The 115,343-nt window shown below is 45.3% G+C and carries 91 protein-coding genes, 10 tRNA genes, 3 rRNA genes, 1 pseudogene and 1 riboswitch (1 of these 106 running past the window's edge); of the genes and pseudogenes, 70 read left to right on the plus strand and 35 right to left on the minus strand.

Going from position 1 to position 115,343, the window contains the following annotated elements; all coding sequences use genetic code 11:
• The 4 genes from dnaA (at position 1) to gyrB (ending at position 6,200) form a co-directional block, all read left to right on the plus strand.
• Positions 1 to 1,422 carry a chromosomal replication initiator protein DnaA gene (dnaA, locus tag OCU50_RS00005; RefSeq protein ID WP_017055482.1) on the plus strand — a complete coding sequence of 474 codons (1,422 nt, stop codon included), beginning with the start codon at positions 1 to 3 and terminating at the stop codon, positions 1,420 to 1,422.
• An 80-nt stretch (positions 1,423 to 1,502) separates the two neighbouring features.
• A complete protein-coding gene (gene dnaN, locus OCU50_RS00010; protein ID WP_060468921.1) occupies positions 1,503 to 2,603 on the plus strand; it encodes a DNA polymerase III subunit beta in 1,101 nt (366 codons plus the stop codon).
• Between the two features lie 82 nt (positions 2,604 to 2,685).
• Positions 2,686 to 3,765: a DNA replication/repair protein RecF gene (gene recF, locus OCU50_RS00015; RefSeq protein ID WP_060468922.1), complete on the plus strand. Its 1,080-nt coding sequence runs from the start codon at positions 2,686 to 2,688 to the stop codon at positions 3,763 to 3,765.
• A gap of 17 nt (positions 3,766 to 3,782) precedes the next feature.
• A complete protein-coding gene (gyrB, locus tag OCU50_RS00020) occupies positions 3,783 to 6,200 on the plus strand; it encodes a DNA topoisomerase (ATP-hydrolyzing) subunit B (RefSeq protein ID WP_060468923.1) in 2,418 nt (805 codons plus the stop codon).
• Positions 6,201 to 6,440: 240 nt separating this feature from the next.
• Here gyrB and OCU50_RS00025 read toward each other — a convergent pair whose 3' ends face one another.
• A complete protein-coding gene (locus OCU50_RS00025) occupies positions 6,441 to 6,563 on the minus strand; it encodes a hypothetical protein (protein ID WP_261809197.1) in 123 nt (40 codons plus the stop codon).
• A gap of 141 nt (positions 6,564 to 6,704) precedes the next feature.
• Here OCU50_RS00025 and OCU50_RS00030 point away from each other — a divergent pair, with 141 nt between their 5' ends.
• A complete protein-coding gene (locus tag OCU50_RS00030; protein WP_060468924.1) occupies positions 6,705 to 7,139 on the plus strand; it encodes an Hsp20 family protein in 435 nt (144 codons plus the stop codon).
• Positions 7,140 to 7,397: 258 nt separating this feature from the next.
• Here OCU50_RS00030 and OCU50_RS00035 read toward each other — a convergent pair whose 3' ends face one another.
• From OCU50_RS00035 to glyQ, 4 genes are all read right to left on the minus strand, one after another.
• On the minus strand, positions 7,398 to 8,651 hold the full coding sequence (locus OCU50_RS00035) for a valine--pyruvate transaminase (RefSeq protein ID WP_060468925.1): 1,254 nt from the start codon (positions 8,649 to 8,651) through the stop codon (positions 7,398 to 7,400).
• Between the two features lie 254 nt (positions 8,652 to 8,905).
• Complete coding sequence (locus OCU50_RS00040; protein ID WP_060468926.1) at positions 8,906 to 10,993, minus strand: alpha-amylase; 2,088 nt, start codon at positions 10,991 to 10,993, stop codon at positions 8,906 to 8,908.
• 202 nt (positions 10,994 to 11,195) lie between these two features.
• Positions 11,196 to 13,262, minus strand: a complete 2,067-nt coding sequence (gene glyS, locus OCU50_RS00045; protein ID WP_060468927.1) for a glycine--tRNA ligase subunit beta — start codon at positions 13,260 to 13,262, stop codon at positions 11,196 to 11,198.
• Between the two features lie 2 nt (positions 13,263 to 13,264).
• A complete protein-coding gene (gene glyQ / locus OCU50_RS00050) occupies positions 13,265 to 14,188 on the minus strand; it encodes a glycine--tRNA ligase subunit alpha (protein ID WP_046224867.1) in 924 nt (307 codons plus the stop codon).
• Positions 14,189 to 14,398: 210 nt separating this feature from the next.
• Positions 14,399 to 14,574: riboswitch (yybP-ykoY riboswitch) on the plus strand.
• A 34-nt stretch (positions 14,575 to 14,608) separates the two neighbouring features.
• Here glyQ and OCU50_RS00055 point away from each other — a divergent pair.
• On the plus strand, positions 14,609 to 15,163 hold the full coding sequence (locus tag OCU50_RS00055) for a TMEM165/GDT1 family protein (protein WP_017055491.1): 555 nt from the start codon (positions 14,609 to 14,611) through the stop codon (positions 15,161 to 15,163).
• Between the two features lie 151 nt (positions 15,164 to 15,314).
• Complete coding sequence (locus tag OCU50_RS00060) at positions 15,315 to 15,569, plus strand: hypothetical protein (RefSeq protein WP_082710364.1); 255 nt, start codon at positions 15,315 to 15,317, stop codon at positions 15,567 to 15,569.
• Positions 15,570 to 15,652: 83 nt separating this feature from the next.
• Here OCU50_RS00060 and tusA read toward each other — a convergent pair whose 3' ends face one another.
• Entirely contained in the window at positions 15,653 to 15,904 is a 252-nt protein-coding gene (tusA, locus tag OCU50_RS00065; protein WP_017055492.1) for a sulfurtransferase TusA, read from the minus strand.
• Positions 15,905 to 16,053: 149 nt separating this feature from the next.
• On the opposite strand from tusA, the gene OCU50_RS00070 reads away from it, so the two are divergent.
• The gene (locus tag OCU50_RS00070; RefSeq protein ID WP_004736674.1) at positions 16,054 to 16,239 is read left to right on the plus strand and encodes a hypothetical protein; all 186 of its coding nucleotides are present in this window, start codon (positions 16,054 to 16,056) and stop codon (positions 16,237 to 16,239) included.
• A gap of 156 nt (positions 16,240 to 16,395) precedes the next feature.
• Positions 16,396 to 17,337, plus strand: a complete 942-nt coding sequence (locus OCU50_RS00075) for a LysR family transcriptional regulator (protein WP_060468928.1) — start codon at positions 16,396 to 16,398, stop codon at positions 17,335 to 17,337.
• Between the two features lie 78 nt (positions 17,338 to 17,415).
• Here OCU50_RS00075 and acuI read toward each other — a convergent pair whose 3' ends face one another.
• The 3 genes from acuI to fadB form a co-directional block, all read right to left on the minus strand.
• The gene (gene acuI, locus OCU50_RS00080) at positions 17,416 to 18,396 is read right to left on the minus strand and encodes an acrylyl-CoA reductase (NADPH) (RefSeq protein WP_060468929.1); all 981 of its coding nucleotides are present in this window, start codon (positions 18,394 to 18,396) and stop codon (positions 17,416 to 17,418) included.
• 242 nt (positions 18,397 to 18,638) lie between these two features.
• A complete protein-coding gene (gene fadA, locus OCU50_RS00085) occupies positions 18,639 to 19,802 on the minus strand; it encodes an acetyl-CoA C-acyltransferase FadA (RefSeq protein ID WP_060468930.1) in 1,164 nt (387 codons plus the stop codon).
• Between the two features lie 26 nt (positions 19,803 to 19,828).
• Positions 19,829 to 22,000, minus strand: a complete 2,172-nt coding sequence (fadB, locus tag OCU50_RS00090; RefSeq protein ID WP_060468931.1) for a fatty acid oxidation complex subunit alpha FadB — start codon at positions 21,998 to 22,000, stop codon at positions 19,829 to 19,831.
• A 227-nt stretch (positions 22,001 to 22,227) separates the two neighbouring features.
• On the opposite strand from fadB, the gene OCU50_RS00095 reads away from it, so the two are divergent.
• The 11 genes from OCU50_RS00095 (at position 22,228) to OCU50_RS00145 (ending at position 31,206) form a co-directional block, all read left to right on the plus strand.
• Positions 22,228 to 22,851 (plus strand): YigZ family protein, encoded by a 624-nt coding sequence (locus OCU50_RS00095; protein WP_060468932.1) that lies wholly within the window; start codon positions 22,228 to 22,230, stop codon positions 22,849 to 22,851.
• 34 nt (positions 22,852 to 22,885) lie between these two features.
• Positions 22,886 to 24,343: a TrkH family potassium uptake protein gene (locus OCU50_RS00100; protein WP_060468933.1), complete on the plus strand. Its 1,458-nt coding sequence runs from the start codon at positions 22,886 to 22,888 to the stop codon at positions 24,341 to 24,343.
• Positions 24,344 to 24,353: 10 nt separating this feature from the next.
• Entirely contained in the window at positions 24,354 to 24,881 is a 528-nt protein-coding gene (gene hemG / locus OCU50_RS00105) for a menaquinone-dependent protoporphyrinogen IX dehydrogenase (protein WP_060468934.1), read from the plus strand.
• A gap of 550 nt (positions 24,882 to 25,431) precedes the next feature.
• A 16S ribosomal RNA gene (locus tag OCU50_RS00110) occupies positions 25,432 to 26,984 on the plus strand.
• Between the two features lie 123 nt (positions 26,985 to 27,107).
• Positions 27,108 to 27,183, plus strand: a tRNA-Glu gene (locus tag OCU50_RS00115).
• 2 nt (positions 27,184 to 27,185) lie between these two features.
• Positions 27,186 to 27,261, plus strand: a tRNA-Lys gene (locus OCU50_RS00120).
• Positions 27,262 to 27,286: 25 nt separating this feature from the next.
• A tRNA-Ala gene (locus OCU50_RS00125) sits at positions 27,287 to 27,362 on the plus strand.
• A 32-nt stretch (positions 27,363 to 27,394) separates the two neighbouring features.
• Positions 27,395 to 27,470 (plus strand) — tRNA-Val (locus tag OCU50_RS00130).
• A gap of 424 nt (positions 27,471 to 27,894) precedes the next feature.
• A 23S ribosomal RNA gene (locus tag OCU50_RS00135) occupies positions 27,895 to 30,788 on the plus strand.
• 126 nt (positions 30,789 to 30,914) lie between these two features.
• A 5S ribosomal RNA gene (gene rrf / locus OCU50_RS00140) occupies positions 30,915 to 31,030 on the plus strand.
• The 16S, 23S and 5S rRNA genes sit together here with 5 tRNA genes alongside, the layout of an rRNA operon.
• Positions 31,031 to 31,115: 85 nt before the next feature.
• Positions 31,116 to 31,206 (plus strand) — tRNA-Ser (locus OCU50_RS00145).
• 121 nt (positions 31,207 to 31,327) lie between these two features.
• Here the strand turns inward: OCU50_RS00145 and ilvY are convergent.
• The gene (gene ilvY / locus OCU50_RS00150) at positions 31,328 to 32,218 is read right to left on the minus strand and encodes an HTH-type transcriptional activator IlvY (RefSeq protein ID WP_060466861.1); all 891 of its coding nucleotides are present in this window, start codon (positions 32,216 to 32,218) and stop codon (positions 31,328 to 31,330) included.
• A gap of 146 nt (positions 32,219 to 32,364) precedes the next feature.
• Here ilvY and ilvC point away from each other — a divergent pair, with 146 nt between their 5' ends.
• Positions 32,365 to 33,849 (plus strand): ketol-acid reductoisomerase, encoded by a 1,485-nt coding sequence (ilvC, locus tag OCU50_RS00155; RefSeq protein ID WP_060466862.1) that lies wholly within the window; start codon positions 32,365 to 32,367, stop codon positions 33,847 to 33,849.
• A 315-nt stretch (positions 33,850 to 34,164) separates the two neighbouring features.
• Here ilvC and ubiK read toward each other — a convergent pair whose 3' ends face one another.
• The 4 genes from ubiK to OCU50_RS00175 form a co-directional block, all read right to left on the minus strand.
• Entirely contained in the window at positions 34,165 to 34,416 is a 252-nt protein-coding gene (gene ubiK / locus OCU50_RS00160) for a ubiquinone biosynthesis accessory factor UbiK (RefSeq protein WP_060466863.1), read from the minus strand.
• 118 nt (positions 34,417 to 34,534) lie between these two features.
• A complete protein-coding gene (locus OCU50_RS00165) occupies positions 34,535 to 37,657 on the minus strand; it encodes a multidrug efflux RND transporter permease subunit (RefSeq protein ID WP_060466864.1) in 3,123 nt (1,040 codons plus the stop codon).
• 11 nt (positions 37,658 to 37,668) lie between these two features.
• Positions 37,669 to 38,775 (minus strand): efflux RND transporter periplasmic adaptor subunit, encoded by a 1,107-nt coding sequence (locus tag OCU50_RS00170; RefSeq protein ID WP_060466865.1) that lies wholly within the window; start codon positions 38,773 to 38,775, stop codon positions 37,669 to 37,671.
• An 18-nt stretch (positions 38,776 to 38,793) separates the two neighbouring features.
• The gene (locus OCU50_RS00175; protein ID WP_017055694.1) at positions 38,794 to 39,375 is read right to left on the minus strand and encodes a TetR/AcrR family transcriptional regulator; all 582 of its coding nucleotides are present in this window, start codon (positions 39,373 to 39,375) and stop codon (positions 38,794 to 38,796) included.
• Positions 39,376 to 39,554: 179 nt separating this feature from the next.
• Here OCU50_RS00175 and rep point away from each other — a divergent pair, with 179 nt between their 5' ends.
• Positions 39,555 to 41,573: a DNA helicase Rep gene (rep, locus tag OCU50_RS00180; protein WP_060466866.1), complete on the plus strand. Its 2,019-nt coding sequence runs from the start codon at positions 39,555 to 39,557 to the stop codon at positions 41,571 to 41,573.
• A 90-nt stretch (positions 41,574 to 41,663) separates the two neighbouring features.
• Here the strand turns inward: rep and OCU50_RS00185 are convergent, their stop codons facing one another.
• The gene (locus OCU50_RS00185) at positions 41,664 to 42,077 is read right to left on the minus strand and encodes a c-type cytochrome (RefSeq protein ID WP_060466867.1); all 414 of its coding nucleotides are present in this window, start codon (positions 42,075 to 42,077) and stop codon (positions 41,664 to 41,666) included.
• 297 nt (positions 42,078 to 42,374) lie between these two features.
• Here OCU50_RS00185 and OCU50_RS00190 point away from each other — a divergent pair.
• From OCU50_RS00190 to OCU50_RS00235, 10 genes are all read left to right on the plus strand, one after another.
• Positions 42,375 to 42,451 (plus strand) — tRNA-Arg (locus OCU50_RS00190).
• 47 nt (positions 42,452 to 42,498) lie between these two features.
• Positions 42,499 to 42,574, plus strand: a tRNA-His gene (locus OCU50_RS00195).
• Between the two features lie 77 nt (positions 42,575 to 42,651).
• Positions 42,652 to 42,728 (plus strand) — tRNA-Pro (locus OCU50_RS00200).
• A gap of 44 nt (positions 42,729 to 42,772) precedes the next feature.
• Positions 42,773 to 42,848: transfer RNA gene (locus tag OCU50_RS00205), tRNA-His, on the plus strand.
• 55 nt (positions 42,849 to 42,903) lie between these two features.
• Positions 42,904 to 42,980 (plus strand) — tRNA-Pro (locus OCU50_RS00210).
• A 1,073-nt stretch (positions 42,981 to 44,053) separates the two neighbouring features.
• On the plus strand, positions 44,054 to 45,781 hold the full coding sequence (locus tag OCU50_RS00215; protein WP_060466868.1) for a dipeptide ABC transporter ATP-binding protein: 1,728 nt from the start codon (positions 44,054 to 44,056) through the stop codon (positions 45,779 to 45,781).
• 93 nt (positions 45,782 to 45,874) lie between these two features.
• Positions 45,875 to 47,428 carry an ABC transporter substrate-binding protein gene (locus OCU50_RS00220; protein ID WP_046223391.1) on the plus strand — a complete coding sequence of 518 codons (1,554 nt, stop codon included), beginning with the start codon at positions 45,875 to 45,877 and terminating at the stop codon, positions 47,426 to 47,428.
• Between the two features lie 179 nt (positions 47,429 to 47,607).
• Positions 47,608 to 48,585 (plus strand): ABC transporter permease, encoded by a 978-nt coding sequence (locus tag OCU50_RS00225; RefSeq protein WP_017055555.1) that lies wholly within the window; start codon positions 47,608 to 47,610, stop codon positions 48,583 to 48,585.
• Between the two features lie 2 nt (positions 48,586 to 48,587).
• Positions 48,588 to 49,526: an ABC transporter permease gene (locus OCU50_RS00230; protein WP_060466869.1), complete on the plus strand. Its 939-nt coding sequence runs from the start codon at positions 48,588 to 48,590 to the stop codon at positions 49,524 to 49,526.
• Positions 49,527 to 49,713: 187 nt separating this feature from the next.
• The gene (locus tag OCU50_RS00235; RefSeq protein ID WP_060466870.1) at positions 49,714 to 50,676 is read left to right on the plus strand and encodes an SPOR domain-containing protein; all 963 of its coding nucleotides are present in this window, start codon (positions 49,714 to 49,716) and stop codon (positions 50,674 to 50,676) included.
• A 101-nt stretch (positions 50,677 to 50,777) separates the two neighbouring features.
• Here OCU50_RS00235 and gorA read toward each other — a convergent pair whose 3' ends face one another.
• Positions 50,778 to 52,133 (minus strand): glutathione-disulfide reductase, encoded by a 1,356-nt coding sequence (gene gorA, locus OCU50_RS00240; protein ID WP_060466871.1) that lies wholly within the window; start codon positions 52,131 to 52,133, stop codon positions 50,778 to 50,780.
• Between the two features lie 188 nt (positions 52,134 to 52,321).
• Positions 52,322 to 53,176 (minus strand): 23S rRNA (adenine(2030)-N(6))-methyltransferase RlmJ, encoded by an 855-nt coding sequence (locus OCU50_RS00245; protein ID WP_060466872.1) that lies wholly within the window; start codon positions 53,174 to 53,176, stop codon positions 52,322 to 52,324.
• A gap of 281 nt (positions 53,177 to 53,457) precedes the next feature.
• On the opposite strand from OCU50_RS00245, the gene prlC reads away from it, so the two are divergent.
• A complete protein-coding gene (gene prlC, locus OCU50_RS00250) occupies positions 53,458 to 55,500 on the plus strand; it encodes an oligopeptidase A (protein ID WP_060466873.1) in 2,043 nt (680 codons plus the stop codon).
• Between the two features lie 143 nt (positions 55,501 to 55,643).
• Here prlC and asnC read toward each other — a convergent pair whose 3' ends face one another.
• Positions 55,644 to 56,108 (minus strand): transcriptional regulator AsnC, encoded by a 465-nt coding sequence (gene asnC / locus OCU50_RS00255; protein ID WP_017055560.1) that lies wholly within the window; start codon positions 56,106 to 56,108, stop codon positions 55,644 to 55,646.
• A gap of 125 nt (positions 56,109 to 56,233) precedes the next feature.
• On the opposite strand from asnC, the gene OCU50_RS00260 reads away from it, so the two are divergent.
• From OCU50_RS00260 to OCU50_RS00270, 3 genes are all read left to right on the plus strand, one after another.
• Positions 56,234 to 59,344: an EAL domain-containing protein gene (locus OCU50_RS00260; protein WP_060466874.1), complete on the plus strand. Its 3,111-nt coding sequence runs from the start codon at positions 56,234 to 56,236 to the stop codon at positions 59,342 to 59,344.
• Positions 59,345 to 59,522: 178 nt separating this feature from the next.
• Positions 59,523 to 60,302, plus strand: a complete 780-nt coding sequence (locus OCU50_RS00265; protein ID WP_060466875.1) for a class I SAM-dependent methyltransferase — start codon at positions 59,523 to 59,525, stop codon at positions 60,300 to 60,302.
• 161 nt (positions 60,303 to 60,463) lie between these two features.
• The gene (locus OCU50_RS00270) at positions 60,464 to 61,027 is read left to right on the plus strand and encodes a hypothetical protein (RefSeq protein ID WP_060466876.1); all 564 of its coding nucleotides are present in this window, start codon (positions 60,464 to 60,466) and stop codon (positions 61,025 to 61,027) included.
• A gap of 93 nt (positions 61,028 to 61,120) precedes the next feature.
• On the opposite strand, the gene OCU50_RS00275 is transcribed toward OCU50_RS00270, so the two are convergent.
• Together OCU50_RS00275 and uspA are read right to left on the minus strand one after the other, a co-directional pair.
• On the minus strand, positions 61,121 to 61,999 hold the full coding sequence (locus OCU50_RS00275) for a carboxylate/amino acid/amine transporter (RefSeq protein WP_060466877.1): 879 nt from the start codon (positions 61,997 to 61,999) through the stop codon (positions 61,121 to 61,123).
• 52 nt (positions 62,000 to 62,051) lie between these two features.
• A complete protein-coding gene (gene uspA, locus OCU50_RS00280) occupies positions 62,052 to 62,486 on the minus strand; it encodes a universal stress protein UspA (RefSeq protein WP_017055565.1) in 435 nt (144 codons plus the stop codon).
• Between the two features lie 186 nt (positions 62,487 to 62,672).
• Between uspA and ftnA the strand changes: the two genes are divergently transcribed.
• The 3 genes from ftnA to OCU50_RS00295 all read left to right on the plus strand — a co-directional run bounded on the left by ftnA (position 62,673) and on the right by OCU50_RS00295 (position 65,004).
• On the plus strand, positions 62,673 to 63,200 hold the full coding sequence (gene ftnA / locus OCU50_RS00285; protein ID WP_017055566.1) for a non-heme ferritin: 528 nt from the start codon (positions 62,673 to 62,675) through the stop codon (positions 63,198 to 63,200).
• Between the two features lie 68 nt (positions 63,201 to 63,268).
• Positions 63,269 to 63,592 (plus strand): universal stress protein UspB, encoded by a 324-nt coding sequence (uspB, locus tag OCU50_RS00290; RefSeq protein WP_017055567.1) that lies wholly within the window; start codon positions 63,269 to 63,271, stop codon positions 63,590 to 63,592.
• Positions 63,593 to 63,810: 218 nt separating this feature from the next.
• Positions 63,811 to 65,004 carry a BaiN/RdsA family NAD(P)/FAD-dependent oxidoreductase gene (locus OCU50_RS00295; protein WP_060466878.1) on the plus strand — a complete coding sequence of 398 codons (1,194 nt, stop codon included), beginning with the start codon at positions 63,811 to 63,813 and terminating at the stop codon, positions 65,002 to 65,004.
• Between the two features lie 123 nt (positions 65,005 to 65,127).
• On the opposite strand, the gene OCU50_RS00300 is transcribed toward OCU50_RS00295, so the two are convergent.
• Entirely contained in the window at positions 65,128 to 66,033 is a 906-nt protein-coding gene (locus OCU50_RS00300) for a DMT family transporter (RefSeq protein WP_046223401.1), read from the minus strand.
• A 138-nt stretch (positions 66,034 to 66,171) separates the two neighbouring features.
• Here OCU50_RS00300 and rmuC point away from each other — a divergent pair, with 138 nt between their 5' ends.
• The 7 genes from rmuC (at position 66,172) to tatC (ending at position 72,500) form a co-directional block, all read left to right on the plus strand.
• Entirely contained in the window at positions 66,172 to 67,704 is a 1,533-nt protein-coding gene (gene rmuC, locus OCU50_RS00305) for a DNA recombination protein RmuC (RefSeq protein ID WP_060466879.1), read from the plus strand.
• Between the two features lie 63 nt (positions 67,705 to 67,767).
• Positions 67,768 to 68,547 carry a bifunctional demethylmenaquinone methyltransferase/2-methoxy-6-polyprenyl-1,4-benzoquinol methylase UbiE gene (gene ubiE / locus OCU50_RS00310; protein ID WP_060467028.1) on the plus strand — a complete coding sequence of 260 codons (780 nt, stop codon included), beginning with the start codon at positions 67,768 to 67,770 and terminating at the stop codon, positions 68,545 to 68,547.
• 100 nt (positions 68,548 to 68,647) lie between these two features.
• Positions 68,648 to 69,253 (plus strand): ubiquinone biosynthesis accessory factor UbiJ, encoded by a 606-nt coding sequence (locus OCU50_RS00315; protein ID WP_060466880.1) that lies wholly within the window; start codon positions 68,648 to 68,650, stop codon positions 69,251 to 69,253.
• A complete protein-coding gene (gene ubiB / locus OCU50_RS00320) occupies positions 69,250 to 70,884 on the plus strand; it encodes a ubiquinone biosynthesis regulatory protein kinase UbiB (protein WP_060466881.1) in 1,635 nt (544 codons plus the stop codon). Before OCU50_RS00315 ends, ubiB begins: the two co-directional genes overlap by 4 nt.
• Before the next feature lie 53 nt (positions 70,885 to 70,937).
• The gene (gene tatA / locus OCU50_RS00325) at positions 70,938 to 71,192 is read left to right on the plus strand and encodes a Sec-independent protein translocase subunit TatA (RefSeq protein ID WP_060466882.1); all 255 of its coding nucleotides are present in this window, start codon (positions 70,938 to 70,940) and stop codon (positions 71,190 to 71,192) included.
• Positions 71,193 to 71,195: 3 nt separating this feature from the next.
• On the plus strand, positions 71,196 to 71,603 hold the full coding sequence (gene tatB, locus OCU50_RS00330) for a Sec-independent protein translocase protein TatB (protein ID WP_060466883.1): 408 nt from the start codon (positions 71,196 to 71,198) through the stop codon (positions 71,601 to 71,603).
• Positions 71,604 to 71,750: 147 nt separating this feature from the next.
• On the plus strand, positions 71,751 to 72,500 hold the full coding sequence (gene tatC, locus OCU50_RS00335; RefSeq protein ID WP_060466884.1) for a twin-arginine translocase subunit TatC: 750 nt from the start codon (positions 71,751 to 71,753) through the stop codon (positions 72,498 to 72,500).
• A 275-nt stretch (positions 72,501 to 72,775) separates the two neighbouring features.
• On the opposite strand, the gene OCU50_RS00340 is transcribed toward tatC, so the two are convergent.
• Positions 72,776 to 73,540: a TatD family hydrolase gene (locus OCU50_RS00340; RefSeq protein WP_060466885.1), complete on the minus strand. Its 765-nt coding sequence runs from the start codon at positions 73,538 to 73,540 to the stop codon at positions 72,776 to 72,778.
• 207 nt (positions 73,541 to 73,747) lie between these two features.
• Between OCU50_RS00340 and hemB the strand changes: the two genes are divergently transcribed.
• From hemB to spfP, 4 genes are all read left to right on the plus strand, one after another.
• Positions 73,748 to 74,791, plus strand: coding sequence for a porphobilinogen synthase (hemB, locus tag OCU50_RS00345; RefSeq protein ID WP_060466886.1), 1,044 nt, complete (start codon positions 73,748 to 73,750; stop codon positions 74,789 to 74,791).
• Positions 74,792 to 74,868: 77 nt separating this feature from the next.
• Positions 74,869 to 75,309, plus strand: coding sequence for a GNAT family N-acetyltransferase (locus tag OCU50_RS00350; RefSeq protein WP_060466887.1), 441 nt, complete (start codon positions 74,869 to 74,871; stop codon positions 75,307 to 75,309).
• A 694-nt stretch (positions 75,310 to 76,003) separates the two neighbouring features.
• Positions 76,004 to 78,802: a DNA polymerase I gene (gene polA, locus OCU50_RS00355; RefSeq protein WP_060466888.1), complete on the plus strand. Its 2,799-nt coding sequence runs from the start codon at positions 76,004 to 76,006 to the stop codon at positions 78,800 to 78,802.
• A gap of 193 nt (positions 78,803 to 78,995) precedes the next feature.
• Positions 78,996 to 79,043, plus strand: a complete 48-nt coding sequence (gene spfP, locus OCU50_RS20790; protein WP_438356636.1) for a small protein SpfP — start codon at positions 78,996 to 78,998, stop codon at positions 79,041 to 79,043.
• Positions 79,044 to 79,307: 264 nt separating this feature from the next.
• Here the strand turns inward: spfP and OCU50_RS00360 are convergent, their stop codons facing one another.
• Together OCU50_RS00360 and yihA are read right to left on the minus strand one after the other, a co-directional pair.
• On the minus strand, positions 79,308 to 79,907 hold the full coding sequence (locus OCU50_RS00360; RefSeq protein WP_060466889.1) for a hypothetical protein: 600 nt from the start codon (positions 79,905 to 79,907) through the stop codon (positions 79,308 to 79,310).
• A gap of 231 nt (positions 79,908 to 80,138) precedes the next feature.
• Entirely contained in the window at positions 80,139 to 80,798 is a 660-nt protein-coding gene (yihA, locus tag OCU50_RS00365; RefSeq protein WP_017055582.1) for a ribosome biogenesis GTP-binding protein YihA/YsxC, read from the minus strand.
• Between the two features lie 148 nt (positions 80,799 to 80,946).
• Here yihA and OCU50_RS00370 point away from each other — a divergent pair, with 148 nt between their 5' ends.
• From OCU50_RS00370 to hemN, 5 genes are all read left to right on the plus strand, one after another.
• Complete coding sequence (locus tag OCU50_RS00370) at positions 80,947 to 81,564, plus strand: c-type cytochrome (protein WP_017055583.1); 618 nt, start codon at positions 80,947 to 80,949, stop codon at positions 81,562 to 81,564.
• 557 nt (positions 81,565 to 82,121) lie between these two features.
• Positions 82,122 to 82,760 carry a class I SAM-dependent methyltransferase gene (locus tag OCU50_RS00375; RefSeq protein ID WP_060466890.1) on the plus strand — a complete coding sequence of 213 codons (639 nt, stop codon included), beginning with the start codon at positions 82,122 to 82,124 and terminating at the stop codon, positions 82,758 to 82,760.
• Positions 82,760 to 83,320, plus strand: coding sequence for a Der GTPase-activating protein YihI (gene yihI / locus OCU50_RS00380; RefSeq protein ID WP_060466891.1), 561 nt, complete (start codon positions 82,760 to 82,762; stop codon positions 83,318 to 83,320). Before OCU50_RS00375 ends, yihI begins: the two co-directional genes overlap by 1 nt.
• Before the next feature lie 6 nt (positions 83,321 to 83,326).
• On the plus strand, positions 83,327 to 83,815 hold the full coding sequence (locus tag OCU50_RS00385; RefSeq protein WP_060466892.1) for a DUF2489 domain-containing protein: 489 nt from the start codon (positions 83,327 to 83,329) through the stop codon (positions 83,813 to 83,815).
• Between the two features lie 316 nt (positions 83,816 to 84,131).
• A complete protein-coding gene (gene hemN, locus OCU50_RS00390; protein WP_060466893.1) occupies positions 84,132 to 85,523 on the plus strand; it encodes an oxygen-independent coproporphyrinogen III oxidase in 1,392 nt (463 codons plus the stop codon).
• Positions 85,524 to 85,620: 97 nt separating this feature from the next.
• Here hemN and gepA read toward each other — a convergent pair whose 3' ends face one another.
• From gepA to glnA, 5 genes are all read right to left on the minus strand, one after another.
• Positions 85,621 to 88,167, minus strand: a complete 2,547-nt coding sequence (gene gepA, locus OCU50_RS00395) for a phosphodiesterase GepA (RefSeq protein ID WP_060466894.1) — start codon at positions 88,165 to 88,167, stop codon at positions 85,621 to 85,623.
• A 108-nt stretch (positions 88,168 to 88,275) separates the two neighbouring features.
• Positions 88,276 to 89,679: a nitrogen regulation protein NR(I) gene (gene glnG / locus OCU50_RS00400; protein WP_060466895.1), complete on the minus strand. Its 1,404-nt coding sequence runs from the start codon at positions 89,677 to 89,679 to the stop codon at positions 88,276 to 88,278.
• A gap of 110 nt (positions 89,680 to 89,789) precedes the next feature.
• A complete protein-coding gene (glnL, locus tag OCU50_RS00405; RefSeq protein ID WP_060466896.1) occupies positions 89,790 to 90,866 on the minus strand; it encodes a nitrogen regulation protein NR(II) in 1,077 nt (358 codons plus the stop codon).
• Positions 90,867 to 91,033: 167 nt separating this feature from the next.
• Positions 91,034 to 91,597 (minus strand): DUF4124 domain-containing protein, encoded by a 564-nt coding sequence (locus OCU50_RS00410; RefSeq protein WP_060466897.1) that lies wholly within the window; start codon positions 91,595 to 91,597, stop codon positions 91,034 to 91,036.
• A gap of 207 nt (positions 91,598 to 91,804) precedes the next feature.
• Entirely contained in the window at positions 91,805 to 93,214 is a 1,410-nt protein-coding gene (gene glnA / locus OCU50_RS00415; RefSeq protein ID WP_060466898.1) for a glutamate--ammonia ligase, read from the minus strand.
• A gap of 562 nt (positions 93,215 to 93,776) precedes the next feature.
• On the opposite strand from glnA, the gene typA reads away from it, so the two are divergent.
• A complete protein-coding gene (gene typA, locus OCU50_RS00420; protein WP_060466899.1) occupies positions 93,777 to 95,609 on the plus strand; it encodes a translational GTPase TypA in 1,833 nt (610 codons plus the stop codon).
• A gap of 199 nt (positions 95,610 to 95,808) precedes the next feature.
• Here typA and OCU50_RS00425 read toward each other — a convergent pair whose 3' ends face one another.
• A complete protein-coding gene (locus tag OCU50_RS00425; RefSeq protein ID WP_060466900.1) occupies positions 95,809 to 96,339 on the minus strand; it encodes an AAA family ATPase in 531 nt (176 codons plus the stop codon).
• Between the two features lie 88 nt (positions 96,340 to 96,427).
• Positions 96,428 to 96,493: pseudogene (locus OCU50_RS00430) on the minus strand (DUF2959 domain-containing protein); the annotation flags it as partial.
• Positions 96,494 to 96,535: 42 nt separating this feature from the next.
• On the opposite strand from OCU50_RS00430, the gene OCU50_RS00435 reads away from it, so the two are divergent.
• The 3 genes from OCU50_RS00435 to OCU50_RS00445 are packed head-to-tail and all read left to right on the plus strand — an operon-like array spanning position 96,536 to position 98,835.
• Positions 96,536 to 97,477 (plus strand): virulence factor BrkB family protein, encoded by a 942-nt coding sequence (locus OCU50_RS00435; protein WP_060466901.1) that lies wholly within the window; start codon positions 96,536 to 96,538, stop codon positions 97,475 to 97,477.
• Positions 97,449 to 97,883 (plus strand): D-aminoacyl-tRNA deacylase, encoded by a 435-nt coding sequence (dtd, locus tag OCU50_RS00440; RefSeq protein WP_060466902.1) that lies wholly within the window; start codon positions 97,449 to 97,451, stop codon positions 97,881 to 97,883. The genes OCU50_RS00435 and dtd overlap by 29 nt, the downstream gene beginning before the upstream one ends.
• Before the next feature lie 16 nt (positions 97,884 to 97,899).
• A complete protein-coding gene (locus OCU50_RS00445) occupies positions 97,900 to 98,835 on the plus strand; it encodes a bifunctional GNAT family N-acetyltransferase/hotdog fold thioesterase (RefSeq protein WP_060466903.1) in 936 nt (311 codons plus the stop codon).
• A gap of 59 nt (positions 98,836 to 98,894) precedes the next feature.
• On the opposite strand, the gene OCU50_RS00450 is transcribed toward OCU50_RS00445, so the two are convergent.
• The 4 genes from OCU50_RS00450 to hslR all read right to left on the minus strand — a co-directional run bounded on the left by OCU50_RS00450 (position 98,895) and on the right by hslR (position 104,276).
• Positions 98,895 to 100,865, minus strand: a complete 1,971-nt coding sequence (locus OCU50_RS00450) for an AsmA family protein (protein WP_060466904.1) — start codon at positions 100,863 to 100,865, stop codon at positions 98,895 to 98,897.
• A gap of 151 nt (positions 100,866 to 101,016) precedes the next feature.
• Complete coding sequence (gene pckA, locus OCU50_RS00455) at positions 101,017 to 102,642, minus strand: phosphoenolpyruvate carboxykinase (ATP) (protein WP_017055600.1); 1,626 nt, start codon at positions 102,640 to 102,642, stop codon at positions 101,017 to 101,019.
• Between the two features lie 335 nt (positions 102,643 to 102,977).
• On the minus strand, positions 102,978 to 103,871 hold the full coding sequence (gene hslO, locus OCU50_RS00460; protein WP_060466905.1) for an Hsp33 family molecular chaperone HslO: 894 nt from the start codon (positions 103,869 to 103,871) through the stop codon (positions 102,978 to 102,980).
• Positions 103,872 to 103,889: 18 nt separating this feature from the next.
• Complete coding sequence (hslR, locus tag OCU50_RS00465) at positions 103,890 to 104,276, minus strand: ribosome-associated heat shock protein Hsp15 (RefSeq protein ID WP_060466906.1); 387 nt, start codon at positions 104,274 to 104,276, stop codon at positions 103,890 to 103,892.
• A gap of 287 nt (positions 104,277 to 104,563) precedes the next feature.
• On the opposite strand from hslR, the gene gspC reads away from it, so the two are divergent.
• From gspC to OCU50_RS00520, 11 genes are all read left to right on the plus strand, one after another.
• A complete protein-coding gene (gspC, locus tag OCU50_RS00470) occupies positions 104,564 to 105,490 on the plus strand; it encodes a type II secretion system protein GspC (RefSeq protein WP_060466907.1) in 927 nt (308 codons plus the stop codon).
• Between the two features lie 41 nt (positions 105,491 to 105,531).
• On the plus strand, positions 105,532 to 107,556 hold the full coding sequence (gene gspD / locus OCU50_RS00475) for a type II secretion system secretin GspD (RefSeq protein ID WP_060466908.1): 2,025 nt from the start codon (positions 105,532 to 105,534) through the stop codon (positions 107,554 to 107,556).
• Positions 107,556 to 109,058, plus strand: coding sequence for a type II secretion system ATPase GspE (gene gspE, locus OCU50_RS00480; RefSeq protein ID WP_060466909.1), 1,503 nt, complete (start codon positions 107,556 to 107,558; stop codon positions 109,056 to 109,058). The genes gspD and gspE overlap by 1 nt, the downstream gene beginning before the upstream one ends.
• 1 nt (position 109,059) lies before the next feature.
• Entirely contained in the window at positions 109,060 to 110,280 is a 1,221-nt protein-coding gene (gene gspF / locus OCU50_RS00485) for a type II secretion system inner membrane protein GspF (protein ID WP_060466910.1), read from the plus strand.
• A gap of 96 nt (positions 110,281 to 110,376) precedes the next feature.
• Positions 110,377 to 110,823 (plus strand): type II secretion system major pseudopilin GspG, encoded by a 447-nt coding sequence (gspG, locus tag OCU50_RS00490; RefSeq protein WP_017055607.1) that lies wholly within the window; start codon positions 110,377 to 110,379, stop codon positions 110,821 to 110,823.
• Positions 110,824 to 110,959: 136 nt separating this feature from the next.
• Positions 110,960 to 111,556, plus strand: coding sequence for a prepilin-type N-terminal cleavage/methylation domain-containing protein (locus tag OCU50_RS00495; RefSeq protein ID WP_060466911.1), 597 nt, complete (start codon positions 110,960 to 110,962; stop codon positions 111,554 to 111,556).
• The gene (gspI, locus tag OCU50_RS00500) at positions 111,540 to 111,938 is read left to right on the plus strand and encodes a type II secretion system minor pseudopilin GspI (protein ID WP_060466912.1); all 399 of its coding nucleotides are present in this window, start codon (positions 111,540 to 111,542) and stop codon (positions 111,936 to 111,938) included. Before OCU50_RS00495 ends, gspI begins: the two co-directional genes overlap by 17 nt.
• On the plus strand, positions 111,925 to 112,674 hold the full coding sequence (gspJ, locus tag OCU50_RS00505) for a type II secretion system minor pseudopilin GspJ (RefSeq protein ID WP_060466913.1): 750 nt from the start codon (positions 111,925 to 111,927) through the stop codon (positions 112,672 to 112,674). The genes gspI and gspJ overlap by 14 nt, the downstream gene beginning before the upstream one ends.
• Positions 112,667 to 113,716: a type II secretion system minor pseudopilin GspK gene (gspK, locus tag OCU50_RS00510; protein ID WP_060466914.1), complete on the plus strand. Its 1,050-nt coding sequence runs from the start codon at positions 112,667 to 112,669 to the stop codon at positions 113,714 to 113,716. Before gspJ ends, gspK begins: the two co-directional genes overlap by 8 nt.
• Entirely contained in the window at positions 113,685 to 114,914 is a 1,230-nt protein-coding gene (gene gspL, locus OCU50_RS00515; RefSeq protein WP_060466915.1) for a type II secretion system protein GspL, read from the plus strand. Before gspK ends, gspL begins: the two co-directional genes overlap by 32 nt.
• Positions 114,915 to 114,933: 19 nt before the next feature.
• Positions 114,934 to 115,343 carry the 5' portion of a type II secretion system protein M gene (locus OCU50_RS00520; protein WP_060466916.1) on the plus strand. It continues 79 nt past the right edge of the window, so the window shows 410 of its 489 coding nt (coding positions 1-410); it begins with the start codon at positions 114,934 to 114,936; its stop codon lies beyond the right edge, outside the window.

The raw sequence follows: 115,343 nt of genomic DNA on the forward strand, positions 1-115,343 counted from the left end.
GTGTCATCTTCGCTTTGGTTGCAGTGTTTGCAACAGCTTCAAGAAGAGTTACCAGCTACAGAATTCAGTATGTGGGTTCGTCCGCTACAAGCGGAGCTCAATGACAATACTCTAACTCTATTTGCACCGAACCGGTTTGTACTTGATTGGGTTCGCGATAAGTATCTAAATAGCATTACCCGTTTGCTGCGAGAACATTGCGGTCATGATATTCCGCATCTTCATTTTGAGATTGGAAGTAAACGAGCCACTGCTACAAAACCTGAGACTATCGCCCCTGCTAGGACACGTACAGCTGCTGATGTAGCTGCTGAATCGTCAGCACCTGCGCAGTTACAAGCTCGTAAGCCTGTTCATAATATCTGGCGTGATGAAGAGCCTGTGGCGGTCGATCTAAACCACCGTTCAAACGTAAACCCAAAACATATGTTCAATAACTTTGTTGAGGGTAAATCAAACCAATTGGGTTTGGCGGCGGCACGTCAGGTTTCAGATAATCCAGGAACGGCCTATAACCCATTGTTTTTATATGGTGGTACTGGTTTAGGTAAAACGCACTTGTTGCATGCTGTAGGTAACGCCATTGTTGATAACAAACCAAACGCTAAAGTGGTGTACATGCACTCTGAGCGCTTTGTTCAGGATATGGTAAAGGCGCTACAAAATAACGCGATTGAAGAGTTTAAGCGCTACTACCGTAGTGTTGATGCGCTGCTTATCGATGATATCCAATTCTTCGCCAATAAAGAGCGTTCTCAAGAAGAGTTCTTCCATACTTTTAATGCGCTGCTCGAAGGCAACCAACAGATCATCCTAACGTCTGACCGTTATCCAAAAGAGATCAACGGGGTAGAGGATCGTCTAAAATCTCGCTTCGGTTGGGGTTTGACGGTGGCGATTGAGCCACCAGAGCTTGAGACTCGTGTTGCGATATTAATGAAGAAAGCAGAAGACCACCAAATTCACCTTGCGGATGAAGTGGCATTCTTTATTGCTAAGCGTTTACGCTCTAACGTTCGTGAGCTAGAAGGCGCATTGAACCGTGTTATTGCCAATGCAAACTTCACTGGCCGTCCGATCACTATCGATTTCGTGCGTGAAGCACTGCGTGACTTACTTGCACTGCAAGAAAAACTGGTCACCATCGATAACATTCAAAAGACAGTCGCTGAATATTACAAAATCAAAGTCGCTGATCTATTATCTAAACGTCGTTCTCGTTCTGTTGCTCGTCCACGTCAACTGGCGATGGCATTGGCTAAAGAGCTGACTAACCACAGCTTGCCTGAGATTGGCGATGCATTCGGTGGCCGTGATCATACGACTGTACTGCACGCCTGTCGTAAGATTGCTCAGCTACGCGAAGAGAGTCACGACATTAAAGAAGACTATTCGAACTTGATTCGTACCCTTTCTTCTTAATACACAGTATTCTTAACCTTAATAAGCCGAATCTTGGCGCGTAATATTACGAAGTGCCATTTAGACCGTAAGAGCAAGATATGAAATTTACCATTGAACGTAGTCATCTGATTAAGCCATTACAACAAGTATCTGGTGCACTCGGTGGCAGGCCAACACTTCCAATTCTAGGCAATCTACTGATGAAAGTAGAAGATAACGTGTTGTCGATGACAGCCACCGATCTAGAAGTTGAACTGATCAGCCGAGTAACGCTTGAAGGTGATTTCGAAGCGGGCAGTATTACCGTACCTTCACGTAAGTTCCTAGATATCTGTCGTGGCTTGCCAGACAGCTCAGTGATCACAGTAGTATTGGATGGTGACCGTGTTCAGGTTCGCTCTGGTCGTAGCCGCTTCTCATTGGCAACATTACCTGCGGCAGACTTCCCAAACATAGAAGACTGGAGCAGTGAAGTTGAAGTGTCTGTGACACAAGCTGAATTGCGCGGTCTTATTGAGAAAACACAATTCTCAATGGCGAACCAAGACGTTCGTTACTACCTCAACGGTATGTTGTTCGAGATTGAAGGTTCGATCCTGCGCAGTGTGGCGACTGATGGTCACCGTATGGCAGTATCTCAAGCGCAACTTGATGCCGATTTTGCTCAGAAGCAGATCATTGTTCCACGTAAAGGTGTTCAAGAGCTAGTCAAGCTGTTGGATGCACCTGAACAACCTGTAACGCTGCAGATTGGTAACTCTAACGTGCGTGCTGAAGTGAACAACTATGTATTCACTTCTAAGCTCGTTGATGGTCGTTTCCCTGATTATCGCCGCGTAATGCCGCAAAATACCACCAAGACATTAGAAGCCGGTTGCGATGAGTTACGTTCAGCGTTTTCTCGCGCGGCGATTCTGTCGAATGAAAAATTCCGTGGTGTTCGCGTTAACCTTGTCGATAGCGAGATGCGTATTACCGCGAACAACCCAGAACAAGAAGAAGCCGAAGAGGTGTTAGACGTCACCTTCGACGGTGACGCGCTAGAAATTGGCTTCAACGTAAGCTACGTATTGGATGTGCTGAACACACTGCGTTGTGAACAGGTTCGTATATCAATGTCAGATGCGAATGCGAGTGCTTTGATTGAGAATGCGCAAGATGACAGCGCGATGTACGTTGTTATGCCAATTCGTTTATAAGCGTTGTTTGTGAATCAACCATGCTTACTGACCAACAACGTTTACCTACTGTGTTGTGATTGAAGATTAATATGAAGACGCTATGCCTTTATCGCGCTTAATCGTTAAGCAGTTTAGAAATATTGAAGCCTGTGACATTCAACCGTCATCAGGCTTTAACTTTCTTATAGGGGCTAACGGAAGCGGCAAAACCAGTGTCCTTGAAGCGGTCTATCTGCTCGGGCACGGTCGCTCATTCAAAAGTTCTCTCACTGGTCGTATCATCCAAAACGAGTGCAGTGAACTGTTTGTACATGGCCGTTTTATGACCTCGGACCAATTTGAGCTGCCAATTGGCATTAATAAGCAGCGTGATGGCTCGACAGAGGTTAAAATAAGCGGCCAAACCGGACAAAAATTGGCTCAGTTAGCGCAAGTCTTACCTTTGCAGTTGATTCACCCGGAAGGGTTTGATTTACTGACGGATGGACCTAAACATCGCCGTGCATTCATTGATTGGGGAGTTTTCCACAGTGAGTCAGGTTTTTATGATGCTTGGGGCAGGGTAAAGCGGCTCAATAAACAGCGAAACGCATTATTGAAAACAGCCACGCATTATCGAGAGCTGAGCTATTGGGATCAAGAACTGGCCCGTTTAGCTGAAAACATCAGTCATTGGCGTGCCGCCTATGTCGAGCAACTTAAAGAAGTTGCCGAAGAGATCTGTGCGACCTTCTTGCCTGAGTTTGAGATAAAGATTAACTACTATCGCGGCTGGGACAAAGACACGCCCTATGCAGAGATACTAGAGAAGAATTTTGAAAGGGATCAGCAGCTTGGTTACACCTTTAGTGGGCCAAACAAAGCGGATCTAAAGATAAAAGTGAACGGCACTCCAGTGGAAGATGTCTTGTCACGAGGTCAGTTGAAGTTGATGGTTTGCGCGTTGCGAGTAGCACAAGGGCAACACCTCACTCAAATGACAGGAAAGCAATGTATCTATTTAATAGATGACTTTGCTTCCGAATTAGATAGCCAACGCCGCGCACGTCTTGCCGAGTGCTTAAAGGCGACCGAGGCTCAAGTTTTTGTAAGCTCTATTACCGCTGATCAGATTGCAGATATGCATGATGAAAATAGCAGGATGTTTCATGTGGAACATGGCAAAATAGAGCAAGGATAATTAGTCAGAGAGTAACTATGTCAGATAATTACGATTCATCGAGTATTAAAGTACTGAAGGGTCTGGATGCGGTACGTAAGCGTCCTGGAATGTACATTGGCGACACGGATGATGGTACCGGTCTGCACCACATGGTTTTTGAGGTGGTAGATAACTCTATTGATGAAGCGCTAGCTGGTCACTGTAATGACATCATTGTAACTATCCATGAAGATAGCTCTGTGTCGGTTCGCGATGACGGCCGTGGTATTCCAACAGAATTGCACTCAGAAGAAAACGTGTCTGCAGCAGAAGTTATCATGACGGTTCTTCATGCTGGTGGTAAGTTTGATGATAACTCGTACAAAGTATCTGGTGGTCTGCACGGTGTTGGTGTTTCAGTAGTAAACGCACTTTCTAAGCAAGTTACTCTTACTATCCACCGTGGTGGAAAAATTCACACTCAAACGTATCACCATGGTGAACCTCAGGCACCACTTGCTATTGTAGGTGATACGGATAGAACCGGAACGGAGATTCGTTTCTGGCCAAGTGAAGAAACATTCACCAATATTGAGTACCATTACGACATCTTAGCTAAGCGTCTACGTGAACTGTCATTCTTGAATTCGGGTGTATCAATCAGGCTGATTGATGAGCGCGAAGAAGACAAAATGGATCACTTCGAATATGAAGGCGGCATTCAAGCGTTTGTTGAACATTTGAATACCAACAAGACCCCTATTATTCAAAAGATCTTTCATTTCGATTCTGAGCGTGATGATGGCATTACCGTTGAAGTTGCGATGCAGTGGAACGATGGTTACCAAGAAAACATTTACTGTTTCACCAATAATATCCCTCAGCGTGATGGTGGTGCTCACTTAGCGGGTTTCCGTTCAGCACTGACCCGTACTTTAAATAGTTTTATGGATAAGGAAGGCTTCTCTAAGAAAGCGAAGACTTCAACATCCGGTGATGATGCTCGTGAAGGTTTGACGGCGATTGTTTCAGTGAAAGTGCCGGATCCTAAGTTTTCAAGCCAAACCAAAGATAAGCTGGTTTCTTCTGAAGTGAAGTCTGCCGTTGAATCTACAATGGGTGAGAAACTCTCTGAGTTCCTGATTGAGAACCCAGGTGAAGCGAAAATTGTTTGTTCTAAAATTATCGATGCTGCACGTGCTCGTGATGCTGCGCGTAAAGCTCGTGAGATGACACGTCGTAAAGGCGCGTTAGATTTAGCGGGTCTTCCAGGTAAACTCGCTGACTGTCAGGAAAAAGATCCTGCACTGTCTGAACTCTATATTGTGGAAGGAGACTCTGCTGGCGGATCAGCTAAGCAGGGGCGTAACCGTAAGAACCAAGCAATCCTACCTCTAAAAGGTAAAATCCTTAACGTAGAGAAAGCACGGTTCGACAAAATGTTGTCTTCACAAGAAGTTGCAACGCTAATCACAGCCCTTGGTTGTGGTATTGGCCGCGACGAATACAACCCAGACAAACTGCGTTACCACAACATCATTATCATGACCGATGCCGATGTCGATGGTTCTCACATACGTACATTGCTCCTGACGTTCTTCTACCGTCAAATGCCGGAACTGATAGAACGTGGTTACATCTATATTGCTCAGCCACCGCTTTTCAAAGTGAAAAAAGGTAAGCAAGAGCAATACATCAAAGATGAAGATGCAATGAATCAGTATCAAGTATCTTTAGCTTTAGACAACGCAGCATTGCATGTAAATTCTGAAGCACCCGCGTTTGCTGGTGAGGGATTAGAGAAGCTTGTTCTGCAATACAATGCCGGTATTAAGCTTGTTGATCGTATGAGTCGCCGTTACCCACGTGCACTTATCCATGAATTGATTTATATGCCACGCTTAACCGCTGAGCAGTGTCATGATGAGGTGGCTGTTGAAGCTTGGGGTAAGCAGCTTGTAGAGCAGCTAAACGCGAAAGAAACAGGTGCTAGCCAATACCATCTTGAGGTTGAAAAGCACGAAGACCTAGGAATAAGTGTTCCTAAGATTGTCGTGCGTACACACGGTGTAACTCATGAGCATTTATTAAGTATTGACCTAATCAACTCGAAAGAATTTAGTAAATTATCGGATTTATCTGAAGCGCTTGATGGTTTGATTGAAGAAGGTGCTTATATTAAACGTGGTGAGCGAACTCAAGCGGTAACGAATTTTGTTGAAGCAATGAACTGGTTGGTTAAAGAGTCTCGTCGTGGTTTTAGCCTACAACGATACAAAGGTCTAGGTGAGATGAACCCAGATCAGCTTTGGGAGACCACCATGGATCCTGAAAGTCGTCGTATGATGCAAGTAACAATTGAAGATGCTGTTGGTGCTGATCTGTTGTTTACTACGCTAATGGGTGACCAAGTTGAGCCGCGTCGTAACTTCATCGAAGAGAATGCATTGAAAGTAGCTAACCTAGACGTTTAGTATCTTTGATACTTCGCTCTTTCGCTTAATTTCTGTGTCAGAGGTGCTCACATACATTCGTATGCTCCGCGCCTCTTCCTTGAACTAAAACGAAATAGCTTCGTCTCAAAAAACTAAATATATTATTTAAAAGACTGCCCGAAATGGCGGTCTTTTTTGTTTCTTAAGCATTTGAAAAATAATGATTTTGGAAAATAATTGAAAATAATCCCTTGAAACTATTTTGCTCAATCCACATATTTAGTTGTGAAGAGGATGACTGTCTTGCTCTACAAGAGAAGAAACAGAACCTTCATAACCGTTGCTAGAGTATCGCTCAATAGAGGATAACTTTGGCAGCACACAACTTAAAAATTGATTCATTGTCATGTCCCAGCGTTGTCGCCAATAGAGGTGAAACCCGAGGAATGCGAATTGAATCTCTTAGCTGTTTACTGGATCACATAGGTTCGATCTAAGTAAAATTCGTAGCTAAGACTATTGCTTACTAAAAAGGATAGCATTATGAGAACTGTAGATTTCACTCCACTTTACCGCAACGCAATCGGCTTTGATCGTCTATTCAACATGATGGAAGCGAACACGTCGAAAAATGCTTCTGGCGGTTACCCTCCATACAACATCGAGCAAACAGACGAGAACAACTACCGTATTACTATGGCAGTAGCTGGTTTTGCTGATGACCAATTAGATCTGACTCAGAAAGAGAACATGCTAATTGTGAAAGGTGATCGTAAAGCAGAAGTAGAGAAAACCTTTGTATATCAAGGTATTGCAGAGCGCGATTTCGAGCGAAAATTCCAACTTGCTGACTACGTAAAAGTGGTAGGCGCAAGTATGGAAAATGGTCTTCTTCACATCGACCTAGAACGCGAAATCCCAGAAGCGATGCAACCACGTAAGATTGCTATCAACGGTAATAGCCTACTAGAAGGTTAATCCCCGTCATACTTGAAGCTACAGCGTTGTTGACGTCGTAAATTCCCCCTAATCACATAGGTTCCCTATGCTCATAGGGCTGAATTGCTTGTGTTTTTGAAACGAATGGTCGCCTAGCTGAACCCCCAATTATTTAGGGTATTCAAGTGACAAAAACTATCGGGAAGTAAAAGTGAAAGAGCACCTCATGAGGTGCTCTTTTTTGTTTGTTCTGCCAGCGTCATTCCATAGAGGGAGGTACGACAGAGTAGGGAACCTTTATTTACTTTCGCTGTAAGCCTTTTTCACTTCTTCTGCAATGATCTTAATGCCTTTCTGCATCGCCTCATCATCTTGCACGTAGTTCATACGTAAGCACTGGTGAGCATGATCCCACTCATCTTCCTGGCCTATAAAGAAGTATTCACCCGGAACAATCAGAACGCCACGGGCTTTGAGGCGGTTGTACAGTTCCATTGTGGTGATAGGCAGTTCATCAAACCATAGCCATAAGAAGATAGCGCCTTCAGGTTTGTGGATACGAAAGCGTGGATCGTCGATAGCGTCTTGCAACAGCTCAACCGCGCGTAGAGATTTCTCTTTGTAGAAAGGCTTAATCACTTCGCTGCTTAAACGTAGTAGATCACCCTTCTCAATCATGTGGTTAGCAATCGCAGGACCAACACTACTTGGTGCTAGGCTGATAATGCCATTCATGTTGGTTAGCGCTTGCGTTACTTCTTCACTCGCAATCACGATACCGCAACGCACACCTGGCAAACCAAGCTTAGACAAGCTCATGCACAGAATCGTATTTTCGTTCCAGAATGGTTCCACATCTTCAAAGATGATGTTTGGAAATGGCAGGCCGTAAGCGTTATCGATCAGCAGTGGGATATTGTTCTCTCGCGCGAGTTTGTCCAACTTACGCACTTCCTCATCGGTCAGTACGTTACCCGTAGGATTGGTAGGGCGAGAAGCGCAGATAGCCGCCACTGAATCGTCCACTTTTAGCTGTTCAAAATCAACGTGGTATTTGAACTGGCGATTTTCTAGCAGCTCGATCTCTGGGTGGTAAGAGATAAAAATATCGTCATCAATCCCTGCATCGCCGTAGCCGATGTATTCCGGTGCGATCGGCAACAAAATTTTCTTGTGCGAGCCGTCAGGCTGCTGACCTGCTAATAGATTGAATAGGTAAAAGAAGCCGCTTTGACTGCCATTGGTTAGGCTGATGTTCTTTTCGCTGATGTCCCAGCCATAGGTCTCTTTTAGCATCGCAGCTAACGACTTAATGAAGCTATTTTTGCCCTGCGGACCATCGTAGTTGGCGAGGGCGGCGATGAGTTCTCCATTGGCGAGCATGTCGGCACTGGCTTGGTTAAAGTAATCGAGCATGGCAGGGATAGCGGCTGGGTTGCCACCACCGAGCATGATAGCGCCTGGAGTGCGCAGGCCATCATTCAAATCATCCATTAAACGAGTGATTCCAGAGTATCGATTAAACTTTTCACCAAACTTAGAAAACTGCATTACTTATTTTACCTAATTCATTGTGATTGCTTGTTATGTGTCATTAAGGCAGACCTTATGTCTGCCATTAGTGTATTCCTTGAACATACCGCAATGTTTTTGCGACGCATAGCGCCAAATGCTCTAACACGAAAAAAACTTCTATAAAGTTTGGTTAATGAGTAACAGTTTGCTTATTGAACGTGCTTTTGGTGATCAAAAAAGGGAAGCCGAAGCTTCCCCTTTGATTAATTTCGTTTGAGAACCATGCGTGTTTACTTCGAACCGGTATAAACAACCAATACTTTGTCATCTTGGTATTGGCGTTCGAACGCATAGTAGCCCTTGCTGTTACGGATGATGTGATTGCCTTGCGCGACGGCTGGGTGGCGTTGGCGGAATTGGCCAAGCGCTTGCCAGTGTTCTAGCAACTCTGTACGTTCGCCGGTGATTTGATTCCATGGCATATCCGAGCGAGTGCCTTGCATTGGATCGGAACCTGTTGGGCCAACGTCACGGGCGATTTCATCACCGTAATAGATCTGTACCGCTCCCGGAGCAAGCATTAACGCATTCGCTGCTTTGGTCTGTTTAGCAAAGTCACTGCCGTGCTGTGTCCAGAATAGCGATGTATCGTGAGACGAAAGGTAACTCAGCACGTTGAACTCACTGTCGTTGTTGATCTTATCTGCGTAGCGAAGGTAATCGGCATCGAGATCAGACAAGCACTTAAGTGCCTTGGGTGCGATATCACTTTGGAATTCAAAGTTGATGATCGAATCAAAGCCGTTAGCGAAATAATCGGATTTCACTACGCTGTGCGCCCACACTTCGCCTGTCATCCAAAAGGGTAGGTCATCCAACGCTTTGTCTGGATTATTCTGTTTCCATTCAGCCAGTGCTTGGTTAGTGCTCTCTTTAAGCTCTGCCCAAGCGTCCAGTTCAACGTGCTTCGCGGTATCGACCCTAAAGCCATCAACACCATATTCGCGCACCCAATCCGATAACCAAGTGATTAAATGGTCACGAGGTGTTTTGAGTTCATCGGTCGCGCTGGTGGATTTATTACGATAGAAGTTAGGCAGTCCGGTTGTCTCTGTCGATTCTGTTTTGAAATCGGGCAGGTGCGCCAAAGACATGGTGAGGTTATTGTAACCCGGAGAGTCATAGGCGCCGATATCGCTGCGTAGCCAAGCTTTGCCCCACCACTTTTCCCACGCTTCTTTGTCGCTGTAAGAGATGTAGTTGTTGAAGTAGTGCCAGTTCTGACCTTTAGTGGGCTGCCAGTCTGTCCAGTTTTCGCCAAGTGTTTGTTTGGCTTCTTCATCAGTTAGGTTGAGCTTACCAAAATCAAACTCTTGCATGTCGGCAAGCGTCGCATAGCCGGTGTGGTTCATTACCACATCCCAAACAACGCGAATGCCTTTGCTGTGCGCGGTATCGATGAAGTTTTTCAGCTCGTCTTCGGTGCCCATGTTGTCATCGATCTTGGTCCAGTCTTGATGGTAGTAACCGTGGTAGCCGTAGTGTTTGAAGTCACCGCGATCACCGCCGCCAACCCAGCCGTGGATTTGCTCTAACGGAGACGTTATCCAGATAGCATTAGCACCGAGTGATTCTATGTAGTCGAGTTTTTCGGTTAAGCCTGCCAAGTCACCACCGTGGAAGGTACCGATTTCGTCTTGTCCATCTTGGCTGCGACTATAACTGTTGTCGTTATCAGGATTACCATTATGGAAACGGTCGGTCATTACGAAGTAAACCGTGGCGTTATCCCAACTAAAGTCAGCTTTGGTTTCTGGTTCTACTTTCTCAAGCAGCAGAACACCTTGGCTGTTTTCTGCAGGCTGCATGGTGACGCTGCCATTCGTTACTGTGACTTGTTTGCCTGAAAGAGCGTCTCTTACCACGGTGCCATCATCAAAGGTTTGAGCAACGTCGATGGTGGTGGGCTCGTCACTAGGAACCGGACAAGCAAAGCTTTGTACTTGTTGTTGCTTCGGCTTTATCTGAACGGTCAGCTCATTGGTTTGTGGGTTGAGCGTAAACTGATAGGTGTTAGCGCGAAAGACCTTGATATCTAATTCAGACTTCTCGGCGCAGTCGTCTAGACGAAGGGGTTTATTGAACTTGATGCGATTCTCTTCAGCCAGCGCATAGTTGGTGCCACAGGTATTTTGAGTATCGCTGATAGAGAACGTATAGCTACCTTTGGCGAGTTCCTGTTCTGCAATTACGGTGCCTTTACCGGATGATTCGAATACGACAGTGTCGTTATCAATTGTCAGTAATAGGTTGTTGTCACTGGTTTGGCTGCATGCGCTGAGTGCGAGCATTGAAAGCGCGAGTACTGTTTTTTTCATTGTTCCCTTCCCCTGAATAAACAGGTCAGTTATAGCAAACAATGCCCTCTACAGTCTGAGTGCTATTTCATTCAGTTAACCAATAAGACCTCTACAAACAAATGCTTGGTTCACAAAAACAAAAAGGGAAGCTTTCGCTTCCCTTTGGGTGTTTACTGTTAATTACTCAGAGTATGACTTAGAGTAACTGTCTCACTCGTGCTTATTTTTGCAGTAGAGAGATGTCAGCAATCTGTAGGAACAGGTTACGTAGGTTGTTCAGTAGCGTTAGACGGTTCTTCTTAAGCGCTTCGTCATCAGCCATCACCATTACGTTATCGAAGAATGCATCAACCGGTTCACGTAGATCAGCAAGCTTGCTTAGGGCTTCTTGGTAGTTGCCTGTAGCGAATGCTGGTTCTAGTGCTTCCGTCATTACTTCCACGTTTTCAGCCAGTGCTTTCTCTGCGTCTTCTTGAAGAAGCGTTAGGTCGATGTCAGCTGGTAGTTCGCCATCGAATTTCGCAAGGATGTTACCTACACGTTTGTTCGCTGCTGCTAGTGCTTCTGCTGCTTCCAGTTCACGGAAGTGAGAAACCGCTTTAACACGTTGGTCAAAGTCAGCTGGCTTAGTTGGACGACGTGCTAGTACCGCTTGAATGATATCAACGCTGAAACCAGCATCTTGGTACCATGCGCGGAAACGACCTAGCATGAAGTCGATAACGTCAGCTTCTACGTTGTCGTTAGTCAGCTTGTCGCCTAGTAGCTCTTTCGCTTTACCGATCAGATCCGTTAAGTCTAGGTTGTAGCCGTTTTCAACGATGATACGTAGTACACCTAGTGATGCACGACGTAGAGCGAATGGGTCAGAACCTTTTGGTGCTTGGCCAATACCGAAGATACCTACGATAGTGTCTAGCTTGTCTGCCATTGCAACTGCTGAAGAGATCCCCGTGCTTGGTAGGTCGTCACCAGCGAAACGAGGCATGTACTGCTCGTAAAGTGCCAGTGCAACTTGCTCGTCTTCACCATCGTGAGTCGCGTAGTGCATGCCCATTACACCTTGTGTATCCGTGAATTCGAATACCATAGATGTCATTAGGTCACACTTAGCCAGTAGGCCTGCGCGCTTAGACTTCTCAACGTCAGCATCGATTTGCTCAGCGATGTAGCCAGCAAGTTCTGTGATGCGGTCTGTTTTGTCCTTAATAGTACCAAGCTGCTTCTGGAAGATAGCTTGGTCTAGCTCGGGAAGACGGTCGATCAGCGGACGCTTACGGTCTGTGTTGAAGAAGAACTCAGCATCAGCAAGACGTGGACGTACCACTTTCTCGTTACCTTCGATAACGTGACGAGGCTCTTTAGACTCGATGTTTGATACGAAGATAAAGTTAGGAAGTAGCTTCTTGTTTTCGTCGTAAACAGGGAAGTACTTTTGGTCACCTTTCATGGTGTAAACCAAAGCTTCAGAAGGTACTTTTAGGAACTCTTCTTCAAACTTCGCTGTAAGTACTACTGGCCATTCAACCAGAGACGTTACTTCTTCAACAAGGTCATCTTCTAGGTCAGCTTTACCGCCAACCGCTGCTGCCGCTTTTTGAGAGTCAGCAAGGATGATCGCTTTACGCGCTTCGTAATCCGCCATTACTTTACCGCGCTCTTCTAGGATCGCAGGGTATTGGTCAGCAGAGTCGATTGTGAACTCTTGTTCGCCCATGAAACGGTGGCCACGGATAGTACGAGCAGATGCTACGCCTAGGATTTCGCCTTCAACAAGCTCATCACCTAGTAGTACTGTCAGTGTTTTTACTGGACGGATAAATTGAATGTCTGAGTTACCCCAGCGCATTGCTTTAGGAATTGGTAGGCCAGCCAGTGCTTTCGCAGCGATGTCCATCACCAATTCTTGAACTGGTTTGCCAGCTACTTCTTGTTTGAAAAGAAGCCACTCGCCTTTGTCTGTTTTCAGACGGTCAGCTTGTTCAACAGTGATACCGTTACCGCGAGCCCAGCCTTGTGCCGCTTTCGTTGCGTTGCCTTCCGCATCGAATGCTACTGAGATTGCAGGGCCACGCTTTTCAACCACTTTGTCCGCTTGGCCTTCAGCCAGTGCTGTTACTTTAAGTGCAAGGCGGCGAGGTGCTGCATACCATTTCACGCCTTCGTGAGAAAGCTCAGCTGTTTTAAGACCCGCTTCAAAGTTAGCAGCAAAGGCTTCTGCTAGAGAACGAAGTGCCGTTGGTGGAAGCTCTTCCGTACCCAGTTCAATTAGAAAATTCTTCGCCATGATTACTTCTCCTCGTTTGTCTTTTTACACATCGGGAAGCCAAGCGCTTCTCGTGACGCGTAGTACGCCTCTGCAACAGCTTTAGTCAGGTTGCGGATACGAAGGATGTAACGTTGACGCTCTGTTACAGAGATAGCTTTGCGCGCATCAAGGATGTTGAATGCGTGACCTGCTTTTAGAATGCGCTCGTAAGCTGGAAGCGGCAGTGGCTTCTCAAGCTCAAGTAATTCTTTACACTCTTTTTCGCACTGGTCGAAGAAAGTGAATAGGAAATCTACGTCTGCGTGCTCGAAGTTGTACGTTGATTGCTCAACTTCGTTTTGGTGGAAGATGTCACCGTAAGTCACGTTAGAACCGTCTGGTGCTACGTTCCATACTAGGTCGTAAACTGAGTCTACTTCCTGGATGTACATTGCTAGACGCTCGATACCGTAAGTGATCTCGCCGGTAACAGGTTTACACTCAAGTCCGCCAACCTGTTGAAAGTAAGTAAACTGAGTGACTTCCATGCCGTTTAGCCATACTTCCCAACCAAGGCCCCATGCGCCTAGTGTTGGGTTTTCCCAGTTATCTTCAACGAAGCGAATGTCGTGAACAAGTGGGTCAACACCAAGAACCTCTAGTGAGCCTAGGTACAACTCTTGGATATTGTCTGGCGATGGTTTTAGCGCTACTTGGAATTGGTAGTAGTGCTGAAGACGGTTAGGGTTTTCACCGTAACGGCCATCAGTAGGACGACGTGAAGGTTGTACGTAAGCTGTAGACATTGGCTCTGGGCCAAGTGCACGTAGACATGTCATTGGGTGAGATGTGCCAGCACCTACTTCCATATCTAGTGGTTGAACAATGGTACAACCGTTTTGTGCCCAGTAATCCTGCAGCGCGAGGATCATTCCCTGGAAGGTTTTGATATCGTATTTTTGCATAGTCAGGTTCGCGCGATTCTTTTAAATGAGTGATAAAAATAACCTCTGAGTATACCGAGATATTCGTAAAGCGAGTAGGGGTAATCTTGTTTAATTAGTGGTCTAAAATGTCGTTTAGTGGATTTTTTTGCCTTTAATGTTTGTTTTTCGGTACAAGTGGATATTTTGATAAGTTTGACACTTGTTTTTGAGTACGTAGGTGATTAGAATCTCGCGGTCTTTGGGGAGTAGCTTACTTATTCATATCCTATTGAATGAGTTCGTCCGTCAACATAATTGATGCAAAATCATCATGGCGTTCGAGGCAACCACCACCTTGGTGGCGCTTAGCAAGACCTTAGACAAGCATCGTGAACCGGGATGGGGCGCGAGGTTTGTCTTTGGTTAAATATAATAATCTCCGTCCCAAATGAGCATGTCGTGAGCGTTTTAGCAATTTCAATTACAACTGTCGCCTTAGCCGAGATCGGTGATAAGACTCAGTTGCTCTCTCTTTTATTAGCCAGTCGATATCGCAAGCCGATACCTATCATCGCGGCTATCTTCTTTGCCACCATTGCCAATCATGCTCTTGCTGCATGGCTCGGGGTTGTGGTCGCCGATTATTTATCTCCCGAAGTTCTTAAATGGGTGCTGGTGGTCAGTTTCATTGCGATGGCGGGCTGGATTTTGATTCCGGATAAGTTGGATGACGATGAGCAGATCTCAAACCGAGGCCCATTTGTCGCCAGTTTTATCGCTTTCTTTATTGCTGAGATTGGTGATAAAACCCAGATTGCGACCTCCATTCTAGGGGCGCAATATTCGGATGCATTAACGTGGGTGATCTTGGGTACTACGATTGGCATGTTGTTGGCGAATGTGCCTGTGGTGATCATCGGTAAGCTATCCGCTGACAAGATGCCTCTTGATCTGATTCGTAAGATCACAGCCTTGTTATTCGTCGGTTTGGCTATCGCTGCTGCGTTCTATTAATGGATAACGTTGAGGCTAATTATACTCAACCAGTGGAGTAATGTGTTGTAGGTCATACTCTTACAGTATTGTGGGAGTTATCGAGCGAATGGACATATAACTGTCATACTTGTCATGATATTTTAATATTGTGAGTTAAGAACACGAGGGCATGATTATGTTGACGCGTTATATGGGTATTACTCCACAAAGCCAAAGCTATCTATTTACCTTTGGCTTGGCTCTTACACTGTTAGGCATGGTGTTGACGGATATGTGGCTGCCAATGGTGGCTGGTTCGATGATTATGACCGGGCTTGCGGTAGAGGCTTGGGTTCGGGTCGCGCATATTATTCCGATGCGCAAAGATATTCGAGAAATTCAGCATCAGCTGGAGCATCTGCAAAACAAATCTAGAAACGAATAAACAAAAAGCCGCTCGTACTCTGAGTTCTGTTAAAGAACATAAGGTACGAGCGGCTTTTTTGATACTTGATAGTCGGTGGGGCGTTACGCCTCCAACCCCTTTCTGATCAAATACTGGTACGGCAAAGCTTCAGTCGCTTGGCCGACCAACTGATGATCCATAAACCGACAAAAACTCGGGATGTCACGAGTGGTTGAAGGATCATCAGCTTTTACCAGTAACACATCGCCATCCTGCATGTTTCTAATTGTCTTCCTGACCATCATTACTGGTTCCGGACAACGCAGGCCTTCAGCTTCTAAAGTATGGGTTGCCAGTTCAGGTTTGAATGTCATGGTTTGTATCTCTATATCTATCTAACGAGTGAATAATACGTCTGCAGAAAAAATATGCAATAAGTGCTTGGCAAACAGAATCAATTCCTATAACTTAGTTAACAAGTTGATAACAACTTGAAACAAAGGCAACTAGCTAAGGAGTGGCGATGTTGACAGGATTAGATAGATTAACAATTTATTCGGTTCTCTGTTTTATTTCTTTTTGTGCGTTAGTACTGCGTTCATCAACAGAGACCTCACTGATGCCTATTTTTGGCATAGTAGCAACGATTATTGGTATTTGGGTAGAGATGCGCCGTTGGCAAGGCATAGCCGAAGAGCAAGAGCACTAACCCGAGTACAACAAGCGAATTCCGATACGACAACATTCCGACACTATCCCCAAATTTTCTTGGGCTTCCCCGCGTAATTGCGGGATTTTTTTTATCTAAAGCATGCTATAAACAACTTAGTGACGAATGATCATTGTATACAGCTAGGTAAGTGGTGTGGAATTAGAAGACATCTATCGTAGAGACCTGAATTTATTGGTCGCTTTAAAGGTATTGATTGAAGAGGGCAGCGTTAGTCAGGCTGCGATTCGTCTTAACTTAAGCCAGTCGGCAACCAGCCGAATATTAGGGCGCTTAAGAGAGCTACTCAACGATCCCTTGTTTACACGTCAAGGTCAGCACCTTATTCCCACCAAAAAAGCACTCGAGATCAGCCAGCGCATTGATCAACCTTTAGAATCATTTCGCCAACTGCTTAGCCCTAGTGCTTTCGATCCTTACTATTGTAGTGAGCGTTTTTTAATTGCGACCACTGACTATGCGATGCAAACCATCTTGCCGTATGCATTGCCGAAAATTTATGAACAAGCGCCGAATATCTCTTTGGAGTTTGCTCCGTTGCAGCATGAGCATTTGTTTAAACAACTCAGTACCGAACATGTCGACATGGCGATTTGTCGCCCGAGTGGCAGCATTGCGCCACTTCATCAAGAAGTATTGGGACCAGTCGGCGTGTCGTGTTTGTTATCTAAAAATCACCCTTTGGCAGACAGTTCACTAAGCCTTGATGATTATGTCTCTTTGCCTCACGCGATGATCGCTATCAGTGATGGTGTTAAGGCTCTATTGGATAACGCCTTAGCCAATCAACAACCTCGTAAAATGGTATTGCGTGCGTACCACCTTGAAGCCGCATTGGCTATTGTCGATAGAATGCCACTCGTGATTACTGTTCCTGCCGATCTGGCTTACTTGGTCGCAGAGCGATATGACTTGGTCGTTAAGCCGCTGCCATTCGAGTTTATGCCATTTGATTACTCGTTGATTTGGCACTCACGCTGCGATTCTTCTGCCTCGCAACAGTGGTTGAGAAGAGTGGTGAAAGAGGAGTGTGGTGAGCTGATTCAAAAACGGATTGCGGACGTAGGTTTGGGTTAGGCTTTGTATTGAATAGCAAATAGCAAACAGAAAAAAGGGCTGATCGTGATCAGCCCTTTTGTTTTGAGTGTTAAGCGATTACAGCTTGATAACTACACGACCAGTGATTTGACCGTTAGTGATGTCTTCTGCCGCTTGAATGGCACCATCCAAAGACACTTCTTTGGTTGCTTGAGCATAGAAAGATTCTGGTAGTAGTTCAGCCAGTTGTTCCCACGCTTTAATACGTTTTTCACGAGGGCACATCACCGAGTCCACACCTTGTAGGCGAACGTTACGCAGAATGAATGGCATTACCGTGGTTGGTAAGTCAAAGCCGCCAGCTAGACCACACATCGCAACCGCGCCGTTGTAATCAATTTGCGCCAATACTTTAGCAAGTACTTTGCTGCCTACCGTATCGATAGCACCGGCCCACTGTTGTTTCTCTAGTGGTTTTGCTGGTTCTTCTAGTTCAGCACGCTCTACAATACGTGTCGCGCCTAGTGATTTTAATAGCTCACCGTTTGCAGATGCACGGCCAGTAACCGCTGCCACTTTATAACCCAGTTGGTTTAGTAGAGTGATAGACACACTGCCTACGCCGCCACTTGCGCCAGTGACTAGGATTTCACCGTCTTCTGGTTTGATGCCTGCATCGACGATAGCTTGCACACAAAGCATGGCGGTGAAGCCAGCTGTACCGATCGCCATGACTTTCTTAGCGTCTAGGCTTTTAGGCATAGGCACTAACCAATCACCGTTTAGGCTTGCTTTCTCAGCCATGCCGCCCCAGTGACCTTCACCAACACCCCAACCCGTTAAAACAACTTCGTCGCCTGCTTTGTAGCGAGGGTCATCAGATTGTGAAACCACACCAGAAAGGTCGATACCTGGAACCATAGGGAAGTTGCGAACAATGCGCCCTTTACCTGTAATCGCCAAACCATCTTTGTAGTTTAAAGAAGAGTAACTCACATCAACCTTCACATTACCTTCTGGTAATTGAGACTCATCAATCTGAGAAACTGATGCGATAGTTTTTTTGTCTTCTTGGTTTAGTACAAGTGCTTTAAACATGATCTGCTCCGTAGGAGGAATATTAGGAAACTGAAGTAACTTTAGTTGAATCATTGGAGAAAAAATAATGAAACATCAACATTGAATCTATGCGTTTTGTGCATATATGTTGTCGCCTATTTTTCTCTGATTAGGCTTGCTGAACGAACCTGTACAGAACTGGATAGCCGAATATAAAAAGTGCAGCTATATAAAGATAGCTGCACATAAGATTACCCGACAAGTTTTACAACCAAAGAGCGCTAAGGGCGTTCAAATACCGTTGCGATACCTTGGCCTAAACCAATACACATGGTCGCCAAGCCGTATTTCACGTCTTGTGCTTCCATCAGGTTGATTAGCGTCGTAGAGATACGAGAACCAGAACAGCCCAGTGGGTGACCGAGTGCAATTGCACCGCCGTTAAGGTTAACTTTCTCGTCAACTACATCCAATAGACCTAGGTCTTTAGCACATGGAAGAGATTGAGCCGCGAATGCTTCGTTTAGCTCAACCACTCCCATGTCTTCAATGTTCAGACCGGCACGTTTTAGCGCTTTTTTAGTTGCTGGTACTGGACCGTAACCCATAATTGAAGGGTCACAACCTGCGATAGCCATCGACTTGACGCGAGCGCGGATCTTAAGGCCAAGTGCATTGGCTTTCTCTTCGCTCATGATAAGCATTGCAGAGGCACCATCAGACAGTGCTGATGAAGTGCCTGCTGTTACTGTCCCGTTAGCTGGGTCAAATACTGGGCGAAGCTGAGACAAGCCTTCAACCGTAGTTTCTGGGCGAATAACTTCATCGTAATCCAGAGTGAACAGAGAGCCATCTGCCGCGTGAGCTTCTGTTGGTAGGATTTCGTTTTTGAAGCGACCTTCTACTGTTGCAGCTTGTGCTCTAGCGTGTGAACGAGCGGCGAAGGCATCTTGGTCTTCACGACTGATGCCATGCATCTTGCCAAGCATCTCAGCCGTTAAGCCCATCATTCCTGCTGCTTTTGCTACGTGCTTAGACATGCCTGGATGGAAATCGACACCGTGGTTCATTGGTACATGCCCCATGTGTTCGACACCACCAATCAAGCAGATTTCAGCATCGCCCACCATGATTGAGCGGGTTGCATCATGCAGAGCTTGCATAGATGAGCCACATAAACGGTTGACCGTTACTGCACCAATCTCAATCGGTAGACCAGCTAAAAGCGCAGCATTACGTGCCACGTTAAAGCCTTGCTCTAGCGTCTGTTGTACACAGCCCCAGTAAATGTCTTCAATTTCGACAGGGTTTACTTCGGGGTTGCGTTCTAAAATTCCTTTCATCAAATGCGCAGAGAGATCTTCAGCACGAGTATGACGGAAAGCTCCACCTTTGGAACGTCCCATTGGGGTGCGAAGGCAATCAACAACAACTACATTATTCATTTTGCTATTCCTTTTCCAAGTGTGGGTTACAGAGAGCTTGCTTGTTGACCGCCGTAAAAGCTTTCGCCTTTCGCTGCCATATCAAGCAATAGTTGAGGAACTTGGTACATTGCACCTAAGTCCTGGTAGCTTTTCGCCATTTCAACGAAATTACTAACCCCCACACTGTCTAAGTAACGGAATACGCCGCCTCTGAATGGAGGGAAGCCTAAACCGTAAACCAGTGCCATATCCGCTTCTTGCGGTGTCGCGATGATGCCTTCTTCTAAACAAAGTACCACTTCGTTGATCATCGGAATCATCACACGTTGGATAATTGTCTGGTCATCAAAATCTTGTGGCTGTTGGCATACGTCAGCCAAGATAGGAAGAATCTCTTCAGAGAAAGTCTTCTTAGGACGACCACGTTTGTCTACGCTGTACGTGTAGAAACCGCTGCCGTTCTTCTGACCGTATTTTTCAGCGACGTAAAGCGCATCAATGGCATCACGGCCTTCTTTACCCATACGCTCAGGGAAACCTTGCGCCATCACTGCTTGTGCATGGTGTGCGGTGTCTAAGCCTACAACGTCTAGCAAGTAAGCAGGGCCCATTGGCCAACCGAACTTACGTTCCATGACTTTATCGATCTTGGTGAAGTCAGCGCCGTCACGTAGCAACATGCTGAAACCGCCAAAGTAAGGGAAAAGTACACGGTTAACGAAGAAGCCAGGGCTGTCGTTAACAACGATAGGGGATTTACCCATCTTCGCTGCGTAAGCGACAACGCGATTGATTGTCTCTTCTGAAGTGTGCTCGCCACGGATGATCTCAACCAAAGGCATGCGGTGTACTGGGTTAAAGAAGTGCATGCCACAGAAGTTTTCTGGGCGCTTCAGTGATTTCGCTAACAGGTTGATTGGAATCGTAGAGGTGTTTGATGTTAGAACGGTGTCTTCACCAACCAAACCTTCCACTTCGCTCAGTACTGCTGCTTTTACTTTCGGGTTTTCTACCACCGCTTCCACAACCACATCTGATTGCTCAACACCTGCATAATGTAGGCTTGGAGTAATAGAAGACAGAATACCAGCCATCTTGAATCCATCTAGGCGACCGCGTGATAAACGTTTATTCAACAGCTTAGAGGCTTCGTTCATACCTAGATCAAGCGATGCTTGTGCGATGTCTTTCATCATCACTGGTACGCCTTTCAAGGCTGACTGGTAAGCAATACCGCCACCCATGATGCCAGCGCCAAGTACCGCTGCGCGTTCAGTGGCTTTATTTGCTGCCTTACCTGCTTGTTTCGCTAGGCCTTTGATGTACTGGTCATTCAGGAATAAGCCAACTAATGCTTTTGCTTCTTCCGATTTTGCTAACTTAACGAAGTGCTTACGTTCGATGTCGAGTGCTGCATCGCGATCGCTACGTGCTGCTTCTTCAATCGCAATCACAGAAGTCATCGGCGCTGGGTAGTGAGGTCCTGTTTTTTGAGCCACTAACCCCTTAGCCATGGTAAAGCTCATCATCGCTTCTAGTTTGCTTAGTGAAAGCGCTGATGTTTTTTGTTTACGGCGTAGCTGCCAATCGATTTTTTCATTTGCAGCTAGAGAAACAGTATTAATTGCTGAGTCTAGTAGTTGGTCTGTATCAACAATCGCATCTAACAAGCCAATCTTAAGCGCTTCATCAGCACGGCATGCTTTGCCTTGCGTGATAATTTCCATTGCGCTGTCAGCGCCGATAACACGCGGCAGGCGCACACAGCCACCAAAGCCAGGCATGATACCGAGTTTGGTTTCTGGCAGACCTATGCTGGTGGTCTTGTCGCCGATACGAAAGTCGGTTGCTAGGACACATTCACAGCCGCCGCCAAGAGCATGGCCACGCATCATTGAAAGAGTTGGTACAGGAAGATCTTCGAGCTTACTAAAGATTGAATTAGCGAACCTTAACCACTCATCAAGTTCTGCTTCTGGCTTAGCGAATAGGCCAAGAAATTCAGTGATGTCTGCGCCTACAATGAACGCGTCTTTGTTTGAAGTTAAGATTAAACCACGTAATCCTGCGTGAGCATTTAGAGCGTCTAACGCTTTGTCTAGTGATTCTAAAGTAGCAAGGTCGAGTTTGTTTACAGAGGCCGGAGCACAGAAGCTTAATTCCGCAATACCATCTTGTAATTCCTTTACCTGTAGGGTGTTAGCTTGGTAAATCATTGTCTATCTCCATGACATACAATCCACGATTGTTTGAGAGAATCTTGTTATCTTTCTATTATTGTAGAATACCTGGTAAGACCAGTTATCTTAGTCTGTACCTCTGTCTGGTGAATTTCAATACATTTTTTAAACAATTGTTTAACATTGTGCGATAGCACAGATCCTCTAACCCTTATTATTCACGCGTGATACACTTCGCCGCTCTTATTAATTAAGTTAACGATATGAATGAACAGCCCTATTTAATACCGTCTGCGTCGGCTCTGTTTGAAGAAGAGATAAAAAAGAGCGTCTTTATTACTCATCTTGCTCATACTCCAAGTGTAGAAGCTGCCAAACAGTTCGTAGAGCTGGTTAAGAAGGAGCATTCTTCAGCGCGACATAATTGTTGGGGTTTTGTGGCGGGGCGACCTGAAGATTCAATGCTTTGGGGTTTTAGTGATGATGGTGAACCCTCTGGTACTGCGGGTAAGCCGATCTTGGCACAACTGTCTGGTTCTGGTGTCGGTGAGTTAACGGCTGTGGTGACTCGTTATTCAGGTGGAATTAAGCTTGGAACGGGTGGTTTGGTTAAGGCCTATGGTGGAGGAGTGCAACAAGCTCTCAAGCTGCTTCAAACAATCGAGAAAAAAATAACCACAAAATTACGGCTAGAGTTAGACTATGGTTTTGTGCCAATTGCGCAATCCATCATGGCTCAGCATCAAGCGGTTGAGGTCCAAGCGGATTATGGTGTTCAAGTTGAGCTTATTATTGAAATAGAGCTCCTGCAGGTAGATTCGTTTACCCAAACCATGATCAATAAAAGCGGTGCTAAGGCACTGGTAACGAAAGTCAAAGACAACTAGGAAGTGTGAAGCATTTCGCTTCGTTCAATAGCTCATGCAATTTCGCTCAATTATTCGAATCGTCGGATTATTATTAGCACTTTTTAGTGTATCAATGCTCGCACCTGCGCTCGTCGCACTTATCTATCGAGATGGTGCGGGTGTGCCATTTGTGACGACTTTTTTCGTTCTATTGTTTTGCGGAGCAACTTGCTGGTTTCCAAACCGCCGCTATAAACACGAATTGAAAGCACGTGATGGCTTTTTGATTGTTGTTTTGTTCTGGACGGTAATCGGCAGTGCGGGTGCTTTACCGTTTCTGATCGCTGATAACCCGAGTGTTTCGGTAACCGATGCTTTCTTCGAATCCTTTTCTGCATTAACTACCACAGGGGCGACTGTTATCGTCGGTCTTGATGATCTCCCTAAGGCAATTCTGTTTTATCGTCAGTTTCTACAATGGTTTGGTGGTATGGGTATCATCGTATTAGCCGTGGCTATCCTTCCTGTTCTGGGCATTGGTGGTATGCAGTTATATCGTGCCGAAATCCCTGGCCCGGTAAAAGATAACAAAATGACTCCGCGTATTGCTGAAACGGCAAAAGCGTTGTGGTACATCTATCTCAGTTTAACCATTGCTTGTGCGGTGGCGTTTTGGCTTGCAGGAATGAGTTTCTTTGATGCCATCAGCCATAGCTTCTCAACCATTGCGATTGGCGGTTTCTCGACTCACGATGCGAGTATGGGTTATTTCAACAGCCCTGCTATCAACATGATTACGGTCGTGTTCCTTCTTATATCTGCGTGTAACTACTCATTACACTTTGCAGCGTTTGCCTCAGGTGGTGTACATCCCAAGTATTACTGGAAAGATCCTGAATTCCGGGCTTTTATTTTTATTCAAGCGGTGCTGTTTTTAGTTTGTTTCTTATTGTTGCTTAACCATAATTCTTATGACTCGTATTACGATGCCTTGGATCAGGCTTTGTTTCAAACGGTGTCTATATCTACCACTGCTGGTTTCACTACCACTGGTTTTTCTGAGTGGCCATTGTTTCTACCTGTTCTGCTTTTGTTCTCTTCTTTTATAGGGGGCTGTGCAGGTTCAACGGGCGGTGGTATGAAAGTAATCCGCATATTATTACTTACTTTACAGGGTGCTCGTGAAATGAAGCGTCTTGTTCACCCACGTGCAGTCTATACCATCAAGGTTGGCGGTTCGGCACTACCACAACGTGTTGTAGATGCTGTTTGGGGGTTCTTCTCTGCATACGCCTTGGTTTTTGTGGTTTGTATGTTGGCGCTTATTGCTACGGGGATGGATGAGCTAAGTGCTTTCTCTGCGGTAGCGGCGACATTGAATAACCTTGGCCCTGGTTTAGGTGAAGTGGCTATGCACTTCGGCGATGTGAATGACAAAGCCAAATGGGTGTTGATCGTATCTATGCTATTTGGCCGTTTAGAAATATTCACCTTATTAATTTTATTGACCCCTACGTTTTGGCGTAGTTAAGGACGACATTGTGGCAAAAGCTCTATTTTTGTATTCAAGCCGTGAAGGGCAGACCAAGAAAATCTTGAACTATATAAAAGAAGAAATGAATGAGTTCGAATGTGAGCTTCAAGATCTGCACACAATTGGTAACGTCGACTTTGCTCAATATGACAGAGTATTGATCGGTGCATCGATTCGTTACGGTCATCTTAATAAGAAACTATATCAGTTCATTGATGCGAACCTGATTCAGCTGCAATCAAACAAGGTTGCTTTCTTCTGCGTGAACTTAACAGCGCGTAAAGAAGACCAAGGTAAAGATACGCCTGAAGGTAGCGCTTACATTAAGAAGTTTCTTCTAAAGTCCCCATGGCAACCTACCTTAATCGGTGTGTTTGCTGGCGCCCTCTATTACCCTCGTTATAACTGGTTCGATAAAACCATGATTCGCTTCATTATGAATATGACAGGTGGCGAAACGGATACAACCAAGGAAGTCGAATACACAAACTGGGAAAAAGTCTCTTTATTCTCTAAGAAACTGCAAGAGATGTAAGAGAAAAGCCTACTTTTGAGACGTTTTGAGTTCTTTTTAATCGAACGAATAAAAAAATGGAAAAAACTTCAAAAAGGGCTTGCCAGTGTGATCGAAATCTCTATAATGCCACCTCGCTGACACGGGATGGCTTCGAAGCTTAGGTTTCAAAAGCGAAAACAAATCAGCAGGTCAAATTAGCCAAGCTAAACGCTTGAAAAAAGTTTTGAAAATAGTGGTTGACACTAAAACTTAAATCGCTAGAATGGCCGTCCGATTTGAGCGAAGCTCAAAAAGGAAAAGCTCTTTAACAATTTAAACCTATCAATCTGTGTGGGCACTCGTTGATGAATATCAAAACGTTATTGGTTCTTTTTCGAAAGAGCGTAATAGCAGTTACTTCGGTAACAAATTGATTTCAATGAACTGAGTGACCAATACGAATAACTACTTTCTCTTGTAGAAAGAAGGTATTTGGCACAGTCAATTCATTATCATTCTGTTGGAATGGTAATAGCTTTAAAATTACATAGTAGTTTTGAAGTCAGTATTCGTTGAGTCACAAAATCTTAAATTGAAGAGTTTGATCATGGCTCAGATTGAACGCTGGCGGCAGGCCTAACACATGCAAGTCGAGCGGAAACGACACTAACAATCCTTCGGGTGCGTTAATGGGCGTCGAGCGGCGGACGGGTGAGTAATGCCTAGGAAATTGCCTTGATGTGGGGGATAACCATTGGAAACGATGGCTAATACCGCATGATGCCTACGGGCCAAAGAGGGGGACCTTCGGGCCTCTCGCGTCAAGATATGCCTAGGTGGGATTAGCTAGTTGGTGAGGTAATGGCTCACCAAGGCGACGATCCCTAGCTGGTCTGAGAGGATGATCAGCCACACTGGAACTGAGACACGGTCCAGACTCCTACGGGAGGCAGCAGTGGGGAATATTGCACAATGGGCGCAAGCCTGATGCAGCCATGCCGCGTGTATGAAGAAGGCCTTCGGGTTGTAAAGTACTTTCAGTTGTGAGGAAGGGGGTAGCGTTAATAGCGCTATCTCTTGACGTTAGCAACAGAAGAAGCACCGGCTAACTCCGTGCCAGCAGCCGCGGTAATACGGAGGGTGCGAGCGTTAATCGGAATTACTGGGCGTAAAGCGCATGCAGGTGGTTCATTAAGTCAGATGTGAAAGCCCGGGGCTCAACCTCGGAACTGCATTTGAAACTGGTGAACTAGAGTACTGTAGAGGGGGGTAGAATTTCAGGTGTAGCGGTGAAATGCGTAGAGATCTGAAGGAATACCAGTGGCGAAGGCGGCCCCCTGGACAGATACTGACACTCAGATGCGAAAGCGTGGGGAGCAAACAGGATTAGATACCCTGGTAGTCCACGCCGTAAACGATGTCTACTTGGAGGTTGTGGCCTTGAGCCGTGGCTTTCGGAGCTAACGCGTTAAGTAGACCGCCTGGGGAGTACGGTCGCAAGATTAAAACTCAAATGAATTGACGGGGGCCCGCACAAGCGGTGGAGCATGTGGTTTAATTCGATGCAACGCGAAGAACCTTACCTACTCTTGACATCCAGAGAATCCAGCGGAGACGCAGGAGTGCCTTCGGGAGCTCTGAGACAGGTGCTGCATGGCTGTCGTCAGCTCGTGTTGTGAAATGTTGGGTTAAGTCCCGCAACGAGCGCAACCCTTATCCTTGTTTGCCAGCGAGTAATGTCGGGAACTCCAGGGAGACTGCCGGTGATAAACCGGAGGAAGGTGGGGACGACGTCAAGTCATCATGGCCCTTACGAGTAGGGCTACACACGTGCTACAATGGCGCATACAGAGGGCAGCGAGCCAGCGATGGTAAGCGAATCCCAAAAAGTGCGTCGTAGTCCGGATTGGAGTCTGCAACTCGACTCCATGAAGTCGGAATCGCTAGTAATCGTGAATCAGAATGTCACGGTGAATACGTTCCCGGGCCTTGTACACACCGCCCGTCACACCATGGGAGTGGGCTGCAAAAGAAGTAGGTAGTCTAACCTTCGGGAGGACGCTTACCACTTTGTGGTTCATGACTGGGGTGAAGTCGTAACAAGGTAGCCCTAGGGGAACCTGGGGCTGGATCACCTCCTTATACGAAGATATTGACGATGAGTGTCCACACAGATTGATTAGGTTTAGAAAAGCAAAGAGACGAAGAACTCCCAAGTTCTTCAAGGTTTGTTTCTACCTTTTGAAGTAGAGATAAATTAGCAGTGTCCCGTTCGTCTAGAGGCCTAGGACACCGCCCTTTCACGGCGGTAACAGGGGTTCGACTCCCCTACGGGATACCATTGGGTCGTTAGCTCAGTTGGTAGAGCAGTTGACTTTTAATCAATTGGTCGCAGGTTCGAATCCTGCACGACCCACCATTTCCTCCCAAGGAAATAAAATATTGGGGCTATAGCTCAGCTGGGAGAGCGCCTGCCTTGCACGCAGGAGGTCTGCGGTTCGATCCCGCATAGCTCCACCATTCTTTCTCCGCGAAGGAATTAAAACTTTCGTGGGCGATTAGCTCAGTTGGGAGAGCACCTGCCTTACAAGCAGGGGGTCACTGGTTCGAGCCCGGTATCGCCCACCATCTTTAAACGTTCTTTGATGACAATAGTCTGATGAGAGTTTTTAAAAATGGTTTCGAAAGCTTTATGTTTAGAAACTCTTGCTCTTTAACAATTTGGAAAGCTGACTGATTACTTAATTGGTTTTCACTTTAAAAAGTGAAATCAAACAGCTCAAGGCTGTGATTAAGTTAATCAAATTTAAAAGTTCTCAATGTTTATCTGCTCTTAGTGAATAAGAACAGCATAAACACAACAAACACATTCAAGTGTCTTGTATTCGAATGATCAGCAATGATTGTTCATTTTTTGATTCTACTTTTTATTAAAAAGTGGAAACAAAAAGTAAATTGAGTCCGGCAAACAGTCATCAAGAATTAACCCTTCTTGATGACAACCAAAAACCTTGGTGATTTGACATCAACACGAAACTTCTTCGGGTTGTATGGTTAAGTGACTAAGCGTACACGGTGGATGCCTTGGCAGTCAGAGGCGATGAAAGACGTAATAACTTGCGATAAGCCCAGATTAGGTAGTAATAACCTTTTGAGTCTGGGATTTCTGAATGGGGAAACCCACGTGCATAAGCACGTATCTTGTTGTGAATACATAGCAACAGGAGGCAAACCGGGGGAACTGAAACATCTAAGTACCCCGAGGAAGAGAAATCAACCGAGATTCCGAAAGTAGCGGCGAGCGAAATTGGATTAGCCCTTAAGCTTTTAATGATGCAGGTGAAGCCTCTGGAAAGTGGCGCAGTAAAGGGTGATAGCCCCGTAACCGACACATCATCATCAGTGAAATCGAGTAAGGCGGGACACGTGATATCCTGTCTGAATATGGGGGGACCATCCTCCAAGGCTAAATACTACTGACTGACCGATAGTGAACCAGTACCGTGAGGGAAAGGCGAAAAGAACCCCTGTGAGGGGAGTGAAATAGAACCTGAAACCGTGTACGTACAAGCAGTAGGAGCACCTTCGTGGTGTGACTGCGTACCTTTTGTATAATGGGTCAGCGACTTAATTTTAGTAGCAAGGTTAACCGTTTAGGGGAGCCGTAGGGAAACCGAGTCTTAACTGGGCGTACAGTTGCTAGGATTAGACCCGAAACCAGGTGATCTAGCCATGGGCAGGTTGAAGGTTGAGTAACATCAACTGGAGGACCGAACCGACTAATGTTGAAAAATTAGCGGATGACTTGTGGCTAGGGGTGAAAGGCCAATCAAACCTGGAGATAGCTGGTTCTCCCCGAAAGCTATTTAGGTAGCGCCTCGGACGAATACTACTGGGGGTAGAGCACTGTTAAGGCTAGGGGGTCATCCCGACTTACCAACCCTTTGCAAACTCCGAATACCAGTAAGTACTATCCGGGAGACACACGGCGGGTGCTAACGTCCGTCGTGGAGAGGGAAACAACCCAGACCGCCAGCTAAGGTCCCAAAGTATAGCTAAGTGGGAAACGATGTGGGAAGGCTCAGACAGCCAGGATGTTGGCTTAGAAGCAGCCATCATTTAAAGAAAGCGTAATAGCTCACTGGTCGAGTCGGCCTGCGCGGAAGATGTAACGGGGCTAAGCTATACACCGAAGCTGCGGCTACGTACCTTAGGGTGCGTGGGGTAGGGGAGCGTTCTGTAAGCCGTTGAAGGTGGTCTGTAAGGGCTGCTGGAGGTATCAGAAGTGCGAATGCTGACATGAGTAACGATAAAGGGAGTGAAAAACTCCCTCGCCGGAAGACCAAGGGTTCCTGTCCAACGTTAATCGGGGCAGGGTAAGTCGACTCCTAAGGCGAGGCCGAAAGGCGTAGTCGATGGGAAACGGGTTAATATTCCCGTACTTCTTACAATTGCGATGGGGGGACGGAGAAGGCTAGGTGGGCCTGGCGACGGTTGTCCAGGTTCAAGTATGTAGGCGGAAGGTTTAGGTAAATCCGGACTTTCATTAACGCTGAGATACGATGTCGAGCACCTACGGGTGTGAAGTCATTGATGCCATGCTTCCAGGAAAAGCCTCTAAGCTTCAGATTGTAAGGAATCGTACCCCAAACCGACACAGGTGGTCGGGTAGAGAATACCAAGGCGCTTGAGAGAACTCGGGTGAAGGAACTAGGCAAAATGGTACCGTAACTTCGGGAGAAGGTACGCTCTTATCAGTGAAGTCCCTTGCGGATGGAGCAGACGAGAGTCGCAGATACCAGGTGGCTGCAACTGTTTATTAAAAACACAGCACTGTGCAAAATCGTAAGATGACGTATACGGTGTGACGCCTGCCCGGTGCCGGAAGGTTAATTGATGGGGTTAGACTTCGGTCGAAGCTCTTGATCGAAGCCCCGGTAAACGGCGGCCGTAACTATAACGGTCCTAAGGTAGCGAAATTCCTTGTCGGGTAAGTTCCGACCTGCACGAATGGCGTAATGATGGCCACGCTGTCTCCACCCGAGACTCAGTGAAATTGAAATCGCTGTGAAGATGCAGTGTACCCGCGGCTAGACGGAAAGACCCCGTGAACCTTTACTACAGCTTGGCACTGAACATTGAACCTACATGTGTAGGATAGGTGGGAGACTATGAAATTGCGTCGCTAGATGTGATGGAGTCGTCCTTGAAATACCACCCTTGTAGTTTTGATGTTCTAACGTTGGCCCCTGAATCGGGGTTACGGACAGTGCCTGGTGGGTAGTTTGACTGGGGCGGTCTCCTCCCAAAGAGTAACGGAGGAGCACGAAGGTGGGCTAAACACGGTTGGACATCGTGTGGTTAGTGCAATGGCATAAGCCCGCTTGACTGCGAGAATGACAATTCGAGCAGGTGCGAAAGCAGGTCATAGTGATCCGGTGGTTCTGAATGGAAGGGCCATCGCTCAACGGATAAAAGGTACTCCGGGGATAACAGGCTGATACCGCCCAAGAGTTCATATCGACGGCGGTGTTTGGCACCTCGATGTCGGCTCATCACATCCTGGGGCTGAAGTCGGTCCCAAGGGTATGGCTGTTCGCCATTTAAAGTGGTACGCGAGCTGGGTTTAGAACGTCGTGAGACAGTTCGGTCCCTATCTGCCGTGGGCGTTGGAAAATTGAAAGGGGCTGCTCCTAGTACGAGAGGACCGGAGTGGACGAACCTCTGGTGTTCGGGTTGTCATGCCAATGGCATTGCCCGGTAGCTACGTTCGGAATCGATAAGCGCTGAAAGCATCTAAGCGCGAAGCGAGCCTTGAGATGAGTTTTCCCTGGCACTATAAGTGTCCTAAAGGGTTGTCGTAGACTACGACGTTGATAGGCAGGGTGTGTAAGTGCTGCGAGGCATTGAGCTAACCTGTACTAATTGCCCGTGAGGCTTAACCATACAACACCCAAGGGGTTTTGTGGACTCAAAGAAAGACCAGACCTTGAATGAGTTTGAAGAGAAAGACTTTTAAATCAGTTTTCCGAATTATTAATTGTCGCAGAGGCGTCAATTAAACAGAATTTGCTTGGCGACCATAGCATTGTGGACCCACCTGATTCCATGCCGAACTCAGTAGTGAAACACAATAGCGCCGATGGTAGTGTGGGGCTTCCCCATGTGAGAGTAGGACATCGCCAGGCTCTTATTTATATTTTCAGTTTTAAAAAACTGAAAACAAAACTAAAAGCAGCGTACAAGTAAGACTGATTTTAGTAACAATTTGTTGGAGGGATGGCTGAGTGGTCGAAAGCACCGGTCTTGAAAACCGGCAACCGTTAATAGCGGTTCTAGGGTTCAAATCCCTATCCCTCCACCACCATTAGAAAGCCCGCTGAGAAATCAGCGGGCTTTTTTCTTATCTGAAATTTAAGAAATAAAAAAGAGAAGAGCACTGATGTGCTCTTCTCTTTTTGCGTATTGATAGATAGCTATTATTGCTAGTCCGTTAAATATTTCCCTTCTGCAACCTGCCAGAATGCTCTGATCAGAGGGTTCTCAAGTTGAGATCGTTTACAGCAAACTCCTAATTCAAAAGGCTTGATTGGCTCTATCTTTAAGCGAGCGACTTTATCTCTTACTGGGCTGTTGTTAATTACAACATCAGGCGCAATACCCACTCCACAACCCAGTGCAACCATACTTACAATCGCCTCATGGCCTGACACCTGAGCGTAAATATTGGGCTTTATCTTCATTTTTTTGAACCATGTATTGGCTCGGTCACGCGCTGTACCCGCTTCAGGGATAATAAAAGGTATTGCATTCCAGTTAGGTTTGTCAGATTGAATTTGTTGGCTAAAGCTACTGACACCGGATGGAATAATAATTGATAGTGGAATATCACTGATGGTTTCGAATTCTAATCTTGAAGGAAGGATGTCTGGCTTCGCCGAGATCGCAATATCCGCTTCGTCATTTAGGATCTTATCGATAGATTGAGCTGGGTCACCGGTAGAAAGTTTGAATTCAATATATGGATGAATGGCTCTGAATTCAGTAATGAGCTCTGGGAGATGACTGTAGCTTGCTGTCACGGAACAAAATATACGTATTTCACCTTTCAGCTCCTGTTCGCCACCCTTTAAGTGAAGGTTGTATTGCTGCCATTCCCCAACAATGTTCAATGCGACAGGCAGTAAGTGTTTGCCTGCTGGAGTGAGATCAACACTGCGGTTGTCCCTGATAAGCAACTCTTGCCCTGTTTCTTCCTCAAGCTTTTGTATTTGACGACTAAGGGCTGAAGGACTGACGTGCATAGCAGCAGCTGTTTTGCTGAAACTCTTGCTATCACATAAATGTATAAATAATTGTAGAGACTTTATGTTCATGTTCTTTGATCGTTTCCATGTTGCATTTATTGCAATGACTAATTGTGAATATATCACTTTCAGCAACGGAGTGTCTGTTTTAGTATGAAGTCATTCGATAGAGAGATATCGACCTTACGGACTTATTTTTAAAGGAGTGCCCTACAATGGCTAACTATTTCAATACATTAAACCTTCGTGAGCAACTAGACCAATTAGGTCGCTGCCGTTTCATGGATCGTGAAGAATTTACGACTGAAGCTGAATACCTTGAAGGTAAGAAGATCGTCATTGTTGGCTGTGGTGCTCAAGGCCTGAACCAAGGTCTCAACATGCGTGATTCTGGTCTAGATGTATCTTACGCTCTACGCCAAGCGGCAATTGATGAGAAGCGTCAATCATTTAAGAACGCTGACGAAAACGGCTTTGCAGTCGGTAGCTACGAAACGTTAATCCCTCAAGCAGACCTAGTGATTAACCTTACTCCAGACAAGCAACACACAAACGTTGTTGAGACAGTAATGCCTTTAATGAAAGAAGGCGCTACTCTTGGTTACTCTCATGGTTTCAACGTTGTTGAAGAAGGCATGCAATTACGTGCTGACCTTACCGTTGTAATGGTTGCACCTAAGTGCCCAGGCTCTGAAGTACGTGAAGAGTACAAGCGTGGCTTCGGTGTTCCAACATTGATCGCGGTTCACCCAGAAAATGACCCTAAGGGCGAAGGCTGGGATATCGCTAAAGCTTGGGCTGCTGGTACAGGTGGTCACCGTGCAGGTTGTCTAGAATCTTCATTCGTAGCGGAAGTTAAATCTGACCTTATGGGTGAGCAAACCATTCTATGTGGCATGCTACAAGCAGGTTCTATCGTATCTTACGAGAAGATGATTGCCGATGGTATCGAACCAGGCTATGCAGGGAAACTTCTACAATACGGTTGGGAAACGATTACCGAAGCACTTAAGTTCGGTGGTGTCACTCACATGATGGATCGTCTATCTAACCCAGCTAAAGTTAAAGCGTTTGAGCTTTCTGAAGAGCTGAAAGATCTAATGCGTCCACTTTACAACAAGCACATGGATGACATCATTTCTGGTCACTTTTCTAGCACTATGATGGCTGACTGGGCGAACGATGATGTGAACCTACTAGGCTGGCGTGAAGAGACAGGCGAAACGGCATTCGAAAACTACCCAGCTTCTGACGTAGAAATCTCAGAGCAAGAGTACTTCGACAACGGTATCCTAATGGTTGCTATGGTTCGTGCCGGTGTTGAGCTCGCATTCGAAGCTATGACGGCATCAGGTATCATCGATGAGTCTGCTTACTACGAATCTCTACATGAGCTTCCACTAATTGCAAACACAGTTGCTCGTAAGCGTCTGTACGAAATGAACGTTGTAATCTCTGATACTGCTGAGTACGGTAACTACCTATTCGCAAACGTAGCAACACCGCTACTACGCGAGCAGTTCATGCCTTCAGTTGCAACGGACGTAATCGGTCGCGGTCTAGGTGAAACATCTAACCAAGTAGATAACGCTAAGCTGATTGAAGTAAACGAAGCTATCCGTAACCACCCTGTAGAGTACATTGGTGAAGAGCTACGTAGCTACATGAGCGACATGAAGCGTATCGCTGTAGGTGGTTAATTCGTCGCTTAGATACTGATAAACTTGTAGAAAAAGCAAAGCAGTATCACTAGCTCCTTATAGGTTGGAGCCATTATTCAGCAACACAACATCTAATAAAAAGGCTTGGTCGCCGTTGACCAAGCCTTTTTGCTTTTCAAGGGGCGGTATCGAGAATGCTTCGCGTACCAGAGAATGATGGCTTTCAAGCTAAGTCATTCCCGAAAGTGACGAAGGAACGTGGTCAGGAAACTATTCATTATTTGAGTTCTCGTCCGCATAAAAAAGGGCTGACGTTCTCACGTCAACCCTTCATATATCTTCTCGCTTGAATGCTTACTTGTCAGCAAGCTTATCTTCTAGTTCAGCTAGCTTCTGTTCCATTTCCGTCAGCTTTTGACGAGTGCGCAGCAGCACCTGTGTTTGAACATCAAACTCTTCACGGCTGACAACGTCTAGCTTATTCAGTTGGCCTTGGATAACTTGGCGAACCTTTTGGTCTACGTCTGAACCCAGTTCTTTCACTGGCTGAGGCATAGAGTCGTGGATCTGCTTAGCAATTTGCTCTAGTTTTTTTGGATCAAACATATCAATTAAACTCCTGACTATTTATCACTATTCTATTTAATCACACCTGAGATGTCGCCTATCGCGTATAAAAAAAGGCCACCGAAGTAGCCTTTTTCATTGTTTTACGACTTAGCGATTACTTATTGTCAGCGAATCCTCTCTGCGCAGCCTTTGCTTCATCGACACGAGCTAGCTTTTCTAGATCTTTGTCTTCAACAAATACAGGTAGAGGTTTGTGCTTTTCAGCCAAGTAACTGTAAATCACTGGCAGTACAAACAAGGTAAACAATGTACCAATCGCTAGACCAGCAACGATTACAATACCGATACTGAAACGTTGAGCCGCACCTGCACCCGTTGCATACATCAGTGGGATTAGACCCGCAATCATCGCAGCAGTCGTCATTAGGATTGGACGAAGACGAACCTTCGCCGCTTCCATAACGGCTTCAATACGCGTCTTGCCATTGTGTAGTTGCTCTTCTTTCGCTACTTCACAGATCAAGATACCGTGTTTGGTAATCAAGCCAACCAAGGTTATGAGACCTACTTGTGAGTAGATGTTCATGGTTGCAGCACCCCAAGCCAGAGCGATTAGGGCACCACAAATCGCAAGTGGTACAGATACCATGATAACCAATGGATCTTTCAGAGATTCGAACTGAATCGCCAATACCAAGAAGATGATAGCCAAAGCTAAACCAAAGGTTGCGTAAAGTGCGCTACCTTCTGTTACGTATTGACGTGCTTCACCCATGTAATCGTGGTTGTAGCCACTTGGAAGCTTATTCGCTGCCGTGTCTTCAAACCATGCAATTGCATCACCCATTGCAGCGCCTGGAGCAGGTACTGCACCAATCGTAGCTGAGTTCAATTGGTTGAAGTGAGGAAGAGAACGAGGCTCTGCCACAACATCAATCGTAATCAAACTGCCTAGAGGTACAGCGTTTCCGTCTGCTGCACGCACGTAGTAGTTGTTCATCGATTCTGGGTTTAGACGGAACTTACGTTCAACTTGAGGGATAACCTCGTAAGAACGACCATTCAAGTCGATACGGTTTACGTAACCATCAGACATCATAGTACCTAAAGTGATACCAATGTCTTGCATGGTCACGCCGTAAGCCCCCGCTTTGTCTTTGTCGATATGGATCTTCATCGTTGCTGAGTCGTAGTTCAAATCAAGATCTGAATAAACGAACAGCGGGTTAGTAGATACTTCGGCTAAGATCTCTGTTGTAATTTGGAATAGGCTCTCGAAGCTGTTCGGTGTGGTAATAACAAACTGAACAGGAAGGCCTGACCCTGCACCTGGAAGTTCTGGCATTTGGAAGGCTGTTACGGCCATACCAGGGACATCTTTCACCAAATTACCAACACGGTTTGTTACTTCAGACTGGCTTGCTTCACGTTCGCTCCAAGGAACCATCGATGCGATACCAAAGGCTTGGTTTGCATTTGGTACACCTGTAAACACTTGTGCGTAAGCGACTTCTGGCTGGTCAGAAAGAATGGTGTTTACGCTATTCATGGTATTTTGCATGAAGTCTAAGTTCGCATTCGATGGTGCTGTACCCATCAACATGATTACACCTTTATCTTCTGAAGGTGCTAACTCACTCGGGATGAACTTGAACAACAACGGCAAACTTGCAAATACGATGATAGCAAAGCCAATGAACACTGGACGATGTTGCATAACCGCACCAAGCATACGCTCGTAGCGGTTAGTCATACCATCCAATACGCTATGTACTTTTAGTTCAAATTTGCTTGGTTCTGCATGAGCTTTTAGCATTTTTGAACACATCATAGGCGATAGCGTCAGTGCCACGATACCCGATACAAAAACCGAACCAGCCAGGGTTAATGCAAACTCTTTAAACAACGAGCCTGTAATACCACCCATCATAGCGATAGGAGCGTATACCGCACCTAGCGTTAGTGTCATCGCGATAACGGGTACCGCAATTTCACGGGTACCGATAATGGCAGCTCGGAAAGGAGATTCCCCGAGCTTGATATGCCGGTCAACGTTTTCGAGTACTACGATCGCATCATCTACCACTAGACCGATGGCGAGTACCATGGCCAGTAGTGTCATCAGGTTCCACGAGAAGCCCATTGCTTGCATTACCATTGCCACACCAATAAGTGATAGTGGGATAGTAACGATAGGAATAAGAACTGCACGGAATGAACCAAGGAACAAGGTAATAACGATCAATACAATTAAGGCAGCCTCAAGAATAGTTTTGATAACTTCTTGAATAGACTCATTAATCGCAATGGTCGAGTCATACATCACGTTCATTGATATGTTGCTTGGCAGGTTCTTCTCTAACTGAGGAAGAAGCTCAAGTACATCGGCTGCAATATTGATTGGGTTAGCACTTGGTGCCGCGTTAATCGCTGCAACAACTGCTTCTCGACCGTTGGCACTTGCTCGGTAAATATCGTGGCTTTTCTCTAAAGAGACCTTAGCGATGTCGGATAGGCGAATGATCTCACCTTCACCGCTCTTCACTACTAGGTTCTCTAATTCTTCAGTGTTTGATACCTGAGTATCTGCACTGCCGTTATAAAGCACGAACTCACCAGTCGCTTGACCCGTAGCTGATTGGTAGTTGTTAGCGTTCAGTACCGTCATCACATCAGATGCAGTTAGGCTAACCGCTGCCATTTTTGAGGGGTCTAGCCATACGCGTAGTGCGTATTTCATACCACCATATAGGTCAACTTTAGATACACCGTTTACCGTAAACAGCTGCGGGTTGATAACACGCTCTAGATAATCGGTAATTTGGCTCGATACTAACTCATCACTGGTAAAACCAATGTAGAGGACCGCCGTCGTTGAACCGGTAGACATAGTTACAGTTGGGTCTTCGGCTTCTTTTGGAAGCTGCGAACGAACCGAGTTCGTCTTGGCCAGTATGTCAGACAGCGCTGCATTCGGGTCGGTGTTCAGCTTCATGTTCACGGTAATCGTTGAACTACCGAGAACAGAAGAAGAGGTCATATAGTCGATATTATCCGCTTGAGCCACAGCCTGTTCGAGGGGCTGGGTGATAAAGCCTTGGATAAGATCGGCACTTGCACCGTAGTAACTCGTAGTAACGGTTACGACGGTATTCGTCATTTCAGGGTATTCACGAACCTGCATTTTGAAGATTGCTTGTAAGCCAAGCAGCGCAATCAAAAAGCTAATGGATACCGCTAGAACTGGACGTTTAATAAAAACATCAGTAAAGCGCATTGTGCCTCCAGTTACAGCTTAGGTGTTTCAGATGGTGGAGTGATGGCATCACTTTCAACAATCTTAACTTTGGCACCATTACTTAGACGTACTTGGCCTGAAGTGACAACCGTATCACCGGCTTTCACACCCTCAAGAATATGAGCGATATCAGCGGTACGTTCGCCTACTTTTACAACATGTTGAGCAACACGTTGAACCCCATCTTCTTCCGTTATGATATAAACATTGTCACCGTATAGAGTAAAAGTAATGGCTGTTTGAGGCAGAGTTACTTGGTTCTCTAATTTAGGTAAAATGATGTTAGCGCGAGCAAACATGCCGCTACGAAGCTTGCCATCATTGTTTGGAATGTCTGCCTGAACTTGAATAAGACCACTTTGGATGCTTACTGCAGGTTCAATAGCACTGATAGAGCCTTCAAAAGGTGTTTCAGGATAAGCATCAACAAAGATGTCGATCGCTTGGCCAACGTTGATGCGAGAGATATCAGTTTGAGAAACCGTGAAGCGCAGGCGCATGACACTGGTGTCTTCTAAGCGAACAATATCCGTACCCGATTGCAGGTATTGACCTAAGTACACATTACGAATACCAACCTTACCATCAAACGGTGCGCGGATTTCACGACGTTCAATCGATGCTTTTAGGCTTTCAATATCAGCAGATAGAGAGAAGTAGTTCGCTTCTGCTTCATCGTATGCTTCTTTAGAGATAGAGCCTTTTTTGAATAGACCTTGGTAGCGCTTGTATTTTGCTTTAGCGGCAGGCAAACGAGCTTCAGAGCTCTTTAGGTTTGCTTTTTCCACACCAGAGTCAAGACGAACCAGTTGCTGACCATTCTTAACTTCAGTACCTGACTCGAAGGAAATTTGATCGATAACACCACTGGTTTCGTTTGCTAGAGTGACACCTTGGTTTGGTTCAATGAAACCGATTGCCTCAATCACCGGAACCCAGTCGATCGGCTGAACTTCAGTTACCGTTACTGGAAACTCTGGCTCAGGACGGTTGGCCATAAACTCAGCAATTTTTTGTTGTTTGAACATGTTAAACCCAATAACGCTGCCGAAAAGAAGTACAGCGATGAGTAACATGAAGAAAGTCCACTTTTTCATTATGGTCAAAACTCCAATCTAGTGTTTAATTATTGCATCCCAACAGGCTTCTATTGCCGCTTCTAGTGCAGCCTCGTCGAGTTGGTAAAATCCTAAAGAATGCTTACGTGCTAGCGAGACACTAGCTGCTAAGCTCAAGCCACTTAATACTTCATTATCAAGTGGTTTAAATAACCCTCGCTCTTTGCCCTCATTAAATAGCAGCTCAACTTGGGCAAACATTTTACGTTCTAGTTCCCTGAAGTCTTGGCTATTTGTCACGGGTAAAGAGTCATATTGAACCTGATTTTTAATCGCGGCTAAATTCGTTCCCGATAAGCTCCATATGTTTAACCACATGGTTCTATAGCGTTGCTTTATTGGATCCGAATCATTAACCCCTTTTTGAACAGCATCCGCTACTCGTTGAGTTACGAGCACTCGAACATCATCTATCAAGTGGTCTTTATCATCGAAGTAGCGGTAGATAGTGCCTGCAGCTACTCCTGCTTCTTTCGCTAATTTTTGCATTGAGAGGCCTTGAAAGCCGACCTCTGCAATTAGCTTTTCAGCGGCAGAAAGTATTTGTTGGCGTTTATCCTGAGGTGTATGAGCTGTCATTTTCCATCACCGATGAATGAACGTTCATTCATTGTAGCCTGATAACTATACACATGTGCAACAAAATTTTGCACAAATAACGTAAAAATCTTATATAAGAGAGCATAGCAATCATGCTATTGCAGCATTATTATAGACGCGCAATTTAATTCGCACCTCTAGACCAAATTGAGAACCAAATGAAACTGAACCCAAGACAAGATGAAGCCGTGAAGTATGTTTCAGGCCCCTGCTTAGTATTAGCGGGTGCTGGATCAGGCAAAACACGTGTTATCACCAATAAGATTGCTTACTTGGTTCAAGAGTGCGGCTACAAAGCTCGTAATATTGCAGCGGTCACTTTTACCAATAAAGCGGCTCGCGAAATGAAAGAGCGTGTTGGACAAACGCTGGGTAAAAGTGAATCAAAAGGTCTGATCGTTTCAACATTTCATACCATGGGTTTAACAATTATTCGTCGTGAATATAAAGCGTTGGGTCTGAAAGCGGGTTTCTCTCTGTTTGATGACCAAGACCAGTTGGCGCTATTAAAAGAGCTAACAGAAAAGCAGATCGATGGTGATAAGGATCTGCTGCGCGCATTGATGAGTACCATTTCGAACTGGAAAAACGACATGCTGACGCCAGATCAGGCGAAAGCGCGCGCTCAAGGCGAACAAGAGCAGTTATTTGCTTTCTGCTTTGAGATGTACCAAAAACAGATGAAGGCCTATAACGCACTCGATTTTGATGATTTGATCGCGATGCCAGTATTGCTACTCAAAACCAATCAAGAAGTGCGTGAACGTTGGCAGTCGCGCATTCGCTACCTACTTGTGGATGAATACCAAGATACCAATACCAGCCAATATGAATTGGTGCGATTGTTGGTGGGTGAAAGAGGACGTCTTACGGTAGTAGGTGATGACGACCAATCCATTTACTCGTGGCGTGGCGCAAAACCGCAAAACTTGGTGCTGCTTGGTGAGGATTACCCTAATCTGCGTTTGATCAAGCTAGAGCAAAACTATCGCTCAACCAGCCGAATCTTGCGTGCCGCGAACATCTTGATCGCCAATAACCCGCACGTGTATGAGAAATCGCTGTTCTCTGAGATCCCTGATGGTGAAAAGCTCAAGGTATTGAATGCCAAGAATGAAGAGCACGAAGCCGAACGTATTACCGGTGAGATCATTGCACACAAGTTTTTGAACCGCACAGAGTACAAAGATTATGCGGTGCTTTACCGAGGTAACCACCAATCTCGCTTGATTGAAAAAGCCTTAATGCAAAACCGTGTGCCTTACAAGATCTCTGGCGGCACCTCTTTCTTCGCTAGAGCAGAGATAAAAGACATCATGGCTTACCTGCGTGTGTTGGTGAACCCAGATGATGACAACGCCTTCCTACGTATTGTAAACACGCCGCGTCGCGAAATTGGCCCGGTTACGCTTGAGAAATTGGGCAGCTACGCCAATATGCGTGGCAAAAGTCTATTTGAAGCCAGCTTTGAGATGGGCTTGGAGCAAACATTGACTGGCCGTGGTTTAGAAAATCTGCGTCGTTTCAGTGATTGGATCGTTCGTATATCGGATAACGCTGAGCGTGGTAACACCGTGGAAGCGGTTCGTGCTTTGGTACGCGATATTAACTATGAAGATTGGTTATACGAAACCTCGACAAGCCCGAAAGCCGCTGAAATGAGAATGAAAAACGTCTCTGACCTTTATAGTTGGATTGTGGCTGACTTAGAAGGTGACAATTATGATAAAGAAGAGAAAACACTAAGAGAAGTCGTTCAGCGCTTAACTTTGCGCGACATGATGGAACGTGGAGAAGATGACGATGATGCTGACCAAGTTCAGTTAATGACACTGCATGCATCGAAAGGCTTGGAGTTTCCATATGTATTTTTAATGGGAGCGGAAGAGGGCATTTTACCTCACCAAACCAGTGTTGATGAAGGCAATGTAGAAGAAGAGCGTCGTTTAATGTACGTGGGTATAACTCGCGCACAAAAAGAGCTGACTTTTACTAAGTGTCGTGAACGCCGTCAGTATGGTGAATTGATCAAGCCAACCCAAAGCCGCTTTCTTGATGAGTTGCCGCATGATGACGTGGAGTGGGAAAGCGTCAAGAAACCTCAATCCGCTGAAGAAAGAATGGAAAAAGGACAGGCGCACATTGCCAATATTCGTGCGATGTTCAACAAGAAGTAATGCTCTGCTTTAACCGCGCCGCTATATAGAAGCCAATAAAAAAGGTGACCATCAGATCAGGTCACCTTTTTTTGAATTTGATATTTTTAATTACAGACCAGCAATCATGTGCTCGATAGCATCTTTGACTTCGTCGTCTGAACAATCCATACATGAACCTTTCGCTGGCATTGCATTGAAGCCGTTGATTGCGTGGTCCGCTAGAATGTCGCGACCCTGAGCAATTCGAGGCCCCCAGTCACCCGCATCACCTTTTTTAGGTGCGCCACTTACGCCAGATGCGTGACAAGCGATACAAAAAGTACCATAAACGGTTGCGCCGTCGCGAGGGCCTGTTGGTTCTGCGGCTACTGGCTCACTGCCGACTAGGTATACTTGACCAACTGGCTTGATGCGTTCTGCAATTATATCTTGCTCTGCTTCGCTTAGGTCTGAAGCCATTGCGCCAGTTGAAAAGGTTAAAACTGCGATGACAACGCTTAAAATTCGACGAGACATATCCATTAAACTCACTTTACATTCCCAAGGTAAGTACATGCTTACCAATTTATAGTGTTGGAAGGGTGTTTTGATTTGAGCAGCAAAGAGCGACTGTTAAACCAATGTAAATAATGGGTGATTATATCCCGATAAGTTGTTGCAATAAACAACAACTTATAAGCTGTGACAGGTTGTAGTACTCAAATAAGGGGTTTATCACATATTAACTGTCGAAAAAGAGACCAAACAGAAAAAAAAGTTAAAAAAGTACTAGACGGCATTGGGTGATCTACGTATTATTCCACTCCGCCGACAGGGCATGCGCCTGTAGCTCAGCTGGATAGAGCGTTGGCCTCCGGAGCCAAAGGCCGAAGGTTCGAATCCTTTCAGGCGCGCCATCCGGTCTCTTACTTAGGTAAGTGAAAATTGGCACAAAGAAACAATGGTGGCTATAGCTCAGTTGGTAGAGCCCTGGATTGTGATTCCGGTGGTCGCGAGTTCGAATCTCGTTAGCCACCCCATTCTTTCTTTTAAAAAATAATGGTAGCCTAGGCTTCCTGTGTTGACTTAATATTCCCTGAGTCGAGACAAAACTAGTCGGTGAATAGCGCAGCTTGGTAGCGCATCTGGTTTGGGACCAGAGGGTCGGGGGTTCGAATCCCTCTTCACCGACCACTATTTCAATAATGGCTGTTAAGCGGTTATATAAAAAGTTAGTGGTGGCTATAGCTCAGTTGGTAGAGCCCTGGATTGTGATTCCGGTGGTCGCGAGTTCGAATCTCGTTAGCCACCCCATTAATTTTGGTAGCTTTTTTGAAGTTCCCAGTTTGATAAATCAAACGAAACGTCTCGGTGAATAGCGCAGCTTGGTAGCGCATCTGGTTTGGGACCAGAGGGTCGGGGGTTCGAATCCCTCTTCACCGACCACCTTAAGAAGCCTCGTCAGAAATGACGGGGCTTTTTTTCATCTGTAGATCACTCGATTGGAACCTAAGTGGGGTTCACCTGATGTTCAAAGAATGTCTCTTCACCGATCACCTTTAAGAAAGCTCATCAGAAATGATGAGCTTTTTTTTCATATGTAGATCACTCGATTGGAACTCAAGTGGGGTTCGCCTGATGTTCAAAGAATGTCTCTTCACCGACCACCTTTAAGAAAGCTCAGTCGAAAGAGTGGGGCTTTTTTACATCTGTCGTACTGGTATTCTCAATTATTGTTTCTGATGGCATGGAGCGAATCGAGTTAGGTTACTCTCCTGGCACCTCCTGAGTAAGATCCCCTCATTCATATACCGGTATCCCACCTTGGATTTTCTCGATTCTTGGATTTTCATAGAGAGACTCGCCTTATTAAACTCAAAGATCTATATCTAGTTTTATATAAAACAACCGCTCAATAATTCGATAAAATAATAGGTTTGGTCTAGGGGTTTTGTGAAAAGAGAAACTTGGCCCCAGATTTGGTCACTAAGGGCCATATCTGACAACTTTCTTTCTATCAAACACCTCAATATCTCACTCAATTTACCAAGTTTTTAGGTTTGTTGTTTTATATTTACTGTAGCCATGTGAGTGGTTAAATATTTGGCTTATATGTTTCTATCTAGTTGTTTTGTTTGTTTAAAATACAAAAAGTAGAGTTTGTTTCTATAGTGTTAATTATTTTTGGGAATAATTATTTGTTTTTAGTGACTAATAGTGAGATCTGCTTTTAGGCATAAATTTAGGTCTACAAGCAAGTAGTCGTATGGGTTTTGTGAGAATTTATCGCCGGTAATATAATGTTGATTTTTATTACTATATGCTTTTTATGTGAATATTTATGTGTTACTTTTACCTGTTAAGCGTTTGATATCGACTTTTTATCCTATTTTTGTTGCTTTTCTGTGAATTATTTGCCAAATTGTCAACCGTATAAAATATCAGAACAATATTCTGGTAAGAATGGATTCAATTTTGCAGACAGGGCAGAAAGCTGCCAAAGCAGTAGAGGTCTGGTAATGTCACTTTTAGAAGTAAAAAATCTTCGTATCGAATACCCATCTCGTCATGGAGTTCACGCCGCAGTTAAATCACTCTCGTTCAGTATTGAACGTGGTGAGATTGTTGGTGTTGTAGGCGAGTCTGGTGCAGGTAAATCAACAGTAGGTAATGCTGTGATCGATTTGCTGAGCCCTCCCGGCCGCATTGCTAGCGGCGAGGTATTTCTGGATGGCGAAAAAGTCTCAGGTCTATCTCCTGAACAGATGCGTTCTGTTCGCGGCTCAAAGATTGGTTTTATCTTCCAAGATCCAATGACGTCTCTTAACCCTCTATTCACCGTAGAGCAGCAGTTAAAAGAGACGATTCATGCCAATATGAAGGTTTCAGATCAAGAAGCCTACCAGCGCTCATTAGACTTGATGAACCAAGTGGGTATCCCGCAACCAGAGAACCGTTTAAAGCAGTACCCACACCAATTCTCTGGTGGTATGCGTCAGCGTGTGGTTATCGCGATCGCCTTGGCAGGTGAACCAGACCTTATCATTGCCGATGAACCAACAACGGCATTGGATGTGTCTATCCAAGACCAAATCTTGGGCTTGATTCGCGATCTATGTATTAAGAAAAACGTAGGTTGTATGTTGGTCACGCACGACATGGGCGTGGTATCTAACGTTACTGATCGCGTAGCCGTCATGTATCGTGGTGATTTAGTTGAGTTTGGCCCAACAGCGAAAGTTCTGGGTACTCCTGAGCACCCCTACACACACAGCCTTATTTCTGCGGTTCCGCGCTCAGATCGTAAACTCGATCGTTTCCCTACCGTGAGCTACATCGAAGAAGCGCAAGAGATGGCACCACTGGATGTGAAAAACCACTGGTTAGGTCAAAGCCAAGATCACCGTGATTACACTGGTCCACTGCTGAACGTTGAAAACGTAAACTTGCGCTTCACCACCAAAGATTCCTTCTTTGAGAGCCGTCGTGAGTACGTTCAAGCGTCAAATAACGTCAGCTTTGAAGTACATGAAGGCGAAACGTTTGGTCTAGTCGGTGAATCAGGTTCAGGTAAATCAACGATTGCTCGTGTTATTGCTGGTTTGTACGCACCAAACTCAGGCAAAGTGACTTTTGAAGGGATTGATCTGACAGGACTTAAGTCTGAGAAAGAGCGTCGTCCAATGCGTCGCCAAATGCAGATGGTTTTCCAAAACCCATACACATCAATGAACCCTCGAATGAAGATCTTCGACATCATTGCGGAACCTATCCGATTCCATAAGCTGACTCGTAACGAGAATGAAACTCGTCAGATCGTGAACGACCTGCTTGATCACGTTGGTTTAGGCAAGATGTCAGGGGTGAAGTACCCGCACGAATTCTCAGGTGGCCAACGTCAGCGTATCTCTATTGCTCGCGCTCTGGCAACTCGTCCTCGTCTATTAATTTGTGATGAACCTACCTCGGCGCTGGATGTGTCAGTACAGGCTCAGATCCTTAATCTATTGAAAGACCTGCAAGACGAGCTCAACCTAACCATGCTGTTCATCAGTCACGATTTACCGGTTATTCGCCAAATGTGTGATCGTGTTGGCGTGATGCAAATGGGGGAATTACTGGAAGTAGCGCCAACAGAGCAGCTGTTCCAATCGCCTCAACATGAATACAGCAAACACCTAATTTCTTTAATGCCTGAATTTACGGGTTTAAGAGAAGAAAAAGCAGTGGCACAAGCCGCGACATAAAATCAGCAGGCTGGAGTTTAGCTTGCTAACAAAAATAAACAGACGCACATACAACAACTAGGGATCTGGATTCCCGCATGAAGGAGTTATGCAATGAAAACCATGAAAAGCAAATTAGCAGTAGCTTTGATGGCAGCTGGACTAAGCTTTAGTGTAGCAGCCGCAGATATTACTGTTGGCTACGCAGCTGACCCAGTATCACTTGACCCGCACGAGCAGTTGTCTGGTGGTACACTGCAAATGTCTCACATGGTGTTTGACCCTCTAGTACGTTTCACACAAGAGATGGATTTTGAAGGCCGCCTAGCATCGAGCTGGGAGCGTATTGATGAAACGACTTTCCGCTTCAACCTACGTAAAGGTGTGAAATTCCACTCGGGTAATGAACTGACTGCTGATGATGTTGTGTGGACTTTTGATCGTCTACAAGCTTCTCCAGACTTTAAGTCTATCTTCACGCCATACGAGAAAATGGTAAAAGTGGATGACTACACCGTTGAACTAGTATCAAAAGCGGCTTACCCACTAGTGCTACAAACAGCAACTTACATCTTCCCAATGGACAGCAAGTTCTACTCTGGTCAAACCGCGGAAGGGAAAGACAAGTCTGAGCTAGTTAAGCACGGTAACTCGTACGCTTCGACTAACGTTTCAGGTACAGGTCCATTCATCGTAACGCAGCGTGAGCAAGGCGTTAAAGTAACGTTTGAGCGTTTCAACGATTACTGGGACACAGAGTCTGACGGCAACGTAGACAAGTTAACACTGGTACCAATCAAAGAAGACGCAACACGTGTCGCCGCGCTTCTTTCTGGTGACGTTGATATGATTCACCCTGTCGCACCAAACGATCATAAGCGTGTTAAAAATGCTAAGAACATCGATTTAGTCACGCTGCCTGGTACTCGTATCATTACGCTTCAAATGAACCAAAACAGCAACGAAGCGTTGAAAGACGTACGTGTTCGTCAAGCAATCGTTCATGCAATTAACAATGAAGGTATTGTTAAGAAAATCATGAAAGGTTTCGCGACAGCTGCTGGTCAGCAAAGCCCAACAGGCTACGCGGGTCACAACGAAGAGCTAGTGCCTCGTTACGATCTGAAAAAAGCGAAAGAGCTGATGAAAGAAGCGGGCTACGAAGATGGCTTTACACTAACTATGGCAGCACCAAACAACCGTTACGTGAACGATGCGAAAGTAGCGCAAGCGTCTGCGGCAATGCTGTCTAAGATTGGTATCAAAGTTGATCTTAAAACGATGCCTAAAGCACAGTACTGGCCTGAGTTTGACCTATGTTCAGCAGACATGATGATGATCGGTTGGCACTCAGATACCGAAGATTCAGCGAACTTCAACGAATTCCTAACAATGACTCGTAACGAAGAGACTGGTCGTGGTCAATACAACTGTTCTGGCTACTCAAACCCTGAAATGGATGCAATTGTAGAAGCTTCTAACACTGAAACTGACCCGGTTAAACGCTCTAAGATGTTGAAAGGTGTTGAAGCAACACTTTACAACGATGCGGTATTCGTACCTCTACACTGGCAGAGTGAAGCGTGGGGCGCGAAGTCTAACGTAGGTGCCGCTGATATAGTAAACCCAATGGTTATGCCTTACTTTGGCGACCTAGTTGTAAAATAATCTAGCTTGCTAGAATCGAGAGCCTGAAGCTTTTCAGGCTCTCAAATTATTAAGAAATAGATTTAAGTTTTGGTATTTGGTTTTCCTTCAGTCTGGCTAAATACTTTTTTAAGACTGAATTTTTTGTTGTCTAGTCGCGGAGTTCGATTAGATAGTCATGGATAGATAAGGGGCAAGGAATGGTTACGTTTCTGGTCAAGCGCCTGTTTCAGGCACTGATAGTGATGTTTGTGATCAGTTTGGTGGCGTTTGCCATTCAGGATAACCTGGGCGACCCGTTGCGTGAGTTAGTCGGTCAATCTGTTTCAGAATCGGAGCGTCAAGCGCTGCGTGATGAACTCGGCTTAAATGATCCCTTCGTTACAAAATACACTCGCTTTATAGGCGCTGCTCTACAAGGCGATCTTGGTACTTCATATTTCTTTAAACGCCCTGCAGTGGACGTAATTCTAGATAAACTGGTCGCGACACTGGAACTGGTGTTGGGCGCTTCTCTGATCATTGTTTGTCTGTCGATCCCACTTGGTGTTTATTCTGCAATACATCCAAAAAGTTTCTTCACCAAGCTCGTGATGGCGGGCAGTAGTATCGGCATCTCTGTGCCGGTTTTCTTAACCGCAATCATGCTGATGTATGTGTTCTCTATCGAACTCGGTTGGCTACCGTCATTCGGGCGGGGTGATACCGCAAACTGGTTTGGGTGGGAATCTGGCTTCTTAACGCTAGATGGCCTTGCGCACTTAGTGCTGCCGAGTATTGCTCTGGCATCTATCATGCTGCCGCTGTTCATTCGTCTAGTACGTTCTGAAATGCTCGAGGTTCTGAGCTCTGAATACATCAAGTTTGGTAAAGCAAAAGGCCTAGCGCTGAACAAGATTTACTACCAACACGCTTTGAAAAACACAATGCTGCCAGTACTAACGGTAGGTGGTGTTCAAATCGGTACGATGGTGGCTTACACCATTCTAACTGAAACTGTATTCCAATGGCCGGGTACCGGCTTCCTATTCCTTGAAGCGATTAACCGAGTGGATACACCACTGATTACCGCATACGTTATCTTTGTTGGCCTGATCTTCGTAGTTACGAACACCATTGTTGATTTGTTATACGGCATCATTAACCCAACAGTAAACATCACAGGGAAAGGAGCATAATCATGGAACAAACAACCACAGCTCCATCTCGTTGGGAGCGATTCAAGCAGTCAGACATTCTGTACTACTTCTTGCGCGACAAAGTTGCAATGTTCAGCTTTGCGGTCTTTGCAGCTTTCCTAGTGATGGCTCTAGCGGCGCCGATTTTAGCGCCAATGGATCCATATGACGTGACCTCAATCGACATCATGGATTCTGAGTTACCACCATCTTGGATGGAAGACGGCGAAGAGCGTTTCTTATTGGGCACCGATGAGCAAGGTCGTGACATTCTATCGACCATGCTTTACGGCTCGCGTCTTTCATTGACGATTGGTTTCTTAGCGGTTGGCCTTCAGCTAACACTCGGTATCATCATTGGTCTTTCTGCGGGTTACTTCGGTGGTCGTATCGATAGCTTCCTGATGCGTTTTGCTGATGTTCAGCTTTCGTTCTCAACCATGATGGTCGCGATCATTGTCTCGGCTATCTTTAAGGCAAGTTTCGGTAGTGACTTCTATGCACAATATGCGGTTGTAATGCTAGTGGTGATCATTGGTATTGCTGAATGGCCTCAGTATGCACGAACCATTCGAGCATCAGTATTGGCAGAGAAGAAGAAAGAGTACGTAGAGGCGGCGCGTGTGATGGGCTTCAGAGCACCTCGCATCATGTTCCGTCATATTCTACCGAACTGTTTATCACCGATCTTGGTTATCTCTACGGTACAGGTGGCAAATGCCATCATGTCAGAAGCGGCACTTTCTTTCCTAGGCTTAGGCCTTCCGGTAGACCAACCGTCACTGGGTGCTCTGATCAGTACTGGTTTTAACTATATCTTCTCAGGAGCATGGTGGATCACAGCATTCCCAGGTGTGCTTTTGGTAACATTAGTTCTAGTAATTAACTTATTGGGTGACTGGTTACGTGATGTGTTTAACCCTAAAATTTATAAAGGGTGATAGCACAGATTGATTTTTGACAAAAAAAGTCACTAAACTAAGAGCCGTAAGCAATTACGGCTCTTTTTTTGCTTAATGACTCTGGAACTATAGATTATTGGTATGGTCAATAATACTTAAAATGGAATTCATGTTTTATCGATATAGAGTCGGTAACAATTAGCCCGAAAGGGTTTAAGTGGTGGTTATGAAGTTGACAATGAATGCTGTACGCTGTGTTGTGAGTGAAAATTATCGTATGGGGCTTATCGCGGTATCCCTTTTAGTATCGAGCCAGGTTAATGCGGAATCGGTCCTATGTGATGCGACTCAAGCCAGTACTAATCAATTACCACAGTTAGAACAATCATGTCCTATCGGTAAGGGTGTGTGGGGAAAAAAAGCCCCTAAACGTCATGCAGAAAACGAGTTGTTTTGGGTTCAATGCGGCTTGCTAAACGAGCCTTTGTCATTAGGCCGAGCGAAACCTCTGTATGAAAAAATTTCGACTAACGTTTGGATGAAGCCGGAAGGTGGCGACTATCGTTGCTTAATCGGCCCATACTCTACTTTCTCTGATGCGAGAAAAGACCTAGCTCAGGTGCGTAAGGTTCCTGGTTACGGTGAAGCCTTTATTCGCATGGTCGATAAGTCGAAAACCTCATCACAACCTATCGTTGCGAAAGCGGCACAATCAAAAGCGGTTAAGCCTGCAACTCCGGCAAAGCCAAAACCAGCAGCTAAGCCAGCACCGAAACCTGTGGTTGCAACTCAAGCGGCAACGAGTGTCGCTGCAATTCAAGCTTTTCCAAGCAGTGGCACAAGCCCTGACAATGACCTTGATATCGAAATCCGAGTGACAGCAAACGTTGCGGGTAGCAAATATGCCATTCCTTATTTAGTTGATCATAAGCAACAGTTTTACATGGAACAAGGTAAACCTTGGAGCCGCTTAGATTTTGGAAGTGCTGAGCTAGTGTGTAAGCAAATTGGCATGAAATTGATGAGTGATCAGCAATGGCAGAGCATTCTTGGTTCATCGGTTATGGAAAACCAGAATTGGCCAATGCATCTACCTTATTGGGGCGCAGATAAGAAAGGTCTGTTTACTAACGGGAACGTGAATCAGCTAAAAGGTTCTTCACTGCTTAACGTGATGTGCGTTAAGTAATTTTTTGTTCTTAATAGATAAAAGAAACACTCAGGTTCTGAGTGGACATAAAAAAGCAGGCTCAAGGCCTGCTTCTAAAAGTTATCAACGGAAGGCGTTGATTATCTCATGGTAACAAACTCTTCAGAGCCCGTTGGGTGAATCGCTACAACAGAGTCGAAGTCTGCTTTGGTTGCGCCCATCTTCATTGCAACGCCGAAGCCTTGAATCATTTCGTCAACCGTGAAACCGATGCCGTGTAGGCCAACGACTGTCTCTTCTTCACCAGCACATATTAGCTTCATCTTACAAGGTTGACGGTGCTTGGTTACTGCTGTGTACATAGCAGTGAAGCCAGACGTGTATACCTTGATGTTGTCTTTGCCGTATTGCTCTTCAGCCTCTTGAGTCGTTAGACCAATTGTGCCGATAGGTGGGTGGCTGAATACAACAGTAGGAACGAGCTTGTAGTCCATTTTCGCGTTGGTTTGACCGTTGAATAGACGCTCAGAAAGCTGACGACCTGCTTTAACAGCAACAGGAGTTAGCTCGATACCGCCTTCCATGATGTCGCCAACACAGTAGATGCCAGGAACGTTGGTTGCTTGGAACTCGTCTACCTTGATGTAGCCACGGTCGTTAGTTGCAACGCCAGTTGATGCTAGGTTAATAGCGTCAGTTGCTGGGTGGCGACCGATAGCCCAGATTAGGTGGTCAACGTTTTGAGTGTTGCCGTTCTCTAGGTGTAGAGTCAGCGTGCCGTCTGCTTCTTTCACAACTTCTTTAGGTACTGAGTGTGTGTGAAGTGTTGGGCCTTCCGCTTCCATTACTTCAACCAATGTTTCGATGATCATTGGGTCGAAGCTACGTAGTGGTGACTCTTTACGACAGAACAGGTGTGTTTCTGTGCCAAGTGCGCTTAGTACGCCTGCGATTTCAACTGCGATGTAGCCCGCGCCGATAACAGCAACACGTTTTGGTTGCTCCATTAGATCGAAGAAACCGTTTGAGTCGATGCCGTATTCTGCGCCTGGGATGTTTGGAATCGTTGGACGACCACCTACTGCGATCAGGATGTGATCTGCAGTGTAGTGTTCGCCGTTTACTTCAACAGTCTTCTCGTCAACGAACTTAGCGAAGCCCTTGATTACGTTTATTTTGTTGTTACCCAAAACGCGATCGTAAGATTGGTGGATACGACCAATGTACGCTTGGCGGTTTTCAACCAACTTACTCCAGTTGAAGCCTTTTACCTCAACGTCGAAGCCGTAATCTTCCGAATATAGGTTGATCGCTTCAGCAACCTGAGCACCGTGCCACATTACTTTTTTAGGAACACAACCAACGTTTACACATGTACCACCAAGGTCTTGTGCCTCGATAAGTGCAACTTTTGCACCGTGCATAGCTGCGCGGTTAGCTGATGCGATGCCGCCTGAGCCGCCGCCGATACAGATGTAATCAAAATGAGTTGCCATTACTTTCTCCATTTATTGAAGGCTGTAGTTACAGTGAGCGCACTGGATACCTACGTCCTATAGATTCTTAAATTGTCTAATTATTATATTGAGGGCAGATCGGTTGAACTCAATCACCCTGTTTGAAATTTATTCGTGTACGTCACAATCTGCTGAATATTCGTCAGATTATGACGTTAAGTTCGAGATTACTCGGGTACGATCCACTCTACTTTGAAGTGACCGGTTGCCGGTGCAATTGCTTCCTTCAAGAATGGAAGAATCTCGTTCATTTGGCTTTCTAGCTTCCAAGGCGGGTTGATAACAATCATGCCTGATGCTGTCATACCGCGCTCGTTGGTGTCTGGTGACACGCCAAGTTCGATTTGTAGAATCTTGTTGATGCCTAAGCCTTCAAGGCCTTCGATCATATCTTCGATGTCACAACGGTTTACTACCGGGTACCAAATTGCGTAGATACCGGTTGCCCAGCGCTTATGGCTTTGAGCAATTGCAGTCACCACATCACGATACTCTTTTGCCAGCTCATAAGGCGGGTCGATAAGCACCAAACCACGACGCTCTTTTGGTGGTAGGCTGCCTTTTAAGCGTTGGAAGCCATCTTCTTTGTAGATAGATACCTGACGATCGCGGTGGAACTCTTGCTCAAGCAGCGGGTGATCGGCTGGGTGAAGCTCGGTCAGTACCATGCGGTCTTGGTCGCGCAGGTGGGCACGTGCAACACGTGGTGAGCCTGGGTAGTAGCGCAGCTTGTCGCCATTGTTTAGCGTTGAGATAGACTCAAGGTAGCTTTGAATGTCTTCAGGAAGATTTTGTTGTTCCGCTTCTCTCGCAGACCATAGGCGTGCAATACCTTGCTTGTATTCACCGGTTTTTTCAGACCATTCATGCGTTAAGTCGTAACGACCTACACCAGAGTGAGTGTCATGATAAACAAAAGGCTTATCCTTCTGTTTCAAAGAATTAAGAATAAGGCTCTGTACGATATGCTTTACTACGTCGGCATGGTTACCTGCGTGGAAGCTGTGGCGATAACTTAACAAATTAAACTCTCGTAACACTCTCGATTTAGAGTGTGGTTAGTGTAGGTGGGGTTAATCAGACCATTATAACCCTCAATGGACCATAAATTCTCGAACAATTCAGGAACAGTCGTTCGCAATATGTGGTTAGTTATTGGTTCTACTATTGAAATTTGCCTTATTGGGCACTATTTAATAACTATTCGCAGGTGATTTTTTTTAGGGCGAACCTGAGCTTGATGACTGTAAGACGACCTCATTACAAAAAAGACGAAAGTCTCTAAAGCCAAAGGAATGTTTATATGTCTAATCCGCTATTAACCTTCACGGACTTACCTCCGTTTTCACAAATCAAGCCTGAGCACGTTAAACCAGCGGTTGAGCAAGTGATTGAAGCGTGTCGCAACAAGATAGAACAAGTACTTGAAGGTAATACTGCACCAAGTTGGGACAACCTCGTTGCTCCGATTGAAGAAGTGGACGATCGTTTAAGCCGCATTTGGTCACCGGTAAGCCATATGAATTCTGTCGTGAACAGTGATGAGCTACGTGACGCGTATGAGAGCTGTTTGCCTGCTCTATCTGAATACGGTACTTGGGTGGGTCAACACAAAGGTTTGTTTGAAGCGTACAAAGCGATCAAGGCGAGTGAAGCATTCTCGGCATTGAACCAAGCGCAACAAAAAACCATTACTGACGCACTACGTGACTTTGAACTGTCGGGTATTGGCCTGCCAGCAGACGAGCAGCACCGCTACGGCGAGATCAGCAAGCGTCAGTCTGAGCTAGGCTCTCAATTCTCGAATAACGTACTTGATGCCACCATGGGGTGGAGCAAGCAGATCACAGACGTGGCTGAACTGGCGGGCTTGCCTGAATCTGCGTTAGCGGCAGCGAAAGCAGCAGCGGAGTCTAAAGAGCAGGAAGGTTACCTACTGACTCTAGACATTCCATCATACCTACCTGTGATGACCTACTGTGATAACCAAGCGCTACGTAAAGAGTTATACGAAGCTTACGTAACTCGCGCTTCTGACCGTGGTCCAAATGCAGGTAAGTGGGACAACACAGAGATCATCACCGAGCAACTTAAACTGCGTCACGAAGTTGCACGCATGCTTGGCTTCAATACTTACAGCGAAAAATCACTGTCGACCAAAATGGCTGAAACGCCGGACCAAGTGCTTGGTTTCCTCAATGATCTAGCCGTAAAAGCGAAACCACAAGGTGAACGCGAAGTTGAAGAGTTGCGTCAGTTTGCTGAGAAAGAGTTTGGTGTGTCTGAGCTAAACCTGTGGGACATTGCTTACTACAGCGAAAAACAGAAGCAGAATCTGTTCGAGATCTCTGATGAAGAGCTTCGCCCTTACTTCCCTGAGTCTAATGTTGTATCAGGCCTATTTGAGGTACTAAACCGTGTGTTTGGTATGTCGGTAACAGAGCGTGAAGGTGTCGACACATGGCACGAGTCTGTGCGCTTCTTTGATATCTTTGACGCGACAGGTGCACTACGCGGCAGCTTCTACCTAGACCTATACGCACGTGAGCACAAACGTGGTGGTGCTTGGATGGATGACTGTCGTGGTCGTCGTATTACTGAATCTGGTGAACTACAAACCCCCGTCGCTTACCTAACGTGTAACTTCAACAAACCAGTCGGTGATAAGCCTGCGCTATTTACTCACGATGAAGTCGTGACTCTGTTTCACGAGTTTGGTCATGGTATTCACCATATGTTGACGCAAGTTGAAGCGGGTGCCGTCTCTGGTATCAATGGTGTGCCTTGGGATGCCGTTGAGCTGCCAAGTCAATTCCTAGAGAACTGGTGTTGGGAAGAAGAGGCGCTGTCGTTTATCTCTGGCCATTTCGAAACGGGTGAAGCCCTGCCAAAAGAGATGCTCGAGAAGATGCTAGCGGCGAAGAACTTCCAATCTGCGATGTTTATCCTGCGTCAGCTAGAGTTTGGTTTGTTCGATTTCACGCTACACACAGAATACGATCCAGAAGTGGGTGCGCGCGTGCTAGAGACTCTGGCCGATGTGAAGTCTAAGGTATCGGTACTACCAAGCCTTGATTGGAACCGTTTCTCGCATAGCTTTGGCCACATCTTTGCTGGTGGCTACAGTGCAGGTTACTACAGCTATCTATGGGCAGAAGTGCTTTCAGCCGATGCGTTCTCTGCATTTGAAGAAGAAGGTATCTTCAATACAGAAACCGGTAATCGCTTCCTGAGTAATATCCTTGAAATGGGTGGCAGTGAAGAGCCAATGGAGTTATTCAAACGCTTCCGAGGTCGTGAGCCAAACATTGATGCAATGTTGCGTCATGCGGGAATCAACGCGTAATTGCTATCATTTCCGTAACGGCGGTAATTGCTTAGCTTTATTACGAGTTCATTATCTTTATTGCGGAGTTAATAGCGAAAAGAGCCTCTACGTTAGAGGCTCTTTTTTTGTCTGTGTTTGATGCCAAACAAGACGAATGAACGCTATGGGTTCACATTGCGATTGATAGGGTTCTGCAATGAAATCAGGGTCTCGGTCGACTGAACCTCATCGATCGCTTGCAGCTTATCGATCAATACAAACTGCAGTTCTTCGATCGATTTACACATCAGTTTGACAAAAATATTATAGGCGCCTGTGGTGTAGTACGCCTCTACCACTTCCTCTAAAGCATTGAGTTTGTCGATGGCTGAATGGTAATCGCGGGCGGCATTGAGATTGATGCCAATAAAGCAGCATACGTCGTAACCTAATTTTTTGGTGTTTACCACAACCTCGGTACGCTCAATAATGTCAGCCGCTCTCATCTTTTCGATACGAACATGAATCGTGGCTGGGCTGACATCAAACTGCTTTGCCATTTCAGCATAAGGCGTTCGCGCATCTTCCATTAAAGTTTTGAGAATGGCACGGTCTAGGTCATCTAGACGAGCGGTTGTTGTGGACATGCGTAATCCTTAGATTGAATGAAAACATACCGGCTAGAGTACACATCATAGCCAAGGGTGATAATATTAGCAGTAACTATAGTGTTAGGGTGAATTCAGTGCGATTTTCGTTGTTATTAGTTTTGATGTGTTGGAGTGTTTTTACTTCAGCACAGACAAAAGATGTATTGGTCATTCACTCTTATCATCAAGGTTTTTTCTGGACAGATGATTTCCATGAAGGGTTGGCTGAAGAACTTGACCGTGACGGCCTGTCTTATCGTGTCGTTTATCTCGATAGCAAGCGTACTCAAAACACGGAATACTTAGAGCGAATCTATCAGCTATACCGTACCAAGCTATCGCATGAAGAGTTTACCGCTGTGGTGGTCAGCGATAACAACGCCCTTAACCTGATGAAGCGCTTAGCGCCTGAGCTCAATGGCACGCCCGTTATTTTTGGCGGCATCAACAATTTCTCTCCGCAAATGATAGAAGGCTTGAATGCGACGGGTATCACCGAAGATATTGATATAGCAAGCAATGTAGAGCTGATCAAGCGACTTCAATCGACAGTGGAAAAAATATATGTGGTCACTGATCACTCGGTAACGGGTGAAGCTATTCGCGCTCAAGTGGATCTATTCCTACAAAAGCGTCCTGAGTTTTCTAGGTTGGTAGAGCAATATAAACCCGACTCTTATCAAGAACTGATGACGTTCGCTCAACGCGCTGATCTTAAAAAAAGCCTGCTGTTTTGGGCTTACTACCGAGATATCAATGGCCGAGTCAGCAGTAATGAGGACTGGCGCCAGCTTAACAAAAAAGCTCAGATACCATTGTATATCGTGCATGATTTGGGGCTTGGGTATGGTGCTATTGGCGGTGTCATTCACCGTGGTAAGACACAAGGGCGAGGTACGGGGCAGGTGTTGCTGAAGGTGCTCGATAACCCGGATAAACCTTTGCCGAAAGTGGTTGCTGGCGCCCCAGAAATCAAACTTGATTATCAACAAATCTCACGCTGGGACTTGGGCGCTGAGAATGAAGCCTCGGTGGCTTTCTTCAATAAGCCCAAATCATTCCTGACTCGCTACCGCGATGAAATTCAGACCATAGGTTTACTGTTTCTAACGATGTCGAGCGTCATCGCGATCTTGGTTTATTACCTTAATCGTCTCAAGAAAAGTGAGAGAACGAGCCGCCAGAGCCAACGGCTACTTGAGTCGATATTCGACCAGAGTTTACAGTTTATGGGGATCATCGATGAGGCTGGTGTGCTGTTGTCTAGTAATAGTAAATTGCATGAACTTCTTTACAACCAAGGCTATAAATTGGGGACGCCTCTTCAAAACCACCAACACTGGGAAGATTCTGCAAAGCAGCGGCTAAAGGAATATTTTATCTCTAAAGACGAACATCAGGCTTTGCGATTTGAAGCCGAAGTGTGGTGTCGTGATCGTGGCACAATGGTATTGGATATCTCATTAAAGCCAATGCCGATCAGCGAAGGGGATGATATTCAGTTCTTATTTGAAGCTCGTGACGTTACGTCGGGTAAGCTTGTTGAGAATAAGCTGTTCCAGCGTGAAGCAAACCTAAAGCTGTATTATGACAAACAACCGGTAATGATGATTACGCTGGATGGTCACAACCGCATCCAACAAGTGAATCAGTTTGCTGAAAAGTTGTTGGGCTATTCATTGAAACAGTTATTGGGCCATCGCCCTCGCGAGTTCTACGTTGATGAGAATGCGATGACTCCACGTAATACCTTGTTGCAACCGCAGCATAAAATCCGCGGTGTGTGGCGTCGTGATATTGAATATCGTCATGCTGATGGCAGCACCATCTGGATTAGAGAAAATATTCGCCCGTTGGTTGAGTCTGATCAGCTGTTGATTGTTGGTGAAGACATTACTGAAACACACGAGCTGTCAGAAAAGTTAGAGTATCAAGCACAGTACGACTTGTTGACTGACACTTTTAACCGCAACCACTTTGAGCAAGAGCTGCAAAAGGCGCTTAAAGAAGTGGAAAGCCACATGCGCACTCATGCGATGTTGTTCCTAGATTTAGACCAACTGAAGGTGTTGAATGATACCGCAGGGCATGAAGCGGGCGATGCCGCGATCTTGTTTAGTGCAAAACTGTTAGAAGATGTGCTGCCCTACAATGCGTTATTGGCGCGCATGGGTGGTGACGAATTTGCCGTGTTAATCAAAGACTGCACCGAGCGAGATGCGCTCAATGTGTGTCGTAGCATTATTTCTATGATGAGTGAGAATTCATTTGTATGGAGGGATATTCGCCTCAACCTCACTTGCTCTATCGGCCTTCGATTGATTGACCATACTGCCTCCTCACCGCAGATGGTGCATGCTCAGGCTGATGCTGCTTGTCATGTGGCCAAAGAGGAGGGGCGTAACCGCTATCACCTTTATCATCAAGATGATGAAGACCTTCGTCGCCGTCATTTGGAGATGGAGAGCGTGAACTTGGTGCATGAAGCCTTGGCCAATGATCGCTTAGAGCTATTTGCACAGCGTATTCTAGGTTTAGATACCGATTGCGAGAAAATGCATTTCGAGATTTTGGTTCGGATTAAGAATGTTGATGGGGAATACATCTCTCCGGGTATCTTCATGCCCGCTTCAGAGCGATACAACATTGCACACCTGATTGACCGCAAAGTGGTGAGCCAGACATTGAGTTGGTTGGAGCAACGGCCACAGGTTATTGATGAGCTTGGGATGTGCTCAATCAATTTATCGGGTCATTCGATGGGTAATCGAGAGTTTGTCGAGTTCTTGATTGATAACCTCAAAAACTCGTCAATACCGAGTCATAAAATTTGTTTAGAGATCACTGAAACGGCCGCAATGAGTAACATGAAACAGGCGATCAAGTTCTTTACGAGAATTAAAGAGCTGGGCTGTATGATTGCACTGGATGATTTCGGTTCAGGGTTATCGTCGTTTGGGTATCTGAAGAAGCTACCGGTCGATATTGTGAAAATCGATGGTTTGTTTGTACGTGATATTGATGTCAACGAGATGGACCACGTGATGGTTCGTTCTATCAACGACCTAGCTAAGCAGATGGGCAAATATACGGTGGCTGAATTTGTTGAAAACACTCAGGTGATCGACAAACTGCTCGAGCTTGGTGTTAACTATGCGCAGGGCTACATCATAGGTAAGCCTAAGCCGCTTGAAGAATTAGTCGAAGAGTTACAGCAAGAGCGCTTTCTATAACATTTGGACTTAGTGAGTGAGTATAGCTTTGTGATGAACGCTAAGCACCATGAGTGTTTTTCCTTACTCATCGTTTCTACGTCTTCATCGTTTTTACACCGTTAATATGTATTGTTGAGGCAATCAGGTAAACTGGTTGCCTCTTTTATTTGAATACTACTGTCTGTTGGAGACGACCTTGCAACTACAACTGATTTGCGAAGATGCGACCCAAATCGATCATTTAAATGACCTCGCGACCCGTTGGCATTTATCCCATGATGAAAACAGCGATTTTGCGTTGGTATTAACGAGCGAGCGACTTGAGTTACGCAAAGTGGACGAACCGAAGTTGGGCGCTATCTTTGTGGATTTAGTCGGAGGTGCCGTTGGTCACAGACGTAAGTTTGGTGGCGGTAAAGGCCAGGCGATTGCCAAAGCGGCAGGTTTAAACAAAGGAGCAACACCGACTATCCTCGATGGCACGGCCGGTTTAGGACGTGACGCGTTTGTGTTGGCCTCGTTGGGCTGTAAAGTGCAAATGGTAGAGCGTCATCCTGTCGTGGCCGCGTTGCTTGATGATGGCTTACAACGTGCGCAGCAAGATCTGGATATTGGTGGTTGGGTAAGCGAACGTATGACGTTGATTCACGCTTCAAGTCATGACGCCTTAAATAAGCTCTGTGATGATCCTAATTTCAAGCAACCAGATGTGGTTTACCTCGACCCTATGTACCCACACCCTGAAAACAAAAAGAAATCGGCTTTGGTTAAAAAAGAGATGCGCGTATTCCAATCTTTGGTCGGCGCTGATATGGATGCTGATGCTTTATTACAACCTGCTCTTAAGCTCGCATCAAAACGCGTTGTGGTTAAAAGACCGGATTACGCCGCGTGGTTAGACGAGCAAAAACCAAGCATGGCGATCGAAACCAAAAAGAACCGTTTTGATGTGTATGTGAAAGCATCAATGACCTAGGTAAAGTATCAATTACTCAGTTAAAGCATCAATAACTTAGCGACACGCTAAGAAAATTCCCCGTCATAAATACGATAAATCACCATTTAACACTTGCGATAGTCGCGTTACGGATGTATATCTAACTAAGAATCATTATTATTCTTAGCTGGAGTTGTAGCATGGCTAAACGCTTTTGTAAGTTAAACCGTCGAGATATTACCGAACACCTAGGTGAGATCCACAGCTTGGTCACGGAACCCAAGTTTGTGTGTCGTTCTTGTGCGCGTTCATCGGCGGACGAAGCGAACCTATGCAAACCCACTGCAATTCCACCGCTTGGTTGTCAAAGCAAACCCATCGAAGAGAAAGTGGTGTGTGGCCTGTTAGCTGAAACGCTGCCTAAGCCTGAAATAACGCTTGTTGAGGTTGTAGATACGCCTGATTCTGCCGTACAAATGTTCGATCCTAGCGTTGCAAGCATAGCTAAGAAACCATCATTGAAAAAAGCCAAGCTGAAAAAGCTCATGGCGAGCAACGGTCAGAAAAAAGAGCTTAAGCGAGCGAAAAAAGCCGCGAAGAAGCAAGAGAAGTACAATAAGAAACTGGCGAAGATGATTAAGAAGCAGCAAAAGCTGTTTAAGAAAAGTCAGAAGATGGAAAGCAAACTGGAACGCATCAACCTACAACTTGATGACGTTGTTTTCACAGAAAGCCAATCGTTGGTAGCAAACCATATTCACTAACACTGAAGATGATGAGTTTATTTAAAAAGAGCGACCTTAGGTCGCTCTTTTGCTTTCTGGGGTAGCCACAATCTGTTCAATCCAATCGTTCGGTTAAACGTTGCTTGCGGATCTCGCTACGCGCTTCTTCACCCAGGTCTCATTGAGGAATAGAGAAAACAAGATAACGCAGCCACCAATGGCAAGTCGAACCAGGTCAACATCCCTATTCCAAATCAGGATGTTCACTACAAGGCCGGTTGGAACTAAGGCATTATTCATTACGGCCAGTGCGCCTGCATTCACCATACATGCGCCTTTATTCCACATAAAGTAACCCAGCCCCGAGGCTATCAAGCCTAGGTAAATCAGAATTCCCCATTGAAGTGTGGTCGTTGGCAACTTCTCAGCGTTGCCCAGTAGCATGAAAGCAACCGAAGCGACGCATAACGCACCTAAGTAAAAGTAACCAAAGATCGTTCTTTGCGGTAGTTCAGTCGATTCCTTCTCCATCACCACTTTATAGCCTACTTGTCCGATAGCAAAGCACAGGTTAGCGCCTTGCACGACTAAGAAACCGACTAAAAAATTGTCGTTGATCCCTGCAAACTTAATAAAAATGGCTCCAAGCACTGCCGTCGCTGCTGTTACCAAATACCACGGTGAAAACTGCCCTTTTAGGAAGTCATAAATAAGTGTGACGTAAATCGGGGTGAAAACCGTAAACAAAAGGACTTCAGGCACAGATAGTAGCAAGAAAGATTGATAGTAGAAGCAGTACATCAGACCAAGCTGGATACCACCAATTGCCATCAATTTAGCGATCAACTTACGCGAGACGCCACGGAACTTAAGGAAAGGAAGAAATACGATGCCAGCAAGGGCGACGCGCATTAAAACAGAAAACCAAGAATCAACCTGACCAGCAAGGTAGACGCCAATCAGGCTAAATGAGAAGGCCCACAGGAGAGTAACACCAGCTAAATAGCTCATACAAAAACTTCGTTAATAAGATATGAGCTGTATGTTACCTAACCTTAAATCATTAGTCTTCTGAATCTCTTAGAGGCACGACCAGCATATCAACCGGTGACGCGTTGATCAGTTGTCGTGTTGAAGAAAGCAGCTTGCTCCAAAAATCTTGGTGATGTCCGCAGACCACTAGATCCACATTAAACTCGTTGATGGTGTCACACAGTTCATGGCTCAAGTCACCGCTGCCTACTAAAGTATGAGCGATTGGGTACTGAGCATGTTCAGCAAAACTTTGTAATTGAACTCGTGATGCTTCCATCGCATTGTGCTGAGTTTCTGCCATGTTGATATCAATCAGCCCAGTATAAAGCTCGGCATAATTAATATCGATGTGGATAAAAGAGACTTTTGCACCCAATGGCTTAGCCAATACAACCGCTTTATCGACGAGTCGTTTACTGTCTTCAGATAAATCGACCGCAACCAAAATATGTTTGTAACTCATATCGCTACCTCCCTATTCATTGTCTAGTTAAAGATTAGCACTATGTGATGCCTTTTTTTGCCAGAGTGATCTCATATCCATCGTCTTGCGTAGTAAGAGGGAAATATTGGTTAACTAATGGCCGGCGAGATATTCATTAAATAGTGATATGATAGAGAAAATAACGGATGTAATTAGGAGACCGAAATGCTGTCTAAAACAATGGTTGAGCAACTGAACGATCAAATTAATCTCGAATTTTTCTCATCCAATCTATACTTACAAATGAGTGCTTGGTGTGAAGACAAAGGATTTGAAGGTGCAGCAGAGTTTCTGCGTGTTCATGCAGTAGAAGAAATGGGACACATGCAACGTCTTTTCACTTACGTAAGTGAAACGGGTGCGATGCCAATTCTAGGTGCGATTGAAGCACCAAAACATGAATTTGATAGCCTTGGTGCAGTGTTCCGTGAAACTTATGAACATGAGCAAATGATTACTCAAAAAATCAACAAACTCGCTCACGTCGCTTTTAGCACACAAGATTACTCAACCTTTAACTTCTTGCAATGGTACGTTGCAGAGCAACATGAAGAAGAAAAATTATTTAAAGGTGTATTAGATAAGCTAGAACTTGTTGGTGAAGACGGTAAAGCACTGTTCTTTATTGATAAAGACTTAGCGCAATTGGCAAAAGATGGTTCATCTTCAATTATGGAAACTCCTGCTGTTTAGGTAGTAAGAGAAAGACACTGATTATCTTTTTCTTCCGAGTTTTCTGATGAAGATGTAGGGAGGAAAGGATGATCAGCGGCGACACTATTCTATTTGCACTAATGGTTGTGACATGTGTGAACTGGTTGCGTTATTTTACTGCGTTACGAACACTCATTTATATTATGCGAGAAGCGCACCCTCTGCTTTATCAACAAGTAGACGGAGGCGGTTTTTTCACAACCCATGGCAATATGACCAAACAGGTTCGCTTGTTTAGTTACATAAAAAGCAAAGAATATCACCATCACCATGATGAAGTTTTCACATCGAAATGTGATCGAGTGAGGCAGCTATTTATACTTTCTGTCTCTTTGCTGGGTGTAACGTTACTATCTTCGTTCATCGTTTAAGCGTGATCTGGATTTTGGTTGTGGGTCTCGTATCTAATCAGTGAACATATTGATGCTTGCGATTCGTACAATTGAACATCAATTGCAAAGTTGAAAATTGCCGCTAAAATAGCGAGCAACAAGTAAGGATGTGCTGTTTATGCACATCCTTTTTTATTGACCGCATTTCGAGAACAGGGCGTACTCGGGCTGCAAAAGTGAAGAAAAGCAGAACCACAATGAGTGAAAAATTTGATGTAATCGTAATGGGTGCGGGCGCCGCGGGCTTAATGTGTGCTGCGGAAGCGGGTAAACGCGGCCGACGAGTGCTGGTGGTTGATCATGCAAAGAAACCAGGCAGAAAAATTTTAATCTCAGGTGGCGGCCGTTGTAACTTCACTAATTATGATGTTTCAGCAAACAACTTCCTGTGTAACAACCCTCACTTCGTGAAGTCAGCGCTGTCTCAATACACCAACTGGGATTTTATCTCGATGGTGAGTAAGTACGGCATTGAGTTCGAAGAGCGTGATCACGGCCAATTGTTCTGTGTGAATGACCACACCGCAAAAGATATCGTGAGCATGCTGCTTGAAGAGTGTAAGCAAGCGAAAGTCGAACAACGCTACCGTTGTGATGTTCACTCCATCGAAAAAACAGATACTGGCTTCAAGATGCACCTCAACACCGACGAAGTTGAGTGTGACTCCTTGGTTGTCGCGACAGGTGGTTTGTCGATGCCTAAGCTCGGCGCAACGCCATTTGGCTATAAGATTGCCGAGCAGTTTGGTTTGTCTGTGTTGCCGACTACCGCAGGTTTGGTGCCATTTACTTTGCATAAAGAAGACAAAGAAGCCTTCGCTGAGCTTTCTGGTATCGCCATCCCTGCTGAGATCACCGCTCAAGACGGCACTGTATTCAAAGAAGCGCTGCTGTTTACACACCGCGGCTTATCTGGTCCGTCAGTACTGCAAATCTCTTCATTCTGGAAAGCGGGCCAATCGGTCTCTATCAACCTAGTACCCGAAGTGGATGTTGCGGAGCTACTTGAAAACTCTCGCGAGAAACACCCAAACCAGAGCCTGAAAAACACCTTGGCGAAAGTATTGCCAAAGCGTTTTATTGAAGTACTGATTGATCGTAAAGAGCTGGAAGACAAGCCACTTAAACAGTTTAATGAAAAGCAATTGAATGGTGTTGTAGAACATCTAGAAAACTGGAAAATCGCACCCAATGGGACGGAAGGCTACCGAACGGCCGAAGTCACTCTCGGTGGGGTGGATACTCATCACCTATCTTCAAAAACTATGGAGTGTAAGAGTGTCTCTGGCCTCTACTTTATCGGTGAAGTGATGGATGTAACTGGCTGGCTGGGTGGCTACAACTTCCAATGGTGTTGGAGTTCTGGCTTTGCTGCAGGACAGTGGGTTTAAGCACTTCGCTTATCCATTCGTTCAGGTTACATAAAAATGGCGAGTCACATGACTCGCCATTTTTGTATCTATTTCAGAGTGAAAAGTAACTAAGTTGATGGATTTCGCAGTCAATCGACACTTTTAGTTCTCATTAGCAACTGTCTTGTTTTTTGAAAACTTGATCTGTTGAATCACCAAGCCGGAAATGATTAATACCAGGCCAAATAGAGTGGCAGGGTGAATCTCTTCGCCAATGATGGTTGAAAGTAGCATTAGTGAGATAAACGGTGAGGCAAAGATTAGGTTACTGATACGTGCTGTGTTGTTGGTCAGTTTCAGTGCTGATAGCCACAATACAAAGGTAATCCCCATCTCAAATAGGCCCACATAAGTCACCGCCATCCAACCTTTCGCTGTGATTTGGCTAAAGCTTTCACCTTCGTAAAGGGTTAAACCAATCGCGAATGGCAATGCCACTAAGAACCCAAGCAGTACGCCAACCACAGGGTCAGCCTTGTTTTTGGTGTTGAGAATCCAGTAACCCGCCCAAAGCAGGGTTGAAAGCAGCGCCAGTGCCACACCGAGTGGGCTATCGAACTGCATACCTAGCACGTCGCCTTTGGTGGCTATCACGACCACGCCGGCATAGCTGAAGGTACATGCAATCCAATCTTGTTTGCGAATTTTTTGTCCTAGAAACACCGCTGCCATTAAAGTTAGGGTGATCGCCCAACTGTAGTTGATGGCTTGAGCTTGAGAAGCGGGCAGTAGGTCATACGCTTTAAAGAGAATCAGGTAGTAGGCTAGAGGATTCACCAAACCGAGCAGGAGGTAATACCAAGGGTTGGAAAGAAACGTAGTACTCAACTGAGTAAGTTTGCCTTGAAAGGCGCAAACCGCGATCAGTGCAATCGACGACACAATGCTGGCGATGGTCAGCATTTGAATCGGTGAAAACTCAGCAAGGGTCAGCTTAAAAGCAGTAGCGACCGTTGACCACAGTAGCACTGCGGAAAGGCCAAAGCCCAAGGCACGACGTTCGTTCATAGCAACTCATTCTAATTTGATGGAAATTAATACAGAGCGCTTAGTCTATCTGGCGAATTTTAATACGGCAAACTGGACATTTATCCAGTATCAAAATACCATTTAATGAGTTACTTCCAATTAGGCTAAATCATTATCATGCAATGGATTATCGAACATCAAGCAACGCTTATTGCTGCAATTTCTGGCGCGCTCGTCAGCAGCGGTGTGGTGGGTTGGTGGATAAAGCAAAAGTTCTCTTTTCAACAGCGACTTCTTGAACAGCAACTTGAGTCCGATCATTTGTTGCATCAATCTCAACAGTCGCAACTCAAGTTATCGCTTGCAGAGGCACAACAAGAGTTGGATGAGCTGGATGATGAGCGAGACAAAGCGGTATTTGAACTCAAGCAAGCGCACGGCAAGGTGATGGCCGCGATGGAAAAGCTTCGTTATTTTGAAGCCGTTAAGCAGGAGCGCCAGCAGTATGCTGATGAGATCAATGTGCTTAAAGCTCATAAATCAGAGCTAGAAGCTGAGCTGCGAGAGCAAGAGGCGAGGCACGATCAAGAAAATCTCGCCAATAATGAAAAACTGCAGCTGTTGGAGCATGCTGAATCTCGATTAAAGCAACAGTTTGAGCATTTAGCTAATCAGTTATTTGAAACTAAAACCGCCAAGGTTGATCAGCAGAACAAGCAGAGCCTAGAAGGTTTGTTGTCACCTTTGAGAGAACAGCTAGAAGGTTTTAAAAAGCAGGTTAACGATAACTTTAGCCAAGAAGCCAAAGAGCGTCATACTTTGGTGCATGAACTTAAAAACCTGCAACGTCTGAATGAGAGCATGACGCGTGAAGCGGTGAACCTGACTCAAGCGCTTAAGGGTGATAATAAACAGCAAGGTAACTGGGGTGAGGTGGTATTGGCTCGCGTACTTGCTGAATCAGGCCTGCGCGAAGGCCATGAATACCAAACGCAAGTGAACCTGCAAAACGATGCGGGCAAGCGTTATCAACCGGATGTGATTGTGCATCTGCCACAAGATAAGCAAGTGGTGGTGGATTCGAAAATGGCGTTGGTGGCCTTTGAACGCTACTTCAATGCTGAAACTGATCAACAACGCGATGCTGCACTACGGGATCACTTAGTTTCTCTAAGAGCGCACATCAAAGGCTTGAGCCAGAAAGATTATCATCAACTCAAAGGCATTCAGAGCCTCGATTATGTGTTGATGTTTATTCCGGTAGAGCCAGCATTTCAAGTGGCGATTCAAGCCGACCCTAGCTTAGTCAAAGACGCGATGGAACAAAACATCATCTTGGTTAGCCCAACGACCTTGCTGGTGGCACTGCGTACCATTGATAACCTGTGGCGCAACGACAGGCAGAACCAGAACGCTCAAGTTATTGCGGAACGTGCGAGCAAGCTTTACGACAAATTGCGCTTGTTTGTTGATGACATGGAAGGCCTTGGTAGCTCATTAGATAGAGCCAATCAAAGCTACCAAGGTGCCATGAATAAGCTAGTAACAGGGCGGGGCAATGTGATTCGTCAGGCAGAAAGCTTCAAGCAATTGGGTGTTGAAGTGAAGAAACCGATTTCGATAGGTTTGGCTGAAATGGCGCAAAATGAGGCTTTTTCAGAAAATGACTCCTTAGTAGAAAGACAACCTGCTGAGGATAAAGTAAACTAATCGACCGCAGCGCCTCTAAACACAGTGCGCTGTCGATGAGAACTTACCATGGTAGATAACAGCATTATGGACACAAGCGTGCAGACAAATTCAGAAGTAGAGTCAGAAACCACACACTTTGGTTTCGAAACCGTCGCGAAAGACGAAAAAGTCGCGAAAGTCGCAGAGGTATTTCACTCTGTAGCCGCTAAATACGACATTATGAATGATTTAATGTCGGGTGGTGTTCACCGCTTGTGGAAGCGATTCACGATTGATTGCAGTGGCGTTCGCCCGGGTCAACGTGTTCTAGACCTAGGTGGTGGTACTGGCGATCTTACGGCGAAATTCTCGCGTATTGTTGGTGAAAAAGGCCACGTGGTTCTTGCTGATATCAACAATTCAATGCTGAATGTTGGCCGTGATAAGCTGCGAGATAACGGTATTGTGGGCAATGTGCACTACGTACAAGCCAATGCTGAAGACCTACCATTTCCAGATAACTACTTTGATTGCATTACGATCAGCTTCTGTCTGCGTAACGTAACCGATAAAGACCAAGCATTGCGTTCAATGTTCCGCGTACTTAAGCCGGGCGGCCGCCTGTTGGTTCTGGAGTTTTCGAAGCCAGTACTTGAGCCACTATCGAAAGTGTATGACGCATACTCCTTTCACTTGTTACCTAAAATTGGTGAGCTGATTGTCAATGATGCAGACAGCTACCGCTACCTTGCCGAATCTATCCGCATGCACCCAAATCAAGAAACTTTAGAAGGCATGATGCAAGAAGCGGGTTTTGAAAACACTAAATACTACAACCTAACGGGCGGCATTGTTGCGCTGCACCGAGGTTACAAGTTCTAGTCGAACTTGACAGTAGGCTCGTTGAGCTGGCTAGACAATAAAAGAATAAAGACAGAACGGATAGGTTAAGGCTTATCCGTTTTCAAAGGTAAGGACAGTCATGCCATTTGATCCATTGGTCACCGCGGTTATTGAAACCTCTTTAAATACTTTCGTGAACGATGATCCAGCCTTGGTTCGTCGCTTGTCTCGTTTAAAGGGGCAGATCATTCAAGTCAATTTGAAAGAGTTGAATAAAACACTCACTTTCGTTTTCAGCCAACAAATTGATGTATTGGCTGAATACGAAGGACAACCTGATTGTTACTTATCCTTGAATCTATCGGTATTACCGGAACTGCGTGAGCAGTCGAATATCACTAAGCTGATCAAGCAAGATAAGCTGATCTTAGAAGGTGATATTCAGTTGGCACAAAAATTTGCTCAATTGATGACAGACTGCAAGCCTGACTTGGAAGAGTGGTTGTCACGAGTGACTGGCGATGTGGTTGCGCATACCTTGGTCCAAAGCGCTAAAAATGTGGGTGACCTGATGGCTAAGCAGGCAACTAAGCATCAAAACCACCTTGCTCAGGTTTTGACTGAGGAGTGGAAAATGGCACCCGCAGCGTTAGAAGTCGCACATTTTTGCGATCAGGTTGATGACGTAAAAAGTGCCACCGCACGCCTTGAATCAAAATTGAATACTCTGTTGGAGAAAGCATGACCCCTGCAGAAGTGAAACGTCTTTATCATATTATCAAGGTACAGTTAGAGTATGGCCTTGATGAGTTGATGCCAGAACACCAATTGACTAAAGCCCCTTTGTTGGCGAGAAAGTCACTGTTTTGGCTCAAGAATAAGCATCAAGATAAAGAGTTAGGCCACCGCTTGCGTTTAGCATTACAAGAATTAGGGCCGGTCTGGATCAAATTCGGACAGATGATGTCGACACGTCGTGACCTATTTCCTCCTCATATCGCCGATCAGTTGGCGTTGTTGCAAGACCAAGTGGCGCCATTTGATGGCGCGTTGGCCAAGCAAGATATGGAAACGGCATTGGGTGGCAGTTTAGATAATTGGTTTACTGATTTTGATATTGAGCCACTGGCTTCGGCTTCTATAGCTCAGGTGCATACGGCAAAGCTAAAAGAGAGTGGTCGCGAGATTGTTCTCAAGGTAATTCGACCTGATATTCGCCCGGTGATTGATGCAGATCTAAAACTGATGCACCGAATGGCGCGTATAGTCGCTAAGTCGCTTCCTGAAGCACGTCGTTTGAAACCCGTTGAGGTGGTTCACGAGTACGAAAAAACGCTACTTGATGAACTCGATCTGCGTCGTGAGGCGGCCAATGCGATTCAACTGCGACGCAACTTTGAAGGCAGTGAAGAGCTGTATGTTCCAGAGGTTATCCCTGATTTAAGCAGTGAAACCTTGATGGTGTCAGAGCGAATCTATGGTATTCAGGTTTCAGACATTGAAACGCTAAACGCCAACGGCACTAACATGAAATTGCTGGCTGAACGCGGTGTGACAGTCTTCTTCACCCAAGTGTTCCGCGACAGCTTTTTCCATGCAGACATGCACCCTGGCAACGTGTTCGTTAACCCTGAAAATCCAGATAATCCTCAGTGGATTGGCTTGGATTGTGGCATTGTCGGCACACTTAACAGTGAAGATAAGCGCTATTTAGCCGAAAACCTGCTGGCTTTCTTTAATCGAGATTACCGTAAAGTCGCCGAGCTGCACGTGGATTCTGGATGGGTGCCACACGACACCAACGTCAATGATTTCGAATTTGCGATTCGTATGGTGTGTGAGCCTATTTTTGCCAAACCACTTGGCGAGATCTCATTTGGCCATGTGTTGCTAAACTTATTTAATACAGCAAGACGTTTCAACATGGAGGTTCAACCTCAGTTGGTGCTTTTGCAGAAGACCTTGTTGTATGTGGAAGGCCTAGGCCGCCAGTTGTATCCGCAACTTGATTTGTGGGCAACGGCGAAGCCTTTCCTAGAAACTTGGATGATGAATCAAGTGGGGCCGCAAGCTGTGATTAACGCAGTCAAAGAGCGCGCGCCATTCTGGGCAGAAAAACTGCCAGAGCTGCCAGAGCTACTTTATGACAGCTTGCGCCAAGGTAAAGCGATGAACCACAGAATGGATCAGCTTTATCAAGGCTACCGAGATAGTAAGCGTCAGCAAGCGACTGGAAAGTTTTTGTTTGGCGTTGGAGCTACTTTAGTCGTATGCTCCGCAATATTAGTTTCAAGCCCTTATGAGCAGCTATCCATGGGCTGTGGCATCGCAGGTGTCACATTTTGGTTGCTTAGTTGGCGAGCTTACCGTCGTTAGACAGTAGACTCTCTTAATATTTTTATGTGTAGACAGACCCGAGGACAATGACAATGGGTGGTATCAGTATTTGGCAACTTTTAATCATTGCTGTAATTGTAATTTTGCTATTCGGAACAAAGAAACTGCGCGGCATGGGTGGTGACTTAGGTTCAGCGGTTAAAGGCTTCAAAAAAGCGATGAGCGATGAAGAAAAGCCTGCAGATAAGAAAGACGCAGACTTTGAACCAAAGAATATTGAACAGCAGAAGAAAGAAGCGAGCGCTGAAACAACTGCTGAAACAAAGAAAGACAAAGAGCAGGCGTAAATCGTGTTTGATATCGGTTTTTGGGAACTGGTATTAATATCTGTCGTTGGGTTAGTGGTTTTAGGACCTGAGCGTTTGCCTGTAGCGATTCGCAGTGTCTCCAAGTTTGTTGGACAAGCGAAAAGCATGGCAAATAGTGTGAAAGATGAACTTTCTCATGAGCTTAAGGTACAAGAGCTGCAAGAAAACCTACGTAAGGCGGAAAAAATGGGTATGGAAGATTTATCTCCAGACCTACAAGCATCAGTGGATGAACTTAAGCAGGCCGCTGCTGAGGTTCAACGTCCATATGCTAAGCCTGAGTCTGATAAGCCAAGTGAGACTAAATCCAGTGTCACGGAAACTGTGGAATCTGAAACTATTCAGGTTAACAGTGAGGCTTCAGCACCGTCAGATAAGAAAGCCGAATAGTCTCGCAAGGAGGAGTCGCCAGATACTTATGTAGCTAGATGTTTAAGTAGCTACATATTTAAGTAAATAGCTATTCAAGTGGATACTAGTTCAACTGGATAGATAGGCGCGCGGCTCCTTTTCGATCTTCCTTTTAAGAGGTTTGACATGTCTTCGACTGAGCAGACACAGCCTTTAATTAGCCACCTTCTAGAGCTACGTAATCGCCTACTGCGTGCGATTGTTGCCGTCCTGGTTGTGTTTGTTGGGCTAATTTATTTTGCTAATGATATTTATGAATTCGTATCGGCACCTTTGGTAGATCGCCTACCTGAAGGGGCGACGATGATTGCAACGGATGTTGCATCACCATTTTTCACGCCGTTAAAGCTAACTTTAGTCGCCTCTATTTTTGTAGCGGTACCGTTTGTTTTGTATCAGGTATGGGCTTTTGTTGCACCGGGCTTATACAAACATGAGAAGCGTTTGATAATGCCTTTATTGGCTTCAAGTTCGCTGTTGTTTTACTGTGGTGTAGCGTTTGCTTACTTCGTGGTATTCCCGTTGGTATTTAGCTTCTTTACCACTATCTCTTTGGGACAGGTGGAGTTTGCGACAGACATATCGAGTTATCTTGATTTTGTACTGGCACTGTTCTTGGCCTTTGGTATTGCTTTTGAAGTGCCTGTTGCGATTATCTTGTTATGTTGGACTGGTGCGACAACGCCTAAATCGCTGTCTGAAAAGCGCCCTTATATTGTTGTGGGTGCGTTCATTATCGGCATGATGCTGACACCACCTGATATGATATCGCAAACGCTGTTGGCCATTCCAATGTGTATTTTGTTTGAGATTGGTCTGTTCTTTGCGCGCTTCTATGTGCGTAAGCCGAATGGCGATGAAGAGGAAGAATCTTAATTGAACCGTGCTTCTTAACGAGTCATTTAACAATAAAAAAGCGGCCATAGGCCGCTTTTTTGTTGTGTCTTGTTTATCGAATCTTTAACTGATATCCACAGTTTTGACATATGTAGAGCTCTTTAATCCCTAATATTTTATGCCACAAGGTTCGATGCTGGCGTTGCAAGTGCTGTGAGTGGTCACACATAATTATCATCTCCATATGAATGTAGTTGATAATAGACTTGTTGCTAGCTCTTCTCAAATGTTTTGGGGGTTTAAATCAATTTGATTTATGACAAATTAAATAAGTCTCTCGCATTTTGAGTGGTTATTGCGTCAACTTCTTTCATTGTCATGCCCCTTAGGTCGGCAATACGTTTCGCAACCAACTCCGTATAAGCGGGTTCATTACGTTTACCACGGTGTGGCGCGGGTGCTAAATAAGGGCAATCTGTTTCCAAGATGACGTAATTCATATCCAGATGTGGGATTACCTTATCCATCCCCGAATTCTTAAAAGTAGAGACTCCACCTAATCCAAGGTGAAAACCGAGCGCGTTGATTGCTTGAGCTTCTTCTAAGCTGCTTCCAAAGCAGTGGAACACGCCACGTAAGCGACCGTCTTGCTCTTGACGAAGTAGAGTTAGTGTCTCTTCGATAGAGTCTCGAGTATGGATCACTACTGGTAGATCGAGTTCTTTTGCCCACTGTAGTTGAGTCACAAACGCCATCTCTTGTTCGGCTTTAAAGGTTTTATCCCAGTACAGGTCGATGCCAATTTCACCTACGGCGATAAAGTCACGCTTATCGAACCAAGCTCGAATGGTTTTCAGGGTTTGTTCAATATTGGCATCCACGTAGCAGGGGTGTAAGCCCATCATTGAGTGACACACCTCAGGGAACTGTGCTTCCGTCGCTAGCATTGGCTCGATAGATTCTAAATCGATATTAGGCAGCAGAATCGTATCAATTCCTTGATCTCGTGCGCGTTGTACTACTTGTTCGCGGTCTTCGTCGAATTCGCTCGCGTAAATATGAGCATGGGTGTCGATCATTATTTTGTCCTGAAAGCGGTCTTTACTGAGTTGTCATGAGTATACGGCAGTGTGAGGAGAAGGTCATTTTTTGCCATTCATCCCTATTTTTGAATGGGTTTTATACTTTACTGCTAGCGTCCTGAGCCATCAATGATATGCTTTTGCTTGTATTTAGCACTTTTCATATCTAAGTATTTCGTGCTTAGACTAGGCAAGGAGAATCTAGTGTCTGTTTCAATTCAAGGTCAATTTCCAGGTCGCCGTATGCGCCGTATGCGCAAGCACGACTTTAGCCGTCGCCTAATGGCAGAAAATCAATTGTCTGTGGATGATCTCATCTACCCAATGTTTATCCTTATGGGCAAAGAACGCCGCGAGCCTGTAGAGTCCATGCCGGGTGTTGAACGCCTGTCGATCGATCTTATGCTTGAGGAAGCGGATTACCTGTCAAAATTAGGTGTTCCTGCGATTGCTCTGTTTCCGGTAGTGAACCAAGACGCTAAAAGTTTATGTGCGGTTGAAGCTCATAACTCGGAAGGTTTAGTTCAACGTGCAGTACGTTTACTAAAAGAGCACGTGCCAAACATGGGCGTTATTACTGACGTAGCACTAGACCCGTTCACTACTCACGGCCAAGACGGCATCATCGATGAAGATGGTTACGTGATGAATGACGAGACGACCGAAGTTTTGATTAAGCAGGCGCTGTCACACGCTGAAGCGGGGGCTGATGTGGTTGCCCCATCAGATATGATGGACGGTCGTATTGGTAAAATCCGTGAAGCGCTAGAAGAAGCCGGTCATATTCACACCCAAATTATGGCGTATTCAGCGAAATACGCATCGTGCTACTACGGCCCATTCCGCGATGCTGTCGGCAGTGCTTCAAACCTGAAAGGTGGTAACAAGAAAAACTACCAGATGGATCCGGCAAACAGCGATGAAGCGATTCACGAAGTGGCAATCGATCTGAATGAAGGCGCGGACATGGTGATGGTGAAGCCAGGCATGCCTTACCTAGACATCGTGCGCCGTGTGAAGCATGAACTACAAGCGCCGACATTTGCTTACCAAGTGTCTGGTGAATATGCGATGCACAAAGTCGCTATTCAAAATGGTTGGTTGAAAGAGCGCGAAACCGTAATGGAATCACTGCTGTGCTTTAAGCGTGCGGGCGCCGATGGCATTCTTACTTACTTTGCTAAAGATGTCGCAGAGTGGCTTGCGGAAGACAATGCACAAGTATCAGAGCATTTAAAAGAAAAGTAACTGCGCAGAATGAACTTAAGTGATCAGTAAAAGGGTTGGCCATTGTGCCAGCCCTTTCGTTTATAAGGATGAAATAAGTGTCAGTTGTCGTACGTGAAGGTTCGTTAGAAGAAGTGGTGTCTGTGGTCGAGCAAATCTCTGAGTTCGCTAAAAAAGAGAGTGTCGCATCTTTATCGGAGCGGTTAGCGGGTAAAACAAGCCTGATCCTCGTTGCTGAAGAAGCAGGCGTGTTACTTGGTTTTAAGATCGGCTATGAATTGGATCAGCAGACCTTTTATAGTTGGTTTGGGGGCGTTTCTCCACTTGCTAGAAACAAAGGGGTCGCACAGGCGCAACTCGATGCTCAGGAACTTTGGGTAGAACAACAGGGGTACCAACAGCTGAAAGTTAAATCTCGCAATCAGTTTCCAGCTATGCTGCGTTTGTTATTGAGAAACGGCTATCAAATCGAAAAACTGGAAGAAAAAGAAGATATTACTGAAAATCGAATCTATTTTTTGAAGACACTTTCAGTGTGATGAGTGATTGAAACTAGTGTGATGATTCACTAATTATAAATTAAATGAGATTTATTATCATTTAACTGTTGACTATTAAATGAGAATCATTATTATTAACCCTGTCTTAGGGAATGAGGAAATGTTCACAAGGATGTTGAGTACTCAAGTATCTACTTGGTTACGTAACAGAATTCTCGCGAACTTATACTAAGTTCTTTTTGACACGACATTGCTCACATTGCTTCCAGTGTAATTTATAGCTTTTAGGTAAAGCTGTGGTATTCAATTTGAATAGCTTTACCGGTTTTTGCTAGGCGACATCTTCGGGTGTCGCTTTTTTTATACCTCTATTTCAACAAGATGCATATTTAGTGGCACGTATTTTTATGAATAAAACGCCATCAGTATTCTTTTCCACAATGCAGGATCGAAAAAAGATCGTTGATCATCTGTTCGATCTGTTATTTTTTTCTTTATTTTCATGTGTTTATGTTTGTTTTTTTATGGCTTTACCTTAGTTCTCAACAGGGTGGATAAATAATATAAACAGAGTTATCCACAGGTGGCTGGTGTCTCAGAACAAAAAATAACAATAAATTGATTATAACGAATACAATCGAATGAACGGATACGGATCGACAACGTAGAATCCAACCAACAGACGTGGCATTCTTAACAGATTATTTCTGTACTTACTGGATACACAAACATTATGGCTCGTATTCCTGATAATCCATTGATTCTAATCGATGGCTCTTCTTACTTATATCGCGCGTTCCATGCTTACCCTGGCACAATGAGCAATGGTGATATCCCAACCAACGCTGTTTATGGTGTGGTTAACATGCTACGTAGCATGATGCGTCAATTCGCTTCTGATCGTATGGCGGTAATTTTTGATGCGAAAGGAAAAACGTTCCGTGATGATATGTACCCAGAGTACAAAGCAAACCGTCCACCAATGCCTGACGACCTTCGTTGCCAGATCGAGCCGCTGCATAATGTCATTCGTGCAATGGGTCTACCGCTTATCTCTATCCCTGGGGTAGAAGCCGATGACGTGATTGGTACGCTGGCTTCTCAAGCTTCCGCGATGGGCATGCCTGTTCTTATCAGTACTGGCGATAAAGATATGGCGCAACTGGTCGATGACAACGTTACTTTGATCAATACCATGACCAACGTGGTGATGGATCGTGAAGGCGTTATCGAGAAGTTTGGTATCCCACCTGAGTTGATCATCGATTACCTTGCTCTAATGGGTGATAAAGTCGATAACATTCCGGGCGTGCCGGGTGTGGGTGATAAGACAGCGACGGCTCTGTTGCAAGGCATCGGCAGCATCGAAAAACTGTATCAAAACCTTGATGACATTGCGGCGCTTGGCTTTCGTGGTTCAAAAACCATGGCGAAGAAGCTTATCGATAATAAAGACAACGCTGAGATGTCTTACGAACTTGCGACCATTAAGTTGGATGTTGAGTTAGAAGAAACACCGGAATCGCTCGTGAAAGCTCAACCAAACATTGATGAGCTGATTAAGCTATATGGTCAGCTGGTGTTTAAGTCTTGGCTCAATGAGTTACTTGATGGCGGTAATGGGGTGGTGGAAGCGGCTGAAAGATCAGGTGCGGTACGCAGCAGCGGCTCGTCTGCCACCTCAGCTGTTGAGATGAATACCTCTGCAGTGACGATTGATCGCAGCCACTACGAAACGATTCTAGATGAAGATGCTTTCAATACTTGGTTAGAAAAACTTAAAGCGGCTGAAGTGTTTGCTTTTGATACCGAGACAGACAGCCTAGACTACATGGTCGCTAACCTTGTCGGTCTATCATTTGCCACCGAAGAAGGCGTTGCCGCTTACGTGCCGGTTGCTCATGACTACCTCGATGCACCTCAACAACTCGATCGTGATTGGGTACTAAAACAGCTTAAACCGATACTAGAAGATGACTCGCAAGCAAAAGTAGGTCAAAACCTGAAGTACGATATGAGCGTTTTAGCGCGCTACGATATCGAGATGAAAGGCATCAATCACGACACCATGCTGGCATCATACGTTTTCAATAGCGTAGGTGGTAAGCATGATATGGATAGCTTAGCGCTGCGTTTCCTTCAGCATAGCTGTATCTCATTTGAGCAAATTGCAGGTAAAGGAAAAAAACAGCTTACTTTCAACCAGATTGAATTGGGCGAAGCATCTCCATATGCAGCGGAAGATGCGGATGTGACATTGCGTCTTCATCATCGTTTAATGGAAAACATTGAGCAAGATGAAAAGCTAAAAGCAATTTATGAAGAGATCGAAGTACCACTGATTCCTGTGATGTCTCGTATTGAACGCACAGGTGTCTTTATCGATGACATGTTACTAGGGGCTCAATCGCAAGAGATTGCGGTTCGTCTTGTTGAGCTAGAGCAGAAAGCTTATGAGATTGCAGAGCAAGAGTTCAACATGAACTCGCCAAAACAGTTGCAAGCGATCTTGTTTGAAAAGATGGGTCTGCCCGTTATCAAGAAAACGCCATCAGGTAGCCCTTCAACCAACGAAGAAGTGTTGCAAGAGTTAGCGTTGGACTACCCGCTGCCTAAGCTGATCATTGAGTATCGTGGCCTAGCAAAACTGAAATCGACGTACACCGATAAACTACCGAAGATGATCAACGCTGAAACGGGCCGTGTTCATACGTCTTATCACCAAGCGGTGACAGCGACAGGTCGTTTGTCTTCGACCGATCCAAACCTGCAGAACATCCCAATTCGTAATGAAGAGGGTCGTCGTATCCGCCAAGCATTTGTTGCTCAACATGGGTGGAAGATTCTAGCGGTCGATTACTCACAAATTGAATTACGTATCATGGCGCACCTGTCGGGCGACAAAGCCTTATTGGCAGCTTTCCAACAAGGCAAAGATATCCACGCAGCCACTGCGGCTGAAATTATTGGCGTTGATATTGAAAGCGTTACCTCTGAGCAGCGTCGCCGTGCCAAGGCGGTTAACTTTGGTCTTATCTATGGTATGAGTGCCTTTGGTTTGGCTAAGCAGCTGGGTATTCCTCGCGGTGAAGCGCAACATTACATGGACACCTACTTTGAACGCTATCCTGGCGTAATGCAGTACATGGAAGACACACGTAGCGCAGCGTCAGAGCAGGGCTTTGTTGAAACGATTTATGGTCGTCGTTTACATTTGCCGGAGATTAAATCTCGAAATGGGATGCGTCGTAAAGCGGCTGAGCGTGCGGCGATCAACGCACCAATGCAAGGTACGGCGGCTGACATTATCAAAAAAGCGATGCTATTGGTTGATGAGTGGATTCAAGCGGAAGGCGATGGCCGTGTGAAACTGCTAATGCAAGTGCACGATGAATTGGTATTTGAAGTGGAAGAGTCAGCTTTAGCCGAAATTGAAAGTAAAGTACAAGAATTGATGGAATCCGCTGCTGAGCTAGCCGTTCCGCTTGTTGCGGAAGCTGGCCACGGTGATAACTGGGATCAAGCCCACTAATCAGTTTTTGACCTTATCGAGTGAATTAGTATGAGCCAGTGCACAAACACTGGCTTTTTTTTATCTAAAATAAAGTTGAATTGTGGAAAGAATCAGGATGTTTTAATAAAACATTCATGAAAAAAAATTACAAAAAATGTTTTCATTTCTGAGCAATTGTTGTACATTAAATCTCGTAGGGTACAGAGGTAAGATGTTCTATCTTTCAGACCTTTTGTTTCACGTTATTGGATTAGGCTGATTCAGCCGCCCCAGTCAGCATTTGACTGGGGCGTTTTTTCTTGTGCGAAAGAAAAATATTTCCAACCATATTTATCCTACTACTCCGCTTACTTTTCATGCCTTTTCCTAGGCTTTTCAAAAATCGTCTTTATTACGTTAGTTTTCTTAAATTTGGAACTCAATCAGAAATTGGTAATTTTAATCCGTCTCAAATTCGATTGTTTTTTCATTTGAAATAACTTTTATTTTACAAATTTCCGGTAAAGGATAGCTAGCTCGCACCTTATTTATCAGTGTATTGAGCGGGTGAATGCTCGATGTAGTCCATGATTTTCTGTTGTTTCTCGGTGCTGTATTTCAGTGCTTCGGCGGTGATCTGGATGGAGTGCGCCATCGAAGAGATATTGTTGGTCGCTTTCACCAAGGTTTGCTGCATGGGTTTCAGGATAAGCATATAGATAGCGGTTAAAGCGATAATAATGACAGCGATAACCGCCGCCAGCGCAATGATGATCTTGGTCTGTATATCATCGAGCAGCATTTGACTGGTTTGTTTAAAGGCGAGGCGAGATTGATCCAAGGCTTGAGGGAGTTGATTGAGTGATGTCTGAGTTGAAGCCGCAAATTTATTCATGCTGTCGACGGTGTGATTCAAGGCTTGTTGCTGGTCTTCGCTGAGATTGGGGTTATTGACGATGGCTTGCAAAGATTGCGATATCTTCTCAAGAGATTCACTGGCCTCCTGAGCATACTTCTCCATGCCATCGAGATCTAAGGTCATATCGACGTTGATCAGTGGTGCTTCTGTTGGTTCTGTTTCAGAGGTGTGGCCTGTAACAGGTATCAGGATCATTGCTATTACGGCCAAGAGTGTTTTCCACATGAGTATTCCTTTCTCGTTGTTCTGTTTAGCAAACGTTGTTTTTAGTATGGTTTACTTCTATACGTTCAAGCGGATAAATATCATTTTTAACGTTTAAAATTGGGTTTAACTCACTCATTTATGAGCAAAAAAATACCCCACCTAAATAAGGTAGGGTATTGATAAGGTTAAATCACTGGTAGTCCGTGCTTTAACCTCTCGTTATAGATGAAGCGATTATAGATAGAGGCACTATTCGGAGTCGTTGTGCTCTTCATCTGCTAGCTCATCAATAAGTTGGTCTGCAAACGCAGGTGCGAACCACTCATCCATTTTGCTACGCAGTTGGTCAACACCGATACCTTTCATTGAAGAGAAGACATCAACCGCGACATCACCACCGAAAGATTTTGCATCGTTACGGATTTTCAGTAGCTGTGCTTTACGCGCACCGCTTTTCAGTTTGTCTGCTTTTGTTAACAAAACCTGTACTGGGATACGGCTATCGATAGCCCAGTAGATCATTTGTTGGTCAAGGTCTTTCATTGGGTGACGGATATCCATCAATACCACTAAGCCCTTCAGGCTTTCTCGGCGTTGTAGGTATTCACCTAGCGACTTCTGCCATTTTTTCTTCATTTCAAGGGGGACTTGAGCGAAGCCATATCCAGGTAAATCGACGATATGACAACCATCTGTTACCTTGAATAGGTTAATTAACTGAGTTCGACCTGGTGTTTTACTGGTTTTCGCCAAGCTTTTTTGGTTGGTAACGCGGTTTAGCGCGCTAGATTTACCAGCATTGGAGCGTCCTGCAAACGCAATTTCGATTCCTTCGTCTTCTGGTAAATGACGAATATCAGGTGCACTGGTAATGAAATGCGTGTTTTGATAATGAATTTTTACGCTCACTGTTAACTCCATCTCGACTTTGTGTAGTCGATTGATTACTTTTTTGTGAATTTGTGTAAAATAACCGTGCTCGGCATAAGGTCGCCTATTGTACCATGAGTGGCAACATAGAGTGGTACTGGAAGCTTGATAATTATAATGGAATGTCATGAAGAAATTAGCGCTAATTTTGAGTCTTTTAGCCAGCTGCTCAGTATGGGCTCAAGGTAGTATTGAAGCTGGTAAAGCCAAATCACAAACATGTGTCGCCTGCCATGGTGCTGACGGCAACAGTCTGATCACCCAGTACCCTAAACTGGCTGGTCAACATGAGAAGTACCTAATAAAGCAGTTAAAAGAGCTTAAGTTAGGTATGACGAGTGGTGGTAAACAAGGTCGTTATGAACCTGTAATGGGTGCAATGGCGATGCCTTTATCTGAAGAAGATATGGCTGACCTAGCGGCATACTACGCCTCTCTCCCTATCTCTAATAACTCTACTCCTGAAAATGTTGTAGATGAAGGTAAGGTTCTTTACACGGCGGGTGACTCAGAACGCGGCCTAACAGCGTGTACTGCTTGTCATGGCCCTCGTGGTAACGGCACCGAACTTTCTGGTTTCCCTAAAATTTCAGGCCAACACGCAGATTACATCAAGGCTCAACTTGAGAAATTCCGCGATGATAGCCGTAATAACGACATGAATGCGATGATGCGTGATGTAGCTAAAAAGTTAACAGACGCAGACATTGATACCTTATCGAAGTACGTTGGTGGTCTACACTAATTTGTCGGTTTCTTGCTCTTAGCCAGAGTTAAGAAATGTACGTTCGAGCGAGGTTAAAGAGACACCCTGATCAGTAATGGTTGGGGTGTTTTCTTTTGTGTGGGGTTTATTTATGTGTTTCTATTTAATGTCTGATTTATCAATGTGTGGTCGATTCGTGTACGAAAGTGTGAAGTAGCACTCTTGTAGTCTTTTTGTAACCGGGTAAAGTAATCGCCATCAGCTAGGAGCTGACTTAGATATGGATGATCATCTAGTCTAATGGTATAGACAGAAATGGATCAGGCTAGGACAGCCCAGCAACAAGGTGTTAGAAAAGGATAGCCAAAACTCATCAGGACGATGAACAACAAACAAACTTGGCATGGAAAGCACCAATAACAAAGGGAGATTTGTGTACCAAGTTGAGTATGCAAATTTTGGCCGATAAAGGCAGATTTAGAGAGCGATAGGTTTTCCTATCGCTTTTTTTATTGATTTGATGAAAAAACACCCAATACCTCTCCACTATAAACTCAGTTTCTGGTATGTTTCGCATCCCTGTTTAAGGATGTGCTATGTATACTTGTCCCTTATGCCATCACCAAGGCGTGAATCACTATTTTGAAGACAAACGCAGAGCCTATCTGCAGTGTCAGCAATGTGAACTGGTATTTGTTAAACCTGAACAAAGGTTAGAAGCAAAAGAAGAGAAAGCACACTATGATCTCCATGAGAACGATCCTAGTGATGAAGGTTATCGCCGCTTTCTATCTCGCATCGCGGATCCACTAACAGACAAAATTTCATCTAACTCACAAGGGTTGGATTTTGGTTGTGGCCCGGGCCCTACGCTATCTATTATGTTAGAAGAAGCCGGACACAGCGTGGAGTTGTACGATATCTATTACCACCCAGAGCCCTCTGTGTTGGAAAAAACGTATGACTTTGTGACTGCCACGGAGGTGATTGAACATCTTTATCATCCAGACAAGGTGTGGCAGCAATGGTTGAATTTAGTTAAACCTAAAGGCTGGATTGGTCTTATGACTAAGCTAGTAATAGACGTAGATGCGTTTGCTGGTTGGCACTACAAGAATGACCCGACACATGTCGTCTTCTTTAGTCGTCAAACATTCCAGTTTTTGGCAGAGCGGGATAAGCTCGAACTAGAATTTTTTGGAAATGATGTAATTTTACTGAGGAAAGTGCAGTAATGGGTCGTAGTAAGAAATCAAGAAAGCCGGGCGCACTTGGCGCTCCGGAACCTATGGTTACTCGTAACCGTAGTGAATCTGATGTTGAAGGTCGTGAGCGTAAGCGTGTTAAAAAGCGCAAAGGTCTTAAGTCTGGCAGCCGCCATTCAGATGGTAGCGAAGCAAAACAGCGTAAAGCTGCACAAGATCGCGATCCACGTTTAGGCAGCAAGAAAAAAATCCCACTGATTGTTGAACCAGCGAAGAAGCCGACGAAACAAGAGCGTAAGCTATCTAACGAACAAGAGTTAGAGATGCTTGAGAACGATGCTCAACTGAACACACTGTTGGATCGTATCGAAAATGGTGAAAACCTAGGTGCAGGTCTACAGAAGTTTGTTGATGAGAAGCTTGATCGTATCGAACACCTGATGGGCCGCTTAGGTCTGTTAGAGCCAGAAGACGATGAAGAAGAGATCTTCGAAGAAACAGCCGTTGAATCGAAGAAGAAGAAAACAAACTCTGATGAAGACTTGTTATCTCAATTTGAAGACATCGACTTAGACAGCTTTAAAGGTTAATAGCCAATGAACGTAACCTTATTAGCAATTGCTGGTGGAATGATCATTCTCGGCTTGGGCTCTTACGCAGGTTACCTTCTACTTCAAGTGAAGAAGCAGACGGAGTTGCAAAAGCAGCATCAAGCACTCGCCATTGAAAAACGTAACGCAACGATTTACGACAACGTAAATACCTTGTGTTTAGCGGGTATCCAAGGCCAGTGTGATTTACCTGAGATCAGTATCCGAGTGTGTATCATAATGGATAATGTTCAGGGTGATGAGCGTGTCGATTTTGATTCGGAATATCCTGCTCTTTCTGAGCTGTACCATATCGTTAAAGATATGGCGCGAGGAGAGGCAAGACAAGAACTGACGAAAAAAGAACGCATGCAGCAGAATCTCACACGCCACAAGGCAGAGACTCGCTTGAATGATGCGGTTATCGAAGATTTGAAAAGGTTGCAGGAGAAGGTCAAGCCTCTCAACAACCAAATTAACATTCAGATGATCTAGTCACGACAGACTTTTAAATATAGAGGTTTGTTTAATACACGTTATTCTTAAGGCATATTGCTTTTAGGACACATTGTCTTCAATAGTATTGTCTTGAATACCGAATGTTAAACGAGCCTTCTTACCTCTTGCGTCTCGTTAATCCCGACGCTTTGTTAGTGATCAAGCTAGCAGTTCTGAGTTTTTCTCTGAAAAATTGATTTTGTCTTGAACGACCTTACAGGTCGTGTGGCAAAATAGCCCGTCTATATTTTAATGTATGTAAAATGATTTGAGAGACCTTAGGTTCTCGCGGATCTAAATTGGAAGTACCGCTATGTCGAGCAAGCCAGTAACAACGAATCAGCAAATCGTTTGGGATCAAGAAATCTTAAACAAGTACAACTATTCGGGACCTCGTTACACCTCATACCCAACAGCGTTGGAGTTTCATGAAGCGTTTACCGTCGCTGATTACGACATGGCGTGTACTCAATACCCAGAGCGTCCCCTTTCTCTTTACGTGCACATCCCATTTTGTCACAAACTTTGTTACTACTGTGGTTGTAACAAGGTCATTACTCGTCACTCGCATAAAGCGGATGAGTACCTTGATGTGATTGAGCATGAAATTCGCCAACGCGCTTCTTTATTGAATGGCCGTGAAGTGACGCAATTGCATTTCGGTGGCGGTACGCCAACGTTCTTGACCAAAATACAAATCACTCGCTTGATGATGATTCTGCGTGATGAGTTTAACTTCACTGCGGATGCTGAAATCAGTATCGAAGTTGACCCACGTGAAATCGAACTAGACGTTCTCGATCACCTACGTAACGAAGGCTTCAACCGCCTGAGTATTGGCGTGCAAGACTTTAACAAAGAAGTCCAAAAGCTGGTCAACCGTGAGCAAGACGAAGCGTTCATCATCGCGATGGTTCAACGTGCTAAAGAGTTGGGTTTCCGCTCAACCAACCTAGATTTGATCTACGGCTTACCGAAGCAGACTCAAGCTTTGTTCGCTGAAACACTGAAGCAAGTGCTTGAAATGAAACCGGGTCGTTTATCGGTATTTAACTACGCACACATGCCGCAGCTGTTTGCTGCGCAGCGTAAGATTAAAGACGAAGACCTGCCAGAAGCAAAAGAGAAAATGGCGATTCTTCAAGATACCATCGAGACCTTAACGGGGGCGGGTTACCAGTTCATCGGCATGGATCACTTTGCACTACCTGAAGACGAGCTAGCAGTCGCGCAGCGTGAAGGTATTCTGCATCGGAATTTCCAAGGCTACACCACTCAGGGTGAATGTGATCTGATTGGTTTTGGTGTATCGGCTATCTCTATGGTAGGCGATGCTTATGCACAAAACCAAAAAGAGTTGAAGAAGTATTACGCTCAGGTCAATGACTTGCGTCATGCCCTTTGGAAAGGGGTAGTACTAGACGATGATGATCTGCTGCGTCGTGAGGTGATTAAGCAGCTTATCTGTAACTTTAAGCTTGATAAAACCACGATTGAATCTGAGTTCTCAGTTAACTTTAATCGCTACTTCAAAGAAGACTTAGCGCTTCTACAAACCTTCATTAATGATGGGTTAATTGAAGTCGATAACAAGGAAATCCGCGTGACTCTGCGTGGCCGTTTGTTGATTCGTAATATCTGTATGTGTTTTGATAAATACCTGCGCGCTAAGGCTCGTCAACAGCAATTCTCTCGCGTTATCTAATCGCTCGATTGAGAATAGAAACATAAAAAATGCCAGCATCAAGCTGGCATTTTTGTATTTGGTTTATTCGATTATCTGCTGATTGTTACGTCATGTTTTATTTACTGTTGTGATTCGTGATGTTGCTAGGCCACTGATCAAAAGGAACTGGGCGACTGTACAAGAACCCTTGAGCAAGTGGACACTGTAGCTGCTTGAGTAGTTCAGCCTGTTGCTGAGTTTCAACCCCTTCTGCTACTAAACTCACCTTGAAGCCCTTGGTAATATTGACGATGGCCGCGACGATAGAACTGTCTAGGTTCTCTTGATCGAGTTTGCTAACAAAGCTGCGATCGATTTTAAGGCAATCAAATGGCAGTTTTTGCAAGTAAGCAAGCGATGAGTAGCCGGTACCAAAATCATCAATCGCAATTGAGATACCCAATGCTTTCAGCGTTAGCATGTTGTCGATGATCGTTGGATCATTGTCGATGATGCGTGACTCGGTGATCTCTAATGTGAGGTTTTTAGCCGGTAACTTGGTGTCAGACAAAGTGTTTTTAACCAAGTCAATGAAACCGTTTTCGGTGAGTTGGTCGACAGAAAGGTTAACGTGCAGAGAGAAGTCTTCGTCCCATTTTCCTAACTCAATGGCGATGGCGGTATCTCGACAGGACTTGTGTAGTATTTGTTTGCCGATATCGTAGATAAGCCCTGTATCTTCGGCAAGCGGAATGAATTCAAGTGGTGAAATGACGCCCTCTTTCGTTACCCATCGTGCCAGAGCCTCTGCACCTATAGGGGAGCCAGATTCAAGGTCGATGATTGGTTGATAGAAAGGCTCGAACTGTTGTTGCTCAATTGCTCGATTGATGCGTGTTAGCATCTGGGTTCGATGCCTAGAAGCGTTGCCCATCTCTGGGCTGTATATACTGACGCGAGTCTTGTCTTGCTTGGCATTACTCAAGGCAATACTGCTGTTACGCAGCCACAATGTAATATCTTTAGTGCCGGAAACATGAACGACACCGATAGAGACATTGATCACGACATTCTCGGATTCCATGGCGAATGGAGCCGCAAAGGTTTGGAGTAAGCGGTTAGCGATCTGATGAACACCCCCCTCTTGGAGAACGTCAGGCGCGTAAATCGCAAATTCATCACCACCAGTACGTGCCAATAGATACTCAGAGGGTAGCGTACCTCTCAAACGAGCGGCTGCGATGATAAGCAGTTGGTCGCCATTGTAATGGCCTAGGCTGTCATTAATGTCGCGAAAGCGATCAATACCAACTAAATACAGTGTGCCTTTCTCGGTTTTTGTCTTTTTCTGTATAGCATCGATAAAACCCTCTCGGCTATACAATTTGGTTAGTGAGTCATAGGTAAGTTGAGCCTGTAATTGTTCAAAAGAAGCCTTTAAGTTGTTAGTCATTTCATTAAAGGCTTCTACCAACATGCTAGTTTCGTAGATATTACCTGGTTTCGGCATGCTGCTGTCCCAATCGCCAGTCGCTAGACCTTTTGCTGCATCTGCGGTGGAGGTGATGGGTTGGGTCACTCGATTAAAAGCAATTAATCCGGCGATGACACCAATGCAACTCAGCGTTAGTCCAAGTAACCAACTGTTTCTTTGGTTTTCTGGTAATGCACCGAGTAGGTTGGTTTCAGGGATCGACATACCAATAAACCATGTGATGCCATGCTCATCCTCGTAAGGCGTTATCTGGTTGAAGTATCGCTCGCCATTCAGAGTAAAGTCGAAACGTTGTATTTGCCTGTTTTCAATCAAATGGAATTGGTTAACGTAGCTGGCGCTCTCTCGTATTATTGGGTTGTCACTCTCTGTTGCCAACAAGCGCTGGCTTGTGTGGCTTTTATCCGTCCTTTTGGAGACAACCTTGCCTCCTCCGGAGTGCGCAACCAAGCGCTGCTGTTGGTCAATGACGTAGACAGAGGCATCGGTTTTGTATTTTAAATTATTCAAGAATACGTTAAAGGTATTGAGCTTGATGTCACTGACGATAACCGCTTTAAATTCGTTGCCGTCATAGATAGGGGCGAGGGCAGATAAGGTGATCTCTTGGCGTTCATCAGCATTAGTGTAAATCGGAGACCACGAGGCTTTTTTCTGGTTAGCCACAGGCGTATACCAAGGACGAACTCTTGGGTCATATCCCGAAATGACTGAACGTATATCGTCACTGATCTGGCGACCACGATAGATCACGAGTTGATTTTGAGTGCGATCATCTTGCACCATCAAGGTGTAGCCATTATTCGCTTCTTTACGGAAACCCACATAATTACCGTTTTCAGAGCCAAAGCCGATCACATCGAGTTGAGGCACAGTCGTAAAATGATTCGAAAACTTATAAAGAATGTAGTCTTGGACCTTACTGAGGTCACCTGCTTGGTAAAGGTGGTGATAACCAATGTTGTGACTGAGTGAAAGGTTAGCGTGAAACGGCTTTTCTAAAAATTCTGTGAGGCTTTGATGAACGTTATCAGTGAGTGATGTTAGTTGGCGTGCACTAAGATCACTCACCGTTTCTTCATAGTTCTGCTTTTGAGTGAAAACCATTACGCCCATAGTGAACAGAAAAATCATCACGAATGGCAGAACCACTGCGGTTCTCAATGTAATTTGTGTTTTCAAAGACATTTTTAGCTACAATTTTGGTGAATGTCGTTTTGTAATTGTACTGATACTATTAACACCAAGCGACACTTTTTTGATTAAAAAAGTAGCTGCACTGATAATCATATAAGCTTAGTACAGTTCTTTGAGTTTACGAGTTAGGGTGTTTCTCCCCCATCCCAACACTTTGGCTGCGTCCTGTTTGTGACCATTGGTATGTTTGAGTGCAGCCTCCAGCAGTATCCGTTCAAACTCAGGAAGAGCATAAGTGAGTAATTCTTTTTCTCCTGAATCAAGTGCACATTTTGCCCAATTAGCGAGCAGTTGTTGCCAGTTATCTCCAGATCCTGAAGTGGTCACTGTTTTCTCTTCCAACAGCTCCGGTGGCAGATCTGAAGGGAGTATTTCACTACCGCTGGCCATGACGGTGAGCCAACGGCAAATGTTTTCAAGCTGACGAACATTACCGGGCCAATTCAGCTGATTCAGTTTTAAAACCGTCTCAGGATGCAGTGTCTTCACTTCAACCCCGAGCTCTTCAGCGGCTGAAGCTAGGAAGTGATGAGTGAGCTTTTCTATGTCTTGCTTACGTTCGCGCAGTGCAGGGATATGAATTCGAATAACATTGAGTCGGTGGAAAAGGTCTTCACGGAAGCCACCTTCATGCACTAATCGTTCAAGATCTTGGTGGGTTGCCGCTACGATACGAACGTCGACCTTAACCGCAGAGTGGCCACCCACGCGATAAAACTGACCATCAGAAAGTACACGCAGTAAGCGAGTTTGAATGTCGAGTGGCATATCACCAATTTCATCAAGAAATAGCGTGCCACCGTTAGCCTGCTCAAAACGTCCTTGGCGAACGCTATTTGCGCCAGTAAAGGCACCTTTCTCATGACCAAATAGCTCCGATTCGATTAGGTCTTTGGGGATTGCGGCCATGTTAAGAGCGATAAAGGGATTCTTTGCTCTAGGGCTGTGGCGGTGTAAGGCATGAGCCACTAATTCTTTACCAGTACCCGATTCACCATTGATGAGAACAGAAATAGATGAACGCGATAGTCGCCCTATGGCACGGAAAACTTCCTGCATCGCCGGTGCTTCACCGATGATTTCGGGTGCGTTAGTCTCTTCGACCACTTCGCTGGCTTGTTCTCGCTTCTGTTCTTGGCTGTGTGCGATGGCTCGCTCTACCAAAGTAAGTGTTTCATCGATATCAAACGGCTTAGGCAGATACTCAAAAGCGCCTTTCTGATAAGCGTTTACCGCAGCATCAAGGTCGGAGTGTGCGGTCATGATGATCACTGGCAAATCGGGAGAGCGTTGATGCACTTGATGTAACAGCTCAATCCCGTCAATGCCGGGCATTCGAATATCAGACACCAGAACGTCTGGTGTTTCGCGCTCAAGAGCGAGTAATACGCTCTCTGCATCAGCAAATGTTTCACACTTAATATCCGCAGATGACAGTGTTTTCTCTACGACCCAGCGTATAGAACTGTCGTCATCGACGACCCAAACGTATCCCTTACTCATAATTCAATTCCTTTGCAGCCAAATCTATTGTGATAATCATTGTTGTTTTTATTGTTCGGTATCTGTTGTTGCCGATGAAACGTTGTTTCCAGTGGGAGACAAGATTTCGCCTATATCGGCAAATAAATCGTGAATGTGGTGTTACCCGGCCAGCTCTCAACATCAATTTTTCCATTGTGCTGATCGATGAGGTTTTGAGATATCGATAACCCAAGCCCTGTGCCACCCTCTCGTCCGCTGACCATGGGGTAAAACAGGGTGTCTTTTAACTCGTCGGGAATGCCCGGGCCGTTATCGCTGATCTCAATGCGAGCAGCGAGCTTATGTCGCTGCCCATGAATGTTTGCTTGATGCACTGTTCTGGTGCGAATGGTGATTTTCCCTGATTCCTGGGCTTTTAAAATCTGTGCCGCATTACTCACGATATTGAGCATAGCTTGTTCAACTTGTGCCGAATCCATCAAGATGTCCGGTAGGCTAGGGTCGTAATCCCTTTCGATTGCGAGCGTTGAACCCGATTCGAGCTCTACCAACTGCCTGACTTTCTCTAGAATCTGGTGAAGGTTCTCTTCTGACTTAGTTCCCGGCTTTTGAGGGCCAAGCAGGCGGTCGACTAAAGCACGTAAGCGGTCGGCTTGCTCAATAATGATCTGCGTATACTCATTCAGAGATTGATCAGGGAGCATCTTTCCAAGCAGCTGTGCGGCTCCTCGCAAACCACCTAAAGGGTTCTTAATTTCATGCGCTAACCCGCGCACCAGTAACTTAGCCGCTTGTTGTTGCGCGTGTTGGTTGAGCTCTTGGCTGAGTCGTCGTTGTTGGTCTATCTTACGCATCTCAACCAATAGCAACGTCTCACGCTGCCAAGAGATTGGGCTCACCGTTACCTCAAGCATTAATGGGCGGTTGTCTACGACAAAGGTAACGTCGCTGTCGGTAATACTCTGGCCGCTTTGCAGCGGTTGGGTTAGCAATGCCAAATCAAGAGAGGCGTGCTGGATAAGTTGGCTCAATGGGTGATCAACGATGCGTCGTGCGCTCTGTGAAAAGAGCTGTTCAGCCGCCGGATTGGCGTATCGGACATAGAGTTGCTCATCGAGCATCAATGTCGAGGTCACCATATTGTCGAGAATGGCGCTGGAAAGATGATGTGTATCTATACTGTCGCTTTTGGCTGATCGATTCACTGTTTCGTCCTTGAACTGGTGTTTTCTCACTGCACCAAATTGGTGCGTAGATAAGTTCAAGTATGGCGCATATCAATCAGAAGCTAAAGATAATTCATTAGGGTCGCTGAAAGCTGCTTCGATTAGGTGAAAAGTAGAGGGAATCTCGTCTCTTTTTGCACATTGGCCTACTTGATCGTCGCTCGATGTAAATACACGGTGACTGGACTAGTAGATGCAATAAGCTTGCCGCTTCTATGTGCTTGAATGGCAATGGTGTGTGTGCCTCGCTCTATGTCTTTGAGTTGCCAATTCGCTTGGGTCTGCGGGGCGCCATAGCGGCGTCCATCGAGCATCAATTGCAACTGCTCTCCAATACCGAGTTTGCGGTTAAGATCTATCTGAACAGGGATTAAGCCGAGGTTGCTACGGATGGTTTGATCATGAACTGGATTTAGCATGGTGAGTGTTAATTGAGTTGGTGCCTCGCGTTCTGTAGTTTTTGGTTGAGTTTGAGCTGGCGTTGCCGTTTTAGTTGTAGATGAAGCTGCAGCGTCAACGGGGGTCGAGCTCTCAAATTTAGGTGCGGGCGCAGAAGCTTGTACGTCAGGTAAGTGCAGGGACTTGGCACTTTGACCGGTAGGAGTATCACTAAAGTGGAGTACACCATCTTCATCTACCCAAGTATATACCGTTTGAGCAGTGCATGAGAGTGCGACGGTTAACCCGATTAGGAACAGTATATTTTTCATATGTTTAGACTCTTTCAACCGCAGGTGGTTTGATGTTGGGCGTTGATTTTATTGTTTTTGGTAGGAGGCATGTTACGAAGAAGAAGAGGAGGGGAGAATCGAAAAAAGGCCCGCCTGCGAGGCGAGCCTAATATTTTTTAGTGGTTCTTACATGTTGCAGCGGATTTTACCTGTTAGGGTAAGGGCCGCTGCACTTCCAACTGAGGATTAAACTGAGTAGTACAGTTCAAATTCAAGTGGGTGTGTCGCCATGTTCACGCGCTGTACATCGTCTGATTTCAGAGTGATGTATGAATCGATGAAGTCATCAGAGAATACGCCACCAGCGGTTAGGAACTCACGATCTTCGTTAAGCGCAGCTAGAGCTTCTTGTAGTGATTCTGCAACTGTTGGGATTTCAGCCGCTTCTTCTGCAGGAAGGTCGTATAGATCTTTATCCATCGCTTCGCCTGGGTGAATCTTGTTCTTAATGCCGTCAAGGCCAGCCATCAGCATTGCTGAGTAACATAGGTATGGGTTAGCTGCTGGGTCACCAAAACGTAGCTCAATACGGCGAGCTTTAGGGCTTGGTACTACTGGGATACGGATAGAAGCAGAACGGTTACGTGCAGAGTAAGCAAGCATTACCGGTGCTTCGAAACCAGGTACAAGACGCTTGTACGAGTTCGTTGATGGGTTAGCAAATGCGTTGATTGCGCGAGCGTGCTTAATGATACCACCGATGTAGTAAAGTGCCATTTCAGATAGGCCGCCGTACTTATCACCAGCAAACAGGTTCACACCGTCTTTTGCTAGAGATTGGTGAACGTGCATACCAGAACCGTTGTCACCAACGAGTGGCTTAGGCATAAATGTCGCTGTTTTACCAAATGCGTGAGCAACGTTGTGTACCACGTACTTGTAGATTTGAGTTTCATCCGCTTTCGTTGTTAGCGTGTTGAAGCGAGTTGCGATTTCGTTTTGACCCGCAGTTGCTACTTCGTGGTGGTGAGCTTCAACGACTAGGCCCATCTCTTCCATTACTAGACACATTGCTGAACGGATGTCTTGAGATGAATCGACAGGAGCGACTGGGAAATAACCGCCTTTAACGCCAGGACGGTGACCTTTGTTACCGCCTTCGATGTCAGAACCTGTGTTCCAAGCTGCTTCTACGTCATCAATCTTGAAGAAAGAACCAGACATATCGTTTGAGAACTTAACGTCGTCAAATAGGAAGAACTCTGGCTCTGGACCAACTAGAACTGTGTCTGCGATACCTGTAGAACGTAGGTACTCTTCAGAACGTTTAGCGATAGAGCGTGGGTCACGGTCGTAGCCTTGCATTGTTGCAGGCTCAAGAATGTCACAACGGATGTTTAGTGTTGCGTCTTCTGTGAATGGGTCCAGTACAGCAGAGGCTGCGTCTGGCATCATTACCATGTCAGATTCGTTAATGCCTTTCCAACCAGCTACTGAAGAGCCGTCAAACATTTTGCCTTCTTCGAAGAAGTCTGCATCAACTTGGTGAGAAGGAATAGAGATGTGCTGCTCTTTACCTTTTGTATCAGTAAAACGTAAGTCGATAAATTTAACTTCGTTCTCTTGGATCAGGGATAGTACATTTTCTACTGACATCTTGGATAACCTCCAGTGTTATTAATTCGGTATTAGCTCGATTCGGTTGAAACTAGCATTGATTAATGTCTATTAAGTGCATTAATCGATGCTGATTTATCTAAAGCCAAAAACGTGCCAAAAAAATTATTCCATTAATTTCAACGGTTTACTTGTTTATCTGTGTTGTTCACTTTGGTTTTTGCACCAAAATGATCCTTCATTGCACCCTATTGGTGCGAACGTTTGCCTGTGCACCAATATATGACATATGAGAGCACCATTCAGCAATGAATTGCTTAAGTTGTCAATCCACTTTTGTGGTTTTGCCAGAGATTTAGCTCGCAGCTCACGTGCGATGTTTTTTTAGAGCTCTGCGAATTTAGCTGTACAGCACCGTACTGGCTCAAAGTTAGCGGATATGAATCGCTAACAAAGAAAAAAGCTTTGGTTCAGATCACATATTTCTAGGTTTTTGTCTAGAATCTGGTATATTATTGACCGTTTTTTAAATCAAGCTAGCGGTTATTATCCAAACTTTTGAGATAACTGACGGCTACTTTTATGAGTGAATCGAGAATCCATGTCTACTCCACAGATTGATAAGTTAAGAAATATCGCGATCATCGCGCACGTTGACCACGGTAAAACGACTTTGGTTGATAAACTGCTACAACAGTCAGGCACTCTTGAGTCTCGTGGTGAAGCTGAAGAGCGTGTCATGGATTCGAATGACATCGAAAAAGAGCGTGGCATTACCATTCTTGCTAAAAACACAGCAATTAACTGGAATGATTACCGCATCAACATCGTAGATACTCCGGGACACGCGGACTTCGGTGGTGAAGTTGAGCGTATCATGTCTATGGTTGATTCTGTTCTGCTTATCGTTGACGCAGTTGATGGCCCAATGCCTCAAACTCGTTTCGTAACGCAAAAAGCATTCGCACACGGCCTTAAGCCAATCGTTGTAATCAACAAGATTGACCGCCCAGGTGCTCGTCCTGATTGGGTTATGGATCAAGTGTTCGACCTTTTCGACAACCTAGGTGCTACTGATGAGCAGCTGGACTTCACCGTTGTTTACGCTTCAGCTCTAAACGGCTGGGCAACAATGGAAGAAGGCGAAGTTGGTACAGACATGGAACCATTGTTCCAAGCAGTTGTTGATACAGTAGATGCGCCTGCCGTTGACCTTGACGGTTCTCTACAGATGCAAATTTCGCAACTTGATTACAGCGCTTACGTCGGTGTTATCGGTGTTGCTCGTGTTACACGTGGTTCTGTTAAGCCAAACCAACAAGTAACTATCGTTGGTTCTGACGGTAAGAAACGTAACGGTAAAGTCGGTACGGTTCTAGGTTACCTAGGCCTTGACCGTCACGAAGTTGAACAAGCGAATGCTGGTGACATCATTGCGATTACTGGTCTTGGTGAGCTGAAAATTTCAGACACTATCTGTGACGTAAACAATGTTGAAGCGATGGAAGCTCTGTCTGTTGATGAACCAACAGTAACAATGACGTTCCAAGTAAACACTTCTCCGTTCGCGGGTAAAGAAGGTAAGTTTGTTACTTCACGTAACATCCTTGAGCGTCTAGAAAAAGAACTCGTACACAACGTTGCACTGCGTGTTGAAGAAACTGACAGTCCAGACCGTTTCCGTGTATCAGGTCGTGGTGAACTTCACCTATCTATCCTGATCGAAAACATGCGTCGTGAAGGTTTTGAGCTAGCAGTATCTCGTCCAGAAGTAATCATTAAAGAAGAAAATGGCCAGAAAATGGAACCGTTTGAAACGGTGACTATCGATGTACTTGAAGAGCACCAAGGTGCAATCATGGAAAGCATCGGTCTGCGTAAAGGTGAGCTAACGGATATGGCTCCAGATGGTAAAGGCCGTGTTCGCATGGACTTCATGATGCCTTCTCGTGGTCTTATCGGTTTCCAAACTGAATTTCTAACAATGACGTCTGGTTCTGGTCTTATCTACCACTCATACGATCACTACGGCCCTTACAAAGGCGGTATCATTGGTCAGCGTAATAACGGTGTTCTTATCTCGAACGCAACGGGTAAAGCTCTGACTTACGCACTATTCTTCCTTCAAGCTCGTGGTCGTCTATTCACAGAGCACGCGGATGAAGTTTATGAAGGTCAAGTCATCGGTATTCACAACCGTTCAAACGACCTGACAGTAAACTGTCTGAAAGGTAAGCAACTAACGAACGTTCGTGCATCTGGTACTGATGAAGCACAAGTTCTTTCTCCACCGATCAAGCACACTCTAGAGCAAGCTCTTGAGTTTATCGATGAAGATGAGCTAGTAGAAGTAACGCCGCTAAACGTACGTATCCGTAAGAAGCTTCTTACTGAAAACGAACGTAAGCGCGCTTCTCGCCCTGCTAAAGACTAATTGTTTGCAGGTGAGTTAGTTTAGAGCTAACTATACGTTTTAGTTAAGAAAGCCCCGAGTAGCGACTATGCTGCTCGGGGCTTTTGTTTTGTGTGGCATTAAGATAGATACGGGTAAACGAGATGCGAGATACGAAGAGCGCGTTCCATATCACTCACCGAATCGTCATTCCTGAATCGAGGGACGAGATATCTGGAATCTAGCTTTTGATTCCCAGGTGACTTTCAACGAATTGCACTCGCTCTGTTACCGACATAAATGGTACTTCAACCACCGCATAACCTAGTTCTTGATAAACGTTGACTAACGTATGATGAATCTCTAATGCTTCTTCAAAGGGATAAGGACGCACGTCATCTTGCACATAAATAGAGGCTTCTGGTCGACAGAACAAGACTTGGGAGTGATAGCCTTTGCTGGCTTCTCGGTAAATCTCATTAATCTCAAGGTTAGCCTGAGTTAGGTAACCACAAATGTCTGGGATCGCGCGATCGAGAAACGTAATCTGATGTTGATTAGCTTGTTCCTTCTGTTCACGCATCACAGTTAAACACAGGCGAGCAAATCCCGGTAAGTCTAGCCAAGGCAGGACCCCACCTTCAAGCTGGCTTTGCTGTTCAATTAACTGGCGAGAGGATTCAGAAAAGATAGGGTAACCTTCGTCACCTAAGGCATTAACTAAGGTCGTTTTTCCGGCTCCGGGACCGCCAGTGATAATGATTGGCTTCATGTGGGTTCTTATTGGTTTGCTGTTATTGAGACGATTTATTTTTATCGCGTAGGCGATGCCTTTTTTTCTCGGCACGCTTCATAGTTCAGTAATAAGCGGATTGGCACCCAGTCAGCGTGAAAATAGAGAGGACTATAACGATTAAATAAGGCATCCTAGTTTCCTATAGTTAAATAACGGAATAATAATTAGGACTATGAACGAGTTACAAGAGGGTTACAAGTTGAAGATAAAAAACGCAATCACTGGAAGTATCCAGTTTTCCCGCTATCTTCTCACGCGGATGACACACGATAGAGTGAACGTAAATGCGGGCTACTTGGCTTACATTACTTTACTCTCGATTGTACCGATGCTGACGGTTTTGCTCTCTACCTTGTCTTCGTTTTCAGTTTTTTCCGATGTCGGTCTGGTGATTCAAAACTTCATTATTACCAACTTTGTGCCTGCGTCAGGTGATGCGGTAAACGGTGCCTTGCTTGAGTTTGTCGCCAATACGGGCAAGATGACGGCGGTGGGCAGTGTGTTTTTGTTTATCGCAGCCTTGATGCTGATTTCCAATATAGATAAGAACCTGAACTACATTTGGCGTGTGACCGAAAAGCGACGTGCGGTGTTGTCTTTTTCTATGTATTGGATGGTATTAACGCTTGGACCTATTTTGGTAGGAGCGAGCATTGCAGTCACTTCTTATGTGACTTCCTTAAGTTTGTTGCAACATGACATTGTGTCTGACGCATTTAACACGGTCATTCGAAAGCTTCCTTTGATCATTTCCTTCTTGGCTTTCTTCGGTTTGTATCTGCTAGTGCCAAATAAAAAGGTACGCTTTTCTCATGCGGCTGTTGGTTCTCTCGTTGCGGCTCTGTTGTTCGAATTCAGCAAGAAAGGCTTTGCGGCTTACATTACTCAGTTTCCGTCTTACCAGTTGATTTACGGTGCGCTAGCGGCGATTCCGATTCTCTTTGTTTGGATTTATTTGTGTTGGCTTATCGTGTTAGTCGGGGCTGAAGTGACCGCTGCGCTTGGTGAGCACGAACAGTGGAGTGGTTCGCAAGAAGTGGTACACTCGTCAGATAAAGACAAAATCACAGAGCAAGGAAACAATAGTGATAGCACTGATCCAGAGAGTAAGTGACGCTGCCGTCCGTGTTGATGGCGAAGTCGTTGGCGAGATAGAGCAAGGTTTGTTGGTGCTGTTAGGCGTAGAAAAAGGTGACGACGAAGCCAAAGCGAAGCGTTTGATGGAACGAGTGACCACTTATCGTGTCTTTGAAGATGAAAACGGAAAAATGAACCTCAACGTAAAGCAAGTTGAAGGTAAAGTGTTGGTGGTTTCTCAATTTACACTACCAGCCGATACTAAGAAGGGAACTCGAGCGGGTTTCTCTCGTGGTGCCCACCCTGAAGATGCAGAGCGTCTTTACGATTTTTTTTCTGACCAATGTGAATCAGTATTGCCAACGGAACGTGGCCGATTCGCAGCCGACATGAAAGTGTCGTTGGTTAATGATGGTCCAGTGACATTCTGGCTACAGGTTTAAGCTTAAAGGAATAAGCATGTTTAAACTCATAACTCCAACCACCGAAAATCAACTGAATAAGTATTACCATTTTCGATGGCAGATGCTGCGTGAGCCTTGGCGTATGCCCGTTGGCTCAGAGCGTGATGAATACGATCCTATGAGTCATCATCGTGTGATTGTGGATGGTCGAGGTCGTCCAATGGCGATTGGTCGCCTATATATTACCTCCGATCTAGAAGGTCAAATCCGCTACATGGCGGTGAAGAAATCTCGCCAAAGTAAAGGCATGGGCTCACTTATCTTGGTTGCGTTAGAGTCGCTGGCCCGTCAAGAGGGGGCCAAGCGCTTGGTGTGTAATGCTCGTGAAGATGCGATCTCATTCTATGAAAAGAATGAATTTGAATGTCGCGGTGAGATTAGTGACCAACGTGGCCCCGTTCGTCATCAACAGATGGTTAAGCACCTTGACCCTATGGCTGACGTGCTTCGCAAACCAGAATGGTGTAATGAACTGCAGCAGCGTTGGGAGCATCAAATTCCAATCAGTGACAAAATGGGCATCAAGATCAACCAGTATACTGGCTATCAGTTTGAGTGTAGTGCTCAGTTGAACCCCAACCTCAATCCTCACAACACTATGTTTGCAGGTTCGGCCTTTACCTTAGCGACCTTAACGGGCTGGGGAATGACTTGGTTACTGATGAAAGAGCGAGGCCTTAGTGGTGATATTGTGCTGGCAGACAGTAATATTCGTTACCGTCACCCAGTCGAGCAAAATCCGGTTGCGGCGACATCTCTAGATGGAATAAGTGGTGATTTGGATCGTCTCGCTTCAGGCAGGAAGGCTCGTATTATTATTCACGTGACGATTCGCAGTGGCGATGTGGAAGCGGTGGAGTTTACGGGAACCTATATGCTGATTCCTGACTACAAGGAAATCCTATCGACTGATAACAAGGTGAGTGAATAACGTAGCTATTCCTTGATGAACGCTTGCTTGATTGTAGATTGGGTTATTGATTGAAGGCGCTACTCCTGCGGAGTCGCGCTTTTTTGTTGGCAGTCATTTATCTCTGAATATTCAGCTTGGTCGAGCTTTCCTGAGATTTGATGGCATTGGTCAGACAGAGTAATGGATAGCGTATGTCGCTCAGTTTTAAGCAAGTCGAGCTCTCCCTTTACCTCACCATTTAACGTTTGAACCCTTTGCGTACCTTTCTCGGCTGCGGATGCACCAATAATGTGCACTGGTTCAAGTGTGAAGCGTCCACGGTCAAAATTCGCATTGAATTCTGGGATTTCAAACACGTTATCAGTCGATGCCTCAGAAAGCGTATCGTTAAAGGTCATCACCCCTTGGCGAACGCTACCGGTGAGTTGGCCAGTGGTTGAGTAGCCAAGCATTAATGAATCACCATATAAACCCGCGGCTTGAAGTTCGAACTCCCCGTAGCCTGTTGCATCGAGTGGTAACTCCAATGGTTGTAACATTAATGATATCGGTAATCCATCAGCCGAGATATCGACACTCCACGGTTTGCTGATTTGATTGAAGTCTAAGGTGGCGTCCGCTTCAATATAACCATGTTTCAATGGCATAAACAGGCGTGTTAACGTCCACTTTCCTTGTTTACTATTCATCTCAATCACAGGCTGAGCACTGAGAATGTTTTGATAGCTGGCATCGTTGGCGCTTGCCAATAACTCTCCTTGCCACAAGCCTAGCTTTCTATCTTGCAACAGTTGAACTTGATGCCCTTCTACATGCAGCCCTGATATCTGCCAGTAAGGTTTTTCTGCGAGCTGGATGAGTTGGCTGCGTTCTATGTTAAGTCGGTTAATTTCGACGTTCTGGAGTTGTCTCAGCCATGGTATTAGGCGTGCGGCTGGTAGGTGATTATCTTGGCTTTCGGTAAGCCACTTGATGCCTTGCAGGTCGAGCTGTGCTAAATCAATGGCATCAGGCGTCACCTTGCCATTGAGCTGAACACTGCCTTGAAGAAACTGAGTATAGAAGTCTTCAATCAGAATTCGGTTGGGCTCTAGGTTGAGCTTAAGGCTTGGGTCGATGAATTGGTCATTGTCTAAGGTGACGCCTTCAGCTTGTAGAGAAAAAATGGCGTTCTGTTGTTGCCACAATTCAAAAGGCAACTGTATGTTTTCTAATGAGGCGTCAAAGGATGCGAGGTGCCCGTCTGCCCATTCTAGGTCACTACGCAAAATATCTAAGCTGTTGATGTGATTGATCTGGATACCTGTCATATCCCATTGTTTGTTCAATAGGCTTTGGGTCTGTTTTTGGTTGAGTCGTAAACCATCGATCGTCACGTTCACCAAAGACCAGTCACGTTGATATTGTTCTGCTTGACCGGAAACCTTAGCGCCACGCCAGTCAAATGAAGCGCCATAAAGAGTGCTGTCACTCGGCTTTAGTTCGAGGTCAATCAACAGGTTATCGAATGCTTCGTCTTGCCAATACAGTTGCGTGGTTGAGAGTTGGGTTTTGCCATAAGGTAATAATGAGTTGTGCCCGTCCCATATGGGATCGGAGATCTGAAGATCAATGCCTCGCGCATTAAAGTCTGGGGTCGAGAAATCTAGATTATTGATGGCCAACTGGTGAAGCTTGAGGTTTGGCTGCGTAAGTACTGATGTGAGGTTTTTTAAATCATCAACTTCTAACTGCAGACCGCTGATCAACACTGAATCCAAGACCAGTTTGGCTTGAACTATAGAGCTAGGGCTAAACCACATACTGACTTTGTCGATGTACAAAGGCGACTTTTTTTCAGGTCGATTTTGGGTAATACCCATCAAAGTGATGTGATAAGGCGCCTGATACTCAACATCTTCAATGAGTAGAGGTTGTTCAAGCGTATGTTTTATAAAAAAATTAGCAACATCAGCACGGTATTGAGTCTGCAGGCTTAATAACAACGCAGCGATAACCGCAACGGCGATAGCCAGCACAATACCGAATACCATGAATACCTTTTTCATTCCCTGAAAGCCTTAAATTTCAATAGTCTCAAACAGAGTGGAACAAAAAGGGATAAGCATCAACAAAAAAGCCCCTCAAAAGAGGGGCTTGCTACAAAATATCATTGTAAATGGGCGTTCGTTTTGGACTTAGCCCGAGCAGATAGGTGGGTTAGTCTAATTGTGGACCAGCCGCAACCAGTGACTGACCTTCAGCATTGTCTGTGTATTTATCAAAGTTGTTGATGAATCGTGTTGCTAGATCCTTCGCTTTGCTCTCCCACTGTAGCGGGTCAGTGTACGTATCACGTGGGTCAAGAATGGTCGAGTCTACATCGTGTAAGGCGAGTGGCACTTCTAGGTTAAACATAGGGATAACCTTAGTGTCTGCATTGTCGATTGAACCATCTAGGATAGCGTCGATGATGCCGCGAGTATCTTTGATAGAGATACGCTTACCACTGCCATTCCAACCTGTGTTCACTAGGTAAGCTTCTGCACCAGCCGCTTCCATGCGCTTCACAAGCACTTCAGCGTACTGAGTTGGGTGGAGCGTTAGGAATGCAGCGCCAAATGCCGCAGAGAACGTTGGCGTTGGCTCTGTAATACCGCGCTCTGTACCTGCGAGCTTCGCTGTAAACCCAGATAGGAAGTGGTATTTAGTCTGTTCAGGAGTCAGTTTCGATACTGGTGGTAGCACACCAAATGCATCCGCTGTCAGGAAGATAACTTTTTTAGCGTGACCTGCTTTTGATACTGGCTTAACAATGTTTTCGATATGGTGAATCGGGTAAGAAACACGAGTATTTTCTGTTTTTGAACCGTCATCAAAATCGATAGAACCATCACCACGGACCGTTACGTTTTCTAGTAGGGCATCACGACGGATTGCGTTGTAGATTTCAGGTTCCGCTTCTTTCGATAGGCGAATCGTCTTCGCGTAACAACCGCCTTCAAAGTTGAAGATACCGTCGTCATCCCAACCATGCTCATCATCACCGATCAGCTCACGCTTAGGATCCGTCGATAGTGTTGTTTTCCCCGTACCTGATAGGCCGAAGAATACGGCTACATCGCCTTTCTCGCCTACGTTTGCACTACAGTGCATTGAAGCAATGCCTTGCAGAGGAAGTAGGTAGTTCATCATTGCGAACATGCCTTTTTTCATCTCACCGCCGTACCAAGTACCACCAATGATTTGAACGCGCTCTGTCAGGTTGAACGCAACGAAGTTTTCAGAGTTTAGGCCCTGCTTCTCCCAGTTCGGGTTGGTTGTTTTAGCACCGTTCATTACCACAAAATCAGGTTCGAACGTTGCAAGCTCTTCGTCAGTTGGACGAATGAACATGTTCTTAACGAAGTGCGCTTGCCACGCTACTTCAGTGATAATACGAACACTTAAGCGCGTATCTGGGTTCGCACCACAGTAACCATCAATCACAAACAGGCGCTTGCCAGATAGCTGAGTTGTCACAAGCTCTTTCAGCTCATTCCATAATTCAGGTGTAATCGGTTTGTTGTCATTTTTGCCTTGATCTGACCACCACATGGTATCGCGGGTCGTGTCATCTTTAACAATGTATTTATCTTTTGGTGAGCGGCCAGTAAAGATACCAGTGTCAACCGCAACAGAGCCAAGTTCCGTTACTACGCCTTTTTCGTAGCCCTCTAAACCTGGCAGTGTTTCTTCAACGAATAGCTGCTCGTAGCTAGGGTTACGAAGAACTTCAGTAACGCCTGTCAGTCCGTGCTTAGTTAGATCAATTTGTGCAGCCTTTGTATGTTCCATAACGGTCATAGGTGCTCCTTGTAGGATATTTTGTAGGGATTTTGTATTAATTTTTATGGTTATCTGCTCACCATGCTAGCAACGAGACTCGGGGGAAACAGGGATACAGCTCAAAAAGTATCCATATTAACATTGAGGTTTTAAGTGTCTCGTCACATATTGGCCCAACTAGTCTATCCTGTACGCAAACCTTTGCGCTAGGGGAAGGAACATTATTAATTGATGAAAATTAAGCGGTGATTTTATTACGAGATGTAACGGGTTTTGCGCTATTTTGATCACAAAAAAGGCCAGCTTGCAGCTGGCCTTTTTGGGTAAATTACGTGTTTTGGGTACGTTATAAATTAATGAACGGTATTGCTGCCTTTATCGGCTGCTTCAGCGTACAGTGCATCAACGTCGTTCTTGTCGAATGAATAATTTGTGCCACAGTAATCACAATGCAGAGCAACACTGCCTTCGGTACTTAGGATGTCGTACATCTCTTCTTGAGCAACCGTAATGATAGCCGCCGCGCTCCGCTCACGTGAACAACCACAGTAGAACTCAACTGGTTGTGGGGTGAACAGTTGGACTTTCTCTTGGTTGTACAAACGGTAAAGCAGTTCGTTCGCTTCTAGGGAGAACAGTTCTTCGTTTTTAACTGTGTCAGTTAGTTGCTCTAGGTGTTCGAAGTCGTCTGGCGTACCTGTGCCGTCTGGCATAACCTGCAATAGCATACCAGCAGCGTGTGCTTTACCTTCATGCTCGCCAGTGCGTAACCATAGACGAGTCTTAAGCTGTTCAGAGTTAGCGAAGTAACCTTCAAGCACTTCAGCAAGCGTGTCGCCTTCAAGGCCAACGATACCTTGGTAACGCTCACCTTGCTTAGGGTCGATAGTGATCACTAGATGGCCTTTACCCATAAGGTCGTGTAGGCCTGCGTTGTCAGCAATATCCCCTTCAAAGCGAGCAACACCGCGGATCTTCTGGTTGTTATCACCATTGATCACAGCGAGAGATACTGGGCCATCACCTTGAAGCTGCATAGTGATAGAACCTTCAAACTTTAAGGTCGCCGTTAGTAGCGTCGTTGAGACCAATAGCTCACCCAGCAGTTTCTGTACTGGCGCTGGGTATTCCTTGCTAGAAATAATCTGTTGGTACGCTTCATCCATTTGTACCAATTCACCACGTACTGATAGGTCTTCAAATAGGTAGCGATTTAAAACATTACTTGTAGACATTGGGTCTGCCATTTGGCTATTCCTTCTAGCTTATTGAGTCTTGAACTTGATGATGTCACGACGTTGCTTCTTATCCGGACGACGATCTGGAGCTGGGTTATGAGCATTCAGCTTGCGTTGTTTCGCAAACTCTTCTCTTTTTGCCAAGCTCTCGGTGGTTTCTTCATAGAGTGTTTGAGCGATCGGAGCCCCGCCACGATGCGCCGAAATTTTCTCGATAGTCACCGTTTTTTCTTCATTCCCTTGACGCAGTGTAATCACCGCCCCAAGTTCGACAATTTTACTTGGTTTGCTGCGTTGACCATTATAGTGGACTTTGCCACCATCGACCATGTTGCGAGCAATAGAGCGGGTTTTGTAAAAACGAGCTGCCCACAACCATTTATCGAGTCTGACAGCTTCATCAACAGTTTTCATATAGGGTTGTGCCTTTTCAGTGAAAAATGAATGTGGTTTAACTGTAATTAACAGAGCGCAACATGTTCTTGATGATGCTTATCACATTAAGTAGAAGCTTAAAGTGGAGGCGGTTGGCATTTTTTTCAAGTCATATTACAAAATAGCCATCTAATGCCGATTTATGAATTGGCTATGATATAATTCATGATCTTATGCTTAAATGCGCTTGGTATCGAACGAATGAATGAAAAAGTTGGAAGCTTAATGATTTTCAGCGTTTGTCGTCTTGAAAAGGGGCAAGGGAAGTGAACTTTTTAGAGCTCAAAAATCGCATAGGACACTCACCTGTGTTGAGCCGCTTATTAGAGAATAAATTTGTATTTCAGCAGAAACTAAGCCTAGCGACTTGTTGTTTGTTAATTGCAGCTTCAGCATGGATTTTAGGACAGCTTGCATGGTTTCTTGTACCTGCTGAGCAAACGGTTGTGCCTTGGAAAGCGTCTGTTTCATCTTCTTCTTCAGCACTTCAACCGACCCTTGATATCTCTTCTTTGCAACAGAGTAACCTTTTTGGCGCCTATAACCCAACCACGCCCGCTGTGGTTGAACAGCAAGTTATCCAAGATGCGCCAAAGACACGGTTGAACCTGATTTTAGTGGGTGCAGTCGCCAGTTCTAACCCCAAATTAAGCTTAGCTGTGATTGCTAATCGTGGCACACAAGCAACCTACGGAATTAACGAAGTAATAGAAGGCACTCGAGCTAAGCTCAAAGCGGTATTAGTGGATCGTGTCATTATTGATAACTCAGGGCGAGATGAAACCCTGATGCTTGAAGGTATTGAATACAAACGTTTAGCCGTATCTGAACCTGCGCCACCTCGCGCTTCTTCTTCGGTTCGTGGCAATAACCCAGCTTCTGCAGAAGAGAAGTTGGATGAAATAAAAGCGAAGATAATGGAGGATCCACAACAAATTTTCCAATATGTTCGTTTATCTCAGGTTAAGCGTGACGATCAAGTGATCGGTTATCGTGTGAGCCCTGGCAAAGATTCAGAACTTTTTAACTCTGTTGGGCTCCAAAACGGGGATATTGCTACTCAGTTAAATGGACAAGATCTGACTGACCCTGCCGCTATGGGCAACATATTCCGATCAATCTCAGAGCTAACTGAGCTAAATCTCGTCGTTGAGCGAGATGGTCAACAACATGAAGTATTTATTGAATTTTAGAACTTTGCGTCTAACCAAGGACGAAAGTGTAGGAGAAGTACGTGAAGCATTGGTTTAAGAAAAGTGCGTGGTTATTGGCAGGAAGCTTAATCTGCACCCCCGCAGCCATCGCTAGTGATTTTAGTGCCAGTTTTAAGGGCACTGACATTCAAGAGTTTATTAATATTGTTGGCCGTAATCTAGAGAAGACGATCATCGTTGACCCATCGGTGCGCGGTAAAATCGATGTCCGTAGCTATGATGTACTCAACGAAGAACAATATTACAGCTTCTTCTTAAACGTCTTAGAAGTGTACGGCTACGCGGTCGTTGAAATGGACTCGGGTGTTCTCAAGGTAATCAAAGCTAAAGACTCAAAAACATCGGCAATCCCCGTTGTCGGTGAGCGTGATTCGATTAAAGGTGACAGCGTGGTTACACGTGTTGTGACCGTTCGCAATGTCTCGGTTCGCGAACTTTCTCCTTTGCTTCGTCAACTGAATGACAATGCTGGCGCGGGTAACGTCGTGCATTACGATCCCGCTAATATTATTTTGATTACTGGCCGTGCGGCGGTGGTCAATCGCTTAGCGGAAATCATCAAGCGTGTTGACCAAGCTGGTGATAAAGAGGTTGAGGTGGTTGAGTTAAAAAATGCGTCTGCGGCCGAAATGGTACGTATCGTGGATGCACTGAGCAAAACCAACGATGCTAAAAATACGCCAGCATTTCTGCAACCAAAATTAGTCGCTGATGAGCGTACCAATGCGATTCTTATCTCTGGTGACCCTAAAGTTCGTAGCCGTTTAAGAAAGCTTATCGAGCAACTTGATGTCGAAATGGCGACCAAGGGCAACAACCAAGTTATCTATCTTAAGTACGCAAAAGCTGAAGATCTTGTCGATGTGTTAAAGGGCGTGTCGGACAACCTACAGTCAGAGAAGCAATCATCGACTAAAGGCAGCTCGTCTCAACGCAACCAAGTGATGATCTCAGCGCACAGTGATACCAACTCTCTTGTTATTACCGCTCAGCCGGACATTATGAACGCATTGCAAGACGTGATCGCGCAACTGGATATTCGTCGTGCTCAAGTATTGATTGAAGCCTTGATTGTTGAAATGGCAGAAGGCGATGGCGTTAACCTTGGCGTGCAATGGGGTAACCTAGAAACGGGTGCCATGATTCAGTACAGCAATACTGGTGCATCGATTGGTGGTGTCATGGTGGGTTTAGAAGAAGCTAAAGATACTGAAACGACCACTGCGGTTTATGATGAGAACGGTAAGTTCGTACGAAACGAAACGACTACTGAACAAGGTGACTACTCAAGTTTGGCTTCTGCTCTTTCTGGTGTTAACGGTGCGGCTATGAGTGTGGTAATGGGTGATTGGACTGCATTGATCAGTGCGGTAGCCACCGATTCCAATTCAAACATCCTATCTTCTCCAAGCATCACAGTAATGGATAACGGCGAAGCGTCGTTCATTGTGGGTGAAGAGGTTCCGGTTTTAACCGGTTCGACGGCGGGTTCAAGTAACGACAACCCATTCCAGACCGTTGAGCGTAAAGAAGTGGGTATCAAGCTGAAAGTCGTGCCGCAAATCAATGAAGGTGACTCGGTTCAGCTGCAAATCGAACAAGAAGTATCGAACGTATTGGGCGCAAACGGCGCGGTTGATGTGCGCTTTGCTAAGCGTCAGCTGAATACATCGGTGATTGTTCAAGATGGTCAAATGCTGGTGTTGGGTGGTTTGATTGATGAGCGAGCATTGGAGAGTGAGTCTAAAGTCCCGTTCTTGGGTGATATTCCAGTACTTGGACATTTGTTCAAATCAACCAGTACTCAGGTTGAGAAAAAGAATCTAATGGTCTTCATTAAACCAACCATCATTCGTGATGGCATGACAGCAGATGGTATCACTCAGCGTAAATACAACTTCATCCGTGCTGAGCAGCTGTATAAGTCTGAGCAAGGTTTGAAACTGATGGATGACGACAATATCCCAGTATTACCTAAGTTTGGCGAAAGCATGAATCACCCAGCTGAAATCCAAGCGTTCATCGATCAAATGGAACAAGAATAATGGCTGAATTGGTAGGGGCGGCACGCACTTATCAGCGCTTGCCGTTTAGCTTTGCAAATCGCTATAAGATGGTGTTGGAATATCAGCATCCAGAGCGTGCGCCGATACTTTATTATGTTGAACCACTGAAATCAGCGGCGATCATAGAAGTCAGCCGTGTTGTGAAAAGTGGTTTCACACCACAAGCGATTACTGCAGATGAATTTGATAAAAAACTGACCGATGCTTATCAGCGTGACTCATCAGAAGCGCGTCAACTGATGGAAGACATTGGTGCTGACAACGACGATTTCTTCTCTCTGGCAGAAGAGCTTCCTCAAGATGAAGATTTACTCGAATCGGAGGATGACGCGCCTATCATCAAATTAATCAATGCGATGTTGGGTGAAGCGATCAAAGAAGGTGCTTCGGATATTCATATCGAAACCTTTGAAAAGTCACTCTGTATCCGTTTCCGAGTTGATGGTGTGCTACGTGATGTTCTCGCGCCGAGTCGTAAACTGGCTCCGTTGTTGGTTTCACGTGTAAAGGTGATGGCTAAGCTGGATATTGCGGAAAAACGCGTGCCACAAGATGGTCGTATTTCTCTGCGTATCGGTGGTCGAGCGGTCGATGTTCGTGTATCTACCATGCCTTCTTCTCACGGTGAACGCGTGGTAATGCGCTTGTTGGATAAGAACGCGACTCGTCTAGACTTACATAGCTTAGGCATGACGGCAGAGAACCACGAGAACTTCCGTAAGCTGATTCAACGTCCGCACGGCATTATCTTGGTGACGGGGCCTACGGGGTCTGGTAAATCAACGACCTTGTACGCTGGCCTGCAAGAGCTCAACAGTAACGAGCGCAATATCTTAACGGTTGAAGACCCAATCGAATTTGATATCGATGGCATTGGCCAGACTCAAGTAAACCCTAAGGTTGATATGACCTTTGCCCGTGGTTTACGTGCCATTCTTCGTCAGGATCCCGATGTCGTCATGATTGGTGAGATCCGAGATCTGGAAACGGCAGAAATCGCGGTACAAGCCTCTTTGACAGGTCACTTAGTGATGTCGACCTTGCACACCAATACCGCCATTGGTGCGATTACCCGTCTGCGCGATATGGGGATTGAACCCTTCCTAATCTCTTCTTCACTACTTGGTGTTCTGGCTCAGCGTTTAGTTCGCACCTTGTGTCACCACTGTAAAGAACCTTATGAAGCCGATAAAGAACAGAAGAAACTGTTTGGATTGAAGAAAAAAGAAAGCCTGACCCTTTATCATGCGAAAGGTTGTGAAGAGTGTGGTCACAAGGGCTACCGAGGCCGTACCGGTATCCATGAACTATTGATGATTGATGAATCGGTGCAAGAGTTGATTCACAGCGAAGCGGGCGAGCAAGCGATTGAGAAAGCAATTCGTGGCACAACACCAAGTATTCGAGAGGATGGCTTGAGCAAAGTTCTGAAAGGGGTAACTTCCCTAGAAGAAGTGATGCGCGTGACCAAGGAAGTTTAGTATGGCGGCATTTGAATACAAAGCGCTGGATGCCAAAGGCAAGAGCAAAAAGGGTTCTATCGAAGCTGATAATGCTCGTCAGGCTCGTCAGCGCTTAAAAGAGCAAGGCTTGATGCCGGTTGAGATGGCCGAAGCTAAAGCAAAAGCGGCGAAAGGCACACAACCTTCGACCAGTTTTAAGCGTGGTATCAGTACACCTGATCTTGCTTTAATTACTCGCCAAATATCAACGCTCGTTCAATCGGGTATGCCACTCGAAGAATGCTTAAAAGCGGTTGCCGAGCAATCGGAAAAGCCACGTATTCGAACTATGCTGTTGGCCGTTCGCTCTAAGGTGACGGAAGGCTACTCACTCGCTAACAGCCTGTCTGATTATCCCCATATTTTTGATGAACTATTCCGGGCCATGGTTGCGGCTGGTGAGAAATCGGGGCATTTAGATGCAGTATTGGAGCGATTAGCCGATTACGCTGAGAATCGCCAAAAGATGCGCTCTAAGCTGCTGCAAGCGATGATCTACCCAGTGGTGCTGGTGGTATTTGCAGTGACGATTGTTTCCTTCTTGCTTGCGACCGTAGTACCAAAGATCGTTGAGCCGATTATCCAAATGGGCCAAGAGCTGCCTCAATCGACACAATTTTTATTAGCATCGAGTGAATTTATTCAGAATTGGGGAATCCAATTGCTGTTGTTGACCATTGGTGTGATTGTTCTGGTTAAGACCGCGCTGAAAAAGCCAGCCGCTCGCATGAGTTGGGATCGCAAATTATTGAGCATTCCTCTGATCGGCAAAATAGCCAAAGGGATCAATACCTCTCGCTTTGCACGCACACTCTCTATCTGTACTTCGAGTGCGATTCCAATCCTTGAAGGAATGAAAGTCGCGGTTGACGTGATGTCGAATCACCATGTTAAACAACAAGTATTACAGGCATCGGATAGTGTCAGAGAAGGGGCTAGCCTACGTAAAGCGCTCGACCAAACTAAGCTTTTCCCTCCAATGATGCTGCATATGATCGCCAGTGGTGAGCAGAGTGGCCAATTGGAACAGATGTTGACCAGAGCAGCAGACACCCAAGATCAAAACTTTGAGTCGACAGTCAATATCGCCTTAGGTATTTTTACCCCGGCTCTTATCGCGTTGATGGCAGGCTTAGTGCTATTCATTGTGATGGCGACTCTGATGCCGATGCTTGAAATGAATAATTTAATGAGCGGTTAACAACAATCGACTCATAGAACAGAACGTTCGTTTTTGGATTATCGAGATGAAGGCGATCACTCCCTTCAACTCGCTGTCTTTAATTTGGAGAAAATAATGAAAACTAAAATGAAGAAACAGTCAGGCTTTACCTTATTAGAAGTGATGGTTGTTGTGGTTATCCTTGGTATTTTAGCGAGCTTTGTTGTCCCTAACTTACTGGGTAACAAAGAGAAGGCTGACCAACAGAAAGCCATCACGGACATTGTAGCGCTAGAGAACGCGCTGGATATGTACAAACTGGATAACAGCGTTTACCCAACAACGGATCAAGGCCTTGATGCACTGGTTTCTAAGCCAACAAGTAGCCCTGAGCCTCGTAATTACCGCGATGGTGGTTACATCAAACGTCTGCCGAACGACCCATGGGGTAACGAGTACCAATACCTAAGCCCAGGTGATAACGGCACTATCGATATCTTTACTCTAGGTGTTGATGGCCAAGAAGGTGGTGAAGGTATTGCTGCCGATGTTGGTAACTGGAACATACAAGATTTTCAATAAGCTTCGGCTTATTGTTGGTTGATAAGTTCCTGTTGGTTGATAAGTTCCTGTTGGTTGATAAGTTCCTGTTGGTAAATAAGTTATTGGGCTTGATGCCGGTATTTGATGGTAGGACGCAAACAGATGGAGTCTAAAGGTGAAAACTAAGCAAACACAGCCAGGTTTCACCTTAATTGAGATTCTTTTGGTGTTGGTATTATTATCATTAACGGCGGTTGCGGTGATCGCGACCATTCCTACCAATAGTAAAGATGTCGCTAAACAATACGCTCAAAGCTTTTATCAGCGAGTTCTATTACTCAATGAAGAGGCTATCTTGAGTGGATTGGACTTTGGCGTTCGTGTTGATGAAAAGAAATCGACCTATGTACTGATGGCGCTTAAGTCAGAAGGGTGGCAGGAGGTCGAATTCGAAAAGATCCCCTCTTCAACGGAATTACCTGAAGAACTTGCTTTGTCACTGACCTTAGGGGGTGGCGTGTGGGAAGACGATGATCGGTTGTTTAATCCAGGAAGCTTATTTGATGAAGATATGTTTGCTGATCTTGAAGAGGAAAAGAAACCGAAACCACCACAGGTTTATATCTTGTCGAGTGCTGAAGTAACCCCCTTTGTTCTATCATTTTATCCCAATACGGGTGACACCATACAAGATGGCTGGCGCATTCGAGTGTTAGACAATGGTGTCATTCGCTTGCTTGAACCAGGAGAAGAAGATGAAGAAGAGGAATAACCGTTCTTCTTATCGTTCTCGTGGTATGCCTCTTGGTTCTCGAGGAATGACTCTGCTTGAAGTATTAGTTGCGCTCGCTATCTTTGCGACTGCGGCGATCAGTGTTATTCGTGCTGTCACTCAGCACATCAATACCCTCAGTTACCTAGAAGAAAAAACCTTCGCTGCTATGGTCGTTGATAATCAAATGGCCTTGGTGATGCTGCACCCTGACAAGCTAAAAAAAGTGCAGGGTACACAAGAGTTAGCCGGAAGAGAGTGGTTCTGGAAGGTGACGCCAATCGATACCAGCGATGATTTATTAAAGGCGTTTGATGTGAGTGTAGCAACCAGCAAGCAAGCTTCTCCAGTGGTCACGGTGCGCAGCTATGTGGTCAACTAAAAGCGTGTCGTTAGTTAAGAGCAAGTCGCTAAGTAAGAGCATGCCCGCCAATAAGCGTGTACCTCGTAAACAAGGTCTATCTTCAAAAGGGAGAGGCTTTACCTTAATTGAAGTGTTGGTCTCGATCGCTATCTTTGCCACGTTGAGCATGGCGGCTTATCAGGTCGTGAATCAGGTGCAGCGGAGCAACGAACTCTCAATCGAACGCAGTGCTCGTTTGAATCAACTGCAACGTAGCTTAGTCATTTTAGATAATGATTTTCGTCAGATGGCGGTGCGAAAATTTCGTACTAATGGTGAAGAAGCATCATCTAAGCTGATATTAATGAAAGAGTATTTATTGGACTCCGACGGTGTTGGCATCATATTTACTCGCTTGGGGTGGCACAACCCACAACAGCAGTTTCCTCGTGGAGAAGTCACGAAGGTTGGCTACCGCATCAAAGAAGAAACACTTGAGCGTGTCTGGTGGCGTTATCCCGATACCCCTGCAGGCCAAGAGGGTGTGATTACTCCGCTGCTTGATGATGTCGAAGGCTTTGAAATCGAGTTTTATGATGGGAGTCGCTGGGGTAAAGAGTGGCAAACCGATAAATCATTGCCGAAAGCGGTGAGACTCAAGCTGACGTTGAAAGACTACGATGAGATAGAGCGAGTTTATCTCACGCCAAGTGGCACTTTAGATCAGGTCAATGACGCGAGTGACTCTTCAAATAGTGAGGGGAACAATGGCTAATCGCACCCATGATCTTGCTAAGATACATTCTGCAATGGGACGAAAACAAAATGGTGTCGCACTGATCATCATTCTGATGCTTTTGGCTATCATGGCCACCATTGCGGGCAGCATGTCGGAGCGTTTGTTTACACAATTCAAACGTGTTGGTAATCAGTTAAATTACCAACAGGCCTATTGGTATAGCATTGGTGTGGAAGCACTAGTACAAGACGGGATTAGTCAAAGCTATAAAGACAGTGATACCGTGAATCTAAGTCAGCCATGGGCACTGGAAGAACAGGTATACCCATTGGATTATGGACAAGTATCGGGTCGCATTGTCGATGCCCAAGCGTGTTTTAATCTCAATGCTTTGGCTGGGGTAACGGCGACTTCAAGCAACCAAACACCCTACTTAGTGACGGTTTGGCAAACCTTGTTGGAAAACCAAGATATTGAACCTTATCAGGCTGAGGTGATCGCAAACTCAAGTTGGGAGTTTGTCGATGCAGATACCAGAACCACTTCTACGGTAGGCGTAGAGGACAGTACTTATGAGGCGATGAAGCCCTCTTATTTGGCGGCTAATGGCTTAATGGCTGATGAATCCGAGTTACGAGCGGTTTATCAGGTTACGGGTGAGGTGATGAATAAGATTCGCCCATTTGTTTGCGCTCTGCCAACCGATGATTTCCGCTTGAATGTAAACACACTCACGGAAAAGCAAGCGCCTTTATTGGAAGCGATGTTTGCTCCTGGCTTAAGCGCATCGGATGCAAAACAACTGCTAGACAAGCGACCATTTGATGGCTGGAATACGGTGGATGCTTTTATGGCTGAGCCTGCCATTGTTGGTGTGAGTGCAGAAGTCAGCAAGAAAGCGAAAGGGTATTTAACTGTAGATAGCGCCTATTTTGAGCTAGATGCAGAGGTATTAGTTGAGCAGTCACGTGTACGTATACGAACGCTTTTCTATAGTAGTAATCGAGAAACAGTGACGGTAGTACGCCGTCGTTTTGGAGGAATCAGTGAGCGAGTTTCTGACCGTTCGACTGAGTAGCGAACCACAAAGCCCTGTGCAGTGGTTAGTTTGGTCGACAAGCCAACAAGAAGTGATAGCAAGCGGTGAACTGTCTAGCTGGGAGCAGCTTGATGAGTTAACGCCTTACGCTGAAAAGCGCAGCTGTATCGCTTTATTACCGGGAAGCGAATGCTTGATAAAGCGCGTTGAAATCCCGAAAGGTGCTGCTCGCCAGTTCGATTCTATGCTGCCGTTTTTGTTAGAAGACGAAGTGGCGCAAGATATCGAAGATTTACATCTCACCATTCTACATAAAGACACCACCCATGCCACAGTATGCGGTGTCGAACGCAAATGGTTGAAACAAGCTTTAGATAAGTTTCGCGAAGCCGGTATTGTCTTTCGTAAAGTGCTGCCGGATGCGTTAGCTGTACCTTTGGAAGAGCAGGGCATCAGTGCGTTGCAGATTGATCAATATTGGCTTTTACGCCAAGGTAACTATCAAGCGGTATCGATCAGCGAAGCATGGCTCCCGATGTTCTTGCAGAGTGACTGGGTTGTCGTTGATGACGAAGAGCAGCCCGCGACTATCTTCAGTTACACCGCGATGCCGAGCGACGACATTCAGCAACAAAGTGGTGTGAAGTGGCAAGCGAAGCCTGCGGAATTGGTGATGTCTTTATTGAGCCAACAAGCGATCATGAGCAGTGTGAATTTACTGACTGGGACCTTTAAAACCAAATCTTCCTTCAGTAAATATTGGCGCGTATGGCAAAAAGTAGCGATTGCCGCTTGTTTGCTGGTGGCCGTGATTGTGACTCAGCAGGTGCTGAAGGTTCAGCAATATGAAGCGCAAGCTCAAGCTTACCGAATGGAGAGTGAACGCATTTTTAGAGCCGTGCTCCCAGGAAAACAACGCATTCCGACAGTAAGCTACCTTAAGCGTCAGATGAGCGACGAAGCTAAGAAATATGGTGGCTCCGGTGCTAACGATTCCATGTTAGGGTGGTTAGCCTTATTGCCAGAAACGTTAGGTCAAGTGAAGTCAATCGAAGTTGAAAGCATTCGCTACGATGGTAACCGTTCTGAAATTCGACTACAGGCTAAAAGTTCGAACTTTCAACATTTTGAGACCGCTAGAATGAAGCTCGACGAGAAGTTTGCTGTGGAACAAGGGCCATTAAACCGTAATGGCGATGCCGTATTTGGCAGCTTTACTCTTAAACCACGTCAGTAACCGCGCAAGGAGATCAGTGATGAGAAATATGATTGAACCACTCCAAGCGTGGTGGACCTCAATAAGTCAAAGAGAACAGCGCCTGGTCATTGGCTGTTCAATTTTATTGGTGGTGGGTGCCGTTTATTGGGGATTAATACAGCCACTTAGTCAGCGAGCTGAACTGGCGCAAAGTCGTATTCAAAGTGAGAAACAACTCTTAGCTTGGGTAACCAATAAAGCCAATGAAGTTGTTGAGTTGCGAGGCAGCGCAGGCATTAGTGCTAGTCAGCCTTTGAACCAATCTGTACCCGCTTCTATGCGTCGTTTTAAGATTGAGTTGATTCGAGTGCAACCGCGTGGCGAGATGCTGCAAGTGTGGGTAAAGCCAGTGCCTTTTAATAAGTTCGTTGACTGGCTGACATACCTGAAAGAAAAGCAGGGCGTGGA

Origin of the sequence: Vibrio toranzoniae (assembly GCF_024347655.1) — a bacterium.
In the GTDB taxonomy this organism is placed as follows: domain Bacteria; phylum Pseudomonadota; class Gammaproteobacteria; order Enterobacterales; family Vibrionaceae; genus Vibrio; species Vibrio toranzoniae.

What these genes read in the sequence shown, in the direction of transcription:
- OCU50_RS00070 (WP_004736674.1), top strand. Translation starts at nt 16,054, where the DNA reads ATGTTGACAGGATTAGATAGATTAACAATTTATTCGGTTCTCTGTTTT.
- gspJ (WP_060466913.1), top strand. Translation starts at nt 111,925, where the DNA reads ATGTGGTCAACTAAAAGCGTGTCGTTAGTTAAGAGCAAGTCGCTAAGT.
- gspE (WP_060466909.1), top strand. Translation starts at nt 107,556, where the DNA reads ATGGCTGAATTGGTAGGGGCGGCACGCACTTATCAGCGCTTGCCGTTT.
- OCU50_RS00260 (WP_060466874.1), top strand. Translation starts at nt 56,234, where the DNA reads ATGTGTTGGAGTGTTTTTACTTCAGCACAGACAAAAGATGTATTGGTC.
- OCU50_RS00315 (WP_060466880.1), top strand. Translation starts at nt 68,648, where the DNA reads ATGCCATTTGATCCATTGGTCACCGCGGTTATTGAAACCTCTTTAAAT.
- OCU50_RS00385 (WP_060466892.1), top strand. Translation starts at nt 83,327, where the DNA reads ATGAACGTAACCTTATTAGCAATTGCTGGTGGAATGATCATTCTCGGC.
- hslR (WP_060466906.1), bottom strand. Translation starts at nt 104,276, where the DNA reads ATGAAAACTGTTGATGAAGCTGTCAGACTCGATAAATGGTTGTGGGCA.
- OCU50_RS00225 (WP_017055555.1), top strand. Translation starts at nt 47,608, where the DNA reads ATGGTTACGTTTCTGGTCAAGCGCCTGTTTCAGGCACTGATAGTGATG.
- glnG (WP_060466895.1), bottom strand. Translation starts at nt 89,679, where the DNA reads ATGAGTAAGGGATACGTTTGGGTCGTCGATGACGACAGTTCTATACGC.
- rmuC (WP_060466879.1), top strand. Translation starts at nt 66,172, where the DNA reads ATGCAATGGATTATCGAACATCAAGCAACGCTTATTGCTGCAATTTCT.
- hemN (WP_060466893.1), top strand. Translation starts at nt 84,132, where the DNA reads ATGTCGAGCAAGCCAGTAACAACGAATCAGCAAATCGTTTGGGATCAA.
- yihI (WP_060466891.1), top strand. Translation starts at nt 82,760, where the DNA reads ATGGGTCGTAGTAAGAAATCAAGAAAGCCGGGCGCACTTGGCGCTCCG.
- ubiK (WP_060466863.1), bottom strand. Translation starts at nt 34,416, where the DNA reads ATGTTTGATCCAAAAAAACTAGAGCAAATTGCTAAGCAGATCCACGAC.
- OCU50_RS00185 (WP_060466867.1), bottom strand. Translation starts at nt 42,077, where the DNA reads ATGGATATGTCTCGTCGAATTTTAAGCGTTGTCATCGCAGTTTTAACC.
- OCU50_RS00025 (WP_261809197.1), bottom strand. Translation starts at nt 6,563, where the DNA reads ATGAATCAATTTTTAAGTTGTGTGCTGCCAAAGTTATCCTCTATTGAG.
- glyQ (WP_046224867.1), bottom strand. Translation starts at nt 14,188, where the DNA reads ATGCAAAAATACGATATCAAAACCTTCCAGGGAATGATCCTCGCGCTG.
- gyrB (WP_060468923.1), top strand. Translation starts at nt 3,783, where the DNA reads ATGTCAGATAATTACGATTCATCGAGTATTAAAGTACTGAAGGGTCTG.
- OCU50_RS00175 (WP_017055694.1), bottom strand. Translation starts at nt 39,375, where the DNA reads ATGACAGCTCATACACCTCAGGATAAACGCCAACAAATACTTTCTGCC.
- OCU50_RS00275 (WP_060466877.1), bottom strand. Translation starts at nt 61,999, where the DNA reads ATGAGCTATTTAGCTGGTGTTACTCTCCTGTGGGCCTTCTCATTTAGC.
- OCU50_RS00360 (WP_060466889.1), bottom strand. Translation starts at nt 79,907, where the DNA reads ATGTGGAAAACACTCTTGGCCGTAATAGCAATGATCCTGATACCTGTT.
- uspB (WP_017055567.1), top strand. Translation starts at nt 63,269, where the DNA reads ATGATCAGCGGCGACACTATTCTATTTGCACTAATGGTTGTGACATGT.
- OCU50_RS00295 (WP_060466878.1), top strand. Translation starts at nt 63,811, where the DNA reads ATGAGTGAAAAATTTGATGTAATCGTAATGGGTGCGGGCGCCGCGGGC.
- dnaN (WP_060468921.1), top strand. Translation starts at nt 1,503, where the DNA reads ATGAAATTTACCATTGAACGTAGTCATCTGATTAAGCCATTACAACAA.
- pckA (WP_017055600.1), bottom strand. Translation starts at nt 102,642, where the DNA reads ATGACCGTTATGGAACATACAAAGGCTGCACAAATTGATCTAACTAAG.
- OCU50_RS00040 (WP_060468926.1), bottom strand. Translation starts at nt 10,993, where the DNA reads ATGAAAAAAACAGTACTCGCGCTTTCAATGCTCGCACTCAGCGCATGC.
- OCU50_RS00170 (WP_060466865.1), bottom strand. Translation starts at nt 38,775, where the DNA reads ATGAAAAAGTGGACTTTCTTCATGTTACTCATCGCTGTACTTCTTTTC.
- OCU50_RS00215 (WP_060466868.1), top strand. Translation starts at nt 44,054, where the DNA reads ATGTCACTTTTAGAAGTAAAAAATCTTCGTATCGAATACCCATCTCGT.
- tatC (WP_060466884.1), top strand. Translation starts at nt 71,751, where the DNA reads ATGTCTTCGACTGAGCAGACACAGCCTTTAATTAGCCACCTTCTAGAG.
- polA (WP_060466888.1), top strand. Translation starts at nt 76,004, where the DNA reads ATGGCTCGTATTCCTGATAATCCATTGATTCTAATCGATGGCTCTTCT.
- glyS (WP_060468927.1), bottom strand. Translation starts at nt 13,262, where the DNA reads ATGGCGAAGAATTTTCTAATTGAACTGGGTACGGAAGAGCTTCCACCA.
- tusA (WP_017055492.1), bottom strand. Translation starts at nt 15,904, where the DNA reads ATGACATTCAAACCTGAACTGGCAACCCATACTTTAGAAGCTGAAGGC.
- OCU50_RS00435 (WP_060466901.1), top strand. Translation starts at nt 96,536, where the DNA reads ATGAACGAGTTACAAGAGGGTTACAAGTTGAAGATAAAAAACGCAATC.
- OCU50_RS00095 (WP_060468932.1), top strand. Translation starts at nt 22,228, where the DNA reads ATGAATGAACAGCCCTATTTAATACCGTCTGCGTCGGCTCTGTTTGAA.
- OCU50_RS00445 (WP_060466903.1), top strand. Translation starts at nt 97,900, where the DNA reads ATGTTTAAACTCATAACTCCAACCACCGAAAATCAACTGAATAAGTAT.
- gspI (WP_060466912.1), top strand. Translation starts at nt 111,540, where the DNA reads ATGAAGAAGAGGAATAACCGTTCTTCTTATCGTTCTCGTGGTATGCCT.
- recF (WP_060468922.1), top strand. Translation starts at nt 2,686, where the DNA reads ATGCCTTTATCGCGCTTAATCGTTAAGCAGTTTAGAAATATTGAAGCC.
- gspF (WP_060466910.1), top strand. Translation starts at nt 109,060, where the DNA reads ATGGCGGCATTTGAATACAAAGCGCTGGATGCCAAAGGCAAGAGCAAA.
- OCU50_RS00370 (WP_017055583.1), top strand. Translation starts at nt 80,947, where the DNA reads ATGAAGAAATTAGCGCTAATTTTGAGTCTTTTAGCCAGCTGCTCAGTA.
- gspK (WP_060466914.1), top strand. Translation starts at nt 112,667, where the DNA reads ATGGCTAATCGCACCCATGATCTTGCTAAGATACATTCTGCAATGGGA.
- typA (WP_060466899.1), top strand. Translation starts at nt 93,777, where the DNA reads ATGTCTACTCCACAGATTGATAAGTTAAGAAATATCGCGATCATCGCG.
- OCU50_RS00375 (WP_060466890.1), top strand. Translation starts at nt 82,122, where the DNA reads ATGTATACTTGTCCCTTATGCCATCACCAAGGCGTGAATCACTATTTT.
- acuI (WP_060468929.1), bottom strand. Translation starts at nt 18,396, where the DNA reads ATGTTTAAAGCACTTGTACTAAACCAAGAAGACAAAAAAACTATCGCA.
- OCU50_RS00425 (WP_060466900.1), bottom strand. Translation starts at nt 96,339, where the DNA reads ATGAAGCCAATCATTATCACTGGCGGTCCCGGAGCCGGAAAAACGACC.
- ubiB (WP_060466881.1), top strand. Translation starts at nt 69,250, where the DNA reads ATGACCCCTGCAGAAGTGAAACGTCTTTATCATATTATCAAGGTACAG.
- OCU50_RS00165 (WP_060466864.1), bottom strand. Translation starts at nt 37,657, where the DNA reads ATGCGCTTTACTGATGTTTTTATTAAACGTCCAGTTCTAGCGGTATCC.
- gspG (WP_017055607.1), top strand. Translation starts at nt 110,377, where the DNA reads ATGAAAACTAAAATGAAGAAACAGTCAGGCTTTACCTTATTAGAAGTG.
- OCU50_RS00235 (WP_060466870.1), top strand. Translation starts at nt 49,714, where the DNA reads ATGAAGTTGACAATGAATGCTGTACGCTGTGTTGTGAGTGAAAATTAT.
- asnC (WP_017055560.1), bottom strand. Translation starts at nt 56,108, where the DNA reads ATGTCCACAACAACCGCTCGTCTAGATGACCTAGACCGTGCCATTCTC.
- OCU50_RS00030 (WP_060468924.1), top strand. Translation starts at nt 6,705, where the DNA reads ATGAGAACTGTAGATTTCACTCCACTTTACCGCAACGCAATCGGCTTT.
- OCU50_RS00410 (WP_060466897.1), bottom strand. Translation starts at nt 91,597, where the DNA reads ATGAAAAATATACTGTTCCTAATCGGGTTAACCGTCGCACTCTCATGC.
- OCU50_RS00270 (WP_060466876.1), top strand. Translation starts at nt 60,464, where the DNA reads ATGGCTAAACGCTTTTGTAAGTTAAACCGTCGAGATATTACCGAACAC.
- OCU50_RS00060 (WP_082710364.1), top strand. Translation starts at nt 15,315, where the DNA reads ATGATTATGTTGACGCGTTATATGGGTATTACTCCACAAAGCCAAAGC.
- glnA (WP_060466898.1), bottom strand. Translation starts at nt 93,214, where the DNA reads ATGTCAGTAGAAAATGTACTATCCCTGATCCAAGAGAACGAAGTTAAA.
- gepA (WP_060466894.1), bottom strand. Translation starts at nt 88,167, where the DNA reads ATGTCTTTGAAAACACAAATTACATTGAGAACCGCAGTGGTTCTGCCA.
- ilvY (WP_060466861.1), bottom strand. Translation starts at nt 32,218, where the DNA reads ATGAACATAAAGTCTCTACAATTATTTATACATTTATGTGATAGCAAG.
- OCU50_RS00100 (WP_060468933.1), top strand. Translation starts at nt 22,886, where the DNA reads ATGCAATTTCGCTCAATTATTCGAATCGTCGGATTATTATTAGCACTT.
- prlC (WP_060466873.1), top strand. Translation starts at nt 53,458, where the DNA reads ATGTCTAATCCGCTATTAACCTTCACGGACTTACCTCCGTTTTCACAA.
- ftnA (WP_017055566.1), top strand. Translation starts at nt 62,673, where the DNA reads ATGCTGTCTAAAACAATGGTTGAGCAACTGAACGATCAAATTAATCTC.
- ilvC (WP_060466862.1), top strand. Translation starts at nt 32,365, where the DNA reads ATGGCTAACTATTTCAATACATTAAACCTTCGTGAGCAACTAGACCAA.
- OCU50_RS00340 (WP_060466885.1), bottom strand. Translation starts at nt 73,540, where the DNA reads ATGATCGACACCCATGCTCATATTTACGCGAGCGAATTCGACGAAGAC.
- hslO (WP_060466905.1), bottom strand. Translation starts at nt 103,871, where the DNA reads ATGGCAGACCCAATGTCTACAAGTAATGTTTTAAATCGCTACCTATTT.
- OCU50_RS00450 (WP_060466904.1), bottom strand. Translation starts at nt 100,865, where the DNA reads ATGAAAAAGGTATTCATGGTATTCGGTATTGTGCTGGCTATCGCCGTT.
- OCU50_RS00035 (WP_060468925.1), bottom strand. Translation starts at nt 8,651, where the DNA reads ATGCAGTTTTCTAAGTTTGGTGAAAAGTTTAATCGATACTCTGGAATC.
- fadA (WP_060468930.1), bottom strand. Translation starts at nt 19,802, where the DNA reads ATGAATAATGTAGTTGTTGTTGATTGCCTTCGCACCCCAATGGGACGT.
- uspA (WP_017055565.1), bottom strand. Translation starts at nt 62,486, where the DNA reads ATGAGTTACAAACATATTTTGGTTGCGGTCGATTTATCTGAAGACAGT.
- rep (WP_060466866.1), top strand. Translation starts at nt 39,555, where the DNA reads ATGAAACTGAACCCAAGACAAGATGAAGCCGTGAAGTATGTTTCAGGC.
- OCU50_RS00300 (WP_046223401.1), bottom strand. Translation starts at nt 66,033, where the DNA reads ATGAACGAACGTCGTGCCTTGGGCTTTGGCCTTTCCGCAGTGCTACTG.
- tatA (WP_060466882.1), top strand. Translation starts at nt 70,938, where the DNA reads ATGGGTGGTATCAGTATTTGGCAACTTTTAATCATTGCTGTAATTGTA.
- gorA (WP_060466871.1), bottom strand. Translation starts at nt 52,133, where the DNA reads ATGGCAACTCATTTTGATTACATCTGTATCGGCGGCGGCTCAGGCGGC.
- OCU50_RS00230 (WP_060466869.1), top strand. Translation starts at nt 48,588, where the DNA reads ATGGAACAAACAACCACAGCTCCATCTCGTTGGGAGCGATTCAAGCAG.
- fadB (WP_060468931.1), bottom strand. Translation starts at nt 22,000, where the DNA reads ATGATTTACCAAGCTAACACCCTACAGGTAAAGGAATTACAAGATGGT.
- OCU50_RS00220 (WP_046223391.1), top strand. Translation starts at nt 45,875, where the DNA reads ATGAAAACCATGAAAAGCAAATTAGCAGTAGCTTTGATGGCAGCTGGA.